General features: G+C 38.2%; 85 protein-coding genes, 1 tRNA gene and 2 pseudogenes. 40 read left to right on the top strand and 48 right to left on the bottom strand.

The features are described 5' to 3' along the window. Positions 1–76 precede the first annotated feature (76 nt). The 3 genes and pseudogenes from BLW93_RS02025 to BLW93_RS02015 all read left to right on the top strand — a co-directional run. A pseudogene (locus BLW93_RS02025) lies at positions 77–415 on the top strand (P-II family nitrogen regulator); the annotation flags it as partial. 23 nt (positions 416–438) lie between these two features. Further along, positions 439–1,752, top strand: coding sequence for an ammonium transporter (locus BLW93_RS02020; RefSeq protein ID WP_076712445.1), 1,314 nt, complete (start codon positions 439–441; stop codon positions 1,750–1,752). A gap of 165 nt (positions 1,753–1,917) precedes the next feature. Then, positions 1,918–3,216: an ammonium transporter gene (locus BLW93_RS02015; protein WP_076712444.1), complete on the top strand. Its 1,299-nt coding sequence runs from the start codon at positions 1,918–1,920 to the stop codon at positions 3,214–3,216. A gap of 41 nt (positions 3,217–3,257) precedes the next feature. On the opposite strand, the gene cimA is transcribed toward BLW93_RS02015, so the two are convergent. Beyond that, on the bottom strand, positions 3,258–4,859 hold the full coding sequence (gene cimA, locus BLW93_RS02010; RefSeq protein ID WP_076712443.1) for a citramalate synthase: 1,602 nt from the start codon (positions 4,857–4,859) through the stop codon (positions 3,258–3,260). Between the two features lie 77 nt (positions 4,860–4,936). After that, a complete protein-coding gene (locus tag BLW93_RS02005) occupies positions 4,937–6,148 on the bottom strand; it encodes an aspartate kinase (protein WP_076712442.1) in 1,212 nt (403 codons plus the stop codon). Positions 6,149–6,277: 129 nt separating this feature from the next. Between BLW93_RS02005 and hisI the strand changes: the two genes are divergently transcribed. The 4 genes from hisI to BLW93_RS01985 are packed head-to-tail and all read left to right on the top strand — an operon-like array spanning position 6,278 to position 8,429. Beyond that, positions 6,278–6,652, top strand: a complete 375-nt coding sequence (hisI, locus tag BLW93_RS02000) for a phosphoribosyl-AMP cyclohydrolase (protein WP_245791978.1) — start codon at positions 6,278–6,280, stop codon at positions 6,650–6,652. Continuing rightward, positions 6,639–6,926, top strand: coding sequence for a phosphoribosyl-ATP diphosphatase (gene hisE, locus BLW93_RS01995; RefSeq protein ID WP_076712441.1), 288 nt, complete (start codon positions 6,639–6,641; stop codon positions 6,924–6,926). Before hisI ends, hisE begins: the two co-directional genes overlap by 14 nt. A gap of 11 nt (positions 6,927–6,937) precedes the next feature. After that, on the top strand, positions 6,938–7,735 hold the full coding sequence (locus BLW93_RS01990) for a Nif3-like dinuclear metal center hexameric protein (protein WP_076712440.1): 798 nt from the start codon (positions 6,938–6,940) through the stop codon (positions 7,733–7,735). Next, complete coding sequence (locus BLW93_RS01985) at positions 7,713–8,429, top strand: zinc ribbon domain-containing protein (protein ID WP_076712439.1); 717 nt, start codon at positions 7,713–7,715, stop codon at positions 8,427–8,429. The genes BLW93_RS01990 and BLW93_RS01985 overlap by 23 nt, the downstream gene beginning before the upstream one ends. On the opposite strand, the gene BLW93_RS01980 is transcribed toward BLW93_RS01985, so the two are convergent. The 9 genes from BLW93_RS01980 to BLW93_RS01940 form a co-directional block, all read right to left on the bottom strand. Next, positions 8,430–10,067, bottom strand: coding sequence for a radical SAM protein (locus BLW93_RS01980; protein ID WP_076712438.1), 1,638 nt, complete (start codon positions 10,065–10,067; stop codon positions 8,430–8,432). It abuts the gene before it with no gap. Then, complete coding sequence (gene ftsZ, locus BLW93_RS01975) at positions 10,064–11,164, bottom strand: cell division protein FtsZ (RefSeq protein WP_076712437.1); 1,101 nt, start codon at positions 11,162–11,164, stop codon at positions 10,064–10,066. The genes BLW93_RS01980 and ftsZ overlap by 4 nt, the downstream gene beginning before the upstream one ends. Positions 11,165–11,189: 25 nt before the next feature. Further along, a complete protein-coding gene (locus tag BLW93_RS01970) occupies positions 11,190–12,440 on the bottom strand; it encodes a cell division protein FtsA (protein ID WP_076712436.1) in 1,251 nt (416 codons plus the stop codon). After that, positions 12,433–13,071, bottom strand: coding sequence for a cell division protein FtsQ/DivIB (locus tag BLW93_RS01965; protein WP_144443985.1), 639 nt, complete (start codon positions 13,069–13,071; stop codon positions 12,433–12,435). The genes BLW93_RS01970 and BLW93_RS01965 overlap by 8 nt, the downstream gene beginning before the upstream one ends. 71 nt (positions 13,072–13,142) lie before the next feature. Then, the gene (locus BLW93_RS01960) at positions 13,143–14,015 is read right to left on the bottom strand and encodes a D-alanine--D-alanine ligase (protein WP_076712434.1); all 873 of its coding nucleotides are present in this window, start codon (positions 14,013–14,015) and stop codon (positions 13,143–13,145) included. Next, entirely contained in the window at positions 14,012–15,304 is a 1,293-nt protein-coding gene (locus tag BLW93_RS01955; protein ID WP_076712433.1) for a UDP-N-acetylmuramoyl-tripeptide--D-alanyl-D-alanine ligase, read from the bottom strand. The genes BLW93_RS01960 and BLW93_RS01955 overlap by 4 nt, the downstream gene beginning before the upstream one ends. Further along, the gene (locus BLW93_RS01950; RefSeq protein ID WP_076712432.1) at positions 15,282–16,730 is read right to left on the bottom strand and encodes a UDP-N-acetylmuramoyl-L-alanyl-D-glutamate--2,6-diaminopimelate ligase; all 1,449 of its coding nucleotides are present in this window, start codon (positions 16,728–16,730) and stop codon (positions 15,282–15,284) included. Before BLW93_RS01950 ends, BLW93_RS01955 begins: the two co-directional genes overlap by 23 nt. Continuing rightward, a complete protein-coding gene (locus tag BLW93_RS01945) occupies positions 16,727–17,032 on the bottom strand; it encodes a YtxH domain-containing protein (protein ID WP_076712431.1) in 306 nt (101 codons plus the stop codon). The genes BLW93_RS01950 and BLW93_RS01945 overlap by 4 nt, the downstream gene beginning before the upstream one ends. Positions 17,033–17,094: 62 nt before the next feature. Next, on the bottom strand, positions 17,095–18,789 hold the full coding sequence (locus BLW93_RS01940) for a tetratricopeptide repeat protein (protein WP_076712430.1): 1,695 nt from the start codon (positions 18,787–18,789) through the stop codon (positions 17,095–17,097). Positions 18,790–18,857: 68 nt separating this feature from the next. On the opposite strand from BLW93_RS01940, the gene recG reads away from it, so the two are divergent. Beyond that, positions 18,858–21,308: an ATP-dependent DNA helicase RecG gene (gene recG / locus BLW93_RS01935; RefSeq protein ID WP_076712429.1), complete on the top strand. Its 2,451-nt coding sequence runs from the start codon at positions 18,858–18,860 to the stop codon at positions 21,306–21,308. A 199-nt stretch (positions 21,309–21,507) separates the two neighbouring features. Here recG and BLW93_RS01930 read toward each other — a convergent pair whose 3' ends face one another. From BLW93_RS01930 to BLW93_RS01915, 4 genes are read right to left on the bottom strand one after another with little or no spacing between them, the layout of a single operon-like run. Next, positions 21,508–22,332 carry a CoB--CoM heterodisulfide reductase iron-sulfur subunit B family protein gene (locus BLW93_RS01930; RefSeq protein ID WP_076712428.1) on the bottom strand — a complete coding sequence of 275 codons (825 nt, stop codon included), beginning with the start codon at positions 22,330–22,332 and terminating at the stop codon, positions 21,508–21,510. Beyond that, the gene (locus BLW93_RS01925) at positions 22,329–23,357 is read right to left on the bottom strand and encodes a succinate dehydrogenase/fumarate reductase iron-sulfur subunit (protein WP_076712427.1); all 1,029 of its coding nucleotides are present in this window, start codon (positions 23,355–23,357) and stop codon (positions 22,329–22,331) included. The genes BLW93_RS01930 and BLW93_RS01925 overlap by 4 nt, the downstream gene beginning before the upstream one ends. Positions 23,358–23,395: 38 nt before the next feature. Next, positions 23,396–24,940, bottom strand: a complete 1,545-nt coding sequence (locus BLW93_RS01920; protein ID WP_078058061.1) for an ArnT family glycosyltransferase — start codon at positions 24,938–24,940, stop codon at positions 23,396–23,398. Next, the gene (locus BLW93_RS01915) at positions 24,903–25,172 is read right to left on the bottom strand and encodes a hypothetical protein (protein ID WP_076712426.1); all 270 of its coding nucleotides are present in this window, start codon (positions 25,170–25,172) and stop codon (positions 24,903–24,905) included. The genes BLW93_RS01920 and BLW93_RS01915 overlap by 38 nt, the downstream gene beginning before the upstream one ends. 83 nt (positions 25,173–25,255) lie before the next feature. Between BLW93_RS01915 and BLW93_RS01910 the strand changes: the two genes are divergently transcribed. From BLW93_RS01910 to BLW93_RS01895, 4 genes are all read left to right on the top strand, one after another. Beyond that, the gene (locus BLW93_RS01910; protein WP_245791977.1) at positions 25,256–26,815 is read left to right on the top strand and encodes an ArnT family glycosyltransferase; all 1,560 of its coding nucleotides are present in this window, start codon (positions 25,256–25,258) and stop codon (positions 26,813–26,815) included. Further along, positions 26,802–27,767, top strand: coding sequence for a glycosyltransferase (locus BLW93_RS01905; RefSeq protein WP_076712425.1), 966 nt, complete (start codon positions 26,802–26,804; stop codon positions 27,765–27,767). The genes BLW93_RS01910 and BLW93_RS01905 overlap by 14 nt, the downstream gene beginning before the upstream one ends. Beyond that, on the top strand, positions 27,754–28,650 hold the full coding sequence (locus tag BLW93_RS01900; RefSeq protein WP_158025367.1) for a lysylphosphatidylglycerol synthase transmembrane domain-containing protein: 897 nt from the start codon (positions 27,754–27,756) through the stop codon (positions 28,648–28,650). Before BLW93_RS01905 ends, BLW93_RS01900 begins: the two co-directional genes overlap by 14 nt. A 74-nt stretch (positions 28,651–28,724) precedes the next feature. Then, entirely contained in the window at positions 28,725–30,086 is a 1,362-nt protein-coding gene (locus BLW93_RS01895) for a CsgG/HfaB family protein (protein ID WP_076712423.1), read from the top strand. Between the two features lie 29 nt (positions 30,087–30,115). On the opposite strand, the gene BLW93_RS01890 is transcribed toward BLW93_RS01895, so the two are convergent. The 7 genes from BLW93_RS01890 to BLW93_RS01860 form a co-directional block, all read right to left on the bottom strand. Continuing rightward, positions 30,116–30,907, bottom strand: a complete 792-nt coding sequence (locus BLW93_RS01890) for a hypothetical protein (protein WP_076712422.1) — start codon at positions 30,905–30,907, stop codon at positions 30,116–30,118. A gap of 2 nt (positions 30,908–30,909) precedes the next feature. Further along, entirely contained in the window at positions 30,910–31,710 is an 801-nt protein-coding gene (locus BLW93_RS01885; protein ID WP_076712421.1) for a radical SAM protein, read from the bottom strand. Beyond that, complete coding sequence (locus BLW93_RS01880; protein WP_076712420.1) at positions 31,673–32,602, bottom strand: PSP1 domain-containing protein; 930 nt, start codon at positions 32,600–32,602, stop codon at positions 31,673–31,675. The genes BLW93_RS01885 and BLW93_RS01880 overlap by 38 nt, the downstream gene beginning before the upstream one ends. Before the next feature lie 118 nt (positions 32,603–32,720). Continuing rightward, a complete protein-coding gene (locus tag BLW93_RS01875; protein WP_076712419.1) occupies positions 32,721–33,665 on the bottom strand; it encodes a flagellin N-terminal helical domain-containing protein in 945 nt (314 codons plus the stop codon). An 11-nt stretch (positions 33,666–33,676) separates the two neighbouring features. Then, entirely contained in the window at positions 33,677–35,035 is a 1,359-nt protein-coding gene (gene flgK, locus BLW93_RS01870; protein ID WP_076712418.1) for a flagellar hook-associated protein FlgK, read from the bottom strand. A gap of 55 nt (positions 35,036–35,090) precedes the next feature. Then, the gene (locus BLW93_RS01865) at positions 35,091–35,444 is read right to left on the bottom strand and encodes a hypothetical protein (RefSeq protein WP_076712417.1); all 354 of its coding nucleotides are present in this window, start codon (positions 35,442–35,444) and stop codon (positions 35,091–35,093) included. Further along, positions 35,441–36,484: a potassium channel family protein gene (locus tag BLW93_RS01860; RefSeq protein ID WP_076712416.1), complete on the bottom strand. Its 1,044-nt coding sequence runs from the start codon at positions 36,482–36,484 to the stop codon at positions 35,441–35,443. Before BLW93_RS01860 ends, BLW93_RS01865 begins: the two co-directional genes overlap by 4 nt. A 77-nt stretch (positions 36,485–36,561) precedes the next feature. Between BLW93_RS01860 and BLW93_RS01855 the strand changes: the two genes are divergently transcribed. The 4 genes from BLW93_RS01855 to trpD all read left to right on the top strand — a co-directional run bounded on the left by BLW93_RS01855 (position 36,562) and on the right by trpD (position 40,086). Next, the gene (locus BLW93_RS01855; protein ID WP_076712415.1) at positions 36,562–37,098 is read left to right on the top strand and encodes a RusA family crossover junction endodeoxyribonuclease; all 537 of its coding nucleotides are present in this window, start codon (positions 36,562–36,564) and stop codon (positions 37,096–37,098) included. Beyond that, positions 37,061–38,617 (top strand): FAD-dependent protein, encoded by a 1,557-nt coding sequence (locus tag BLW93_RS01850; protein ID WP_076712414.1) that lies wholly within the window; start codon positions 37,061–37,063, stop codon positions 38,615–38,617. Before BLW93_RS01855 ends, BLW93_RS01850 begins: the two co-directional genes overlap by 38 nt. Positions 38,618–38,706: 89 nt before the next feature. Then, positions 38,707–39,048 (top strand): DUF123 domain-containing protein, encoded by a 342-nt coding sequence (locus tag BLW93_RS09035; protein WP_425429711.1) that lies wholly within the window; start codon positions 38,707–38,709, stop codon positions 39,046–39,048. A gap of 3 nt (positions 39,049–39,051) precedes the next feature. Further along, complete coding sequence (gene trpD, locus BLW93_RS01840; protein ID WP_076712413.1) at positions 39,052–40,086, top strand: anthranilate phosphoribosyltransferase; 1,035 nt, start codon at positions 39,052–39,054, stop codon at positions 40,084–40,086. Between the two features lie 16 nt (positions 40,087–40,102). Here the strand turns inward: trpD and BLW93_RS01835 are convergent, their stop codons facing one another. Then, positions 40,103–40,477 carry a toprim domain-containing protein gene (locus tag BLW93_RS01835; protein ID WP_076712412.1) on the bottom strand — a complete coding sequence of 125 codons (375 nt, stop codon included), beginning with the start codon at positions 40,475–40,477 and terminating at the stop codon, positions 40,103–40,105. A 61-nt stretch (positions 40,478–40,538) separates the two neighbouring features. Here BLW93_RS01835 and BLW93_RS01830 point away from each other — a divergent pair, with 61 nt between their 5' ends. The 3 genes from BLW93_RS01830 to katG all read left to right on the top strand — a co-directional run bounded on the left by BLW93_RS01830 (position 40,539) and on the right by katG (position 43,540). Beyond that, positions 40,539–41,087 carry a hypothetical protein gene (locus BLW93_RS01830; RefSeq protein ID WP_076712411.1) on the top strand — a complete coding sequence of 183 codons (549 nt, stop codon included), beginning with the start codon at positions 40,539–40,541 and terminating at the stop codon, positions 41,085–41,087. Positions 41,088–41,162: 75 nt separating this feature from the next. Continuing rightward, on the top strand, positions 41,163–41,324 hold the full coding sequence (rd, locus tag BLW93_RS01825; protein ID WP_076712410.1) for a rubredoxin: 162 nt from the start codon (positions 41,163–41,165) through the stop codon (positions 41,322–41,324). Positions 41,325–41,347: 23 nt separating this feature from the next. After that, positions 41,348–43,540, top strand: a complete 2,193-nt coding sequence (gene katG / locus BLW93_RS01820; RefSeq protein ID WP_076712409.1) for a catalase/peroxidase HPI — start codon at positions 41,348–41,350, stop codon at positions 43,538–43,540. Positions 43,541–43,566: 26 nt separating this feature from the next. Here katG and BLW93_RS01815 read toward each other — a convergent pair. After that, positions 43,567–43,785, bottom strand: a pseudogene (locus tag BLW93_RS01815) (M48 metallopeptidase family protein); the annotation flags it as partial. A gap of 426 nt (positions 43,786–44,211) precedes the next feature. On the opposite strand from BLW93_RS01815, the gene BLW93_RS01810 reads away from it, so the two are divergent. Beyond that, on the top strand, positions 44,212–47,310 hold the full coding sequence (locus tag BLW93_RS01810) for an AAA domain-containing protein (RefSeq protein WP_076712407.1): 3,099 nt from the start codon (positions 44,212–44,214) through the stop codon (positions 47,308–47,310). A 56-nt stretch (positions 47,311–47,366) separates the two neighbouring features. Here BLW93_RS01810 and BLW93_RS01805 read toward each other — a convergent pair whose 3' ends face one another. From BLW93_RS01805 to BLW93_RS01730, 16 genes are all read right to left on the bottom strand, one after another. Further along, positions 47,367–48,290, bottom strand: a complete 924-nt coding sequence (locus BLW93_RS01805; protein WP_245791976.1) for a hypothetical protein — start codon at positions 48,288–48,290, stop codon at positions 47,367–47,369. A gap of 42 nt (positions 48,291–48,332) precedes the next feature. Continuing rightward, entirely contained in the window at positions 48,333–49,142 is an 810-nt protein-coding gene (locus BLW93_RS01800; RefSeq protein WP_076712406.1) for a menaquinone biosynthetic enzyme MqnA/MqnD family protein, read from the bottom strand. After that, positions 49,135–50,067: a TIGR00269 family protein gene (locus tag BLW93_RS01795; RefSeq protein ID WP_076712405.1), complete on the bottom strand. Its 933-nt coding sequence runs from the start codon at positions 50,065–50,067 to the stop codon at positions 49,135–49,137. Before BLW93_RS01795 ends, BLW93_RS01800 begins: the two co-directional genes overlap by 8 nt. 10 nt (positions 50,068–50,077) lie before the next feature. Further along, positions 50,078–50,284 (bottom strand): ubiquitin family protein, encoded by a 207-nt coding sequence (locus tag BLW93_RS01790; RefSeq protein ID WP_076712404.1) that lies wholly within the window; start codon positions 50,282–50,284, stop codon positions 50,078–50,080. Next, on the bottom strand, positions 50,277–51,473 hold the full coding sequence (locus tag BLW93_RS01785) for an ABC transporter permease (RefSeq protein ID WP_245791975.1): 1,197 nt from the start codon (positions 51,471–51,473) through the stop codon (positions 50,277–50,279). The genes BLW93_RS01790 and BLW93_RS01785 overlap by 8 nt, the downstream gene beginning before the upstream one ends. Positions 51,474–51,476: 3 nt before the next feature. Beyond that, a complete protein-coding gene (locus BLW93_RS01780; RefSeq protein ID WP_076712403.1) occupies positions 51,477–52,673 on the bottom strand; it encodes an ABC transporter permease in 1,197 nt (398 codons plus the stop codon). Then, complete coding sequence (locus tag BLW93_RS01775) at positions 52,670–53,359, bottom strand: ABC transporter ATP-binding protein (RefSeq protein ID WP_076712402.1); 690 nt, start codon at positions 53,357–53,359, stop codon at positions 52,670–52,672. The genes BLW93_RS01780 and BLW93_RS01775 overlap by 4 nt, the downstream gene beginning before the upstream one ends. Next, complete coding sequence (locus tag BLW93_RS01770; protein WP_076712401.1) at positions 53,360–54,601, bottom strand: efflux RND transporter periplasmic adaptor subunit; 1,242 nt, start codon at positions 54,599–54,601, stop codon at positions 53,360–53,362. Continuing rightward, the gene (locus tag BLW93_RS01765; RefSeq protein ID WP_076712400.1) at positions 54,598–55,839 is read right to left on the bottom strand and encodes a TolC family protein; all 1,242 of its coding nucleotides are present in this window, start codon (positions 55,837–55,839) and stop codon (positions 54,598–54,600) included. Before BLW93_RS01765 ends, BLW93_RS01770 begins: the two co-directional genes overlap by 4 nt. A 92-nt stretch (positions 55,840–55,931) precedes the next feature. After that, positions 55,932–56,195 carry a GNAT family N-acetyltransferase gene (locus BLW93_RS01760; RefSeq protein ID WP_076712399.1) on the bottom strand — a complete coding sequence of 88 codons (264 nt, stop codon included), beginning with the start codon at positions 56,193–56,195 and terminating at the stop codon, positions 55,932–55,934. After that, positions 56,185–56,814, bottom strand: a complete 630-nt coding sequence (gene rsmG / locus BLW93_RS01755; protein ID WP_076712398.1) for a 16S rRNA (guanine(527)-N(7))-methyltransferase RsmG — start codon at positions 56,812–56,814, stop codon at positions 56,185–56,187. Before rsmG ends, BLW93_RS01760 begins: the two co-directional genes overlap by 11 nt. Continuing rightward, positions 56,807–58,714: a tRNA uridine-5-carboxymethylaminomethyl(34) synthesis enzyme MnmG gene (gene mnmG / locus BLW93_RS01750; protein WP_076712397.1), complete on the bottom strand. Its 1,908-nt coding sequence runs from the start codon at positions 58,712–58,714 to the stop codon at positions 56,807–56,809. The genes rsmG and mnmG overlap by 8 nt, the downstream gene beginning before the upstream one ends. Then, positions 58,715–59,482 (bottom strand): SAM hydrolase/SAM-dependent halogenase family protein, encoded by a 768-nt coding sequence (locus tag BLW93_RS01745; RefSeq protein WP_076712396.1) that lies wholly within the window; start codon positions 59,480–59,482, stop codon positions 58,715–58,717. After that, entirely contained in the window at positions 59,470–60,102 is a 633-nt protein-coding gene (locus BLW93_RS01740; RefSeq protein WP_076712395.1) for a lysophospholipid acyltransferase family protein, read from the bottom strand. Before BLW93_RS01740 ends, BLW93_RS01745 begins: the two co-directional genes overlap by 13 nt. A gap of 1 nt (position 60,103) precedes the next feature. Then, the gene (locus BLW93_RS01735; RefSeq protein ID WP_076712394.1) at positions 60,104–60,877 is read right to left on the bottom strand and encodes an energy transducer TonB; all 774 of its coding nucleotides are present in this window, start codon (positions 60,875–60,877) and stop codon (positions 60,104–60,106) included. A 25-nt stretch (positions 60,878–60,902) separates the two neighbouring features. Beyond that, positions 60,903–60,978 (bottom strand) — tRNA-Gly (locus BLW93_RS01730). Between the two features lie 101 nt (positions 60,979–61,079). On the opposite strand from BLW93_RS01730, the gene aroC reads away from it, so the two are divergent. From aroC to gltA, 3 genes are all read left to right on the top strand, one after another. After that, positions 61,080–62,237, top strand: a complete 1,158-nt coding sequence (gene aroC / locus BLW93_RS01725) for a chorismate synthase (protein ID WP_076712393.1) — start codon at positions 61,080–61,082, stop codon at positions 62,235–62,237. Positions 62,238–62,303: 66 nt separating this feature from the next. Next, positions 62,304–63,149, top strand: a complete 846-nt coding sequence (locus BLW93_RS01720; RefSeq protein WP_076712392.1) for a sulfide/dihydroorotate dehydrogenase-like FAD/NAD-binding protein — start codon at positions 62,304–62,306, stop codon at positions 63,147–63,149. A gap of 3 nt (positions 63,150–63,152) precedes the next feature. Beyond that, positions 63,153–64,547: an NADPH-dependent glutamate synthase gene (gene gltA / locus BLW93_RS01715; protein ID WP_076712391.1), complete on the top strand. Its 1,395-nt coding sequence runs from the start codon at positions 63,153–63,155 to the stop codon at positions 64,545–64,547. 24 nt (positions 64,548–64,571) lie between these two features. Here the strand turns inward: gltA and BLW93_RS01710 are convergent, their stop codons facing one another. Next, positions 64,572–64,889: an MTH1187 family thiamine-binding protein gene (locus BLW93_RS01710; RefSeq protein ID WP_076712390.1), complete on the bottom strand. Its 318-nt coding sequence runs from the start codon at positions 64,887–64,889 to the stop codon at positions 64,572–64,574. A 172-nt stretch (positions 64,890–65,061) separates the two neighbouring features. On the opposite strand from BLW93_RS01710, the gene BLW93_RS01705 reads away from it, so the two are divergent. The 9 genes from BLW93_RS01705 to BLW93_RS08735 all read left to right on the top strand — a co-directional run bounded on the left by BLW93_RS01705 (position 65,062) and on the right by BLW93_RS08735 (position 75,131). Beyond that, positions 65,062–67,272: an NADP-dependent isocitrate dehydrogenase gene (locus BLW93_RS01705; RefSeq protein ID WP_076712389.1), complete on the top strand. Its 2,211-nt coding sequence runs from the start codon at positions 65,062–65,064 to the stop codon at positions 67,270–67,272. Between the two features lie 65 nt (positions 67,273–67,337). After that, the gene (locus tag BLW93_RS01700) at positions 67,338–68,633 is read left to right on the top strand and encodes an ATP citrate lyase citrate-binding domain-containing protein (RefSeq protein WP_076712388.1); all 1,296 of its coding nucleotides are present in this window, start codon (positions 67,338–67,340) and stop codon (positions 68,631–68,633) included. A gap of 13 nt (positions 68,634–68,646) precedes the next feature. After that, entirely contained in the window at positions 68,647–70,497 is a 1,851-nt protein-coding gene (locus BLW93_RS01695; RefSeq protein WP_076712387.1) for a citrate/2-methylcitrate synthase, read from the top strand. A gap of 86 nt (positions 70,498–70,583) precedes the next feature. After that, on the top strand, positions 70,584–71,378 hold the full coding sequence (panB, locus tag BLW93_RS01690; RefSeq protein ID WP_076712386.1) for a 3-methyl-2-oxobutanoate hydroxymethyltransferase: 795 nt from the start codon (positions 70,584–70,586) through the stop codon (positions 71,376–71,378). Continuing rightward, a complete protein-coding gene (locus BLW93_RS01685) occupies positions 71,378–72,097 on the top strand; it encodes an ABC transporter ATP-binding protein (RefSeq protein WP_076712385.1) in 720 nt (239 codons plus the stop codon). Before panB ends, BLW93_RS01685 begins: the two co-directional genes overlap by 1 nt. A gap of 214 nt (positions 72,098–72,311) precedes the next feature. Beyond that, on the top strand, positions 72,312–73,649 hold the full coding sequence (locus BLW93_RS01680) for a hypothetical protein (RefSeq protein WP_076712384.1): 1,338 nt from the start codon (positions 72,312–72,314) through the stop codon (positions 73,647–73,649). Beyond that, positions 73,628–74,617 (top strand): NHL repeat-containing protein, encoded by a 990-nt coding sequence (locus BLW93_RS01675; RefSeq protein ID WP_076712383.1) that lies wholly within the window; start codon positions 73,628–73,630, stop codon positions 74,615–74,617. Before BLW93_RS01680 ends, BLW93_RS01675 begins: the two co-directional genes overlap by 22 nt. 194 nt (positions 74,618–74,811) lie before the next feature. After that, on the top strand, positions 74,812–74,946 hold the full coding sequence (locus tag BLW93_RS08995; RefSeq protein WP_281246661.1) for a hypothetical protein: 135 nt from the start codon (positions 74,812–74,814) through the stop codon (positions 74,944–74,946). A 32-nt stretch (positions 74,947–74,978) separates the two neighbouring features. Next, entirely contained in the window at positions 74,979–75,131 is a 153-nt protein-coding gene (locus BLW93_RS08735) for a hypothetical protein (protein ID WP_144443984.1), read from the top strand. A gap of 24 nt (positions 75,132–75,155) precedes the next feature. On the opposite strand, the gene BLW93_RS01670 is transcribed toward BLW93_RS08735, so the two are convergent. From BLW93_RS01670 to BLW93_RS01655, 4 genes are read right to left on the bottom strand one after another with little or no spacing between them, the layout of a single operon-like run. After that, positions 75,156–75,314 (bottom strand): prefoldin subunit, encoded by a 159-nt coding sequence (locus BLW93_RS01670; RefSeq protein WP_076712382.1) that lies wholly within the window; start codon positions 75,312–75,314, stop codon positions 75,156–75,158. Next, positions 75,289–75,762, bottom strand: a complete 474-nt coding sequence (gene pfdA / locus BLW93_RS01665; RefSeq protein ID WP_076712381.1) for a prefoldin subunit alpha — start codon at positions 75,760–75,762, stop codon at positions 75,289–75,291. The genes BLW93_RS01670 and pfdA overlap by 26 nt, the downstream gene beginning before the upstream one ends. A gap of 27 nt (positions 75,763–75,789) precedes the next feature. Further along, positions 75,790–76,509, bottom strand: coding sequence for a hypothetical protein (locus tag BLW93_RS01660; protein WP_076712380.1), 720 nt, complete (start codon positions 76,507–76,509; stop codon positions 75,790–75,792). 12 nt (positions 76,510–76,521) lie between these two features. Next, on the bottom strand, positions 76,522–77,214 hold the full coding sequence (locus BLW93_RS01655) for a TIGR00703 family protein (RefSeq protein WP_076712379.1): 693 nt from the start codon (positions 77,212–77,214) through the stop codon (positions 76,522–76,524). Positions 77,215–77,407: 193 nt separating this feature from the next. Between BLW93_RS01655 and BLW93_RS01650 the strand changes: the two genes are divergently transcribed. Further along, complete coding sequence (locus BLW93_RS01650) at positions 77,408–78,067, top strand: peroxiredoxin (RefSeq protein ID WP_076712378.1); 660 nt, start codon at positions 77,408–77,410, stop codon at positions 78,065–78,067. A 14-nt stretch (positions 78,068–78,081) separates the two neighbouring features. Here BLW93_RS01650 and rfaE1 read toward each other — a convergent pair whose 3' ends face one another. Beyond that, positions 78,082–79,044, bottom strand: a complete 963-nt coding sequence (gene rfaE1 / locus BLW93_RS01645) for a D-glycero-beta-D-manno-heptose-7-phosphate kinase (RefSeq protein WP_076712377.1) — start codon at positions 79,042–79,044, stop codon at positions 78,082–78,084. A 281-nt stretch (positions 79,045–79,325) separates the two neighbouring features. On the opposite strand from rfaE1, the gene BLW93_RS08990 reads away from it, so the two are divergent. The 4 genes from BLW93_RS08990 (at position 79,326) to groL (ending at position 82,291) form a co-directional block, all read left to right on the top strand. Further along, complete coding sequence (locus BLW93_RS08990; protein WP_078058054.1) at positions 79,326–79,676, top strand: prepilin-type N-terminal cleavage/methylation domain-containing protein; 351 nt, start codon at positions 79,326–79,328, stop codon at positions 79,674–79,676. Between the two features lie 125 nt (positions 79,677–79,801). Next, positions 79,802–80,176: a type IV pilin protein gene (locus BLW93_RS01635; protein WP_076712376.1), complete on the top strand. Its 375-nt coding sequence runs from the start codon at positions 79,802–79,804 to the stop codon at positions 80,174–80,176. Positions 80,177–80,333: 157 nt separating this feature from the next. Then, positions 80,334–80,621, top strand: coding sequence for a co-chaperone GroES (gene groES / locus BLW93_RS01630; protein WP_076712375.1), 288 nt, complete (start codon positions 80,334–80,336; stop codon positions 80,619–80,621). Between the two features lie 26 nt (positions 80,622–80,647). Then, positions 80,648–82,291: a chaperonin GroEL gene (gene groL / locus BLW93_RS01625; protein ID WP_076712374.1), complete on the top strand. Its 1,644-nt coding sequence runs from the start codon at positions 80,648–80,650 to the stop codon at positions 82,289–82,291. 45 nt (positions 82,292–82,336) lie between these two features. Here groL and BLW93_RS01620 read toward each other — a convergent pair whose 3' ends face one another. Then, a complete protein-coding gene (locus BLW93_RS01620) occupies positions 82,337–83,011 on the bottom strand; it encodes a type III pantothenate kinase (protein WP_076712373.1) in 675 nt (224 codons plus the stop codon). Position 83,012: 1 nt separating this feature from the next. Continuing rightward, a complete protein-coding gene (argJ, locus tag BLW93_RS01615; RefSeq protein ID WP_076712372.1) occupies positions 83,013–84,191 on the bottom strand; it encodes a bifunctional glutamate N-acetyltransferase/amino-acid acetyltransferase ArgJ in 1,179 nt (392 codons plus the stop codon). 91 nt (positions 84,192–84,282) lie between these two features. Between argJ and BLW93_RS01610 the strand changes: the two genes are divergently transcribed. From BLW93_RS01610 to BLW93_RS01600, 3 genes are all read left to right on the top strand, one after another. After that, positions 84,283–85,377, top strand: a complete 1,095-nt coding sequence (locus BLW93_RS01610) for a hypothetical protein (protein WP_076712371.1) — start codon at positions 84,283–84,285, stop codon at positions 85,375–85,377. After that, complete coding sequence (gene cysK / locus BLW93_RS01605; protein ID WP_076712370.1) at positions 85,349–86,260, top strand: cysteine synthase A; 912 nt, start codon at positions 85,349–85,351, stop codon at positions 86,258–86,260. The genes BLW93_RS01610 and cysK overlap by 29 nt, the downstream gene beginning before the upstream one ends. A gap of 99 nt (positions 86,261–86,359) precedes the next feature. Further along, complete coding sequence (locus BLW93_RS01600; RefSeq protein WP_076712369.1) at positions 86,360–87,028, top strand: hypothetical protein; 669 nt, start codon at positions 86,360–86,362, stop codon at positions 87,026–87,028. The last annotated feature ends 52 nt before the right edge of the window (positions 87,029–87,080 follow it).

Genomic DNA, 87,080 nt, shown 5'->3' with positions numbered 1-87,080 from the left:
TGAGGCTAAGGAAGAACTTCAGGATATGTTCTCCAGGAGGTACTCCTAATGGTTTACACAAAATTATTGACACAACCAAAAAGTTGAGGCCATCATAAAGCCTTTTAAAATCGAAGCTGTAAAGGATGCTCTTATGGCCATCGGTGTAAGAGGTATGACGGTTGAAGAAGTGAGAGGATTCGGTAAGCAGAAAGGACACGCTGAACTTTATAGAGGTGCCGAGTATGTTATTGACTTTATCCCGAAAGTGAGAATAACTGTTGTTGTTCCAGATACGCTTGTTGAAAAGGTTGTAGAAGCGATAGTTGAATCTGCAAAAACAGGACGAATTGGTGATGGAAAGGTGTTTGTTATTCCTGTTGAAGATGCGATTAGAGTTAGAACAGGTGAAAGGGGAGAAACCGTTTTACAATAAACTTTTGGTTGGGAGGTAGGAAGATGGCGACAGCCGAACTGTTCCAGAATGTAAATGCCTTGACGGGGCTGGTGGAAAACCTGAAGCACTTTGCCGATGCTTCAGACGTTTTCTACCTTGTTGTTATGGGTGCCCTGGTGTTTATCATGCAGTGGGGCTTTGCGATGCTTGAGGGAGGACAGGCGAGGACAAAAAACGTTAATAACGTAATGATGAAAAACATCCTCGACTTTATGGTTGGTGGTCCTCTCTGGTTGTTTGTAGGTTACTGTATCGCAACTTACGGTCTTGGTTTTGGTGATTGGGCAACGTGGTATAAACATGTTTTTGATGCCTCCGCCAGTTCTTCTCACAACGGCCTTGTGATGGCTGAATGGTTCTTCGGACTTGTTTTTTGTGCTACAACTGCAACCATTATTTCAGGTGGAGTTGCGGAAAGGATTAATTTCCTTGCTTACGTGTTCCTTTCAGTGATTGTTACAGGTCTTCTCTATCCTATATGGGTTCATCTTGGTCCGTGGGGAGCCAACATACTTCCATATCATGATTATGCCGGAAGTTTGAACGTTCACGCTCTCGGAGGTGCAATAGGACTTGGTGCTATAATTGCCCTTGGTCCAAGAATTGGAAGATTCAAAATTAAGGATGGAAAAAGGATTCCCATTCCTATCCCCGGTCATGATGTTCCTATGGCAATATTCGGAGCTTTCTGCCTCGCCTTTGGCTGGTATGGGTTTAATGTAGGTAGCTCTATATTCCTTAAAGATATTTCAGGGCTTGTTGCCGTTACAACAACAATGGCAATGTGTGCAGGTGCCATATCCGCTATGGTTGTTTCTCACTTTGATCCTCTTGCAACGGCAAACGGTTTCCTTGCAGGGCTTGTTGCTATTTGTTCAGGAACGGATGTTGTTAGTCCATTTGGAGCTTTGATCATAGGACTTGTTGCCGGAGCTCAGGTTCCGATAGTATTTTCTCTTGTAGAAAAGCTTGGAATTGATGATGCTTGTGGTATATTCCCTGTGCACTTTGGAGGAGGCGCAACAGGTGCTATACTTGCAGGTGTGTTTGGTATGAAAGCTTTGGGAGGACTTGGAGGCGTGAATCTTGGATGGCAAATAATAGCAGTTGTTCTCTGCCTTGTTTATGGTGTAGTTGTAGGTTATATTGCTGCTAAAGTGGCAGGATTTCTTGCTGGAGGACTTAGAGTTCCAGTTGAATGGGAGCAAGAAGGTCTTGACATTACAGAACACCACTTGAAGGCTTACCATATGGAGGATCCAGTTTCCCCAGTTGCTTATGAGAAAGCCAAGCAGGAGGGCAAAATTGTTGCATAAGAGTGCCAGCAGGTAAGCCGTTTCCGACTTACCTCTGGCTTTTCCTGTCTGGCATTGGCGCCGTGGCCGCGGTGCCAATGCCCCCTACCTTTAGGCGTGAAGGGTAAAAAGAATTTTACTACATTTTTGTAGGATTCTAAAACTTTTCTTTAAGGAGGTAAGGGTATGAAGACAGGAAAAGCCAGTTTGCTAAAAGGTGCGCTACTGGCACTGCTACTTGCAACGCCTGCATTTGCAGGTGACGGTATCAATCACGGTGATACCGCATGGCTTCTCATTTCTACTGCTTTAGTTGTAATGATGACACCGGCTGGTCTTGCGATGTTTTATGCCGGTATGGCAAGGGTTAAAAACGTTCTGAACACTATCGGTATGAGCTATATAGCTTATGCTGTTGCAAGTGTTGTATGGGTTGTTATCGGTTATTCTCTCGCTTTCGGTAAGGATATTGGCGGTTTTATCGGAGGACTGAACCATCTTTTTCTTTCTGGCATAGGTGTAAACAGTGTTTCCGGAACTATTCCTACGCTTCTGTTTGTTTCTTTCCAGATGGCATTTGCCGGCATTGCAGTGGCTATTGTTAGCGGTTCTGTAATTGAAAGAATGAAGTTTTCTTCCTGGGCTATCTTTTCAGCTCTCTGGATAATCTTTGTTTACGCTCCTATTGCCCACTGGGTTTGGGGTGATGGTGGTTGGCTTTTAAAGATGGATGCCCTTGACTTTGCTGGCGGTGCCGTAATTCACATTAATGCTGGTATTTCAGGACTTGTTCTTGCTTATCTTGTTGGAAAGAGAAAAGGATACGGAAAAACAGCAATGTTCCCTTCAAGTATTGCCCTTACGGCTCTTGGTGTGGGTCTTCTCTGGTTCGGATGGTTTGGATTTAACGGCGGTTCTGCTCTTGCTGCAAACAGTTCTGCGGCACTTGCACTTATTACGACCAATACTGCAGCTGCTATGGGTGCCATTACATGGATGATTATTGAATGGATGAGAGACGGTCATCCTACTGTTCTTGGTATTGTTTCAGGTGTTGTTGCAGGACTTGTAGGTATTACACCGGCTGCAGGCTTTGTAGGTATTATTGGAGCGCTTATAATAGGTCTTACTTCAGCTATTGTTGGATATTTCGGAGTTGCTATTCTCAAACCAAAACTTGGATATGATGATTCTCTTGATGCTTTTGGTGTTCACGGTCTTTGTGGAATCTGGGGAGCTCTTGCTACAGGACTTTTTGCCAATCCTTCAATGGGCGGAAAGGCAGGACTTTTCTTCGGTAATCCTCATCAGTTTATCGTTCAGCTTATTTCTGTTGTTGCTGTGATTGTTTATGCTGGTGTTGTTACATTTATTATTGGTTCTGTTATTAAGGTTGTTACTGGCGGTCTCAGAGTTGATGAAGAGAAAGAATATGACGGACTTGATAAATCTATCCATGGTGAGAGGGCTTTTGAGCTTGAGTGATTAAGATAAGGGTTTTAAAAGGGGGCTCAAAGCCCCCTTTTTTATTTATTCTTTTCTTCGTCCTTCATCAGTTTGTATTTAATGGCATCTATAAGTGCCAACCAGGATGCTTCTATAATGTTTGGAGAGACTCCTACTGTTCCCCATTTATCTTTTCCGTCTGTTGATTCTATGAGAACACGGGGAGATGCTTCTGTTCCGGCTGTTTCGTTGAGTATTCTAACTTTGTAGTCTGTAAGTTTTACCTCTTTTAAGTTTGGATAGAACTTTTCAAGAGCTTTTCTCAGTGCTTTGTCTAGTGCTTCAACTGGGCCTCTTCCATCTGCTGCCGTGTGTTCTACTCTTTCTTTTAAGCCTTTTTCTTCCGCAATCTCTTCGGGAATTTCAACTTTTATTGTTGCTTCTGCATATGCTTCTTCGTTTTCCGAGCGTTTTTCGGTAAGAACTCTAAATCCTTTAAGTTCAAAATACTTCTTTGTCTTTCCCAGAGCTTCTTTAAGGAGGATTTCAAATGAAGCTTCGGCTCCTTCAAACTGATATCCCTGAGACTCAAGGTATTTTATCTTTTCAAGTACTTTTTTAACAGCTGGGGAGTCTTTTGATAGCTCTATGCCCAGCTCTTTTGCTTTATTGATAATGTTGCTCCTTCCAGATAGTTCAGATACCATTATCTGCCGTTTGTTGCCGACAAGTTCAGGATTTATATGTTCGTATGTTCTTGGATTTTTCTCGACAGCTGATACATGGACTCCGGCTTTGTGGGCAAAAGCGCTGTCTCCTACAAATGGCAGGTTATCAGGATGGGGTCTGTTTGAAAGCTCTGAAACAAGGCGTGATACAGAGTAGAGTTTTTTGAGGTTTTCTCTGCTTATGGCTTCTATTCCCATTTTTAAAACAAGGTTGGGAATTATAGAGCAGAGATTTGCGTTTCCTGTTCTTTCTCCGAGTCCGTTTATCGTTCCTTGAACCTGTATGGCGCCTTTTTTAACAGCTATCAGTGAGTTAACCACCGCCATGTCTGAATCGTTGTGGGCGTGAATTCCAAGAGGTGCATTGATTTCTCTTTTCACCTTTTCTATTATTTTTTCGGTTTCATACCATAATGTTCCGCCGTTTGTATCTGCAAGAACAATGCAATCTGCACCGGCTTCTTCTGCAGCTTTTAATGCTTTTAGTGAGTATTCGGGATTGTCTTTGAATCCGTCAAAGAAATGTTCCGCATCAAAAAAGACTTCGTCGGTGTATTTTTTCAAGTAGGATATTGTGTCGTAGATGAGTTCCAGATTTTCTTCAAGGGGTATCCTTAATGCTTCTTTAACGTGTAAATCCCAGCTTTTTCCGAAAACTGTTATTACTGGTGTTTCGGCTTCTATGAGTGTTTGTATGTTTTTGTCGTCTTCGATTTTGATTTTTGCTCTTTTTGTTGATGAAAATGCGACAATTTTGGCGTTCTTAAATTTTATTTTTTTTACCTCTTCAAAATATGCCATGTCTTTTGGATTTGAACCGGGCCAACCACCTTCTATGTAATGAATGCCAAGGTCGTCAAGAGCCATTGCTATTCTGAGTTTGTCCTCTAAAGAGAATGATACACCTTTTCCTTGGGCGCCGTCTCTTAGGGTTGTATCGTATATATAGACCATCTTTTTACTCCCGGAAGAATGTTTATGGCGGCTTTAAGCCGCCAGAGTGGTGATATTTAATATTATTTAACTGGAAGTTATTTATCAAGGTGGAAGGCTTCGTGAAGAACTCTAACTGCAAGTTCAGTGAATTTTTCTTCAATTATGCAGGAAATTTTAATTTCTGATGTAGATATCATCAATATGTTAATACCATATTTTGCCAGAGTATCGAAAACTTTTCCCGCCACTCCTGCATGGTTGCGCATTCCGAGGCCAACAATAGAAACTTTGGCTATTTTGTCGTCTGTTATTACACCTCTTGCGTTTATCTCTTTTGCAACGGTTTCTGTTATCTTCTGAGCTTTTGTCAGGTCGTTCTTATCGACGGTGAAAGAGATGTCTGTATATCCATCAACGGAGACATTTTGAACTATCATGTCAACTGGAATGTTCGCTTTTGCAAGCGCTTCAAAAAGCTTGGCTGCAATACCCGGTTTGTCAGGAACTCTTTCTACCGTTATTCTTGCCTCATTTTTATTATGAGCGATACCTCTCACCACGACCTTTTCCATTTCTTTGTCTTCCTCCTTTATAAGCGTTCCTTCGTCAGTTGTAAATGTGCAACGAACTCTTAGGGGAACTTTGTATTTCATTGCAAATTCTACGGATCTTATCTGGAGAACTTTTGCTCCTAAGGAGGCAAGTTCTAACATTTCTTCGTAGGATATTTCGTCGATTTTTCTCGCGTTTTCTACAATTCTTGGGTCTGCGGTATATACACCGTCAACGTCTGTGTATATATCGCACCTATCGGCGTTTAAAGCGGCAGCTATCGCAACGGCTGATGTGTCTGAACCGCCCCTTCCGAGTGTTGTTATTTCTCCGGTTTCTGTTATTCCTTGAAATCCGGTAATAACGACGATTTTTCCATTTTTAAGATATTCTTTTATACTTTGGACGTTTATATCAAGGATTCTTGCCTTTGTAAAAGCGGTGTCTGTTTTTATTCCAGCCTGCCATCCTGTTAAAGAAACAGCTTTGTATCCCAGGCTGTTCAAAGTAATCGAAAGAAGGCCGGCAGATACCTGTTCTCCTGTTGCTACAACAAAATCCATGTCTCTTTCGTTTGGCTCCGGAGTTATCTCTTTTACAAGTTTTATTAATCTATCAGTTTCCCCTGCCATAGCCGAAACTACAACAACAACGTCATTTCCTTTTTCCTTCTCTTCTATTACTCTTGATGCTACATATTTTATTCTGTCTATGTTGCCCATTGATGTTCCGCCGAATTTTTGGACTACCAGCACTTAATAAACCTCCGTATAGGTTTCGTTGAAATTAACCTTTATGATACAAAATTTCTATCTTAATTTTTAGAGATGTAACTGGATTTGCCATTAAATAGGTTAAAATAGTCTTCTCAGTAGAAAGCATATTTGTGGAGGTGTAATATAAAGGTTGATAGAGGGCTTTTAGAGAAGATAAATTTTGATAAGGGAAACGGACTTGTTCCAGTTGTTGTTCAAGATGTAGAGACACGGGACGTTTTAATGGTTGCTTATGCTAACAGAGAGGCTGTTGAGAAAACGGTAGAGACTGGTTATGCTCACTATTTTTCCCGCAGTAGAAACGAGCTATGGATGAAGGGGAAAACTTCAGGATATATTCAAAAAGTCAAAAAGATTTTGATTGATTGTGATGAAGATACACTTCTTTATCTTGTTGAGCAGACAGGGGTTGCCTGTCATACGGGGAACTGGAGCTGTTTTTATAGAACACTTGCCGAAGGAGATGGGAATGAGATTTTGTGAGGTTTTTGAAAAGCTTTATGGGATCATTGATGAAAGAAAAAGAACATTGCCGGAAGGTTCTTATACGGCATCTCTTTTTAAAAAGGGTGAGGATAGAATACTTCAGAAGGTTGGTGAGGAAGCGATAGAAACGATTCTGGCATTTAAATCGGGTAACCGACAGGATATCGTTTATGAAACTTCCGATTTACTGTATCACTTATTTGTAGCTATGGTAGAAAAGGGTGTTACTCTTGATGATATAGCTGTTGAGCTCGAGAGAAGGATGAAATAAAAGGGGACGGTATGGCAACGTTTAGAGAGATTGTTAACTTTCTAAGAACAATTGTGCCTGAAGGTATGCAGGACTCCTGGGATAACAGCGGTGTTCAGATAGGATTTGATAAGGAAGTAGAGAGAATTCTTTTTGCCCTTTCCATAAACGAGTCGGTTGTTGAGGAAGCTAAGAAAAAAGATATAGATATGATTGTTACTCACCATCCGATTACAATTTCTCCGATTAAGTATATAGATGAGAGAAGTGTTCCAGAAAGTTTTTATCTAAGGCTTATCCAGGAAAATATTCCTGTTTATTCGATGCATACCAATCTGGATGTTTCTCCTTTTGGTCCAACGGCTATCATTGCGGAAAAAATAGGTTTGAAAGATGTGAAACCTATTATTAACCAGAAGGGAATGCCTCCTTATGGGCTTGTTGGTGAGATAGAACCGGTGTCTCAAAAGTTGTTGGTTAAAAAGTTGTGTAAGGTGTTTGCTGATGATTTATACAGGATTGTTAACTATTCTCCAGAAAAAATAGTAAGAAAGGTTTCTGTATGTTCTGGTAGTGGAGCTTCACTTATCCGAGAGGTAGCTTCTGTTAGTGATTTTTTTATTACAGGTGATGTTAAATACCATGATGCTGAACTGGCAATTATGTTGGGGCTTACTGTTTTTGATGCAGGTCATTTCGGAACAGAGAAGCTTTTTTATGGAAAACTTTTAAAAGCCTTGAAAGAACGGTTTTCTGAGATAACTTTCCTTGTTGCCGAGTCTGAAAAATCGCCGTTTGAGGTGCCTGATGAATGTAATGGATGTTCTTGATGAACTACTTGAATTGCAAGATGTAGAGATTTCTATTTTGAGGGAAAAAAATCAACTTGCACGTTTAAAGGATAAAAGAAAGGAGTTACTGAGAAAAAGGAAGGAACTTAAAGAAAGACTTGTTTCTTTGGAAAATGAAATAAGCAAAGTTAAGGCTTCCATTGAAGATCTTAAAAATTTTATCGTTTATAAACAGGATAGGTTGGAAGAACTTCGTAAGCAAAAGGAGCACGCTACAAGTCGTAAGAGTTTTAAGGAAATTTTGAGACAGATAGCGAAAGCTGAAGATGAGATAATAAGAGCGAAAGCTGAGCTTGCCAAATTGCAGGTTGAGCTTGAAGAGCTTGAAGAAAAGTCAAAAGACGAAAGGTTGTTTTTGAAGGAAGCTATTGGAAAGATAGACAATGACTTGAGTTTGCTTGAGAAAGAGATAGAAAGACAGAAGTCAAAAGTTTCAAAACTTGAGGACAGAGCCCGTACCGTTAGAAAAACGTTACCAGAGGATATATGTGAAGAGTATGAGCAGTTAAAAAAGAAGTATAACGGCCTTGTTTTTTCCGATATATCCTCTGGTGCTTGCGAAGGTTGTGGAATGTCTTATTCATCTGCGGAATTTGCTTCCATTTTGAAGGAGCTTGAGCCCGGGAAAACGCGATGTCCTTACTGTGGGAGATTTGTGATAAAGCTCAGATAGTTATTCGCACAGTCCGCATGCTTTGCATCCTTTGAAGCATGCGGGGGATGGTTTTCCTTCAAATATTTTCATATATTCATGCCATAGGTAGTCTTTTTTGATTCCACTGTTAACGATTTCCCAGGGGAATAGCTCTTCTTTTTCCCTTTCACGGGTGTAGAGAAGTTCTATCTTAAGTCTCAGTTCTTTAAGGCTTTTTTTGAAGCTCGTTTTGTCTTTTATAGTGTTGATAGCAGCTATTCCGATACGATCGTCTCCTCTTGAAATAACCGCCTGTATGACGGCGTTTCTGGTGTTTTCAAATGTGAGCTCTACGTTTGGTATTTTTCTGATAAGTTTTCCTAAAAGTTTAATTCTTTTATCTAAGAGATTTTTAGGCGGCATTCCGAACCACTGCATTGGTGTAAATGGTTTAGGTATTAGTGGATTGAGACTTAAGGTTATCTTCCCCGTTTTTTTTCTTTTTTTCCAGAAATACATGGCTATCTCTTTAAATTTTAAAGTCATGGATACTATTGCTTCTATGTCCTCATCCGATTCTTCTGGAATACCTATTAAAAAATAGAGTTTTAGATTTTCGGCTCCGTTTTCAAACAGTCTGTGGCAGAAGTCAAAAAATTGTGCATCGGTCACTTTTTTGTTAAGTGCCATGCGCTTTTCTTCTCTTCCCGCCTCAGGTGCTATGGTTACCGTCTTTTGTCCTGACTCCTTTACTATTTTTAAAACGTGGTCTGATGTTGAGGAAACTCTTAGGGAAGAAAAGGATGCTTTCATATTGTATTTTTTCAATAAATTGTAGAGTTGTTCCATTTTGGAGTAATCGGTAACAGCTGTTCCTATCAGTCCAACTCTGTTCGTTATTTTCGACGCAGCTTTTATCTCTTTTTCTATGAGGTCTATTTCTTTTTCCCTGTATGGAAGTCCCATTGCTTGAGCAACGCAGAATCGGCATTTTTCTGGACATCCTCTGCTAAGTTCTATCAGTGCCATTCCTTTGAATGCGGTTTCTTCCGTTATGAAGCAAGAGCAGGATAATCTCCGGGAATATTCAGATGAGCGGAATATTTTTTTTACATCGCCGGAAAAATCTTTTATTCTGTCTTTTTCATATTGGAAACGGTAGTTTTCGGAGATGATAATGTTGTCAAACTCTGACATTGTTTCCAATAATTCTTGTTTGTTTTTCTTCCCTGCCAGGTTTTTAAACATTTTTTCCATTCTTTCTTCAGCTTCTCCTAAATATATGACGTCAAATATCGGGAGGAATGGAGCAGGATTGTAGAAGACTCCTATTCCGCCGGCAAAGATTAATGGAGAAGAATGTTCCCTTTTGTCTCTTTCCGGTTTTATGTTCCAGTTGATTAATGTTCTGATTACTTCAAACAGGTGTTCTTCATAGGTTATGGAAAAAGCTAATATGTCAAATTCGACGAAAGGTTTTTCTAGAAAGAAACTGAGTTTTTGCGTTCCGAAACCTATATCACAAGAAACTCCATCTATGGTGTTTAGGTTGGAGTAGATATTTGAAATGGCAAGGCTTGAAAAACCCGAAAATGGTTCTCCCGGATAGATTAGGCATACCTGCAGGTCTTCTTTTTTGGCCTGCAGGTGATTACATAAAGGATTTAGCTCAATCACTCTTCGTCTTTAAGCTGTTCCAGCAGACTTGCTATATCGATGTTAAGGTCAACAACTTCCTCTTCAGATTCCTTTCTTCCGCCGAAGGCTGAAGAGGAAGATGAAGATGTAAATCCTGGTAGAAATGTTGGTCTTCCCTTCTCGTCAAATCCTGTTGCTATTACAGTAACCTGTATTGAGTCTTCCAGGGATTCGTCGAGGGTAACACCAAAGTAGAAGTTTGTGTCGTCCCTTTTAGCTCTTTCTTTGATGAGACCTGCTGCGGCGTAGGCTTCGTCAAGTGTAAGATCTGTTCCACCTGTTATGTTTACAAGAATTCTGCTTGCTCCTTCTACCTGAACATTTTCAAGGAGCGGGTTGTCTATTGCTTTCCTTGCTGCTGTAAGAGCTCTGTCTTCTCCGCTTGCTTCGCCGGTTCCCATTAGTGCATAACCGCCGCTGTGCATTACGGCTTTTACATCAGCAAAGTCAAGGTTGATAAGCCCTGGTCTTGTTATAACTTCTGTTATTCCTTTTACGGCTTGATATAGAACGTTGTCTGCAAGTTTAAATGCGTTAAGTATGCTCATATCTTTCGGTGCAACGGTCAGTAGTTTTTGGTTCGGAACAACCATAAGTGTGTCGACAAATTCTTTCAATCTCCTTATTCCCTGTTCTGCATATTCGTGACGTTTTCTTCCTTCAAAGTCGAAAGGTCTTGTAACTACCCCGACAGTAAGAATTCCCATATCTTTCGCTATTTTTGCGACTATTGGAGCGGCACCTGTTCCTGTTCCTCCTCCCATTCCTGCGGTGATAAATACCATGTCAGCGCCTTCAAGAACTTCCCTTATCTTTGGTTCGTCTTCAAGTGCTGCTTGTTCACCGATTTCAGGTTTTCCACCAGCACCGAGCCCTTTTGTTAATTTCTCACCTATCTGAACTTTTATCGGAATCGGTGATTTTGATAGAACTTGTGCGTCTGTATTTATGACGACAAAATCAACACCTTCTATACCGTTTTCAAACATTCGTGATACGGCATTTCCGCCGCCTCCTCCTACACCTATTACTTTTATAACTGGCCCCAGGAAACTTTCTTCTGCTATGTCAAACATTTACAACCTCCATTTATGTGTTCTCTCAGATTAATTGATCAATAAGTCTTTTAAACCATCCAAAAAAGCCGGCTTCGTGCCTTTTTGGAATTATATCGTCCTTTACTTCAAAGAGCTTTCCTTCCGGTTTTCTTGTCGCAGCTATGTAGTTTATACCTCCGATTACAGGTGTCAGTGAAAGGTCTAAGACGTTGTAGTCAGGGTGGCATATTTCTACGGGTGCTTTAAATATTTTTTTGGTTAGAATGTCTATATCTTTAAGTTTTGTAAGTCCCCCTGCAAGGTAGATTTTATTCAAATTTACAACCATTGAGGGGTCTGTGTTTTCAAGCTCCGTTTTTATATCTTTGAGGATTTTTTTCAATCTTATCTGCACCAGAGCAGGAATAACAATCTTCGGTAATTTGGCAAGTTTACCACCAAGAGAGATTGTGATGTATTCATTTTGAGGAACTTTGAACGCGTAAGCACTTCCGTGTTCCAGAAACAGTTTCTCAATCTCTTTTCTGTTAAGTTTCAGCTTGCTTAAGATAAATTCTATTATGTCGTTTCCACCGTCAGGGATATACTTGTTAAATACGGGTTTATCTTCTCTAAAGTAGAAGTATTCAGTAGTTCCGGCGCCCATATATATGAAAAGGTTATTGTTAAAGTATGTTTTTTCTTTTCCTTTCGTACCGTAAAATGCTGCAAGGGATTGGAGAATGAGCCCATTTAGTTTAAGTCCGCAGTCTTTTAAAAGCTCTTCTATGGTTCTTTTTGTGTGTTTAGTAACAAGAACGATGAGAGCTTTCATGGCAAGCTCTCTGCCGCTGTGCCCTACCGGATTTTGAATACCTGTCAAATTTTCTATTATGAACTCTTGCGGAATAATATGCATTGTTTCATAATGTTGTTTGACAGGTGGTCCTTTTTTGTCAAGAAGCTCTTTTTCCGCTTTATTTTTTAAATCATTTACATCTTTGAATTGAATTGTCTGAATACCGGGAAAGTTTATTTGTGCTTCGACTTTGTAGCTTAATGTATGTGTTCCTGAAATTATTACGTATGCCTCGTTAGGTAGATGCGTTGCTGATTCTATTTTAAGCTTGTTTAGGGCTTCGTTGAGAGCGTCTTTTACGGAAACTACGCTGGATATGTTTCCGCTTTTTATTCCTCTGGAAGGAGCAGACGCCATGGCTATGATTTTTTTGTTCCCTTTCCTGTCTGCAACGCCAAGGGCTGCTCTTATTTCGGTTGTCCCTAAATCTATGGTAAGTATTTTTTCTTCAATCATCTTTCCTCCCCTTCTCAATCAGAAGGCCTGAGAATCTTAAATCATAATAGCCGGAATAAGGCTTGGATAAAATTTTAAACAATTTTTTGAAATTTTGCCAGCTATTTCCGCCATTTCCTAAAAAAACTATTATTTTGTGCTGAGGATATAATAATTTTATACCTGTGTCTGTTAATAAAATTTCCGGTTTTTCGTTTATGGGATTTTCGGATTTCAGATATTGGGTAATGAATGATATTTCAAGAAGTGTGTCTTCTGTGACTTTTGGAAATCCTCTGGAATCTTTTGTGAAAAATGGAGCTTTTCCTTTGTAGAAAAAAGTTTTATTTTTGGGACACAGTTCTTTGTTTTTTCCAAGAATATATCCGTTTTCTCCTACATTATAAGCTTCGTTGTCGGCAACAATGCAGAGATTTACAGGTTCTTCTTTTATATTAATAGTTAATATTCCTTTGATGAAGGAGATATCTGCCTTTTTTACCCAGGGAAGTGAATTTATAAATGACTTTAAGTCTTTTACTTTATTTTCATCATAAGGAGAGTTTATCGATATTTGTCCCGTTAGCATGTCAGTTATTTTGCTTCCCCATAAGTTTTTGTTGAGTTTAATTTTGACTTTCTCAATTTTCATCGGGGAATAAATGAAAACCATCAAACCTGATAGTAGTATGAGTATAGAGAAAATTATGAATAGTGGCCTTTTCATCCTTTAAGAATTTCCTCGATGAGTTCTTCAAATGTTATTCCCGCTGCTTCTGCCGACTTCGGGAGCAGACTGCGTTCTGTCATTCCAGGAATCGTGTTTACTTCGAGTATATAGGGAACGTTCATTTCGTCGAGCCTTAAATCTATTCTTACGGCGCCTTTACATTCTAAAATGTGGAATATTTTTTCAGCCAGTTTTCTTATTTTTTTAGCAATTTTTTCAGGTATCTGAGTTGGGACTTCATATTTTGTGGTGTGTTTCTTGTATTTTGCTTCGTAATCGTAGAATCCACCTTCAGGGATAATTCCTACGATCGGAAGGGCTTTCCCGTTTAATACAGGAATCGTTAGTTCTCTTCCTTCTATAAATTCTTCTATAATTATTTTTGTGTCATATTTAAAAGCCAATTCAACTGCTTTTTCGAGTTCTTCCTGTTTTTTTACGACGGATATACCTACTGTTGAGCCTGTTCTGGCAGGTTTTACGACACAAGGTATCTCTATCCAATCGACTTCTTTTTTGGAGAAGTAGGTTTCTCCGGCAGGAACTGGAATGCCAAAACTTTTCAGGATGCGTTTTGTCGCGTCTTTGTCCATGCATATTGCACTTGACTCGACTCCGCAGCCGGTGTATGGTATTCTCAGTGTTTCTAAAAGCCCCTGAACAGAGCCGTCTTCTCCCGGGACGCCGTGCAGGGCTATAAAAACTTTTTGGGGTTTAAGTTCTATCAAGTTTTTTGCTACGTTTTCGTCAAGTTCAAGGTCTAAAACTTCATATCCAAGGTTTTTCAGAGCTTTTACAACAGCGGCTGCGCTTTTTCTGGAAACTTCTGCTTCTGGTGAAGGTCCTCCTTTAAGAACAACTATCACTGAAACCTCTCTTTTATTATGTTTTCTACGTCTTCAAGCCGATTTCCTCTTGAACCTTTTATAAGAACGGTTTTTCCTTTAAAATTGAACTTCCTTAGGAAGTTCATGAATTCTTTTCTGTTATTAAAATAATAACCTTTGCCATTAAAATTTGAAAGATAGAAGGCGCTGTTTTTACCGAAAAATATGGCTTCTTCAATTCCTTTTTCTGTGAGATATTTGCCTATCTCTTCGTGGAATTTTTCCGAGTGATTTCCAAGTTCCAGCATTTCTCCCAGTATTGCTACTTTAGGGTTTTGGTATAGGGAAAGAACATCTATTGCATTTTTCATTGATGCTGGATTGGCGTTATAGTAGTCTTTTATTATTGTGACTTTTTTAAGTTTTAATACTTCCATACGCCATTTTGGCGGTTTGAATGTTTCTATCTGTTCTATTATTTCATTGTAAGGCACTTTTAGAATATTTCCGATGATTAGAGTTATTAAAACGGCGTTTAGTATGCCTTTTCCAGGCACTTTAACTTTTCCTGATATCGTTGTGTTGTTTACTTTTGCCGTAAATGTTGTTTCTTCAGGTGAAAAATTTGCGTTCAGAATTTCGGCGATACCACCTTTCCCGAAGGTCAATATGTTTTCCTCTTTTGTCAGATGAGAGGGGGCGATCTTAATTTCCGTGTTTTTTAGAAGTGAAAATTTCTCTTTTATTAAATTTTCCAGTGTTTTGAATCCTTCGAGATGCCCCGGTTCTACTGCGGTTACAATTCCTATGTTTGGTTTTACAAGTTTTGTTAAGGCTTTGACTTCTCCCGGGCTGTTTGTTCCTATTTCTTGAATGTAAATGTCGCATGGCTTGAGATTTGCAAGGGTATGGATAACTCCTAAAAGGTTGTTATAGCTTTCAATGTTTGAGTGAACTGTGAACTTTCGCGATAGGACATGTGATAACAGTTCTTTTGTTGTCGTTTTGCCTACGCTACCAGTTATTCCTATGGTTTTCCCTCTGAAGTTTTTGCGGTTGAATAGGGCAATTTTTTTAAATGCTTCCATAGTATCGTTAACATGAATTGCCGGGAAGTGTGGATTTAAAACTTTTTCGGTCAGTGTAGCAACCGCTCCATTTTTAAAGGCATCTTCTATGAAGTCATGTCCGTCTCTTTTCCCCTTTAACGGGATAAAAAGAGTGTTTCCTTTAACTTTTCTTGAGTCAAATTCGAAGCGTTCAACCTGTATATCTTTATTTCCAATAATTTTCCCGTCTGTGATCTCAGCTATTTCTTTTAGTGTCATTTATTACCTCTAATACTGCTTCTCTGTCGCTGAAATGGTGCTTTTCTCCGTTTATTTCCTGATACTCTTCGTGTCCTTTTCCTGCTATCAATATAATGCCTTCGTTTTCTTTTATTGCTTTTTCTATTGCTTTTTTTCTGTCTTTTATAACAACCGTCTTTTGAAAGTTACAGCCTTCTAAAATTTCTTCTATTATTTTGTCTGGATTTTCGAAGCGGGGGTTGTCTGTTGTTACTATTATTCTGTCTGCAATTTTAGAAGCTATCGCTCCCATTAAAGGTCTTTTATGTTTATCTCTATCACCGCCGCATCCAAATACAACGGTAAGTTTTCTGTCAGGGTATGTCTCTTTTAATGTTTTGAGGACGTTTTCGAGGGCGTCTGGTGTGTGAGCATAATCTATATAGATATTTGGGACAACTTCTTCCAGTCGTCCCGGGACTCTTATATTTTCGAATGTTCCTTCTATATTTTTAATGCCAAGTTTTAGTAGTGTGCCAAATGCGGCAGTAACATTATATGCGTTGTATTTTCCTTTTAGATTTGTTTTGATATGGTAAGTTTTGTTGTTAAATGTTATTTCTATTACTGTTCCGTCCGGGAGAGGCTGTATGTTAGTTAGCCTGAAATTTCCAGATTTTCCGTAAGATAGAGTTTCGAACGTTCTTATCTGTTTTGTTCCTTCTATTATACTTCCGAAAAAATTATCACTGTTTGTCAGGAAAAATCCTTTCGGATTTATATGTTTTAGAAACTGGTATTTAGCAAGAAAGTAGTCAAAGATGTCTCTATAAAAGTCAAGGTGTTCAGGTGAAAGGTTTGTGAAGATACCTGCATGAAAGTTTAATCCCTCAATCCTTGAAAGAGAAACAGCGTGAGATGAAACTTCCATAACCACATATTCGGTACCTTCATCAACCATTTTTTTTAGAAGTGCATTTAATTCTATTGGAGGAGGTGTGGTTCTTTCTGCTTTTTTTCTGCTTTTAGGGGTTATGTATTCTACGGTTCCTATCAATCCTGTTTTAAAGCTGGCTTTTTTTAAAGCGTTGTATAAGATAAATGATGTTGTTGTTTTTCCATTTGTTCCAGTTATTCCTATGAGTTTTAATTTTTTTGAGGGTTCTCCGAAAAATTTGTGGGCTATCAAGGCTTCGGTTTTTCTTATATTTCTTGTTAGTAGAGTTGTAATACCTTTATCTGCCAGTTTTTTTAGAAATTTTTCATCTGTTCCTATTACGGCAACAGCTCCTCTGGATATGGCACTTTCGGCAAACTTGTGGCCGTCAGTTTTAAATCCTTTTACCGCGAAAAAAAGATAGCCAGCACCAATCTGCCGGCTATTTTCGGATAAACCTTTGATGTTGTGCTCTTTGAAAAGGATAGGTTTTACGTCACTGTTTTCTATTAACTTTGATAGTTTCAAGCTTCCGTTTCATCTCCTTTTATTGCTTCTTCCAACTTTTGAATTTTGGATTCTACTTCATCGAGGATATCTTTTTTTTCTTCTTCAGAAAGCTCTTCTTCTGGAGACATGATAAGAGTCTGAATATTTTCCGCAATTTCTTTGACAAGGTTTTTCGCTCTTTCGGGAAGGTCGCTGTCCTTAAGCTGCTCCTGGAGCTCCTGCAGTTTCTCCATTATTTCTTCTTTTCTTGTTGTTGCAAGATAAGCTGCTCCTGCGCCGACTAAACTTCCAAGGATAAACATTATCGTTCCTTTTTTCATCTGTAAGCCTCCTTCCTTTCCTGTTCTGTAATTAATTTATTGATTTATTTCGGCTTGAACAACTATTCAAGGCGTTTAAGAATCTCTTCTGCTCTATATTTTATATTATCTTCACCCTCTATAGAATCGGGATTTTCGGTCATTTTCTGTATAGACTTTTTCAGATGTTTCCTTGCATTTTCCCAGTCGCCTTTGTAGTAGAGGCATTCTCCTAAATGTTCTTCAACAACGGTATCTCCGTTGGTTAGTTTAAACGCCCTTTGCAGTTTTGTACATGCTTTGTCATAGTCACCTAGTTTAAACAGTATCCATCCATAAGTGTCAATGTATGCTCCATTGTCCGGATGTTTGTTGAGTGCTTTTTTTATCATTTCAAGTGCTTTCTGGAGGTTTTCTCCTCTATTTGCGTATAAATATGCTAGATAGTTGAGTGCTGAAGGATTTTCTGGGTCTTTTTTCAGAAGTTCTTTTAGATAATTTTCCGCTTCCTGTTCCCTGCCCAGTTTGTCGGCGTAAACCGCCAGCGCAAAGTATATTTTTGGATTTTCCGGTTTTTTGTTTATAAGTGATTTAAGGAAGTCATAGGCTTCTTGAGTGTTTCCGTTTTTATCGACGATGGCGGCTATTCTAAGTGCATAGTCGCTCTTTTTAGTGAGCTGGTATAACCTTTCAAAATAGGCTTTTGCTTCTTCTAGTTTTCCGAGTCTTAGATATAGTGTTGCCAGTTGTTCTATTACGGTTGTGTTTTCCGGGAAAAGATCAAGTGACTTTTCATAGGCTTTTACCGCTTTTTCCTTCTGTCCTGTGAGTTCGTAGGCAAGCCCAAGTAAAAAGTAAACGTTTGGATTGTCAGGATTCAGTTTTGTTATTCTTTCTATTACTGGAATAACCTTACTGTACTCCCTTAAGTTTAGAAGACTTGTTGCAACCTGCGTTAAGTTTTGCAGGTTGTAAGGTTCTCTTTCTACTATTTTGTTTAAAACTTTTACGGCTTTTCCTTTTTCACCGTCTATTATGTATATTTTTGCAAGTTCCCTGAGCGCTGGTAGCGGTGCGTTTTTGTTTCTGCATAGCTTTTCAAAGAATCTTTTTATTCTTTTATCGTGTGTTTTTTGATAGATTTCTTCCAGGAATTGGTATGCATCATCTATTTCCGGGTTGAGCCTGGCAGCTTTTATAAGATATTTTGTAGCCTCTTTATACTGCTTTAGCTTGTAGTAACTGTATCCTGCAAGGAAGTTAAGAAGCGGGTTTTCAGGGGCCAGGTGAATCCCTTTGTTCAATATTTCAGTTGCTTTTTTGTAGCGTTTTTGGCCTATCAGGAGCTTGCCGCAGATTATGTAGTCTTCAGGTTTGTTTGATTTTTTGGTTAATTTTAAAAAAACGCTGGTGGCTTGTTTGTCCAGACCGTTCATTATGAGGAGTTTTCCAAGTAGTCGGAGTGTTTTTTCGTTATTTGTTTTTATTGATTTTGTTATCTTTATTGCTTTTTCCAGGTTACCGGTTGATGCGTAGAACATAGCGGCTGTTAATTTTAATTCTGTGTCGTTTGGTCTGGCTTTTAGTGCTTTTTTCAGATACTTTTCTGCTTCTTTCTTTTTTCCTTCCTTTGTAGCTATTGAGAAGTTCATATAATAATAGAGGAAATTATTGTTTTGTTTTTTTATCGTTTCTGGTGGTTTTGTAACAGGTTTTTGTTGTGTGGCACAGGAAGATGTAAGCACAATTATAGACAAAAAGGCTGCAATTTTTTTCATATGGTTATCCTCTTTGGATAGGTATATTTTAACTATAACAAATTATACCACCTTAAAAGGTGAACTTTATGAAGGATACGCTTGAAAACATTAAAAGGCTTCTTACTCTGCTGGTTAAAGAAGACTTTAAGTATTTTGACAGGATTAAAGATCCGGATAAGGCTTTGCTTGCAATGTTTTCACAATTAAAACCTTTTTTGTCCGGCAAGAGACTTTCTTTTATCAATAAGGCGGAGAAGTTTTTGAGGAATTACAGGTATCTTTCTGAAAAAGATAGAAAACGTTTTATCAAAGAGCTTCATACCGTTTTTGTTCTCAGGTTTTCGTTTGATGAGATAGAAGAAGATGTTCGTAAGAGAAAATCGGAAAAACTCGTTTCTTCCTCATCTTCAGGTTTTAAGGAAGAAAAAGAGAAGTATCCTGTAAGAGCTTTCTTCCAATCTCCGGAAACGGTTAAAGGTTTAAATAAGTTTGCCTCTTCTCGCTTTAAAAAATTGGGATTGGAAACCATTTTTGATGTTCTTTTCTACGTTCCTTTCAGGTATGAAGACCGAACAACCGTGACTCCACTTAATCTTTTAAGGGAAGGAGAAACAGCCCTTATTAAAGGGAAGGTTGTGGGAATTGTGGAAACTTTAACAAAGAAAGGAAAAAAACTTTTAAAAGTTATACTTTACGATACTCATGGAAAGATTACTTTGCTTTTTCTTCAACAGAGGGTTTTCGGTTTTTACAAAAAACTCTTTTCTCAGGCTAAAGAGCTCGGAAAAGAAGTTATAGCTTATGGAAAGGTTAAAAGGAGCGGCCTCTCCTTTACCATGGTTCATCCAGAAGTTGAAGTTTTCGAGGAAAAAAAGAATTATTCGAAAGTAGGAGTGATACTTCCAGTTTATCATTTAGCTGAAGGACTGAAACAACATCTTGTCAGAAAAGATATTGAATATGTTGTTAGGAAAGCAGCACCGCGATTTCCCGAATATCTTCCAAAAGAGATAGTAGGAAAGAGAAAACTGCCTTCAATATCGCGTTCAATATGGGAAGTACATTTTCCCACGTCTTCTATTGAAGAGTTGGAGGAGTTTAGAACTCCTTATCAGAAAAGGTTGATATACGATGAGTTTTTCTTGTTCCAGACAGCGTTAGCTCTTGTCAGGAAAAGGATAAAGGAAGATAAGGGTATAGCTTTTCCGGTAAATGAAGAGATGCTGGAAGAGTTTAAGAAACATCTGCCTTTTTCTCTGACAGGTGCTCAGGAAAGGGTTTTAAAAGAGATAATTGCTGATATGAAAAATAGTAAACCGATGAATAGATTGATTCAGGGGGATGTCGGTAGCGGTAAAACTGTTGTTGCTGCTGCGGCTGCTTTTTTTGCTGTTAAGAGCGGTTATCAGGTTGCTGTAATGGCTCCTACCGAGATTCTTGCAAATCAGCATTTTAAAAAGTTTAAAGAATTTTTCTCTCATTTTGGTATTCCTGTTGGCATTTTAACCGGCAGTATGACTCCAAAAGCCAAGAATATGGCTCTTAAAGCGGTTAAAAAAGGATATTTTAAGGTTGTTGTCGGCACTCATGCCCTTATTCAGGAAAAAGTGGAGTTTGAAAATCTTGGGCTTGTTATTATTGACGAACAACACAGGTTTGGTGTTAAGCAGAGGGCGGAGCTAAAAAACAAAGGTGACCGTCCTGATGTTCTTGTTATGACGGCAACACCTATTCCGAGAACGCTTGCTCTCACGGCATACGGTGATCTTGACATTTCGGTAATTGATGAGATGCCGGCAGGTCGGAAACCTGTGAAGACGAAGATTATTTTTGATGATGAGATGGAGAAGGTTGTTTCTTTTTTAAAAAAGGAGCTGTCTGAAGGTAACAGGGTTTATATAGTTTATCCTCTTGTTGAAGAATCGGAAAAGATGGAGTTAAAAGCAGCAACGGATATGTTCCATTTCTGGAATGAAAAGCTCAAAGGTTTTTCTGTGGGTCTTCTTCACGGAAGAATGAAGCAGGAAGAAAAAGATGATGTGATGGCAAAGTTTAAATCAGGAGAATTTCAGGTTCTTGTTTCAACGACAGTTATAGAGGTTGGAGTGGACGTTCCCGAAGCGACGGTTATGGTGATTGAGCATGCGGAAAGGTTCGGTCTTGCCCAGCTTCATCAGTTGAGGGGAAGAGTGGGTAGAAGTGATAGGCAGTCTTACTGTTTCCTTATAACCAAACGAACGGTAGGGGAAGATGCCATTAAGCGTTTAAAGGTTCTTGAAGCTACCACAGATGGATTTAAAGTTGCAGAGGCGGATCTTGCCTTCAGAGGTCCGGGAGAGCTTATGGGAACGAGGCAGTCTGGCATAGGCGAGTTTAAAATAGCTGACTTGAGGCGCGATCTTGAGCTTTTGAAGATTGCAAGAGAAGATGCTTTTGAGTTTGTGGAAGAAAATCCTGAACTTAAAGGTTTTGACAATTTGAAAGATTTAATGAAATATCGTTTTAAAGGTAATGAGGAGTTTGTTGAAATTGCTTAGATTTTTTAGATTTCGTTTCAACTATAATATTTGACATATATAAGAATAGCTGATAAATTACAATTAATACCAGAAGATGGGGAGGTTCAAAATGGATGCTCTTGCTCTTGCTGCTAAGGCGTGGGGAATTTTAGTGGCTTTCATAGCTATAGTTGGTCCCATCAAGGATTAACCGTTCCCGCCCTTAAAAGGCGGGATTTCATATCTTTACCGGTGTTTTGTGGTATTTTATTCCCGATTCTGTTTCGTCCATTCCAAAAGCTAAGGCTACCATTTCAGGTAGAAAGAGGACAGGGAGTTTTTCCTTAATCTTAGTCTCTGCCTGATATAGGTCAAAAGCCTTAAAACAGAGAGGGCAGGGAGTTACTATAATTTCAGCTCCGGCATTTCTGGCGCTGCTGACAATTTTTTCAATTTTTTTGAAAGCCGTTGCTCTGTCTGTATATATTGCATGGTATCCACAACAGGTGTCTGCCTCTTTAAACGAAACAGGAGTGCCGCCGCATATTTTCATGAGTCTTTCAAGTTCACCATTTTTAACAGCTTTTTCTGGATATTTTAAGTGGCAGCCGTAGAACGGGGCCATTTTGACAAATAATTTTCTCTTTATCTCTTTTTTTATTTTATTTGGTCCTATCTTTCTGGTTAAAAAAGGGAGAAAATGCCATAAATTTGAGTTGCCTGAATAGGATAATTCTTCTTCTTTCAATGTTTCGTTAACCTTTTCTCTTATTTCGTCATTTTTGTCGAGAATTTTTTTTGCTCTGTTTATAACCATGAAACAGGTGTTACAGCTGATCAGCAAGTCAATGTTTTCTTTTTCCGCAGCGGCAATGTTCCTTCCGTTGATTAGGACAGAGAGAAATCTACTCTCTTCATCAATAACGTTTCCACCGCAACACACTGTTTTCCTGATTTCAGAAAGTTCCACACCAAGCCTGTTAAGAACATTTTTTATAACTTCAAACAAAATAAAGTCAAGTCCCTGAAAGCAACAACCTCTGTAAAATCCTATCTTTTTCACTTCTCTTCCCCTTTAAGGAGTGCTTCTATTTTTTCGTCTATTTTACGTATTTTCTTAAAATCTATTGCTTCTACATCTCCTTCTTCTACTAGTGCTCTTACTATCAGGTCTCTCAGTGCTAGAAAACCGTCGGGAAGATGAGGAATTTCCCATACTTCGATGCCGTGTTCCTTACATGTTTTTATAAACTCTTTTACAGCCTTTTCATTATTGTAAACATCTGCCGGTAGAAAAAGTCTGTTGATTTGTCCCGTTGCATATATCCAGTTAAGATAGTGGGAGAGTTTCTTTGCGCCAGGGGATTCTTTCTTTCCGCTTCTGACGATTGCTCTTCTGACTTTTTGTATGGCATCTGCGGGAGCTATGTCTTTCGGACATGTAGCCACGCACTTTTGACACTGAAGACACGACCAAACGGAGGCGTTGAGTGCTATTTCCAGCCTTTTCTCTTTGGTTTCTTCTTTTTCTCGTGAATCTGCTAAAAATCTATAGGTCCTAACAAACGCAAACGGACCCGAAAATGGAACATTTTCTTTCAAAGCTTCGCATACACTGCAGCATATAAGGCAAAGAATACAGTCTGTCTCTTTCTCATACTGCCTGACTTCGTTGGGTTTTACAAGGAATTCGGAATCTTTAGGCGGTTGTTTTTCCTCAAGCCAGAGATTAAATCTTTTTATAGTTTCTTTCTTGTTTTCCGTATCTACAACCAGATCTTTTATTACCTTAAACCTTGATAGCGGTTCTATAATTATGAGTGAAGAGGCAAACTCCTCTATGATTTTTTCTACTGGTGTTTTACATGCAAGATACGGTTTCCCATTGATGTTTACAGCGCAGGAACCACAAATTCCGCTTCTGCAGAATGCTCGAAATGTAAGTGATGAGTCTAAGTTTTCCTTTATGTATGTTAGGCTTTCTAAAATTGTCATTCCTTTACTTGTAGGGATGTTAAAGTCTTCGAAATAGGGTTCCTTGTCCTTTTCTGGATTAAATCTCAATATTCTCAAGGTGGCGGTTTTCAATGTTCGCACCTCTTTTCAATATTTGTAGTTTTCTTAATTTATTCTTTTTCGCATAAGTAGAAAACCTTGTTGCCTAATTTAAACGTTTTTAGTTTCTTGTATAAAGGCTTTTCGGTAATAAAAAATTCTCCTTTTTTAAGCTCTGTCTTTTTCTTTAAAGGGAGTGGTTGTTGTCTAAACTTTTCGCTGTAAAATCCTATTTTTAATTCAGGAATTAAAGTTGAAAGTTCCTTTCCATTTGTTATTTTTGCTATTTCCCATGCTGCTTTTCTGTATTTAGGATATTTAAATTGGGCAATAGAGATGAAATAGGCGCTGTAAAATCCCCTTATCATGAATAGAGCACATCCTGCTATGAGAACGAAGCTGGTTATATCTATTCTTTTCATTGCGTAAAAGTAGATGAAATAGGCAACGATCAGGAAAAATATTGTTGCGTTAAGAGCAATTTCCGTGTGTAAGGTTGCCCATATCGTTCCTATAATGCCCATGAACAGCAGAATATCCATTAAGAATTGAATGTTAGATATACTCCTTTGTGGATTGATTTTTTTATCTTTTAAGATTTCTGCCATTAGTATAGATATAAAAGGAATAAGTGGGATTATGTATCTCATTCTTGTGCCCGGAGATAATAGATAAACCACTAAATTTACAACAATCAGGGCTGTAATCTCTTTCAGAAACGAATTTCGGAGAAAGTTTAGTTTTTTTCTATCCTTTAAAACTTCATATATGGCAAATAGTGACCACGGGAAGAGGGCCAGAGTGAATCTTGGAGTAAACAATAAAATACCTTTTAGAGTTTTTGTTAACGGATTATCAACGGCAGTTCTTCTTACGGCTTCGTGCCATAAAGTTAATATCGCCTTTTCTGGTGATACTGCTATGACCCACAGAAAAAAAGGTGCAAGTCCTGCAATTATTCCTATCAGGTGTTGAGCTGTAAGGATTTCTTTGAGTTTATTTCTTGAAAACAGAATGGTGACATAGGAGAGAACGAAAAAGAGAATTCCAGGTAGTCCTTTTGTCAGAAGGCTAAAAGATGCAAATAGATACCCCAGAGTCCAGGCAATCAATTTTTTATTCGTGTCGAAAAAGTAATACCAGGTGCTTATTGACAGAAAGGTAAAGAGTGTAAATAGCATGTCTGGTTCACATTTTGTTGAATATCCTATTAAAACTGTCCATGTAGTCATGAAAATTATTGATGATAGAACGGCTACTTTTTCATCGAGCTTTCTTTTGACAAAGCTATATAAGAAAAAAGCGGTTAATCCTGTTGCTACAAGAGAGGGAAATCTCAGAGTAAATTCATTTATCCAGTGTGTATTAAAACCTGCAAATAGAATAGTTATCCAGTTGTGCAGTGGAGGTTTCCTGAAATATGGAACCATTAAAACAGTAGGTTGTATTAGGTTGTGTCTGAATAACATTTCGAGGGCGATAATACCCCTTCTGGGTTCTTCGTGATGAAGTGTTAGCAACCATATATTTACCGTTCCGGCTAAAAACAGCATTATCAAGAAGAGATTTAAAGTCTTTTTATCTATCGGTGGTAGTATTTTCTTTATCTTCTTCATTAATCAACACCTCTTTAAAGAATTCTTCTGGAATGTCCGGCTTTTCGCCGGCAGGATGCATCTCTATGTCTATAATGTTACAGTTTGGGCATCGGTAGTAACTGACCCAGAGCTCTTTGTTTCCTACTATTTCCTTAACTTCTCCATTTTTGTTGATGTTTCGTGAACCTATATATTCAAATTCTCCAGCATTTCCGCAGTGTGAACATTTGAAGAGCTTCTTGAATTTCAATTCAAACCTCCATAATATTTCCCAGTGAATTATACTATCTCGGTTATAATTACGTCAGTCCTTTTGTTTTCGGAGAGGTGTGCATGAATAAAATTTTGAAAGATAAGAAACTTTTGATTTTAGCTTTTCTGTCAGTTGCTCTTTTTGTTCTGCCTAACGGTTTCTACTCTGCTTTTGATAAAGATGAACCCAAATACCTTGAAGCTGCTCATGAAATGGTAAAGAGCGAGGATTATATAACTCCCTACTATAATTACGAGTATCGTTTTGATAAGCCAATCCTTGTTTATTGGCTCATTGTTGCAGGTTACAAACTTTTCGGTGTAAATGAATTTGGTGGTAGGCTTTTTGTTTCTCTCTTCGGTGTGGCGCTGGTGCTCATGCTTTATCTATGGATAAAGAAGTGGAAAGATGAGGAATTCGCGTTCTGGTCTTCTCTCATACTCCTTTCTCTGCTTGACTTTATCGTTATGTCTTCCGCTGCGATGCCTGATATTGTTTTAACCTTTTTTATATCGGCTTCTTTGATGGCTTTTTACAACGCTTATCATGAGAAGAAAAAAAGATGTTATCTTGCTGCTTTTGCAGCTGCGGGATTTGCAACATTAACTAAGGGACCAGTAGGACTTGGTCTTCCCGGGCTTGTTGCTGTTGTTTATCTTGTTCTGCGCCGTGATTTGATAAAAACTTTTAAAGAGATTCCGTGGTTTTCGGGATTTACCCTCTTTACGGTTATAGTGGCTCCCTGGTATGCGGCTATTTTGAAAAAGCATGGATATCTTTTCTTCAGGGATTTTATAATTTTCCATAATATAGAAAGGTTTACATCAAAAATTCCAGGTCATCCGACTGAATGGTGGTATTATCTTGCCAATTATCCGTGGATGTTCCTTCCTTTTTCCGTTGTGTTTTTATTTGCAATTTATAGATTTTGGAAGGACAGGAAGAAGATATTTGTTGACGATTTGTTGATGTTTTCGGCGGTTTGGTTTATCGTGGTTTGTGGATTCTTTCAAATAGCTCATACAAAGCTTGCCCACTATTTGCTTCCGTCTTTTCCGGCGTTTGCCGTTTTAACTACTTATTATGTTAGGAATTATAAAGAGAAGCTGCCCTATTACTTGACGGCGTTCTTGTTGTTTATTCTTATTCTTGCCGTTCCTGCTGCGCTTATTCTGAAAGGATTGCCTCTTGTTGCCGCGGTTATGGTTCTGCCTATCGCTTTTTCCGTGTTTTTTATTTTAAAGAGCAATGAACCTTACAAACCGCTTGTTTTTGGTTTTTTATCTGCAATGATCCTGTTTAAATGGATTACTTTACCTGCGCTTGAACCTTATAGAGCCAAGCCTTTTATAGGAAAGGAATTGAGAGAGATGAAACTTCAGCATCCGAAAATTTCTGTTTATTCGCTTGCCTATACAAGTCCTGAAATTGTTTATTATTACGGTGAGGGTAAAATTCCGCAAATAGATTTTAAAAAAGCCTCCGAAGTATTGAAGAAGAGGGATGTTTTAATCGTTACGAGAGAGAATAGGCTTAAAAATTTAAAGGTTCCGTATAGAGTGCTTGATACTAAACAAGAACTTTTGACAAAGCATAAACTGGTAATAATAACTTCGGGAGAGAAAAATGAAGGATATTAAGAAAATTTCTATAGTGGTTCCACTTTACAATGAAGAAGATAATGTTGACGAGCTTTACATGAGAATAAAAAAGGTTGTTGAATTTCTTTCTCTTGATTATGAAATAATTTTTGTTGATGACGGTAGCACGGATAAAACCATTGAGAAGCTTGAGGCAATTGCCGCAAAGGATAAGAGAGTGAAAGTTGTTGAGTTTGCCAGGAATTTTGGACAGACACCTGCGATGATGGCAGGTATGGATATGGCTACCGGTGATGTGATTATTACAATGGATGGAGATTTGCAGAACGATCCTGACGACATACCAAGGCTCCTTGAAAAGATAGAAGAAGGTTATGATGTTGTAAGCGGATGGCGAAAAAATCGTAAGGATGCTGCCATTTCAAGAAAACTGCCTTCAAAGATAGCAAACTGGTTGATAGGAAGGTTAACAGGTATAAAAATTCACGATTATGGCTGTTCTTTAAAGGCTTATAGAAGTTCTGTTATAAAACGGGTAAGACTTTACGGTGAGATGCACAGGTTTATACCTGCAGTTGTTTCGACTGTTACTTCTCCGGATAAAATCATAGAGATACCTGTAAAGCATCATCCAAGAAAGTATGGAAAATCAAAATATGGTATTTCAAGGACTTTTAAGGTAATTGTTGACCTATTTTATGTCTGGTTTGTTAAAAAGTATATGCAGAAACCGATTCATTTTTTTGGTGGTATAGGTTTAACGCTTTTATTTATTGGTCTTGTCTTTTTTTCTTACCTTATGGGTATAAAGATTATGGGGCATTCTATAGGAGGCAGACCGCTTCTTATTATATCGGTTATGTTCATAATCTCTGGGCTTCAGATGTTAACTACAGGTATTATCAGCGAGATATTGATGCGCATCTATTTTGAGTCTCAAAATAAGAAACCTTACGTTATAAGGAGAGTTATTAATAGTGAAGAAGAGTAATTTCTTAATTTCCGTTTTAATCCTTTTACTTTTTGTGTATGTTCTTTATAGGTATGATGTTTTTTCTCAGATTTCCAATATGCTGAGGGATTTGAGTTATAAAGATATTGCTTTTTCACTGTTTATTTATGTTTTTGTTTACATTTTCAGAGCTTTAAGACTCAAGCTTTATATCGATGAAATTCCTCTTTCAGAGATGGCTTCAGTAATAGGGATTCACACTTTTTTTAACAATATTATGCCTTTTCGTTCCGGAGAAACCTCATTCCCTCTTATATTGAAGAAGCTTTACGGCATAGAAATAACTCGTTCTTCGGTTATTTTGTTCGGTGCAAGGATATTTGATCTGGTGTCTTTATCTGTTCTCTTTCTGTTATCTTTGTTTTATGTCTCTTTTTCTGATAAGAGGTTGATATTTTTTCCCATACTTGCTGTTTTGCTTATAGTAATCTTGCTTTTTGTGATTTATAAGTTTCTTTGTTTTTTTAAAGAGAGGATACCGTTTTTTGAAAAATTGATAGTTGCATCGGCGGTGCTTTTCCGTGCGGATAAATTATTGCTGATGTTTCTATTTTCAATTTGTATATGGATTTTGAAATTTACGGCTTTTATGTTTATTTTAAATGCTGCTCATTTGGGACTTGGTTTCTTCAAAACTATTTTTGTTTCGACATTTGCAGAATTTACAACGATTCTACCTATTCATAGCGTAGGAGGATTTGGAACGTTTGAAGCAGGAATGGTAGGGGGATTTTCTCTTATAGGAATGAGTGCTAAAAAAGCACTTCCTTATGCTGTCTATTTCCATACTCTTATTCTTTGTATGTCAGGTTTTACAGCACTTTCAGGCTGGATATATCTTTCCTTGCGTAGAAAAACTTGATTTTAAGAGCTCTTGTTCAAATAAAACTCTAATATTAAAATTAATATTGGGAAAATAATTTTGGGGGTATTGGAATGAGGAGGAGTATTGCTGTTTTAAGTGTCTTTATACTTTCAGCTGTTTTTGTTGCTGGGTGTGGAGGGACAGCTACTACTGTAAGAACAACACCACAGAATATTAATGCTATAGCCTCTTATAAAGGCAAAAAGGCGAGGATAGCTGTTCTCAGCTTTAAGTGTAAAGCGGCAAAGTGTAACGGACGTATAGGAAGCGGAATTTCAGAAATGCTTCAAGATGCTTTGATGCAGAGTGGCAAATTTATAGTCCTTGAAAGGGGAGATGAAATATCTGCTATTCAGTCTGAAAGGAGTTTTGGAGCACCTGTCGGACCGGCTGGAGGACCACTTGAAAGAGCTGATATTGCCGTTACAGGGGCTATAGTTGCTTTTGAACCTAATGCTGGAGGTTTTGGAATAGGAGTTGGCGGATTGCTTCCTAAAGTTCCATTCCTTGGTGGAGTTAAGGTGGGAACAAAGGAGGCATACATCGCTGCCATAATTAAACTTGTTGATGTAAGAACCGGAAGGATTTTAAGTTCAACAAGGGTTGAAGGTAAGGCTTCAAGTTTCAGTGTAGGAGGTCTTGGTGGCGGTCTTTTCGGAAAGGTGCCTCTGGGAGTTGGGCTTGAAGAGTATAAAAATACGCCTATGGAAAAGGCTATTATGGTTATGATAGATAATGCTGTGAAGGCGATAGCTCAGAATATACCTGAGGATTATTACAGATATTCTTCGGGAGGAGAAAGTGTTCAACCTTTAAAGCCTTCGTCAGCCCAGTCTGTATCTGTAACGCAAACTTCTGCTTCTCAGGGAAGCGCAGGAACGATGAGTATCGGAAAAGTCTTTACGGAGGATTTTGAAAAATATGGTCTTGGTCAGATGGCACCGTTTGGTCCCTGGCAGGGTAAGAATGTTAAAGTTGTTCAGGCAGTTCAAATGGATGGGCGTATAGGAAAAGTTGCGGAATTAAAAGGAAAAATTTGCTTGGCAAGAAGGATATATAAAGATTTTCAGATAACGCTTAATAAGGAGATTGGTGGTTATAAAGATCTTGGAATTATTTTTAGAGCTTCAGAAAGTCCGTCTGCCGGTTATGAGGCTGTTTTCGGTCCCGATTGGGTCAGAATTTTCAAGTTTGCAGGTGACAGTAATGTAAAAATTGCCGAGAACCGATTTAAGCCGAGAAACGTTAACGGCTGGTATACGGTGAGTTTCAAAGTCAAAGGAAACAGAATAGAAGCATTTGTCGATGATAAAAAACTGATTGATATTACGGATAACGACCCTGCTTTAAATAGACCAGGCTTTATCTGTTTGAGAAGACCTTATGATGATCCGTTTAAGATAGATAATGTGGAAATAGTTGACCTTCAGTAACAGTATTTTGGTGGGGCGACTTTTGCCCCCTATTCTACTTCTTTTAGTATCTCCTCTATGGTTTTTATTTTGAAATGAATTCTGTCATCTTCTCCGCATTTTACTATCCACTTTTTTATTACAGGAATGAATTTTTCGTAGCTTCTATCGGGGGCAAAACTTGCCAGTGTTATTTCAGCTTCCCGGAAATGTCTTTTTAAGAATTTTGCAAGTTGATTTAGATATCTTATTTTGTCCCTTATCTTCCTTGCTCTTTCGCTGTGCCCCATTCCAAGTTGTATAAAGAATGCTACGTTTGATTTACATTCGTAACCTTCAATGTAATCTTTACCCCAGAAAACCACATCTAGGTTTTTTCCGGAAATGGTTTTATCTCCGCATTTTATTTCTACCTTTCTGCCGTTTAACATTGGCTGGCAGTGCATTGAAACGAGATCAACCTTCCATCTTTTCGCGAGTCCTATTCTGTATACTATTTCCTCAAAGAGTCGTCCTTTCCTGAGAGAGATAAGGTCGTTTTGAGGAATTTCTACGCCTGAAGAGTTTTCACAGTGTTTAAGGAAAAATCTGCTTATTAATTTCCACAATATCTCTTTGTCTTCATCAGATAGCGGTAATTCTTTTAAAAATTTACTTTTTTTAGGTGAGTTCTTGAAACTGTAAAAGTCTCCGACCTTGTTAACTTTTTCTAAAAATCGTGCTACCAGAAGTATTGTTTCAAAGCGTTTCCCTCTCCTTAGACAGCACAGGAATTGGGCAAGTTCTTTTACGGGTTCGCCTAAAAATCTTTCTACATCTACGTAGCAGCTAAAACGGTTCATTTTTAGGTCCTTGCTATGGTTAAAGTTCCACATCCTCCGAGGGGGTCTGTTCTGAATCGGTTGCTTAAAGTTACTCTTATCCCGTGCTTTCTCAAGAATCTGAAGTTTTCCTCATACTTTTCCGGTGATACAGGTTTAAAGGGGCTTGTTTCCACCGGGTTATACATCATTAGCATTACGGTTAAACTGTATTTTTTCGCCAGTTCGGCAAGTTTTGATAACTCTTCTTTGGAATCATTAACACCGTCAAGTAAAAGATATCCCAGCTGATACTTTTTTCGTTTTGTTTTTGATAGCTGTTTTATGTAATTTTCAAATGTTGAAAGTGTTTTTTCAAATGGAAAATTTAGTTTAAACAGTTTTTGCCTTACTGATTTTGAAAATCCGTGGATAGAGAGTGTTATTCCGTCGTGTTTCGATAATAGGAGTTTTTGAAATTCTTTATCTGGATAGCCAGTCGTTGTTATTGTTACTTTGAGCTTTTTGTTTTTAAAAAAAATTAATGCTTTTAAAACTGAATTAACGTTAAAAGAAGGTTCTCCTATGCCTGCTATTGCAATTCCTTTGATAGGAAGTTTCTCTTTTAAGAGCAGATACTGTTGTTTTATCTCTTCTTCGGATAGGTTTCTGAAAAAGCCTTTGTTTCCTGAAGCACAAAAATGGCATCCGATAGGACATCCAACCTGTGTGGAGATACAGAGTGTATCTCCTCTGTAAAACACAGATTCTATATGAAAGCCATCTTCTGTTTCATATACAAAAAGGTTATTCAACCTGCTCTGGTATTTCTTCTTCAGTTTCATGGTCTGTGCTCGCCTTTGTAAAACATTTGAATTTGTCGTCTACGAATTTTTTTACTTCCTCGGTGTATCTTTCCCATTCTTCATCGGGGATAAACGTTCTTATGTCTATCTGTTTTTTTACTCCTGAGTCAACTTCAAGTGTAACGGTTTCAGTTGGTATGTTGACGTCAACGACTCTCCCGGTTGTTCCGTTAATAGTTATGGTTTCTCCTATCTGAGGAAGGTATTCTCTTATACGGTATATAGGCTCTTCATACTTTAAACAACACATGAGCCTTCCACAGACACCTGAAAGTTTTGCCGGGTTTGGTGGTAATCCCTGGATTCTTGCCATTGATAGAGATATAGAGTCAAAACATTCAAGGTATTCTTTGCAACAACATTCTTTCCCGCACATTCCCATAGAACCTATCATTTTTACTTCGTCTCTGACACCTATTTGTCTGAGTTCTATTCGCAATCTGAAATGAGATGCAAGGTCCCTGACGAGCTGTCTGAAATCAACGCGGGTTTCGGATGTGAAATAAAATACCAGTCTTTCTTTGTTTAATGTTGTGTATGCTTTAACAAGTTTCATCGGTAGCTCATGTTTCTTTATCTTTTCCTTACAGATAGGTATTGCTTCCCGGCAGAATTTTTCGTTTTCTCTGAATTTGTCTAAATCTTCGTTTGTGGGTTTTCTGAGAACTTTAAACGTGTTTTCTTCTTTGAATCCGAAGCTTTCGAAAGTTTCTTCGTTGATTCTATATACTCCTAAAACTTTTACTATTTCAACACCTCTGTCCGTTTCTACAACAGCTCTTTCGTTGTAATTTGCGTCAAAATCATCAGGTGCAATGGCAAGTCCTGTTTTCTCGGTATCTAAATATTTAAACTTCAAGGCAGTTTTCATTCCTTATCTCCTGAAGATTAATGGCAGTTAAAAATATAAACCTGCACCGGATTTTCGCTACAAAATTTATTTTCTCATAAAGAAGAGAAAAAGAAAGAGGGGCATTGCCCCTCTGAAGTTATTTGAGGAAGTTTAACAGGCTTAAGTCTTTTGTGTTTGATATTGCAGCCAGAAGTGCCTGGTATGCAGTTTGGCTTTTTTGAAGGTTCATTATCGTTTCTGAATAGTCAGCATCTTCCATTTCCGATACAAGATTTGTGAATTTAAGTTTTAAGGATTCGTTTTGTGTTTTTAAATCGGTTAATGTTGCTATTTGACTTCCTATTTGGGAGCGGTGCTCCATTATTTTTGACAAACCTGCATCAAAAGCATCGAGGATTTTCATCTGCCTGGGTGTTCCAGTGTTGTCAAGATCAACGCTTATAGTCATGTCGTTAAGTTGATCAAGATTACCGTTGTCTATTGCATTTACAATTGTGTCTATTACATCAACCAGAAGTATCTTACCTGAAGCGTAATTTACTCCCATGTATTCTGCTCCGTTGAATGTAGTGTTAAGTTCGACACCTTTTGACACGGGAGCGGTTGTTTCTTCGGTTTCTCCCTGGTATGTTCCGTCAGGTGCGAAAGGAGCCGTTTTTGATTTTATCCCTCCAAAAAGAAAATCTCCGCCTACGGAGATGTTTGCCTGATTAATAATGTAGTCTTTTATTTTCAGAAAGTAATCTTTTAATGCTTTAGCTTCATTGTCGTTTATCACACCTGTGTTTAGGATCTGAACAATTTTTGCTCTTAAAGATTCGCCAGTGTTTACTATTGTTCCCATGGTGGATTCTGCTGTATCAAGGTCTGTTAAGACAAGGTCACTGTTTCTGAGGTATGTTTCTATGTTTTTGTTCAGTTTTTTATACCTTAAAGCTCTTACAAAGTTTACAGGGTCGTCTGATGGTTTTAGAAGCTTTTTGCCAGAAGCTGCTTCAAGGTTATATCTTTCCAGCTCTTCTTGCCTTATACTGTCGTATTTTTTAAAAATGTCAAAGTATGCTATATCGGGTATTCTCATCTTTTACCTCACTAAATCATGTTGAGGATTGTCTGGATAAGTTCATCTGTTACGCTTACAACTTTTGCAGATGCCTGGTATGCTCTCTGAAACTTCGTTAGGTTTATAAACTCTTCATCGGTGTTTACAGCTGATATTTCTTTTAACTGCTGGTCTAAAGAATCTCTTATTTCTATCGAAGATTTTATAAGGTTGTCTGTTTTGTTGGTTTCAGTTGCTATGGGTGTTATGATTTCTGTTGAGTAATATTCTGAGAAACTTTGATTATTAAGGCCTGAGATAGGAGTGTCTTCGAGTGCGATAATAGCTTTGATGTTTGTATTGTCAGAATCAGGATATGTTGCGTTTTGGGAAGCAGCTATCAGTTTTGGATCTTCAAAATTTAATGTGATATTTGATGCGTCTATTGTGGAAGAGCCGTTATCGCTTGTGAAAAAGTCTGTTCCCGGGTTACCGTTTAGATCATATCCTGCTTTGTGCTGTGTGTTTATTGCATTTGCAAATTGAGTTGTGAATATATTTAACCTATCGATTGTTTGGTTTATAAAGTCTATTCCTTTAAGGTAACCTCCAAGTTTTCCATTCTGGAATTCGGCAGTTATATCTGTATTGTTCCACTTGATTACAGGGTTGTTGTTTCCATCAGTAGAATATGAAAGGGATTGAGAATTTATGCCTATTACGAGGGAAAATCCTTTTGCCGTTGAAACATCAACGGTGCCGTCTTCGTGGAATGTAACTTTTGTGTCTACGAGAGAACTTAATTCTTTTAGCGTTCTATCTCTTTCGTCCAGATATTCGTTGTATCTGTCCGGGTTTGACTTATAGAAAAATTTCAAATTTTTGTTTATGTCAGCCAGTTTTTCTGTTAGACGGTTGATATTATCTACAGTATCTTTTATACCCAAGTTAGTTTTCTCTTTTATATCTGTTAAATAAGAGTAAGAATCCCTTATCCTTCCAACTAATACTTTTGCTTTAGAAAGGGCAGCATATCTTGCTGTTAAGTCGCCGGGATTGACGGCAATGTCATTTAACGATGCAAAGAAATCGTTTAATGCAGCACCAAAACCGCTACCTGCCGTATCGTTGAATACATCTTCTACCTGATCAAGTATATTTTTATAGTCGCTTAATCCTTCCGTTTCCTGGTTTGCTTTTATGTATCTGCTAAACATTATCTTGTTGGAGATTCTTTTTATGTCTTGAATGTAAGCTCCACTTCTTGCCGGAAGGTCGGCAATTACGGGTTCTTCTCTTGAATAGCCATCGGTAAATGCATTGGAAATATTTTTATTAGTAACGTCAATAGCGTCTTGATATGTCAGGAGTGACTGCCCGGCTATTGATAGTGAATATAGAAGTGACATCTCATCCTCCCGGCTTTACTTCTAATTCTAATTATCGTTTGTTTCAGTCTGTTTTTTATACCTTTTTTCCGAATATGGAGCGGTTTTGCGCCAGTTTACCGTCTTTTGAATACACCTCAATATATTCTTCCGGGATTAACGCCTTTACTGTCTCTTCCAGCATATCCATGTTATTTAATAGGAGTAAGCTGTTTCTTTTGTTAAGCTCCTCGATTTTTTCTATGGTTTCTTTAAAAGGGTTTAAGTCTTTCGCTTCCAATTTTGCCAGTTCTGCAAGGATGTTTCTTTTTTCTTTGCTTATTTGTAGCAGTCTGTCTGCAGCTTTTGGTTCAGTTATCCCTTTTTTAAGCAAAATATTTTCCTCTTCAAGGAGTTTAACAAGGGTATCAAGTTCTTCCTTTACATTCATGAATCTTCCCCGCTTATTAATTTTTTAAGTTTTTCGAACTGCTCTGTTGTTCCAATGATAATTATTGTATCACCCTTTAGAAGCATTGTGGTGGACACCGGATTGAGTATAAATGAGCCATCTTCCCTTTTTATACCTATCACGATTACGCCGGTTTTTTGCGGAATTTGAACATCTTTTAAAAGTTTACCGTGAACGGGAGAATCGTTCGGAATTTTCACCTCTTCCAATCTTAAATCTATTTCACCGTGTCGGGTTACAATATCAAGGAAGCTTACAACATTAGGCCTTATGGCTATGGATGCCATCCTTATTCCGCCAATAGTGTTAGGAGATATGACTTCGTCTGCTCCTGCTATTTTAAGTTTTGGAATACTTGCTTCTTCCGATGCTCTTGCTACTACTTTTACCCTTGGATTTAAGTTTTTTGCAGAAAGGGTTATAAACAGGTTGTTGGAGTCGTTGGATGTTGTGATGATAAGGTTGGCAGCGGATTTAATTCCAGCCTTCATTAAGATTTCGTCGTTTGTGGCGTCTCCTACTATGTATCTTATGTTATGGAATGTTTCAAGAATTTTGTTTATTTTTTCGTGGTCTTTTTCTATTACTAGAAAAGGAATGTGTTCTTTGTGAAGCTCCTGGACGGCTGCAAGTCCTGTTCTGCCAAGTCCGCAAACAATGGTGTGATTTTTCATTTGAGAAATCATCTTTTCCAACCTCTTCATAGCAAAATATTTTTTTAGATCTCCTTCGAATATCATGTAGGCAATGGTTGAAGCTCCATAGGCGTAAACACTAAATGCGATGATTATGATAAGCATTGTAAAAATTCTGCCTGCTTCTGTCAGTGGATGTATTTCTCCATAGCCTACAGTTGATATTGTTATTATTACGTGCCATAGGGCGTCGAAAAAAGACCATTTTTCAATTATCATTATTCCTATGGTTGAGAAAAGGACGACGCTTACTATAAGAAGCAGTATTCTTAGGAACTTTCTTGCTACATTTTTTCTTAAGTATTCGAGTTCTTGTGCAGGCATTTCCCGTCCTTTATCTGTCATAATATTTGTTACAATTTAGGAATAAATTATACCATTCGTTTTATTAAGCGAGGATTATGAAAAAATTTCGCTTTTATTTTGTCGGTAAGATTCCCAGTAAAGCAAACTATAAGAAGATTTCTCACAGAAGGGTTTATGGTGAGATGAAGCCTTTTATAATTAATAATCCTTCTGTGCTTTCGTCTCAGAGAGAGGCTGTTTTCCAGTTTCATATTCAGAAGCAGAAATTTGGTATGGAGCATTTCCCAATAGATAAGCCGGTAAAAGTCTCTTTTTCCTTTCTGCTTTCGGGACGTATAAAACAGAGGGACATTGATAATGCTGAAAAGTTCATAGGTGATGCTCTTGAGAAGGCAGAGATTCTTAAAAGAGATTCTCTTATATATGTTAAAGAGAATGTAGAGAAACGTTTGGGATTGAGAAGATTTGACGAAATTGTAATTATTGATATAGAGCTTCTTAAAGATGAAATAGTTCATCAGCTTGAGAGGGAGATAGAAGTGTTTGAAGATGGGCTTTTGAAATTTTTTGATGAGCTTAAAATAGAGGTGCCTTATGCTGATAGAGGGCGAGGTAAGAGTAAAAATAGATGAGAAATTAGAGGATAAGCTCAGAGAGAAAGAGTATCCTTTGCAATTTGCCATATTAAAGAAGTCTATTGATGCCAGAAAAAAACCTGAATTTGTCTATCGGTTGCTTTTTGATGTAGATGATGAAACGGCAAAAAAGTTAATTGCTTCAGGTTGCCGTGTTCATAAACCTGTTCCTGATATAGAAATTCCTTCTGTGTCTAAGTCGTTGAAGGTTGCTGTTGTTGGCTCCGGTCCTGCAGGTCTTTTTGCAGCATATACGCTGTCAGCCGGTGGTGTTGACGTTGTTGTTTTTGAAAGAGGGAAAAGAGTTGAGGAAAGAGAAGAAGATGTTCAAAGGTTCTGGATAGAGAGAATTCTTGATGAAAATTCTAACGTTCAGTTTGGAGAAGGTGGAGCTGGAACATTTTCTGATGGAAAATTGACTACCAGGGTGAAGGACAAAAAGAAACATTTTGTATATAGCCTTCTTGTGGAACATGGGGCTCCCAAAGAGGTTCTTTACGTTTCAAGGCCTCATATAGGGACTGATAGGTTGAAAAAGGTTATTCCTTCTATAAGGCAGTTTCTGGAAAATAATGGTATTGAGTTCCGGTTTTCTTCTCTTGTGGTGGATATGAAAACCAGCGGAAATAGGGTTACTTCTCTTGTTGTAAAGGATTTACTCGAAAATGAAATCTATGAAGAATCTTTTGATGTGGTTGTTTTTGCCGTGGGTAACAGTGCAAGAGATACTTTTGCAATGTTTAAAAATACTGGTGTGAAAATGGCTGCAAAACCTTTCGCAGTCGGTGTGAGGATTATTCATCCTCAAAGATTAATTAATAGGATGCAGTATGGGAAATATTATGAGAATCCCGCACTTCCTCCGGCAGAGTATTCCTTAACTGCCAGAGCGGGAAACAGGGGTGTTTTTTCGTTCTGTATGTGTCCGGGAGGGGTAGTTATCTGTTCTTCATCGGAGAGGGAAACGGTTGTTACCAATGGGATGAGTAACTTTGCCAGAGAAGGTGTTATGGCGAACAGTGCCATAGTTGTTCAGGTTTTTCCAGAAGATTTTGGTAATGATCCGTTTAAGGCTATTGACTTTCAAAGGAAGCTTGAAAAGACTGCTTTCGTTGCCGGTGGAGGTAATTATGCAATGCCGGCACAAAATCTTATGGATTTTCTGAAGAAAAAGGAAACACCCTTTAAAAAACTTCCTAAACACGGTTTTATCCCTGAGATTGCGTCAGCGCGAGTTGATTGTATTCTTCCAGGTTTTATTTATAAATCCCTCCGGAAGGCTTTTGGTTATTGGGAAAAGAGGTTGAAACGGTTTGTCAGTGAAGAGGCTACGGTTATAGGTGTTGAAACCAGAACATCATCTCCTTTGAGGATATTGAGGGATGAGCATTTTAAGTCCTTAACTTTTGAAAATTTATATCCAGCAGGGGAAGGAGCAGGCTATGCAGGAGGTATAACAAGTTCTGCAATTGATGGTATGAATGTTGCCCTTTCCATTCTGGAGGAATACTGTTGAATGTGAATTTTCCGGAAAGTAAAGGAACCTATATTCTCGTTTTTAGTCTGCAAAAAAGAAAGTTGATACATACCAGGAATAAGAGTTTTATGCTCTCTGAGGGCATTTACTCTTATGTTGGTTCTGCTTTTGGAGCAGGAGGGTTGAAAAGCCGGTTGAATAGACATTTAAAGAAGCGAAAGAAAAAGCACTGGCATCTTGATTATGTCTCAACTTTCCGTTCTTTTAAACCGCTCGTTGTTTATTGCTTTCCCGAAGAGCGAATTGAATGCTATATCGCGGATAAATTCGAGAAAGTTTTTGAAAGTGTTCCAGATTTTGGATGTTCGGATTGTTCCTGCAAATCTCATTTATTCCTTGTTAATTCTGTTTCGGAAGTTGATAAAATAATTTCCAATTTACCGTTTTTTTCTTTTAACCTTGGGGGGTGAGTTATGGAATACAGAAAAGTCCTGGAGAAAGTTATTGAAAGAGAAGATCTTTCTTATGATGAAACCAGAGAACTTTTCAGGAAGATTATGGATGGAGAATTTACTCCTGCTCAGATAGCTGGAATCCTAGTTGCTCTCAGGATGAAAGGGGAAACTACAGAAGAAATCGCAGGAGCAGCTTCCGCAATGCGAGAGAAGAGCAGAAAGGTTAATCTTCCTGACTCTCTTAAAGAGAAAATAGTGGATACATGTGGAACGGGTGGAGACCTGAAAGGAACTTTTAATGTTTCAACGACTGTTGCTTTTGTTCTTGCAGCCGGCGGTGTTCCTGTTGCAAAGCACGGGAACAGATCAGTTTCAAGTAAATGTGGAAGTGCCGATATACTTGAGGCTTTAGGTATTAGAATAGATCTTTCTCCTGAAGATGTCGGTAGATGTATAGAAGAAACAGGTTTTGGTTTCATGTTCGCTCCGGTTTTTCATCCAGCTATGGCGAACGTTATAAAACCGAGGAAAGAACTTGGCGTTAGAACGGTATTTAATATTTTAGGCCCTCTGACCAATCCGGCAGGAGCAAAAAGGCAACTTATGGGAATTTTTGACGGGGAGCTTTCTGAAAAAATAGCAGGTGTTCTTTCAAAGCTTGGAGTAAAAAAGGCCTGTATAGTTCACGGTTACGACGGTATGGATGAAATTACGATTTGTGAAAGGACAAAAGTAACAGAACTATCTAACGGAGATATTAAAAGTTATGTAATTGCACCGGAAGATTTTGGTTTTGAGAGAGCAAAGATTGAAGATATAGCAGCTGCAGATAGCCTTGAAGAAAATAAAAATATGATAGAGTCTATTTTAAAAGGTGAAGATAGGTCTGCCAGAAAAGACATGGTAGCAATTAATGCTGGATTTGGTTTTTATGTTGCCGGAAAGGTTGATACTCCGTCTGATGGAATTAAACTTTCCGTTGATTTGCTGGACAGTGGAAAACCTTTTGAAGTTTTGAGAAAGGTTATTGAATTTGGTAATAGTGTAGGTTAGTGGGGAGGCTCTTCCCCTATTTGAAAATTCTTTTTGGAATTTCTTCAACAAACTTAATTCCTGTTTTTCTAAGTTCTTCCCTGAAAGATGTGTCGATAGGGAGATTATATCTGGAAAATATTTTCTGTAATTTTTGAAAAATAATTTCTCCTTCCGGATCAAAATCTGTTATTAGAATTATTGATTGAGGTTTAATTTCGTCGCTGAGTATCTGGGCAAAATCATGAAATCCCTTTCCTTTAAGCGGATAAACTCTGTCTATTCCGAATTTTTTAAGGGCTATTTTATCCCTTTTTCCTTCGACTACTATTATTGTGTTTTCTGTTCGATTAATAAAGTTTTTGAGCTCCATCAGCCATAATTTCAGTTTTCTCTGCTTTTCTCTCTCCATATCCTACCATTCCGGTTTTGAAGTGATATCATTACAATAATTTATTCTTCGGAGAGATGCCATGTCAAATGTAAGAAAACTGTTATATTTCTTTTTGTTAATCGCTGTTTCTTCCTGTGGAACTGTTTCTGTGAAGAGTGTCAGTTTAGGTGTAAGTAAAGTGTCTAAAACTGAGATTAAGTCCACTCCTTTTGATTTAAGAGGTGATGCTGCTGTAGCGTTGATAGTTGCTATGAAAAAGAAAGATTTAACAGATGAAGTAGGTTATATAACAAGGTATGGAATATTTAATAGAGAAACATCTGATGGTTGCCAATTTGTATCTGTAATAAGAACAGAGTGGGGAAAAAAGGGTGCTTCTGTTATGAACTATAAAGTCTGTAAAGGAGAAATTAAGGAGAGTATATCTTCAACAAATGAGACAGTTCCTGATAGTTTAGTGCCTTTACTTTCTAAAACATACAAAGAATTAAAAAGTGGGAAAAAGGAAATAACATTAAAGAAAGGAGAATTTTTAATAGAAGGTAAAAGGAAAGAGAGTGTATGTAAACTTAAGGTTTTAGAAGGAATGAAGTTACTTTACTTTTCTACTTTTAAATGTTCTAAATAAATTGCTTGACAAAATTAGAAATTTTTTATACTTTAAATTGAGAACGTTAATCATTATCAATAAAGGAGGCTGAAAATGAAGAAGTATATCTGTTCTGTTTGTGGGTATGTCTATAACCCTGAAAAAGGTGATCCATCTAATGGTGTTTCTTCTAACACTCCATTTGAAGAGTTACCTGACAATTGGGTTTGTCCTGTTTGTGGGGCGCCTAAAAATGCTTTTGTTCCAGAAGATTAAAATTTTGCTATGAGGAGGCTTTTATGGGAAGACAATCGTTTAGGTTTTCAAAAGAAGATTTTAACTTTGTGAAAGAGGGTGGAAATATAATTGCAAAATGGTGGCCGGATAGATTAAATCTTAAAATTTTGCAGAAAAATAACCCTTATCTTGTTCCTTATGATTCCAATTTTAGCTATAAAGAAGAATTCTCAAAACTTGATTATTTTGCTCTTAAGGAAGATTTAAGAAAATTGATGAGAGAGTCTCAGGAATGGTGGCCTGCTGATTATGGTCACTACGGTCCATTCTTTATACGTCTTGCATGGCATAGTGCTGGAACTTATAGACTAATTGATGGAAAAGGTGGTGCAAGTGGAGGTAACCAAAGACTTGCTCCTGAGAATAGTTGGCCTGATAATGCTAATCTTGATAAAGCAAGAAGGTTACTGTGGCCAATAAAAAAGAAATACGGAAATAAAATTTCATGGGCTGATCTTTTTATTCTTGCTGGAAACGTTGCTCTTGAAGATATGGGTTTTAAAACTTTAGGCTTTGGTGCAGGAAGAGAAGATAACTGGGAAGCGGATATTGGAACCTATTGGGGGCCTGAAACAGAGTGGCTTGCAGATATGAGAAGAACAGAGGATAGAAAGATAAAAGGGCCACTTGCAGCAGTTCAGATGGGTTTAATTTATGTAAATCCTGAAGGGCCTGATGGAGAACCAAATGTTCTTGCTGCTGCACAAGATATAAGAGAAAGTTTTAGAAAAATGGGAATGACCGATGAGGAAACAGTAGCTCTTATAGCAGGAGGGCATACATTTGGAAAATGTCACGGTGCTGCGGATCCTTCTAAGTATCTTGGACCAGAGCCTGAAGCAGCACCTATTGAAGAACAAGGATTAGGTTGGAAGAATGGCTATAAGACTGGAAAAGGACCTGACACAATAACAAGTGGCCTTGAAGGTGCATGGACACCTACTCCTATTAAATGGGATAATAGTTTTTTAAGAGTCCTTTTCAAGTATGAATGGAATTTAGAAAAGAGTCCTGCAGGAGCTTGGCAGTGGGTTGCTATAAATCCTGATGAAGAAGATATGGTTCCTGATGCACATATAAAAGGAAAGAAGCATGCTCCTATAATGCTTACTACCGATTTAGCTTTAAAAATGGATCCAGAGTTTGCAAAAATTTCAAAAAGATTTCTTGAAAATCCTGAACTTTTAGAGGAAGCTTTTGCGAAAGCATGGTTTAAGTTAACACATAGAGACTTGGGTCCAAAGTCAAGATATCTTGGACCAGAAATTCCTGAAGAAGATTTTGTGTGGCAGGATCCTGTTCCTCCGATTGACTATCAATTGATAGATGAAGAGGATATTGAAAACTTAAAAAAAGAGATTTTAAGCTGTGGGTTGACTGTTTCAGAACTAATATATACAGCTTGGTCTTTAGCTTCTACATATAGAGATTCAGATAAAAGAGGTGGTATAAATGGTGGAAGGATTGCTTTTAAGCCGTTAATAGATTGGGAAATTCACTCAACATATGTTCCAGAAGTTATTGATACTTTAAAGAGGATAAGAGAAGAATTTAACTCTTCACAAGAAGGTAATAAGAAAGTTTCTCTTGCAGATTTAATTGTGCTTGGTGGTGTTGCAGCTCTTGAGAAATCAATTAAGGATGCAGGTTACAATATTAAAGTTCCTTTTAGGCCTGGAAGAAATGATACTACTCAAGAGATGATTGATACTATTGCGTATACTGTTATGGAGCCTGAAGCTGATGGATTTAGAAATTACCTAAAAGAAGGTAGTGATCTTGCAGAAGTAGAAGAGTATGTTTTGGTTGATAAGGCTTCTATGCTAAAGCTGACAGTTCCTGAAATGACTGTTTTGATAGGTGGTTTAAGAGTTCTTGGTGCTAATTATGGTGGAACTAATTATGGTGTCTTTACTGATAGAGTGGGTGTATTAACAAATGACTTTTTTGTTAATCTTCTTGACATGGGTATAGAGTGGAAACCTGATAAAATTAATGGAAGGGATATTTTTCGAGGGTACGATAGAAAAACAGGTGATGAGTTATATGTTGGAACAAGGGTGGATTTAATTTTTGGTTCAAATTCTGAACTTAGAGCTCAGGCAGAGTTTTATGCTCAAGATGATAACAGGGAAAAATTTGTAAAGGATTTTGTTAAGACTTGGACAAAAGTTATGGAGCTTGATCTGGTTTAAAAAGAAAGGGGAGAAGCCTCCCCTTTTTATAAATTAAGCTTATTTAGTTTATCTTTGGTAATTTTCCAGTTAGGCATATATTTATCAAGGATTGCCTTGAAGTTTTTGTTGTGGTGTCTTTCTATAAAGTGGGCAAGTTCGTGTAGTATTACATATTCAAGGCATTCTGTTGGTTTTTTGATAAGTTCTAAATTTAGCCATATTCGCTTTGCTTTTGGATTGCATGTTCCCCATCGTGTTTTCAAAAGTGTTAATGATTTTATGTAAGCCATTTAGGGGCATTTACTAAAGAACATTTCCTGAATCTCTTTTTTTGTCTTTCCATATTCTTTAAGGAACACTTCTCTTTCATCTATTATAATTGGCTCTAAGGTTTACTTTACCATACTCTTTAATAAGGTTTAGTAAAATCTTTTGCAGTTCCATTTTTCTCCTTTCGGAGTTGGTATTTGTGGAGTGTTCCCAATAGGTTACTTCATTCCTCCAGCTTATACAAAATATCGTACACTACCTGTAAATTTGCTGAAGAATATTTTTGGTACAATAAGAAAACATTAACTAGGTAGGGGAAAAATTAGGTAGGAAAAATGATGTAAAGATAAAAATCTTCTTGCTTAAAACTAAATTTAAGGATAAAAGTGGTGCAATATAAAGAGATTTTGAAATCATGGTTGGAATATTTAGAATTGGAAAAGTTACACAATTTAAAGATAAAAGCTGAAGGATTTGATGATTATAAAAGAGCAACCTTAAGCAGTGGAATAGGGATTGAAAGTAATAATAGAATAAAAGTTGAAGGCAATAAATTAACAATTTTTATACCAGATGAACTTAAGAAAACTTTAAACGAAGGAAGTCAGATTTATTTAGGTTTTCCTGTTCTGAAAAGAAAAAGAAATGGTGAAGAGACCTATTTACCGCTATTTATAATTAAGAAAGATGCTGATAAAGAGATAGAGAAAATAGAAATTGATACAGAATCATTTAGCGATTTTTTTGTTGCAAAACCGGTTTTGGTCAGAGCTCTCAATTTTGAACCACAGGAAATTGACGAATTAACTAAAAAACCTTTGTTAAGTTTGTTAAAAGATTTTCTTTCTCTGTCTGGAATGAGAACTTCAGATGCTGATACTTTTGAGGGAGTTTACAAAGAATTTAAAAATTGGTTAGGAGGAAAAATTAAAAAAAGTACGTATGAGCTAGCATCTTTTGATTTTGTAATTACCACCGATAAAACAAGAGACTTCGAATACTTCGAAGGGCAAAAGGTGGAAACGATATTAAAAGATTTGGTTAGCGATTTCCCTCAACCGAAGGAAAATTCAGCAGCACACAGATATTTTTTCGGAGAGCAAACCGTAGGTTTTGACAAATACAACGAACCGAGCTCCGTTCCTTGGTTTGGAACCTTTCATAAATTTGAGCTGAGCAGGGGTCAGGCTCTTTTACTTCAGAAGAAGGCAGAGGGAGAAAATCTGATAGCGGTTCAAGGTCCTCCGGGAACGGGAAAAACCACCGTTCTGATGGCGATTATAGCCTCAACCTTGGTGGAAAGGGCCATAAGCATAGTAAAAGATGAAAAAGATTTTTCCGCACTTATATTGGTAGCATCTACGGCAAATAAAGCTGTTGAAAACGCCGCCAGGGAGTTTGAACTGACACAAACGGATGGCAAGAAAGAAATACCAAAAGAATTTAAGGAAATTCCACTTTATGCGGAAGGATACGGTTTTTATTTCGTTGGTGGAAAAAAGAAAAACATACAAAAATCATTGGAGAGGGTTGAAAACCTGGCAGAGCGATTAAAAAAAGATCAATTTAACGGTGAGGAGTACGAAAATACCAAACGAGAGTTGTTAAAGCTCTATTCTTCACTAGATAAAACCGCGGAAACTTTAAAGTTTCTTATAGAAAAGATTGAAGAGATACGGAAGTTAGAGCAACACCTTGACGAAGTCGAAACAAGGCTAAATGAAATATCAAAACGCCCATCTGCTTTCTCCAATTTGGTCAATGAGGACTTAAAAGATTTGGAGGAAAATATTGAGAAAACAAGGAGGTGGCTTGAGGATCTCAATTCAATTGGATTTGATTTTAAAAATTTACCCTTACTAATGAATAAAGATTTCATAAAAAGTGTGATTGAATTGGAACAATATTTGCAAAAACGTAATATAGTTGACAGAATTATGGATCTCTTCCTAAAAAGAGAAAAGAAAGAGATCGAAAAGTTTTTGATTAAAAATCAAAAAGTGTTAAATGTCTTAGGTGTAAATTTTGAACTCGATGCCAAAAAGGCTCTTCAAAATCTTAAAAAGTTGAAAAATCTACATCTAGAGGCGAAACGTCTTTTAGAAGAAAAACCAGATGATATCTATTTAAATAATTTGCCGGTTATAGAACAGATCGTTGATTTACGACGGGAAAAGTTAGAACTTACCGAAAAACTGACAATTAAGAAAGACCAAATAGAGGAAACTTTAAAAGAAAAGGGATTAAACTTACAGTTAAATGCAAGTGAACTCATTAATGGTCAATTTAATGGTCAATTGGATTTTTTAAAACTTTGGAAGTTACTAACCGTTGAAACAAATAGAAAGCTCTTTGTCTTAGCCTCTAGGTTTTTATACCTTGAAGCATTAAGACAAAAAGAAGACATTCTAAAGGCCTTGGATGCTTTTAAATTACTGATGGGCAACAAAGACGACGTAAGCAAAGGTAGAGAAATAGTAAAAGATTTGGGAATAGAAAAATTTTACCGATATCTCTCTCTGGTTTATCCCGTGCACTTTTCCAGCCTTCATTCTGCGCCCTATATATTCGAAAAAGTTAAAGACCTTCTTAAAAAGGAGTTCTATAAACCTATACACATTCTTTATGTAGACGAGGCGGCAATGGCTTTACCACACTTGAGTTATCCATCTGTATACTTTTCCGAAAAGGTTATTTCGGTAGGCGATCCTTTACAATTGGAACCCGTGGTTGCGGTTCCCGAGGATGAGATTGAGCGTTTTCATAAAACCTTCTATAACGACAATATAGAATTCATAAATCGCTATTCACCGGCCAGAACGTCAACCTATCACCGAACTGCCCGCTGCGAAACCGGTGACTACGACGACTTTGGTGAAGCATGTTTTCTAGATGCACACCGCAGATGCCAGGAACCTATCGCTAAGCTCTTCAAGGTTGTAGCGGGTTACGAACGGCTGGAGATAGCGACTCCATCACTTAAAGGTAAGGATTTGGAAAGATTAAACAAAGTGGGCGGGAGTCATTTGGTTTTCGTAGATGTTCTCAAAGGGAAATCTACAGAAAAAAATACCAACTTAATTGAGGCAAAAGTGGTAAAGTGCTTGGTAGAAGAACTAATAAATACAGGATATTCCAATGATAAAATAATAGTAATAACACCGTTTGTAAAACAAGAAAAGTTACTTCAGAAAGAGTTAAAGGGGTTGTTGGAGTCCAAAAAGATAGGAACCGTTCATAAATTTCAGGGACAGGAAGCCCCGGTAGTTATAATGTCAACTGTGGTTCAGAAAAATGATAGTACAACTTTTATAGATGCTAAACCTAACCTACTTAATGTTGCCATTTCCAGGGCAAAGCATCTTTTTATTATGGTCGGTAACAGTAAGAGGCTAAAGGATACTAATTATTTTGGTAAAGCTTTAGAGTTCATTAGGGATAACGGTAGATTTATTCAGGTAGAAGGTGAATCAAAAATGAAAGGAATTTTTCTTATTGATAAAGATAAGGTTAATTAGTTTTTTATATTTCACAAGTTATTTGATTTGGAGCTGAATTCTGATGGATTTTTATTTTAAATCCTTGAAAGTAGTATGCCCATTAGCAGATTATACGTTGCAGGCATAAAGCTTTGTATGGAGATTAACATAAAAGTTACGTTTAAAGGGTATAATCCGTAATAGTATGGGAGAACATAAGCCCACCATGCTCTTAAGAATGTAAAAATAGCGTTGCCTAAAAACATTGTGCCGAGGATTTTTGTTGTTGGATAGTGTTTTGCAAGCATTATTTTAATAAGTCCATAAGCTACAGGTGGACTTATTGCAGCAGTTGCAACATAAGTTGCTTCAAGGTCATCAAGTCCTATCCACTTTAACACAGGAGACATTACAGTTAGCATTTTTGCCATTATTCCTTTACTGATTAAATAAATTATAAAAATGAATAAAGGAGAGAACTTTACTATAAACTTAAGGCTCTCTTTAATGCCATTTATCACTCCTTTTTTTAGAGTTTGAAAATTGAATATAATATTAACTTTTTCTATCTTTTCATCAGAATGTTTTGTGTTTTTGTAAAGTCTTTTTCCTATTATAAGAACTGCAATTAAGATAATTGTGTCAAAAGCAAGTCTTAAAAGGCCGTAATAAACTGCAAGATAACCTATTAAAGGAATTAAAACAGGGAAGTAGTATCTATAGAGGAATGTTATTCTCATTGGAAAGTTTGATGCAGCTGCTGCAATATAGATATCTTTTGGTTTTATTTTTCCTTTTTTTAATAACTCGGAAGCGTGGAGGTGAGCTGCCCTTGGACTTACAAGATATAATACAGGTATTGGTGATAAAAGAGGATGAATCCCAAGTTTGGAAAATTTTACCGTTTTGAGACCGAGCCAGTTTATAAAACCTGTTTCTACACTTATGGCTGCTATCAGATAACCAAATGTAATTGAAGAGATAATCATAAGGTAGAGCTTGAAAAAGTCTATGTGCATGTGTTTCTCCGTAGATAGTTGTTAAAGGAAAATATAGGAGTTTCACATAGAAAGTAGAAATTTTTCTACCTTTATGTCAAAACCTAATAACTGTGCGAACTTGTTGATGGCTTTTTTATGAAGGTTTGTAAAATCGTAATTTAGACATTTAAAATATTCCATACACTCTTTTTCCGTTAGTCCGACCCTGGGAGCGTATCTTGCTGCTATTTTTTTTAAGTGATTTAGCCCATATTTTTTAGATTCTAAAAATTTATTGTAGATTTTTTTTACGGATAAAGGCTGGTTTTCAACAGTTTGGCGCCTTACCGCCCACACTGCAAAAACGAAAGGAAGATCGTATATGTTTTTCCACTCTTCTCCGAGATCGTATATAAAACGGAAATTTTTGTCTTTTAAGAATTTAAACGCATCATCACCGATTGCGAGAACTGCCGTTGCACTTTTTGGAAGATTACCTTCTTTCATGCTGTAATAGTAGTAGTTGGGTTCTACCCCATATCTGTTTTTAAGGAGATATTCGATGAGAGCTCTTGATGTCATTGAGCTTTTTGTAAGCCATACATCTTTCCTGTGAAGTTGATGAATCGGAAGTTTTGAAAAGAAGAGAACACTTTTAACCTCTCCAAAAGAAGATATAGAGAAATTGGGAAATAGGAAGTACTTTTCACTGTTTGTTATGAATTCGTAAGAAGATATGGGACTTATGTCTATTTTTCCTTCCCTTAAAAGTTCGTTTAACGCAGATGGGACTGCTTCTTTAAATTGGTATTCGAAGGGAATGACACCGTCGATGAATCCAAAATATACAGGAAGAACATTTATATACTCAATTTTCCCCACTTTAAGCATCTACACCTCTTATTTTTTCAAGAATTCTACAAACAGAGCAGATATCTGCGGTTGTTGGCATTCCGCATATTTTGCAAGGTGTGAGGTCGTATTCTTCTTTTGTTTCTTTTTCAAATATCGGTTTTGCTTTTTTCAAAAACTCTTTGTAAAACCTCAGTTTTGTTCCTGGCATTTTATGTTCAAGATATGCGAGAGCCTGCTTATATGCGGGAGATGTTGCCATTTTTGCATTTGGACATCCGGTTTCCATAAAGTCTATTCCTTTTAAAATTGCATAACTTACTATTTCTTTTTCTGTTAAAAAGCAGAATGGTTTTACTTTTCTTGCAAATCCTTCCCTTTCGTGTAAAACAGGATACTGTCTGCCGAGATATCCGATTTCCCATCTTATCGTGTTTGAAAGAAGAACGGCGGACTCATCATCGAGGTTATGTCCTGTTGCTATTGCGTATAGGTTTTCTTTGAGTGCCACTTTATTCATGATATATCTTTTAAATGTTCCGCATATGGAGCAGATATCTTTTCTTCCTGAAAGTTTTGCTATCTCTTCTATGGTATGTTCAAATTCTTTCTTTAAATCAAAAACAATGAGAGGTTTGTTTATTTTTTCTGCAAGTTTTTGGCATAGGTTAAGAGACTTTTTTGAGTAATCTTCTGTATCTATTCCAAGGGATATGTGAATGCCTACAGTTTCGAATCCAGCTTCTGTTAATAGCTGCCACAAGGATAAACTGTCTTTACCGCCGGAAACAGCGACACCTATTTTTTCATTTTTCTTGAACATAGAGAAGTGTTTTATGGTCTTAAGTGTTTGCTTTTGAAACCATTCTAGAAAATGCTTTTTACATAGTGCTAATCTGTGATGTCGTATGAAAATAACTGCCTTCTCTCTTTTTCCTTTCGCTTTGCAGATTTTACATAACATTAAAACCGCCTTAACCTTTGGAAGTAGCTACAATTATTTTAACCTTTTCTCCTGCATTTATTCTATCGTCATCGCACAGAAGTTCTTTTCCTTTTACGACAACAGCGGTTTCCGGATATATGGAAAGTTTTTCCAGAATAGAATCAACTCTTATTGAGCGTTTCTTTATGGGGATTTTTTTCTCCTCTCCTGCTATTTCAACGACTATTTCATGCATCTTTCAATATCTCCTTTGGCTCAAAGGATGTAGCTCTCATTGCTGGATAAACTCCTGCTATCAGTCCTACTATTATTGACAGGGCTATTGATATGAAGATCCCCTTTATTGGAATGTAAGGTTGCCATTTTGCTATTTTGGCGATGATGTTTACAAGTCCGGTTGCTATCACTGCACCTGAAATTGAGCCGCTTAATGAAAGTATGGTTGCTTCTAAGAGAAACTGCTTAAAGATGTCCAGTTTTGTTGCTCCGAAAGCTCTTCTGATACCGATTTCAACAAGCCTTTCATAGACTGATAATGTCATGACTGCAAGTATTCCGAGAGCTCCGACGCTGAAGGCAATTGTTGCTACTGTTACGCTGAGAACGGAGAATATTTCCATCGCTTCCTTCTGAGTGTTTACAAGATCTTCGTAACGGCTGATCGAGAAATCTTTTTTCTTATGTCTTTTTTTAAGCAGCGAAGCAACTTCTTTCATTGCTTCGTTTACGACCTTTTCGGATACTGGAAGAACATAAATACTGTCTATGTAATCGACATTTTCCAGCCTTCTAACTGCACAGCTGATTGGAACAAGAACTCTGTTATCCAGGTTTTCGCCGGAGATATCAGTTCCCTTTTGCGGTAGAACACCGATAATTTTATACGGAGCGTTGTAAAGGTAGAGTATTTTTCCGACCGGATACTTTTCACCGAAAAGGTCCTGTGCCACTTCAACACCGATAACGGCAACTTGTCTAAATTCTTCCACGTCGTCTTTTGTTATAAATCTACCAGCGGCAGGATAAGATGATGTTATTTCTGCATAGTTCTCATCAACTCCCAGAACTTTCGGTGTTGAAAACTTGCCGTTTGCATGAACAGGTGGATAAACTTCTTTTATAGGAGAAGTTTCTTTTACGAGGACACATCTTTCTTTTATGGCTTTAGCATCTTTTAACGTAAGTGTCGGGAAAAATTTAACCTGGAGCAGTCTTCCGCCGAGGTTTTTAACTTCTCCGGGAATAACGACAAAAACCTGACTTCCAAGGTCTCCCAGATATTCGTTTACCTTGTTTTTCATGGCACCAGTTATTCCCATCATCAGCACCAGTGAAAAAACACCGATGGCAACACCTATAACCGCCAGGACTGTTCTTTTTTTGTTGCTTCCGAAGTAGTGAAGTATCGTCTCTATCTCTATCATCGCTTAAACCTTTGACCTTAAAGATTCTACCGGTTCAAATTCAGCTGCTTTTTTTGCCGGTGCGTATGACGCTATCAATCCGACGGCAACGGAAAATAAAACTGCAAGGATAAAGGCTTCGACAGGATAAACAACTGGAATGGAAAGCAGGGGTAAAACTATTTTAACACCGATAAGCCCTATTGCTGTTCCTATTATTGCTCCAATAATAGCTATTACCACGCTTTCTGCCATTATCCTTATGAGAATGTCCCTTTTTGTTGCTCCCATTGCCCTTCTCAATCCTATTTCCCACTGTCTTACGTAAATGTTGATGTAAAAAATACTGGAAAGAACAAATCCGCCGACAACCAAAGCTGTAACGGATGCAAGTCCTAAAAACATGGATAGACTGGCACTTATCATGGAAAGCACTTTCTTTACAAGAGACGGCGTTATAATGGTTAGTTCTTCCTTTATGTCGTGCCGTTTTGATAGTATCTGTTTCGTCTCTTTAAGTATCAGATCATATTCGTCCATATTCTGGACGCGGAACCTTATAAGAGATATGTTGTCTTCTTTGAGAGGAAAAACGACTTTTTTGTAAATGGGATAAGGTATGAAAATTCTGTCATCCATGTTTCTTCCTTGAGGAGTTTTCCCTCTTCTTTTATAGACACCTATTATCCTGAAAGGAGTTTTTTCAACAATGATAACTTTACCTATGGGATTTTGGTTTGGAAACAGGAAGTTTGCTACGTCCCAACCGACAATACATACCTTTCTAAAGTTTTTAAAATCGTTAGGTGTGAAGTCCCTTCCTATGTCCATACGGTAGTCCCATGAGGTTATCCAGTTAGGGCCGACTCCAAAGCTGGTTGTGGTTTTGGCATACTTTCCTGCAGAAATTCTTACCGGTTTAATCAGTCCGTAAGTTAGTGCAAATATACCTTCCAGTCTTGATATATCTTTTACATCCTGTATGGTAAGCGTCATAGTTCTGTGTCTTGGGCCTGCTCCCATTTTTCCCGATACAATAAATATTGAATCAGGACCGAGTTTCTGTATTATTTTTCTTGCTCTTAAGGTGCTTCCCTGTATTGCCGCAACGATTAAAACCAATGAAGCTACTCCCATTACAATACCGAGCAGTGCAAAAGCCGTTCTAACCTTATTATGATATAGAGACGAAAATAGATCTTTAAAGTAAAGCCCGTTCACTCTTCAATCACTCCATCTTTTATTCTTATGATTCTTTTGGCGTAACGGGCAACTTCAGGGTCGTGGGTAACGATGAGTATTGTTTTTCCTTCTCTGTTAAGCTCCGTGAATATTTCCATTACGGCTTTTCCTGAAGCCTGGTCAAGGGCTCCTGTCGGTTCGTCGGCTATGATTAAGGATGGTGAATTGATTAGAGCCCTTGCTATGGCAACTCTCTGTTTCTGTCCTCCGGAGAGCTGATCCGGTCTGAAGGAGATTCTCTCTTTTAGTCCGAGTCGTGTTAGTATTTCCTCTGCTCTTTTTTCTGGAGTTGTATTTTTAAAAACCTCTTTTCTTTCATTGCCTTTCAGATATATGGTGGGGAGGAGTACGTTATCTTTCACGTTTAAATAAGGAACGAGATAGAAGGATTGAAAAACAAATCCTATATGTCTTCCTCTTAGCCTTGATATTTTGTCGTCGTCAAATGATGATACATCTTCTCCACGGAAATAGTATTTTCCGCTGGTAGGTTTGTCAAGAAATCCAATGATATACATTAAAGTTGATTTACCAGAACCGGAAGGCCCCATTATGGCGACAAAATCTCCCTCATTAATTGTAAGGTTTATCCCTTTCAGGACTTTTGTTTCTATGTCTCCCTGATAAAAAGTTTTTGTTATATTTTCAAGCTTAATGAGTTCCATTTATTTCACCTTTACCTTGAGTGCTATTGTGTCGCCTTCTTTCAGGCCTTTAACGATTTCCATGTATTTATCGTCAGACCAGCCTACCTTCACAGGAACTTCTTTCACTTTTCCGTTAACGACTTTATAGACTACATATTTCCCTTTTTTCCATTTAACGGCATTGTTTGGAACAACCAGCACGTTTTTCTTAATACCTATAATAATTTCGTTGTGGGTTGTCATATCAGGTTTTAAGAGGGCCGCTTTTTTAAAGCCTCTTGCTACGACGATGTAATAAACAACGTTGTTGAGAACCTTCGGCTCAGGGTATATTTCAACAACCTTCCCTTCAAATGTTTTGTTTCTGTATGTATCTACGGTAAACTGTACTTTTTGTCCCTTCTTTATCTTTCCTATCTCCGTTTCATCTACGTATATCCAGTTTTCAAGTTTATCAGGCACGAGGATTGTTACGAATTCCGGTGCGTTCAATCCTGCCACTACTGTTTCCCCTTCTTGTGTGGAGACGTAAGAGATAACACCAGATTTAGGAGCATAAATATATGAATAAGAGAATCTTATTTTTGCCTGTTCATACTGGGCTTTTGCCTGCTTGAGTTTTTCTTGAAACTCTGTTTTCAGCTGTGAGAGTGCTTCACTTTCCTTTTCGAGGGCAAGCTTTGCCTGTTTTACAGCTTCTTCGGCGGCTTTCAGGCTGTTTTGAGCATTTTCAAAGGCAGCTTTTGCCTGTCTGTATGCGTTTTCTGTCGTATATCCCGTTTTAAAGAGATTTTTCTGTCTTTCAAATTCCCACTTTTTAAGTTCATAGTTTGCTTTTTCTGTCTTTAGCTTTAATTCTGCAGATTTTAGGTTTGCCTGTGCACTTTTTACGGCAAGCTCTTGAGTTTTTATCTTTTTAGGATAGTTTTTTTCAATTTCTTTAAGGTTTGCTTCGGCTATCTTTAGGTTTTCCCTTAATTCCCGGTTGTCTATTACTGCTATGAGATCACCTTTCTTAACAAAATCTCCGACTTTGACGTTTTCTTTTATAACAGTTCCTGAAATTCTCGCCCCTACTTTAACTTTAGCACCTACCTGAGGTTTCATCATTCCAGATGCTTCAACGACGTTTTTTACAGTGCCTCTTTTAACTTTAACCGTTTTAACAGGAATTAGTTCTTTGCTTTTGCTTCTTTTGATAAAAAACATTCCTGCTGCTATCAGTATGATTATTCCTATCAGGGCTATTAGTTTTTTCACTTTGTTCCTCCAAGCATTCCAGCGCTTTTTAGTAGTTTATAGTATGCGATGTTAAGGTTGACAAGGTTGTTTGTATAGTTTTCTTCTGCATTTACATATTCGTTATATGCCGATAGAAGGGAGACAAGATCGGAAACGCCAAGTTCATATTCATTGAGTGTTCTTTCGAATGTTTTTCTGGCAAATTCAAGGTAACTTTTTGCGTTTTCAAGGTTTGCCTTTGATATTTGGAAGTCTGTATAACTGTCTAGAACTTCTTTTTTTATCTGATTTTCAAGCCTTTTTAGTTCAATTTCAGCTATTTCTTTTTCTTTCTCTGCAGATAGTGCTTCATATTTTGTTTGAAATGAGTCGAAAATTTTCCAGTTCAGACTTAGCTGGAGGTTGTAGTTCTCATTTTTAAATGATAGGTCAGAGCTTTCGCGGAAGTATGAAGCAGAAGCCGTTATTGATGGTTTATTGGTATCTTTTACCGATTGAATGTTTAGTTCAGCGGTTTTGATTTTTAATTTCTGGATTGCCAACTCTTTTCGTTTTTTCAGGGCTTCCTTTACGAGTTCTTTGGCAGATGGAATAGTAAAGTTGTTAGAAAGTTTCACATCTGCTGTTACAGGTTTGTCCGTGTTTAAAAGATTTTGCAGTGCTGTTTCTATTTTCTCCTTTTCACCTTCTGATGCGATCAGGTTGCTCTTTGTCTTTTCAATGTTAGCTCTTGCTTTTAGAACATCTGTTATCAGAACTAATCCCTGGTCGTATTTTGATTTCGCGACTTTATATATTTTCTTTGCATTTTCTAGTTCTTTTTTTCTTAGTGCTATTGTTTTTTCTGCTCCTTTCAGTTGAATAAGGAAGGATATACCTTGTAGATAGATGTCTTCAAACGTTTTATCTATGTTTAACTGCTGGCTTTTTATCTGAACAGAGTCAATGTTTACCTTTGTTTTTGTCTGAAAGTTCCAGATATTTGCAGTTGCAGTTATGCCGGCAGTAAAATCGTTTTCCCAGGATTCCCCCATTGTGGTTGTGTATGGGTAAAACCTTGAAGCTGATGCTTGAAAGTTTAAAATGGGGAAGAACTTTCTAATATCTGCCTTTTTTTGAAATTTCACAGATTCAAGATTTTTAAAGGACTGTTTGATTTCCAGGTTGTTATTTTTCAGAGTTTCTTGCAGTTCTGTGATGGTCATGCTGTAACCGTTTGCTGTTAAAAGAAGTAGCAGTGCAATAATTTTTCTCATCTTTTCACCTTATCCTCTGAATCTTCGTTCAGTTGTGTATCAAAGTAATACATTTCTTCTAAATAGTCAAGTGCAAATGATTATTGTTTGCGTTATTCATGTATTAAATCATGGAATTGTTTGCGTTCAAGGTATTTTCTTGTATATTCACACAGAGGATATATTTTCATTCCTTTTTCTTTAGCCATTTCTACCAATTTTGCGTTCAGCTTTCCTGCAATACCTTTTCCTCTTTGTGATTCGGGGACGTAGGTTGTGGTTACCATTATTATGTTCTGTTCGATTTTAAATTTAACAAACGCTTCTTCGTTTTCGAGTTTAAGGACAATTCTTTCTCCGATGATTTCAGGTTCCAACGTTTACCTCCTTTCTTATAAAGAGAAAGTGTCGTTTAAAGTTTACTCCTTTAAGGTCAAGATTTATCATTTCAATTGTAAAACCGGGAATTTCATCTGTAAACGGCTCTTTTCCACGATAAATACATAATGTTGCTCCATTTTTAAGAAAAGGCTTTGTTATCTTTACTGCACTTTTCGGATCTTCTACAGCTCTCATTGTTAGAATATCAAAGTCTTTCTCTTTCACCTCTTCGATTCTTCTACATTCTATTGAGACGTTGTTAAGTTTCAGAGTTCTTTTCACCTGTTCCAGAAAAATGCATCTTTTGTGTCTTGGTTCTACGAGGGTGAAATTTGTTTCCGGAAGTGCGACGGCAAGTACCATTCCCGGAAAACCGCCTCCGGAGCCTATGTCAGCTATGTGCTTACCTTTCAAGTTAATTCCAGCTTTTTCAAAAGCCTTGATTCCTGTCAATGAATCAAAAAAATGCTTTTTCTCAATCTCTTCGTCTTTTAGTATGGATGTTATGTTTATCCTTTTCCCCCATTTTTTTAAGAGGGATTTGTAAATTTCAAGCTTTTCAAAAGCTTCATCTAGCAGGCTTATGCTGTTAAGGGTGCAGAGGTCCTTAATCACTTTTTTCCTCTTTACGGGACTTCCATCTGTTTATGTAAACAGAAAGAATGGATATGGATGCAGGTCTTATACCTTCAAGTCTTGATGCCTGTCCTAGAGTGAGGGGTTTTGCTTCTTTAAGTTTCTGCTTTTCCTCTGTTGATATGGGAACGGAGTCATAGTCAAAATCTTCCGGTATTTTTATGTTTTCTAACTTTCTGAATTTTTTAATATCCTCAAGCTGTCTTTTTATGTAACCTTCGTATTTTATCTCTATTTCAGTTTCTTCCAGTGCTTCTTTGAGTGTTTTTTTATCTATGCTTTCAACTTCTGGAAGCTTGACAACTTTTAAAAGTGATGAAAGTTTGACTTCCGGTCTTTTTAATAGGTCGTAGCAGCTTGTTGTTTCTTTTATAGGTGTTGTTCCTTCTTTTTCCAGTATCAGGTTTATTTTTTCCGGTTTAACTTTTAGTTCTCTCAGTTTTTCTATAAAGATTTTGACTGTTTCATACTTTTTCTTTACTTTCTCATACTGTTTTTCCGTTATCAAACCAAATTTATAACCGTATTTTGCCAGTCTTAAATCTGCGTTGTCGTATCTTAAGAGCAGCCTGTATTCTGCCCTTGAGGTAAAAAGTCTGTAGGGTTCTCTTACACCTTTGTTTACAAGGTCATCTATCATAACGCCGATGTAGGCTTCGTCTCTTTCTAAAATAAACTTTTCGTCGCTTCCCTTTGCAAGCAACGCCGCATTGATGCCAGCAACAATGCCCTGTCCTGCTGCCTCTTCATAACCTGTTGTTCCGTTGACCTGCCCTGCGTTGAAAAGTCCTTTGATTATTTTAGTTTCAAGTGTCGGATATAGATGTGTCGGGTCTATGAAATCATACTCTATACCGTAGGCGGGTCTTATTATTTTTGCATTTTCAAGCCCTGGAATGGAGTGTATTATCGCTTCCTGAACATCATAAGGGAGGCTTGTTGATGTTCCATTCGGATAAAACTCTATGGTGTCTCTTCCCTCAGGTTCGACAAAAACGTGGTGTCTCTGTCTGTCGGGGAACTTTACAATTTTATCCTCTATTGAGGGACAGTATCTAACGCCTGTTCCTGTTATTAATTTTTTTTCGCCGTACATGGGGGAACGGTGAAGGTTTTTCCTTATGATTTCGTGGGTTTCAGGTGTTGTATATGTTATATAGCAGGGTATCTGCTTGATTTCCCTTGGCTCTGTCCAGTAGGAAAAAAACGGTGGCGGCTCGTCTCCCGGCTGCTCTTCCATTTTTGAGAAATCAAGTGTTCTACCGTCTAACCTTGTCGGTGTTCCAGTTTTAAGTCTTGCAACACGGAATCCGTGCTTTATGTAGAAATCGGAGAGTTTGTTGGCAGCCGGTTCCCACATTCTGCCGCCTTCAAATTCTTCAAATCCGATGATTATTTTTCCTTTTAAGAACGTTCCAGCTGTAACTACCACCGCCTTTGCTGCGTATCTTGCTCCTATGTGTGTTAAAACACCTTTTACTTTTTGGTTTTCAACGATTATATCGTCAACTATTTGCTGTATTATGTCAAGGTTTTCAGTATTTTCTATAACTATTCTCATTCTTTTACGGTAAGCTTCCTTGTCTGCCTGTGCCCTCGGAGCTCTGACGGCAGGTCCTTTTTTCTTGTTGAGAATCCGAAACTGAATACCTGTGGCGTCAATATTTTTCGCCATTTCGCCACCTAAGGCATCAATTTCTCTTACCACCGTTCCTTTTGCCACGCCGCCAATTGACGGGTTACAGGACATTTCGGCTATTTTGTCAACATTTATGGTGAACAATGCCGTTTTGCAGCCCATTCTTGCCGCAGCAAGTGCTGCTTCACATCCTGCATGGCCTGCACCTACAACTATTACATCGTAAACACTGTCCCACATTTAAAACTCCACTGTTACTTTTGTTCCTCTGGTTGCTTTTAGCAATCTTGCGGCAGATGCCATGTAGGATATTATCTGATAGTGTCCTTCTGGGTTTATCGATACAAAAAATTCGCCTTTCTGATAGTTTTCAAAATTTTCTGACGCGTTTGTTATCTCAACGCCGTTTATCGTTACTTTTGATGGTAGTTGTCCTGTGCTTTCCATGTTTAATATGAGATTACCGAATCCATCAACATCTATGACTATACATTCGAATTTTCCTGGAGCGATTTCTTTAGGAGAAGGAATTCTGAATCTTTTAATTATTGATAGATCTTTGCTGTCTCCAAGATAAAACGGAGATTGAAATTTCGCAAGTTGAGCGGCTATCGGAGCAAGCTGGTTTCTTCCTCTGAAATTCCCCTTTCCTTCTATGAAATAGTGATCTGCCGTAATTACATACACAGAATCGGCAGGTTCTTCTTCCAGCATCAAGCTCGGGATACCATTGTTAGGTGTTACTATGTAGTATTTTTCCGTTGATATTATCAAAAGCTCCGCTGATGGGTCAGGATCAACGGCTATTAAAAAAACGGTGCCTGATGGAAAATATTTGTATGACCATTTTAATTTGATTGCAGCGTCTACCAGATCAAAAGGTCTTATATAATGAGTAATGTCAACTACGCGCGCTTCTGGATTGTTCATATAAAGAGTTGCTTTTAAAGTTCCGACGTATGTATCTTTAAGTCCGTAGTCACTCATTACAGCTATTAAGTTTTCCATCCCATCTCTCCGTCAATCTGTTGTGTAAGATTCTTTAAGCTTAATTCTAACCTATTAGAGAAACTTTTTAAATCTTCATTTTCTTTTGGGATAAGCGGTTTGTCTATTATGATTTTGCATTTTGAGAAGGGGTATGGCACTAAAAAACTGTCCCATGAATCGAGTTTTTTGCCCCTGTTTGTGGAGAAAGTAACAGGGAAAACTGGAATTCCCGATAACATCGCCAGTTTTGCCACTCCCGGCTTTAACTTCTCTTTTGGACCTCTTGGTCCGTCTGGTGTTATTGCTATACTGTATCCATTTTGCAGAGCTTTGATTAACTCTCTGAAAGCTTTGTCTCCCCCCTTTCTGATCCCTGTCGAACCTCTTACTGTTCCAAATCCAAGCTTGTGTATTATCCGTGCTATTTTCTCCCCATCTCTGTGCCTGCTTATAAGAACTTTTACAAGACTTCCTTTGTCTTTAAAGGCAAAAGGGAGAATTAACATTCTACCGTGCCAGAACATATATATTCCCGGGTTTTGAGGAGAAGGGAATATAGCTCCTTTGTTAAGTTGAATTTCTGTTTTCAATGTTTTGAAGTAGCCATTCAAAAGAAGAGTGAGAAAAGTTTCCTTCACTTTATTTTACCTCAAACCTTACTTTTAAGGTGAGACTGTCGATGGGTATATTTTTTGGTATTGGAGGGAAAGGGGCTGAACTGTATATGGCGTTTATTGCCGCGTCGTTAAACAGGCTGTCTTTTGATAGTCTTTCAATATTGAAAGAAGTCATTTTTCCTTCTTTATTTATTGTGAAAGACACTTCTACTGTCAAATCTTTGTTTGTTCCTGCATATGGATTTTTCCAATTGTTCATTATGATTTTTTTAATTTTCAGTGCGTAAGGTGCTATTGGAGAGCCTTTTACTTTCAGGTCGGAGAAGGAGCCTTTTCCGCTTCCACTCGTACTATCTGAAATTGATAGTGTGTATCCTACATTTCCAAGGGAGTGGCTGTTTGTCCTTTTTGATGTCGGAGAGTTTTTCCTTCCTGTTTTTATAGTTAGTAATGCTTTTTCTCCCCCCGATTTGACAGCTTTGGGAATAATTGTTTTTCCAGAACTTCCCCTACTGTTGTTTTTAACAATCATTCCTGAGGGTATCTCCACCCTCATATCTGCACTGGAGAGGGACGTTGATTTTCCGGGATTGCTTTTAAGTGCGATCAAGTTAGAGTCAACTTCGGTATCCAGGCTGAAAGCGTTGAAGTCTATAACTTCAAATTCCTTTGTTTTCAAAATACTGTTTTTTATGTGGAGTATGCTAAGGGCAAAAATATGTATAAAAATAGAGATAGTTAAGGCTAAGACATCAAGCTTTGCATATTTATCTTTTAAGATTGTTTCCTTTTCCAATTTGGTTTCCGCCTGGTATGGTTTATGGAGCGGGCGACGGGATTTGAACCCGCGACCCTCAGCTTGGGAAGCTGATGCTCTGCCAGCTGAGCTACGCCCGCAATGGGACCTTTAATTAGAAATGATAGGATATGAAGGTTTAGAATTCAAGTTATATTTGACATAATTCCATTTTGAAAAAAGTTTTTTATCGGGAGGTAGCGTGGCTTTAAGGTTTTTTACGGCAGGTGAGTCTCATGGGAAAGGTATTTTTGCTTTTTTAGAAGGTTTTCCGGCGAATTTTCCTGTTGATTTTGATTTTGTAAATAGTGAACTTGCCAGAAGACAAGGTGGTTACGGTCGTGGCGGCAGAATGAAAATAGAAAAAGATAAGGTTGAATTTTTATCAGGTGTAAGACTTGGTAAAACTCTCGGTTCCCCTATTTTAATGGCAGTCTGGAACAGGGATTATAAAAACTGGATGGATATAATGAAACCGGAACCGGGGAAGCTTTCGGAAGAAAAGAAGGTTTTAAAGCCTCGCCCCGGACATGCAGATTTGACAGGCTTTGTTAAGTATGGTTTTGATGATGTGCGAAATGTTCTTGAACGCTCAAGTGCAAGAGAAACGGCAGGTAGAGTAGCTGCCGGTGCTCTTTGTAAAGATCTCTTGAGACATCTTGGAATTTTTATCGGAAGTTATGTTGTTGCTATTGGAGAGAAACAGGTTGATGTGAGACTTTATGAAAAACTCTCTCTCAAAGAGCGTTTTGAAAATTCCGAAAGTTCTGAATTAAGACTTCCCGTTAAAAATGAACTTCTTGAAGAAACTTTTAAAAACTACATAGATGATATGAGGGAAAAAGGAGAAAGTCTTGGCGGTATTTTTGAGGTTTTTGCCGTTAATGTTCCTGTTGGCCTCGGAACATACGTTCAGTGGGATAGAAGGCTTGACGGAAAGATAGCAAGAGCAATGATGAGCATTCAGGCAATAAAAGGGGTAGAGATAGGCTACGGATTTAAAGGTGCTTTATTGCCCGGTTCCAGAGTTCATGATGAGATATTTTATTCCAAGGAGAAAGGATTTTACAGGGAAACGAACAGAGCAGGAGGATTAGAAGGTGGAATGGCAAACGGAGAGCCGGTTGTTGTCAGATGTGCGATGAAACCTATCCCAACACTTTACAAGCCTTTGAGGAGTGTTGATCTTAAGACACTTGAGCCCTATGAGGCTTCCATAGAACGTTCCGATATATGTGCCGTTCCTGCTGCAGCCGTCGTTGCCGAAGCTATGCTTGCGATAACTATTCTTGGTGAAATAGTAGAATCTTATCCCTCGGATGATTTTAACAGGCTTCTTTCCTTTTTTAATTTAAAATGAGGCTTGGTGAAAGATGTAAAAATTTTGTAAAATTTTAAGACAAAATTAAGGGAATGAGGTGAGGACATGTACAAAATAGTCAGGAAACAGGAGCTTGCTGAGAATGTTGACGAGTTTGTTATTGAAGCACCGGACATAGCCAGGAAGGCAAAACCGGGTCAGTTTGTCATTGTAAGGATTTCCAGGAAAGGGGAGAGAATTCCTTTGACAATTGCAGAAAAAGATCCTGAAGAAGGAACGATTACTCTTATGGTTCAAAGAGTAGGTAAGACAACTTTTCATCTGTCCTGTTTTGAGGAAGGACACGTCATTCCTGATGTTGTAGGTCCTCTTGGAAAGCCAACTCATATTGAAAAATGGGGACATGTTGTTTGCGTTGGTGGAGGATTGGGTCTTGCACCTATTCATCATATAGCTCAGGGTGTAAAAGAGGCTGGAAACAGAATTACGACAGTTATGGGCTTTAGAAGCAAGGACCTCATCTTCTGGGAAGATAAGATGAAAGCCATTTCTGACAGAGTAATTGTTACGACCAATGATGGCTCTTATGGAATGAAAGGACTTGTTACTGATGGAATTCAGAAATTAATAGATGAAGGTGAAAAAATAGATATGGTTATAACCGCTGGCCCTGTGCCAATGATGAAAGCGGTTGCCGGGTTAACGAAGAAATACAACATACCTACGGTAGCTTCTCTTAACCCTATAATGGTTGATGGCACTGGTATGTGCGGGGCTTGCCGTGTTACAGTTGGCGGAGAAATTAAGTTTGCGTGTGTTGACGGTCCTGAGTTTGATGCTCATCGGGTTGATTTTGATGAGCTTATGAACAGACTTCGCATGTTTAAGTCATTAGAAGGTGAAGCTTTAAAAGAATTTCAGAAAAAACACTGCGGTTGCGGAAGGGAGTAAGCCATGGCTAAGAAAGAGATAAAGAAGAACAGGATTCCGGTTCCTGAAAGACCGGCTGAAGAAAGGATAAAGGATTTTAATGAAGTAAAACTTGGATATACGCCAGAACTTGCTATGGAAGAAGCCAAAAGGTGTATTCAATGTCCTACACAGCCTTGTGTTGAGGGGTGTCCCGTTAGAGTGCCTATTCCTCAATTTATAAAACTTATTGCCGAAGGGAAATTTGTTGAGGCGGCAAGAAAAATTAAAGAAGAAAACATCTTACCTTCCATCTGTGGAAGGGTTTGTCCTCAGGAAAACCAGTGTGAAGGTGTTTGTGTTGTAGGAAAAATCGGTGATCCGGTAGCTATCGGTGCCCTTGAGGCTTTTGCTGGTGATTATGAAGCTAAGGTAGGTATTGAGAAGCCTCAAAAGGATGAGCCTACCGGCAAAAAAGTTGCAGTTGTTGGTTCTGGTCCCGGTGGTATTACCTGCGCAGCTGACCTTGCAAAGCTTGGGCATTCTGTAACAATATTTGAAGCTCTACATGAACCAGGTGGTGTTCTTATCTATGGTATTCCGGAATTCAGGCTTCCAAACGAGATTGTTTATAGAGAACTTGAAATTCTTAAAGATCTGGGAGTTAAAATAAAGCTTAACTATGTAATCGGTAAAACGAAAACATTGGAAGAGCTTAGAGAAGAATTTGACGCTGTATTCATCGCTTCAGGGGCAGGTCTTCCTTACATGCTTAAAATAGAAGGGCTTAACCTTAACGGCGTATATGCTGCAAATGAGTTTCTTACGAGAGTAAACCTTATGGGAGCTTCAAGGTTTCCCGATTACGATACGCCTGTCTATGTCGGTAAAAAAGTAGCGGTGATAGGTGGTGGAAACACTGCTATGGACGTTGCAAGAACGGCAAAGAGATTGAAAGGTGTTGAAGAAGTTTACATTGTTTATAGACGTTCTGAAGCAGAAATGCCTGCAAGGGTTGAAGAGGTTCATCACGCTAAAGAAGAAGGTGTTATTTTTAAAACATTAACCAACCCTGTGAAGTTTATCGGAAAAGATGGTTGGGTTGTTGGTATGGAGTGCGTTAGAATGGAACTTTCAGAGCCTGATGAATCAGGAAGAAGAAGACCCGTTCCGATAGAAGGCTCAAATTTCGTTCTTGATGTTGATACTGTTGTTCTTGCTATCGGTCAGGGGCCAAATCCTATCGTTATGGAAGGAGTTGATGGACTTGAAGTTGGAAAGTGGGGCCAGATTGTTGTTGATCCAGAAACTTGCAAAACAAGCCTTGAAGGTGTTTTTGCAGGTGGTGATGTTATCCATGGTGGCTCTACCGTTATTCAGGCCATGGGAGATGCAAGAAAGGCAGCTGCAGCTATCCACGAGTATCTTCTTGAAAAATAATAAAAGCGGGGTCATCCCCGCTTTTTAAATTTTCTTAATCTCCTTTCCTATTCTCTTTTCGACAGATTCTAGTTTCTGTTTCATTCTGTTTTTTCTTCCCTTTCTGATGTCAAACTTAACAGTTGAATAGACTCTGTTGCAGTCAGGCTCAAGTTCTTCATAAGCTTTTTTAATTATCTCCAGGGCTTCTTCTATTGTATCTGTTTCAAACACGGTACCCATAGGAGTTAGTTTGTAGTCTACTCCTGATTTGTCAATCATTTTTATAATCCTGCTTACATATTTGCTTACACTTTCGCCTTTATCTGTCGGGAACATGGCGAATTCAACTAAAACGGACATTCCACCCTCCATTTATCCTTTGTATGCCAAAGCTTTAGTTGTTTCTGTTAAAAACTTGTAAAAATTTTGTAAAAATCATATAATTTCTCAAGCTTTAATTTAGGCCTTTATACGATGGGAATGCAATGAAACTTTCAGTAATAGAATAAAATTCTTTAGGAGGAAGGAGACTATGGCTAAAAAGGCTACCATTGTCTGGACAAAAGTTGACGAGGCGCCGGCACTTGCAACTTATTCCCTGCTTCCAATTGTCAGGGCTTTTACAAAAGATGCCGGTGTAAAGATTGAGCTGAGAGATATTTCTCTCGGCGGAAGGGTTCTCGCTGCATGGGGGAAAGCACCCGATGATCTTGCTTATCTTGGTGAGCTTGTATGGAAACCGGAAGCTAATATCATGAAGCTTCCAAATATTTCAGCTTCAATTCCACAGCTTGTTGATGCCATAAAAGAGCTCCAAGCAAAGGGTTATGATATTCCGGACTTCCCCGAAGATCCGAAAACAGAAGAAGAGAAAAAAGTAAGAGAGGTTTATGCAAAGTGTCTTGGTAGTGTTGTTAATCCAGTCCTCAGACAGGGTAACTCAGACAGAAGGATTGCAAAGCCTGTTAAGGATTATGCGAGAAAAGTGGCTGAGAAGCGTAACTGGATGAAGCCTGTTCCTGAAAATTCAAAAAGTTATGTTGCTCACATGAAGGGTGGAGACTTCTACGAAAATGAGAAATCAGTTACGCTTAAAAAAGATACAAAAATAAGATACGAATTTGTTGATAAAAACGGCAACGTTACCGTTATGAAAGAAATAGAGCTTGGTGAAGGTGATGTTGTTGATGCTACTTACATGAATAGAGAAAAGCTTAGAGAGTTTTACTCAGAAGTGCTTGAAGATGCTAAATATAACGATATTCTCTTCTCACTTCACGTGAAAGCCACAATGATGAAAATTTCTGACCCTGTGATGTTTGGTGATGCAATTAGGGTTTACTTTAAGGAGCTTTTTGAAGAGTTCGGTAAAGAACTTGAAGAGATAGGTTTCAACCCTAACAACGGACTTGTTGACCTTGAGAAGAAACTTTCCAAACTTCCGGAAGAAAAGCAGGAAGCTATTAAGAAGAAAATAGAAGAGATTTACGCTAAACAGCCAAGGCTTTACATGGTTGATTCTGATAAGGGAATAACAAACCTCCATAGACCTAACGACGTTATTATCGATGCCTCTATTCCTGCTGTTATCAAAAATGGTATTCAGGGTTGGGGTCCTTCAGGTGAAGTAGATGACTGTGTTATTACAGTTCCGGATAGAAGCTACGCAACAATGTACAGGGAAATTGTTGACGACATTAAGCTTAACGGTCAATTTGATCCCAGGACCATCGGAAGCGTTGCAAACGTGGGTCTTATGGCAATGAAGGCTGAAGAATACGGTAGTCACGACAAAACATTCTTCCCTCCGGCTGACGGTATTATGAGAGTTGTTGATGAGGACGGAAACGTCCTTCTTGATCATGAAGTTAACGCAGGCGACATTTACAGAAGCTGCGTTACAAAGAAGATAGCCATTGAAGATTGGGTTAAACTTGCCGTAAATAGAGCCAGAGAGAGTGGAGAGCCTATTGTATTCTGGCTTGACGCTTACAGAGCTCACGACAGAGAGCTTATCAGAAAGGTAAATGAAGAACTTAAAAAGTACGACCTTACAGATATAGAATGGCATATAATGGCTCCGCCAGAAGCTATGAAATACACGCTCAAGAGATTTAGACAGGGACTTAATACAATTGCCGTTACAGGAAACGTTCTCAGAGACTACCTTACAGACCTGTTCCCGATTATTGAAGTTGGAACAAGCGCAAGAAGTCTTTCAATAGTGCCACTTATTAACGGTGGCGGCGTGTTTGAAACAGGTGCAGGCGGTTCGGCGCCCAAGCACGTTCAGCAGTTTGTTAAGGAAGGGCACTTAAGATGGGATTCTCTTGGTGAATACCTTGCATTTGTTGAGTCTCTTAAGCTTGCTTACAAACAAGCTGGTAATGAAAAGATTAAGATTCTTGCCGAAACACTTTCTGAAGCTGTAGGTAAGTATCTTGAAAATGACAGAACGCCTAAGAGAAAGGTTGGTGAGCTTGATACAAGAGGAAGCCACTTCTACCTTGCACTTTATTGGGCTGAAGCTCTTGCAAATCAGACGGAAGATAAGGAGCTTGCTGAGAAATTTGCCCCGATAGCTAAAGCTCTTAAAGAAAACGAGGAGAAGATTCTTGAAGAAATAAGGGCAACAGAAGGTTCACCAAAGGATATCGGCGGTTACTATCTTCCTGACGATGAAAAAGCAGAAGCGGCTATGAGGCCAAGTAAAACCTTTAATGACATTATTGACTCTATTTAATGTTTTCTGGCACGGCTTTAAAGCCGTGCTTTTTTAAAAATTTCAACCTGCTAAGGAGGAAATAGATGGCACAGAGAGCAATCAGAGAGTACGATGCCAAAAAAATGCTTTTCAACCACTGGTCTGAATATTTTGACGGTGATTTTAAATACGATTTCAAATCTGTTCTTATAACGCCGGAGACAGACCTTGATAAACTTCCTGAACGTCATCCGTGGCTTCTTCACATGCCTCTCGTTGCAAAGCCTGATATGCTTTTTGGTAAGAGAGGAAAGCTCGGTCTTGTTCTTTACAAGATAGAAAAGCCTGGTGATGTTAAGTGGGAAGATGTTAAAAAGTGGATAAAGGAAAAGATGTCTGAGCCTGTTACGATTAAAGGGCAGACAGGTTACCTGACACACTTTATCGTTGAACCTTTTGTTCCTCACGATGAGGAGTATTACATTGCGATGACAATGGAGAGGGAAGGGGACAAGATTTTTATGTCTGCTTTTGGTGGTATTGATGTTGAAGAAAACTGGGATAAGGTTAAGGAAGTTTTCATTCCTGCACTTGCAGCTGATGAAGAGATTAAAAAACTTATAAGGGAAAATGTTCCTGCCGAGATAAAGGACAAAGATAAATATGCAAACTTTGTTCAAAAACTCTACAACTTCTTTAAAGACCTTCACTTTACCTACCTTGAAATCAACCCTCTTGCTATGACAGGAAATCAGGTTTATCCTCTTGATTTTGTTGCAAGGCTTGATGATACGGCTCAGTTTGTGGTTGGAAGAAAGTGGGGAGAAATAGAATTTCCGAGCGGATTCGGTAGAGAGCTTACACCTGAAGAAAAATATATTAAAGATATGGACGAAAAGTCAGGTGCTTCTCTTAAACTGACAATTCTCAACCCTGAAGGTAGAATCTGGACACTAGTTGCGGGTGGTGGTGCTTCTGTTGTTTACGCCGACACGATTGCAGACCTTGGCTATGTTGATGAACTTGCCAACTACGGTGAGTATTCAGGTAACCCTTCAAGGGCAGAAACAAGAGAATATGTTAAAACTGTTTTTGATCTTATGACAAGAAGCAAAGATCCTCAGGGAAGACCTAAGATCCTCATCATAGGTGGTGCTATCGCTAACTTTACAGACGTTGCCAAAACGTTTGCTGGAATTATCGATGCTATGAAAGAGTATGCAGACAAGCTCAAGGAAATAGGTGTTAAAATTTATGTTAGACGTGGTGGTCCAAACTATGAACTTGGACTTAAGCAGATAAAGGAAGCTGCTGAGAGTCTTGGTCTTCCGATAGAAGTTTACGGACCCGAAACTCACATCACAGCAATAGTCAGCAAAGCTTTAAGTGACAATAAATAAGGAGGGATTGAGAATGGCAAGACCCGATTACATTCTTTTTGATAGAAATACGAAGGCTATTTTCTGGAACTTGAACAGAAATGCTATTCAAAGAATGCTCGATTACGATTTTATTGTTGGAAGAAGCCCAAGCATTGTTGCGATTGTTGCTCCGACTCAGAACAGGAAGTTTGAAAAGTTTTTCCATGGCACAAAAGAGATTATGATACCTATTTATAAATCAACGGCAGAAGCTGCAGAAAAGCATCCTGAGGCTGATGTTCTGGTTAACTTTGCATCTTTTAGAACTGCTTATAACGTTACAATTGAAGCTATCAATATCCCTACAATCAAAACAATAGCTATCACGGCAGAAGGTATTCCTGAAAGATTTGCAAGAGATATGGCTCTGAAAGCGAAAAAAGCAGGAAAAGTGATTATCGGTCCTGCTACTGTTGGTGGTATTGCCGCTGGAGCTTTTAGAATTGGTAACGCAGGTGGAACAATTGAAAACATTGTTAAGTCAAAACTTCATAGACCCGGTTCTGTTGGCCTTGTTACCCGTTCCGGTGGTTTGTTTAACGAGCTTTCTAACGTGATCGCCAGAAATGCTGATGGTATTGTTGAAGGTATAGCTATCGGTGGTGATAGATTTCCTGGTTCTGATTTCCTTGATCATCTTCTCAGATTCCAGAAAAACCCTCAGGTTAAATTCATGATTATGCTTGGGGAACTTGGCGGAGACCTTGAATATAGAGTTGTTGAAGCTCTAAAAGATGGTCTTATTACAAAACCTCTTATTGCATGGTGTATTGGAACAATTTCAAAGCACTTTGCCGGAGAAGTTCAGTTTGGTCATGCAGGTGCAAAGGCCGGTGCTGATAGAGAAACAGCAGACGCTAAGAATGCTGCTTTAAGGGCTGCAGGCGCGCTTGTTCCTAACTCTTTTGATGAGTTTCCGGACATTATAAGAAGCGTTTACGAAGATCTTAGAGCAAAAGGCGTAATTGGCGAGATTGAAGAGCCTGAAGTTCCGGAACTTCCTGAAGATTACGCTAAACTTGTTAAAGCCGGGAAAGTTAGAAAGCCTACCAACTTTATCTGCACTATATCTGACGATAGAGGTGAAGAGGCAACATACTGCGGACTTCCGATTTCAGAAGTTATTGAAAGAGATTTCTCAATTGCCGATGTTATTGGTCTTCTCTGGTTTAAAAGAAAGTTCCCTGACTGGGCTTCTAAGTTTATAGATATGGTTATTAAAGTTGTAGCTGACCATGGCCCTTGTGTTTCTGGTGCTCACAACGCTAAAGTTACTGCAAGAGCAGGAAAAGATCTTATGTCAGCTCTTGCAACCGGTATTCTTACTATAGGACCGAGGTTTGGTGGTGCTATTGATGGAGCTGCTAAATACTTTAAATTTGCAAAAGAGCAGGGCATGGATCCATTTGAGTTTGTTGACTACATGAAGAATGTTGAGAAGATTCCTATCCCTGGTATTGGACACAGAATTAAGTCAACAAAGAACCCTGACAAGAGGGTTGAACTTCTCAAAAACTTTGCAAAGGAAAACTTCCCATCAACGGAGCTTTTAGATTATGCTCTTGAAGTAGAAAAGGTTACGACTGCCAAGAAAGAAAACCTTATCCTTAATGTTGACGGAACAATAGGAGTTCTTCTTGTTGATATGTTCAGAAATCTCGGATATTCGGATTCTGAAATTGACGAGCTTATCAATGCAGGTGCGTTTAACGCGTTCTTTGTTCTTGGGAGGTCTATCGGATTTATAGGCCACATTCTTGACGAGAAGAGACTTGCGATGCCTTTATACAGGCATCCTATGGATGATGTTCTCTATGATGTTAAGAGACCTGAAGGTCTATAACAACTGTTTTAGCTAACTTGAAAGGGGGCTTTTTAGCCCCCTTTTTTTATTTTGTAGAATAGATTAAACATGAACTGGAGGTAGTAATGAAAAAAGTTACGACAAAAACATTGCTTGAAATGAAAAGGAACGGTGAAAAGATTACTATGCTTACCGCTTATGATTACACTTCTGCTTTAATACTTGATAGTGCAGGTGTTGATGTTATCCTTGTAGGTGATTCTCTTGGTATGGTGATGCTTGGCTATGATTCAACGATTCCAGTAACCATGGAAGAGATGATTCACCATACAAAAGCTGTTGTCAGGGCAAGAAAAAGGGCAATGATAATTTTTGACATGCCTTTTCTTTCCTATCAAACTGGTAAGAGAGATGCTATTTTGAATGCTGGAAGGGCTTTAAAAGAGACTGGATGTGATGCGGTTAAGATAGAAGGTGGAGTGGAGCAAGAAGAGACAATCAGGGCACTTGTTAATGCAGGAATTCCCGTTTGTGGTCATATAGGACTTCAGCCTCAGAGCGTTAACGTTTATGGTGGTTACGTGTTAAGAGGGAAGGGAGAAGAGAGAGAAAAGTTAATAGAAGACGCTAAAGCTGTTGAAAAAGCAGGAGCTTTTGCGATTGTTCTTGAAAAAATTCCTTCAGATCTTGCAAAAGAGATAACAGAAATGGTTTCCATTCCGACCATTGGTATTGGCGCTGGAAAAGAGTGTGATGGGCAGGTTCTGGTTTTCCATGACATGATAGGAATGTTTGATAAATTTAAGCCTAAGTTTGTCAAGCGATACGCTGAAATCGGAAAAGAGATTAGAAATGCTGTTGAAACTTATGTGTCAGAAGTTAAAAGAGGTGTATTTCCAGATGAGGAGTACTCTTACTGATGGTTGTTCTGGAATGTAAAAATATTTATAAATCCTATCCCATCAGAAAAAGCTTTTTCGGTAAGGTAATTGAAGAAGTATCGGTTTTAAAAGGTGTTTCTTTAAAGATAGAGAAAGGAAAAAGTGTTGGAATTTTAGGTGATAGCGGTAGCGGGAAAACCACTCTTGCAAAAATTCTTCTTGATCTTGAAAAACCGGATAGTGGCGATGTGCTTTACAAAGGTATTTCTATATACGATATGATGAAAAAAAAATATAGAGTTTACAGGTTAAACGTTCAGGCAATATTTCAAAATCCTTACAATTCCCTTAATCCGCGTATGAAAGTTATTGATATAGTTTCTGAAGGTTTAAAAATAAATTTTAAATTAAATAGAGAAGTAATCAAAGAAAAAGTTTTAGAATCTATTCGAAGGTGTGGTTTGCCCGATTCTGTTCTTGAACTTTATCCACATCAGCTTTCCGGGGGGCAAAGGCAGAGAGTTGCCATAGCAAGAGCGATAGTTTTAAAGCCTGAAATAATTATTGCTGACGAGCCAACATCTGCTCTTGATGTTTCAGTTCAGTCACAGATAATAAATCTTTTTCTCGAACTTCAGGAAATATTTTCAATAAGCTATCTGTTTATTAGTCACAATCCTGCAGTAGTGGATGCGCTTTGTGATCATGTTTATGAGATGGATAAAGGGAAACTAAAAAGTATTTTGTTCTGCAAATGATAAAATTTGTCAGGTATTCTTGCTTTTTGTTCTATCATGACTATATATTCTATAAGTAGTAATATAGATAGTTTTGAGGAATAATTGGAAAGTCAATTTTTGGTTTATTTATAGAATTTGCTAATAAGCGTTAGTGGATTTTATTTATGTTTTTTGTTAAAATGCGCTTGAATATAGATTAATACTGGGTGGGAAATTTAGGAGGTGTGGATAAATGAGAAGGAAACTGCTTCTGGGCACTTTGGCAGTGCTGGCATCTTCTGGCTTTATCTTATATCAAAATGCCAGTGCTGTTGTAGGTCCATGTGTGAACTGTCACACAATGCACAACTCTCAGCACGGTGTCTATCCGTGGGACAGTAATGCCAGCTACACTACCGGAACTGTAAGTTCCACTAACGTTGTTCCGATGACATTCTCAAATTCGACAACGCCTATTAGAAACCTTCTTCGCGGTGACTGTCGTTACTGTCACACTTATGGTGAGGCACCAAAAGCGGGAACTCTCTATTACGGCGATCATCTCTGGCCCTATGTTGATTCAACAACACAGCCGGAATATCCATCAACTGGAGATGCATATACCACTGGTAACTATTCAACCGCTACATGGGGTCAGAACAGGGCTCTTGCAGGTGGAAGCTTCTATTGGGGGAGAACTCAAGATTCAAGATTTTCACACAACGTTGCTGATCTTGGTATGCCGCCAGATCCAAATATCGGTTTAACGCCGCCTGGTTGGGATGCAAACGCCACTCACTTTACTGATGCAATTTTCGGCTCTAAGGTAGCAAACGGTGAAGCTACATGGACTCATCAGCTTACATGTGCAGGTGTTTATGGCTGTCACGGAAGACATAATGCATCAACACTTGACAGCTTTGCAGGTATAAACGGAGCTCACCACTCCAACATGTATGGTTGGGTGAACGGTACGGGAACTATTGGTAACAGCTACAGATTCCTTGCTGGTATTGCGGGATATGAGCATAACTATTACGAATATGCAGCAGTTGCAGATGCTAACGGAGTTTCACATAATATTTATTACGGTGTAAATAGAGCTTCTGAGGATCCTACAACTGCGAATCCTCATACCATCTCTTACCTTTGTGCAGAGTGTCACGGTATTTTCCACAGCGGTGCTGAAGTTTCAAGAGATCCTACTGCAATAGATTCACCTATAGGGACGCCATGGCTCAGACACCCGACTGATTTTGATCTTTCAAATGCAGGACCTGCTACGATAGGTGTAGATGGACATACTGATGTTGAATACAAATATTACAACGGTGGTAATCCAACATCTGCTCCTTACAGTATGTTTGCTCCTGTTGCAACGGATAACTACACGCTTCTCACAGATAACACCATTTCATGGACAGGTGACGATGCCATAGTTACATGTGTGTCCTGCCACAGGGCTCACGGTTCACCATACTACGATCTTCTCAGATGGGACTACTCAACATGTACCGCTGATAGTGCTTCTACAAATGCAACTCTCATGAATGAGTGTGGATGTATGGTATGTCATACAACAAAAGGTTAATAGCTATTTTTTTAACCGGATTGCTCTGCGGTTTTCCTTTGAAAGCTAAGGGGCAAAAAGTCGTTTCCACAAGGGTGCTTGGTATTATCAACATAGATGAGACCGGGAAGGCCTTGGCCTATCCCGGTTCTATTTTTTATGATAAGAAGTCAAGACAACTTTATGTTGTTGAACCTGGTAAATCCAAAGTGATATTTTATACACCGGATTACTTTCCTTTTCTAGCAGTAGGCAAAGGCTATGGAGTAAAAGATCCTGTCGATATTTTTGTCGATTCTAAAGGTAACTTTTATCTAATCTCTTCTAATGAGCAGAAAATTTATGTTCTTTCTTCAGCTCTTATTCTTAAAAAAGTTATTCCGGTGAAAGGATTTAAAGGTGATAATGATTTTGTTCCGACTCATGTTGCAGTCAATCCCGTAACTGGAGAAATATACGTAACAGGAGCGGGAAAGGATTTTGTTGTCTGTTTTGATGAGAATGGAAAGTTTACACGATTCTTGTATCCTGAAATGAAAGTGGAAGATATAAAAGTTGGTTCTATTGTCTCCAATGTAGGTGTTGATTCTCTTGGACGTGTTTATCTTGTTGCGCTTGATTTTGGTCAGGTTTACGTTTTTGATAAGGATGGAACGTTTCTATTTAAGTTTGGAACTCACGGTGCAAACTTTGGTCAGTTAAGTCAGCCTTCTGCTGTTACTATTGATGAAGAAAACAGACGTATATATGTCTGTGATCCAATGAGGCAGGCGGTGCTTGCTTATGATATGAACGGAAACTTTCTTTTTGAATTTGGAGGAAGAGGTTGGTCTCCCGGTTGGTTTAACTATCCTACCGATGTTGCCGTTGATAACAGAGGTGATGTTATTGTTACAGATTGGCTAAATCAAAGAATACAGATTTTGAAACCTGAACAAAATAAACCCGTTCATGTTGAAACAACGATGCCTTCTAACAGAGCAGAATAGGTTATTTCATTTCTTTAAATTCCTTAAAATTATTTTTCTTTATCTGAGTAAAACTAAATAAAAATTTTAATCACTTTACCTCTTTAAAATGGTTGTGGAGTTCAAATTTTAGTCATATAATGAGAGATATACTGAAATTACTTATTGATTTTAAGTAATAATAACTTTTAACCTTTTAGAGGGGGAAATAGCATATGAAGCTTGCTGTTATTATTGGAACTGATAAAATTAGACGTATTCGTAGTGCTATGAAATTTGCAAATATTGCCGTGGATGATGGTAATGAAGTGAAGATTTTTTTCTTGGTGAATGTTTTGATACTAGAATAATCGATGCCGAGGAAGTCAATTTAAAAGATAGAATGGAGAGGTTTTTAGACAAAGGTGGCCAGATCTATACCTGTGGAACGTGCATTGTTGTTGAAAAGTATGTTGATAACGGTGCCTGTCCCCTTTCGACAATGGAAGATCTCTACGAGATAGTTAAATGGGCAGATAAAATTGTTCATTTCTAAGTATAATTAAAAAAGAGGGGGAGATTAATCCTCCCCCTCTTTTTCCTTTTCAAGGAGTTTTATCGCTTCTTCTTTAGAAACTTCCACCATTATACTTCCCGCCTTGTAGTATATTTTTCTTCCGGCGGGAAGCTTTTTTAGCAGTTCTATGATTTCTTTATTTTTCTTCTTTTTCTTCCTCATCTTTTGCCTCTTCAGAAGCTTCAAATTGTCCGTGTTCTCTGATTTTTTCGGTTGTTTCTTCTACCTTAGCGTAGAGATCAACCATTGCTTTTTCGAGGGCTTCTCTTAGAACGATAAGTGCTGCAATTTCTTTTTCTATTTGGGAAACTGCTTCTTCAAACGGCAGTTCGACAGAGATTCCGCTTCCTATGCTGATAACGACTTTTTCCACTTTTTCGAGCTTTGCAGCAACCTGAGCGATTCTGCCTACCGGAAGAAGGACTTCTTTGCCATCACCTAAATCTTTGAGATTTTTGAGGGTGGTAATTGTAGCCCTGTATTCGGATATGAGATCGTCGATGTTTGCTATTTCCACCCTCAGGGCTTCGATCTGTGCGATGTAGCTTCTCAGCTGCCTGTTGAGTTCTGCCATTTTCTTGTCGTCCTTTTTGAGCAGTTTCTTCAGCATGTTCCACCTCCCTTTTATTGTTATTGTTTAGATTGAAAGCTCACACCAACCTGCCGTTGCGTTCTCTTTCGGCAGATAGATTATTTTTGTAGGTCTTATGTCTGTTTTAAGTTCTTCAAAAAGTTTTTCTCTGACTTCCTTTACTCTCCAGAAAAAGAAAAGGTGCCCTTTAAATCTTAAGTCTGTCCACATTCCCATTCTTAACGGAATTTCCCATTTTTTGATCGAATCGGTCAACGGCAGGTAAAAGCTCTCTGCCAGAGGATGGTCTTTCAGCATTTTCTTTTCCATGTTTGCCAGGGCTTCGCAGTATGAATGGCATGCAGCTTTGAGCTTTTCAAGGTGAGGCGTTTTAATTGGAACTTCTACTTTCCCTTTAAAGACTTCTATCTCAAATTCTGCCACGTCTTCCCAATTTTTAAGGTCAAATATGACTGCTCGCGTTTCGTAAAGGTCTTTTTCATCAATAAATATCTTTTCCGGAAGCTCTATTTCTTGAAGTACACCATATTTTTCAAAAATTATCTCTTTTATCCTGTCAATTATCTCTTCCGGTTTCAGCCCTTTTTTAAGAAGATAATTTTTAACACGGTGTTCTATCTCTCTGTCCTTTTTTATGTAGTAGTAGATAACTGCGCTTGTAAATGCTTCTTTAAATACGTTTGCAGGTATGAAAGTTTTTCCTTCTTTATTCCTTGGAAATAGCTTTTTATAAAAAGCTACAGGCGTCCAGGTTAGCAATTCCATAATCCCTCCCGATTATTTGAAAGCGGCAAGAATTTTATCTGCTTTTTCTGCTATGTCTATTTCAAAAAGGGCTATTGTCGGCAACAACCAGGATACTCTGAACCTTGGATCACCATCCTTATTCTCTCCAAAGTAGGCAAGTGCTACCCTTCCAAAACCTGCCTCTTTTTCCACCTTTTTAGCTTCTCTTAAAAATCTTCTTGCTACATTTGGTAATTGTTCAAATGAATAAGGTTTACCTTCCTGCCCCCTTTGTTTTACAAGCTCCGTTGCTGTTCCTACATTTCTCAATGCTTCTATTAAATGGTGTAAGCGGTGTTTTTTGAAGTAGGCAAGAAGCATTGATGCAGCTGGTAATCTCAGGATTTCTATATTTTTGTCATTTTCTCTCAGTTCTCCCACAAGATATGCTCTTCCGTTTTCCATTTCTATATGAGCGAAAAGTTTTTTGTTTTTTGGTATTTCATAGAGTATTTCTGTTACTTCATATTGGATGCCTTCTTCATCATAAATATCTCCTGCTTTTCTCTTTCCGTATTCAGAGACGAAAAAGGTTGCTTTACCATCTTTTTTTCCTGCAATGAGATCCAGGCCCCATCTTTTAAGGCTCTTGAATTTAAACTCCCTTTCCTTTTCCGGTTGTCCAAGTGTTTCAAATACCAGTGTATTTAAAGCCTGTATCTCCCGCAGTTCGGTTATCGTCATTCTGTTTTCCTCCTTATAGCATTTTTTCTACACTACTAAATTTATATTCTTAACATATATCTGTCAAGAAATCTAAAGAAATATTGTAATTTCTAAATGGTTAAGCGGAAAAAAAGAGAGATGGTTGCAATTAAAGAAGATGTGTTTTATATTTATAAATGCAAATGAAAATAATTCGCATAAGGAGGTTTTCATGGAAGAGAAAAAAGGATTCCCTCTTTTAGGTGACAGATTTCCGGAATTGGAAGTTCAAACAACACACGGTAAAATGAAATTACCGGAAGCGTTTAAAGGGAAGTGGTTTGTTCTTTTTAGCCATCCGGCCGATTTTACGCCTGTTTGCACTACGGAGTTTGTGGCATTTCAAAAAAGGTATGATAAGTTCCGCAAGCTAAACTGTGAGCTTATAGGGCTAAGTGTTGACCAGGTCTTTTCACATATTAAATGGGAAGAGTGGATAAAAGATAAGCTCGGAGTTGAAATTGAGTTTCCGATAATTGCCGATACCGGTGCAGTTGCCGACGCCTTGGGACTTATCCATCCGGGCAAGGGAACGAATACGGTTAGAGCAGTTTTTGTAGTTGATCCTGAAGGAGTTATAAGATTGATTCTTTACTATCCTCAGGAACTTGGTAGGAATATTGATGAGATTTTAAGAGCAGTAAAAGGACTGCAGGTGTCTGATAAGAATGGTGTTGCACTTCCTGCTAACTGGCCTGAAAACGAGCTTATCGGTGATAAAGTGATTATTCCACCTGCTACGGATGTTGAAACTGTTAAACGGAGGCTTGAATCTGCTTCAAAAGGAGAAATTGAGTGCTTTGACTGGTGGCTTTGCTTCAAGAAACTTTAGTAAAGAGGGGGGCTTTATGCCCCTTCCTCTATTGCTTTTGCAATTTCTTCAGGTTTAACTGCTGCCGTTCCGAGTTTTCCTACAACAATTCCGCCTGCTATGTTTGCAATCTCGGCAGCTTTTTCAGGTGCTTCTCCGGCAACTAAAGATAGAGTAAGGACTGCTATAACTGTGTCGCCGGCTCCTGTAACGTCATAAACCTGTTTTGCTTTTGCCGGTATGTGGTAACTTTTATCTTTTTTTACTAGACTCATACCTTTCTCACTTCTTGTTATCAGTGCAAAGTCGAGTTTGAACTTTTCAATCAGTTTCTTTCCTGCAATTTCAGCTTCTTCTTCCGTTTTAGGATATATACCGGTAGCCTGGTATGTTTCTTTCATGTTCGGTGTCATGGCGGTTATGTCGTGATAAAAATGAAAGTTTCTCTCTTTCGGGTCAAGGGTTACAATTTTACCGCTTTTTTTTACTTCTGCTGCGGCTTTTAAAAGCTCTTTTGTAATAACTCCCTTTCCGTAGTCTGAAATAATTATTCCGTCAAAATTTCTGAAATCTTCTTGAAACTCTTCTATTATTTTTAATAAAATTTTTTTATCGAGGTATTTTCTTGATTCCCAGTCAACTCTTAAAAGTTGTTGAGAACCGGCTATTATTCGTGTTTTCACGGTTGTTGGCCTTGTTTCATCTTCTATTAGAAGGGATGTGTTGATACCTTTTTCATTTAGTATCTTTTTAAGCAGGTTACCTTTTTCATCTTTTCCGACAACTCCAAGGATAAAAGGGTCTGCTCCGAGGGTTTTTAAATTTACCGCAACGTTTGCTGCACCTCCTGGCTTTGCCGTTGTATTTTTTGCTTCAACAATCGGAACCGGTGCTTCCGGTGAGATCCTTTCAACCTTGCCAAAGATATACTCATCTACTATTAGATCGCCGATAACAAGTATTTTTTTTCCTTTAAATTTTTCAGTTATGCCTTTCACCGCTTTTCTCCTGAAGTTGAGTTAACAAATGATAGCATTTCTAATAGTGACAATTTTTGTCACACGAATCTTAATTTAACTTAATGAGTGACAATTTTTGTCACATTGTTTAAAAAAGTATCTGATAGAGAATAGGAATGTGAAACAGAGATGATTCATGGTATTCATGGTTTATATTTATTTTTACAGCTGAAACCGTGAAGTTGGCACGCTTAATGCTAAAAATAATTAGTGAGGTTTTAAAAAGCCTACAAAAAACTTTTATAGAAAGGAGGTAAACCATGAGAAAAGCGTTTACACTTATCGAGCTACTTATCGTTGTAGCTATTATCGCAATCCTTGCAGCTGTCGCTATTCCGCAGTACACAAATTATGTGAGAAAGGCTGCTGCTGCAAATGTTCAAGCAACTCTTTCATCCTGTTTAACTGCTGCAATGGCTCAGTTTGCTGACAACGGAACTACTACTTATACTTGCCCTGTAAAAGATGATAATAACACTAATGCAACTATAACTCTTGATAGCAGCGGTAATCTTTCTAGTATAGATCCTACAACCTTTACTGTGAAAGGACATGCTGTTTCTTGTACAGCTGATACAACGACGAATACAATTACATGTACTCCACAATAATTTAACTTCATAGTGTGGTTAGCGGGCGGGATAACCCGCCCGCTTTTTTATTTATTCTTATTTAATCGTGTATAATATATAATGCTGAACTAATGATTGCTGATTTTATGTAAAGGGTGGATGCTATGTGGAGTAAGGGAGGGTTTTCTCTTGTTGAACTTTTAATTGTAATTGTGATTATTTCTGTTCTTACAGTCATAGCTGTTCCTTCTTATATGAAATTTAGAAATAAGTCTGTTGTTGCAAAGGTTCAGCAGAATCTACTTAACTGTATTCAAAGTCTGTGTGCTGAATGTGCAGATAATGGCACAATATCAAAAGAGTGTACAGTTCCAGGTTCTGAAGATAAATGTTTGGTTGTTCTTGATACTAACGATAGCAAAGTATATATTGCAACAAGGGTTTGTCAGTTTTATGTTGATCAAGTTAATGTTAAATGTGAAATAATCCATTCTCGTGGTGATCTTATAGGAAAAGTGAAGTGCTACATATCTGAGTAAGAATTCCTAGATTTCTCACTCGATTTGTTTTTCAAGATTTCAAAATTCTAACATTTCCCCCTTGACACTTTATACCCTTTCTCTAAATTATATAGTGAGTCGATTAGCACTCATTTTAAGTGAGTGCTAAAAATCACAGAAAAAGGAGGGTGAGACGATGAAGTTAAAGCCTCTCTATGATAGGGTGGTTGTAAAGAAAGTTGAGATGGAGCAGAAGACCGCTGGTGGAATTATCCTTCCAGATACCGCTAAGGAAGAGTCTCAAATTGGAGAGGTTGTTGCCGTTGGTGAAGGTAAACTTCTTGACAACGGTGAGGTAAGGCCTTTAAAAGTGAAGGAAGGTGATAAGGTTCTTTACAGCAAGTATGCAGGAAATGAAGTTGAGCTTGATGGTGAGAAATATCTCATCATCAGAGAGGAAGACATTCTTGCCATTGTTGAGTAAAAAAATTCAAGGAGGAGGTGAGAATCATGGCAGGAAAGGATATTAGATTTGCTGATGAAGCAAGACAAAAAGTTAAGATAGGTGTTGATAAGCTTGCCAACGCTGTAAAGGCAACAATGGGTCCCGGTGGTAGAAATGTTGTTATTGAAAGGAAGTTTGGTTCACCGCTTGTTACAAAAGATGGTGTTACTGTTGCAAAAGAGATTGAACTTGCAGATCCAATTGAAAATATCGGAGCTCAGCTTGTTAAAGAGGTTGCTCAAAAGACAGCCGATAAGGCTGGTGACGGAACAACAACAGCTACTGTCCTTGCTCAGGCTATCTTTAACGATGGTCTTAAGTTTGTAACGGCTGGCGATAACGCTATTGAACTTAAAAGAGGTGTTGACGCTGCTGTTGAAAAGGTTGTAGAAGAGCTTAAAGCGATATCAAAACCTGTTGAAACAAAAGAACAGATTGCCCAGGTTGCAACAATTTCTGCAAACTACGATAAAGAGATTGGCGAACTCATCGCTGAAGCTATGGACAAAGTAGGTAAGGAAGGCGTTATCACTGTTGAAGAGGCTAAAGGTCTCAAGACAGAACTTAAAGTTGTTGAGGGTATGCAGTTTGATAGAGGTTACCTCTCTCCATACTTCGTAACAGATCCTGACAAGATGGAAGCTGTTCTTGAGAATCCTTACATTCTCATCTACGGTAAGAAGATTTCAAACATAAGAGAACTTCTTCCAGTTCTTGAAGCTGTTGCAAGAGAAGGAAGGCCACTTCTCATCATCGCTGAAGATGTAGAAGGTGAAGCTCTGGCAACGCTCGTTGTTAACAAGCTCCGTGGAACATTAAGCGTATGTGCTGTTAAAGCACCTGGTTTTGGTGAAAGAAGAAAAGCTATGCTTCAGGATATTGCTATCCTTACAGGTGGACAGGCTATACTTGAAGATCTTGGCATCAAGCTTGAAAACGTTACACTTGATATGCTTGGTCAGGCTGACAAAGTTGTTGTTGACAAAGAGCATACAACAATCATCGGTGGTAAAGGTAAGCCAGAAGAAATTGAAGCAAGAATTAAGCAGATTAAAGCTGAGCTTGAAAAGGCTACTTCCGAATATGACAAAGAGAAGCTTCAGGAAAGGCTTGCCAAACTTGCAGGAGGTGTAGCCATTATCAAGGTAGGAGCTGCTACTGAAGCTGAACTTAAAGAGAAGAAGGCAAGGGTTGAAGACGCACTTCACGCAACAAGGGCTGCAGTAGAAGAGGGTATAGTTCCTGGTGGTGGAACAGCACTTCTTGCTGCTGCAAGGAAGCTTGATGAGCTCATAAAAGAGCTTGATGAAGCTAATGAAATTGACAGAAAGCATGGCGTTGAGATAGTTAAGAAAGCTGTTGAAGCACCATTAAGACAGATTGCTGAAAACGCAGGTTATGCTGGACAGGTTGTTGTTGAGAAGGTTAAAGAGCTAATTAATGAAAAAGGTGTAAACTACGGATTCAACGCAAGAAAAGGCGAATTTGAAGACCTTGTAGCGACGGGTGTAATCGATCCAACTAAGGTTGAGAGAGTTGCTCTCCAGAATGCTGCTTCAGTTGCTGGTCTTCTCCTCACAACGGAGGCTACAATTACTGAAATCCCTGAGAAAGAAGAGAAAAACGTACCTCCAATGCCTGAATATTAATGGTAGTTTTGATAACGATAAGAAAGGGGGTGGAAGCCCCCTTTCTTATTTTTCTTCTGAAATTTTTACCAAGCCTTTAAAAATAAGGAATGGATCATAAATTCCTTTCCCCATACTTTCCCTTAGTTTGTTTCCGTATCCACCAGTAAAAATAACGGGAAGTTCGGGATATTTTTGGGTTATCTCTTTAATTGCTCCTTTCATGGCGAGTGTTGTTCCCGCTTTTATACATTCTGCTGTTGATTTCCCAGGAAATGTATCGGTAAATTTATCCTCTACTTCTGGAAGTTGTTCTGTAACTAAGTTTAGTGCCCTATGGATTGCTTTTACTCCCGGCAGGATGATCCCGCCGATAAAGGTTTTTTCAATAACTATGTCAACAACCACTGTTGTTCCTGCCGACACAACTATGCCGCTGTCTCCATAGTCTAAAACTCCACAGGCAAGAGCTATTCTATCAGCGCCCAACCTTTCCGGGTTTTTGTAGTCTATCCTTACAGGTAAAGGAATTGAGACATTTATGAAAGTTACGCTTTCAAAGGCTTCTTCAAACGTTCTTTTCAAGGACGGAACAACGCTTGAAATGATTGCCTTTTTTCCTTTTAAAGGGAAAGATTGTTCCGCCTCTTTTGTTGGAATTCTGATGAGATTTTCAAAAGCTTTCCCGTCCCATATAACAGCTTTAACAAAAGTATTACCTGCGTCTATTAGGACAACCATTTTAAGTCCTGTATTCGGCGTTTATTTTCACATATTCATAGGTAAAATCGCAGGTTAAGTATTCAAAAGATGCACTGCCAAGGTTAAGATCCACTTCTATAACAATTTCTTCGTTTTCTTTCATATATTTGTGAACTTTACTTTCGTCGTAATCTGCTTTTGTTCCTTTGAAAAGCAGGTAGTCTCCGATTTTAAGTTCGATTCTCTCTTCAACTAATTTCACGCCTGCGCTGCCGGCTGCTGCTATGATTCTTCCCCAGTTCGGGTCGCAGCCAAAGATGGCTGTTTTTACCAATGGTGAAAGGGCAATTTTCCTTGCTACTTTCCTTGCTTCTTTTTTTGTTCTTGCACCGATGACTTTAATCCTCGCCACTTTTGTTGCACCTTCTCCATCTTTTACAATTTGATAGGCAAGGGATTTCATTATATTTGTCAGGCCATCTAAAAATTCTTTATAGTTTTCTTCAGTTATTCTTTTTTCTGATGCACCGTTTGCAAGGACAATTACGGTATCGTTAGTACTCATGTCACCATCAACGGTTATTGCGTTAAAGCTTACTTCGTTTGCTTCTTTTAACGCTTTTTCAAGCAATTTTTTCTCTATTTCTACATCTGTGGTGATGAACGAGAGCATCGTTGCCATTGCAGGATCTATCATGCCCGCCCCTTTTGCTATTCCACCGATGGTGAAACCTTTTCCTTCAAAGTAAGCGGTTTTCGGAAAGGTATCGGTTGTCATTATCGCTTCTGCCGCCTCTTTTGATGTTGCCTTTCCTAAGTTTCCTACCGCTTTTTCTATTCCTGTTTTCATTCTGTCCATTGGAAGGAATTCGCCTATCACGCCTGTTGATGCGACTAGAAATGGTGCTTTTCCCGTGAGCTTCTGACAGATTTTTGCCATTGTTTTAGCGTCTTTCATTCCCCTTTCGCCAGTGCAGGCATTTGCGTTTCCGCTGTTTGCAACAATTCCGCAGATCTTCTCGTAGGTTTTAACTATCTTTTGAGACAATTTAACAGGTGCAGCCTTAACATCGTTTGTTGTAAAGATCGCTGCTGCTGTTGCCGGTTTTTCGGAAACTATCACCAGGATATCTTTTTTATTTGATAATTTTAGGGTTTCTTTTATATTGCCTTTTCCAGTTCCGCACAAAAAGCCTTTTACATCAGCTATTCCTTTCACCTGCAACCTCTCGCTATTTTTTTTCTCATTTTAGCATTTGTGAGAAGTGGTTTTAAATTTAGGGAAAACAAAAAATTTGAGAAGGAGAGAGATGATTTTTAAGAGAGCAAAGGAGATTTTTGCGGAGCGTTTAAAGCAGGCAGGTATTGAGAATATTAAATATCTGAGGAAGCCGGGAAGAGGCGATCTTTTTAACAGACTTGCCTACCTTATTGCTACGGGCAGATTTAAGGTTGTCCGAACGGAAGAATTTGGTGAGATTCTTCCCGGCAGGATTTTTGATAATGTTGACGGTGTGAGCCTTCTTCTCTCATCCGGCAATCTTGAGGCTGATGCTGTCATTGTAAAGTCAACTTCCGATTTTGAGGGTATTCATATTATAGATGAAGATGATTTTTATTATCCTGATATTGCTGTTGATATGCGATTTTTCCCTTCATTGATTGATAAGGAGAAGAGGAGTCTTCTTAATCAGCTTGAGATTATGTTCGGTGTTGTTAAAGATTACTTTACGCCTGAGAACTTTTATCTTATAGATAGGGAAGGTTACTGTATACCTTCTCTAAAAGAATTCTTTACGCCGGATGTTCCATTTAAGATTTGTTCTAAACCTTTAAAAAAGCGTATTATCGTTCTTGATCCGAATGCCGATGAGATTCTGACGCGAGATGATGTTGATGAAAATACCGTTTTAGTTTTCGGAGGGATTGTTGATCACGGTGAGCGGTTAAAAGGTGTTACTGCTGAAATTTACCCTGGGGCTGTTCATAGAAAAATTGCTTATAGAGGTTTAATACTTCCAGTTTCAGACAGAATCAATGAGCTTACGAAGCTTTTGTGTGATTTTTTGACTTGCGAGGATTCCCTTGAGGAGGTTATAAGGCGAAATCTTACCAGACAGGCGAAGTTAAGAATTGCGAGAGAATACATTGCTACTAATCTAAAAAGAGTTAAAGATGTGAACGGCGTTCATAAATGTTTGCTGCTCTCTTTTTATAATCAACTCGCCGAAGAATTTTTCCTTAAAGATTTCCATTTCCGTAAAGCTTCAAAGCATGTAAACGGATTTACAGTCGTAAAAGATGAGATTCTTGATAAAATAGTAAAAGAAGAGACCGTAAAGAATAGAAAAATTTTAGAGATAGAGGGTTTAATTAATGAGTATGTTGTCAAGAAGTATCCTTGAACTTATCGGAAATACGCCTCTTTTTGAACTTACTCTTGAAGGCGTGACGTTTTACGCAAAGCTTGAAATGTTTAATCCCGGTGGCAGTATAAAGGACAGAGTTGCACTTTCTATCGTTGAGGATGCGGAGAAAAAAGGGCTTTTAAAGAAGGGAAGGAGAGTAATAGAAGCTACGAGCGGGAACACCGGGATAGGTCTTGCCCTTGTCTGTGCTGCAAAAGGTTATGGCTGTACGATTGTTATGCCAGAAAACATGAGCGATGAGAGAAAAAAGATACTGAAAGCTTACGGTGCTGAACTTATTTTAACACCTGCTTCTTTCGGAATTCCTGGAGCAATAAAAGAGGTTGAAAGGAGAATATCTGAAAATCCAGATCTCTATTTTCCTGCCCGTCAGTTTGAAAATCCTGCAAATGTAAAAGCTCACTATGAAGGCACTGCCGTTGAGATATTGGAGCAGCTTGGAGAGATTCCCGGTTCCTTTGTAGCCGGTGTTGGGACCGGTGGCACGTTAACAGGTGTTGGCAGAAGGTTTAAAGAGGCAAATCCTGATGCTGTTATTGTTGCAGTTGAGCCTGAAGAATCTGCCGTTATATCAGGTGGGAATCCGGGACTTCATAAAATCCAGGGAATAGGTGCCGGTTTTATTCCGAAAACGCTTGATATGTCCGTTGTTTCTTTTTCTATCACTGTAACTTTTGATGATGCAAAGTATTACTGTGAGAGGCTTGCTGGGGAATTTGGAATACTTGCCGGTATCTCTTCCGGTGCAAATGTTGCTGCTGTTTTGAAAGCTTTTAAAGCTGGGAAGCTTAAAACACCTGTTGTTACAGTTTTTCCTGATACCGGCGAGCGTTATCTTTCAACTGAACTGTTTGGATAGGGGGCTGTCATAGAGATAAGGAAAATAGAAGGAATTATTCCTGCTGAAGCAATAAGCAGGAATCTTCCAACAAAGCTTCAGGATTTCTCACATAGAGATATGGAGAAACTTCTCTCTTCTGTTATTCAGGGAGAGAGGAAAGGTGATTCTACCAATGAGTTGAAAGGCAAAAAGCTAAAACTAAAGTTTTTAGGTTATACGGAGGACGGAAAGGCGAAAATTTTGGTTGGAAACAAAGTTATTGTTGCTGAGGTTGATGTTGATGACGAATTTGAGCCGGGGCAGGTTCTCACATTTATAATAAAGTCTCTTGCGCCAAAGCTGGAACTAAAACTTGTGGAGATCGATCCTGAGTGGGCACAGAAGTTTATATTGAAGTCTCTCCTTCCATTTCTTGATTCTGAATCGTTTAGAAAGGTTTTATCCATTTATTTTGAAAAGCATTATCTGGAAATCTGGAATGCAAATAAAATTGATGATAAAGCTTTTTCGTCATTTCTATCTTCTCTATTTTCATATCAGACAGTTTCTCTTTTGATTTCAATGACAAAAGAGTTTATTGCCGCTTCAGAAGGTAAACTTTCGGAAGAAGACTATCGGAAGTTTCTTTTGTCTATCATGGCTTTTTATTTCTTGCCGGTCGGAGATATTGTTCTGTTTCCTTTAAGGATTAAAGATACGGATGTAGATGTTTATTTTGAGAAAGAGGAAGACGGAATTAAAATAGAGATTGAGGTTAGCAGGGGTTGTGTCAATAATTTTGTGTAAACCATTAGGAGTACCTCCTGGAGAACATATCCTGAAGTTCTTCCTTAGCCTC

Origin of the sequence: Desulfurobacterium indicum, assembly GCF_001968985.1 — a bacterium.
In the GTDB taxonomy this organism is placed as follows: domain Bacteria; phylum Aquificota; class Aquificia; order Desulfurobacteriales; family Desulfurobacteriaceae; genus Desulfurobacterium_A; species Desulfurobacterium_A indicum.
Note: the sequence above shows the minus strand (reverse complement) of the source record. Positions and strands in the feature narration are given on the sequence as shown.

Bases quoted from the DNA above. Each gene is read 5' to 3' on its own strand.
- pfdA (WP_076712381.1), bottom strand. From the start codon at position 75,762: ATGCTGAAGAAACTGCTCAAAAAGGACGACAAGAAAATGGCAGAACTC.
- BLW93_RS09035 (WP_425429711.1), top strand. From the start codon at position 38,707: ATGCTCTCTGAGGGCATTTACTCTTATGTTGGTTCTGCTTTTGGAGCA.
- BLW93_RS01880 (WP_076712420.1), bottom strand. From the start codon at position 32,602: ATGAAAACTGCCTTGAAGTTTAAATATTTAGATACCGAGAAAACAGGA.
- BLW93_RS01720 (WP_076712392.1), top strand. From the start codon at position 62,304: ATGTACAAAATAGTCAGGAAACAGGAGCTTGCTGAGAATGTTGACGAG.
- BLW93_RS02015 (WP_076712444.1), top strand. From the start codon at position 1,918: ATGAAGACAGGAAAAGCCAGTTTGCTAAAAGGTGCGCTACTGGCACTG.
- BLW93_RS01610 (WP_076712371.1), top strand. From the start codon at position 84,283: ATGATTTTTAAGAGAGCAAAGGAGATTTTTGCGGAGCGTTTAAAGCAG.
- BLW93_RS01635 (WP_076712376.1), top strand. From the start codon at position 79,802: ATGTGGAGTAAGGGAGGGTTTTCTCTTGTTGAACTTTTAATTGTAATT.
- panB (WP_076712386.1), top strand. From the start codon at position 70,584: ATGAAAAAAGTTACGACAAAAACATTGCTTGAAATGAAAAGGAACGGT.
- BLW93_RS01710 (WP_076712390.1), bottom strand. From the start codon at position 64,889: ATGTCCGTTTTAGTTGAATTCGCCATGTTCCCGACAGATAAAGGCGAA.
- BLW93_RS01985 (WP_076712439.1), top strand. From the start codon at position 7,713: ATGAATGTAATGGATGTTCTTGATGAACTACTTGAATTGCAAGATGTA.
- BLW93_RS01700 (WP_076712388.1), top strand. From the start codon at position 67,338: ATGGCACAGAGAGCAATCAGAGAGTACGATGCCAAAAAAATGCTTTTC.
- BLW93_RS01795 (WP_076712405.1), bottom strand. From the start codon at position 50,067: ATGTTATGTAAAATCTGCAAAGCGAAAGGAAAAAGAGAGAAGGCAGTT.
- BLW93_RS01670 (WP_076712382.1), bottom strand. From the start codon at position 75,314: ATGAGGAAGAAAAAGAAGAAAAATAAAGAAATCATAGAACTGCTAAAA.
- gltA (WP_076712391.1), top strand. From the start codon at position 63,153: ATGGCTAAGAAAGAGATAAAGAAGAACAGGATTCCGGTTCCTGAAAGA.
- BLW93_RS01785 (WP_245791975.1), bottom strand. From the start codon at position 51,473: ATGATAGAGATAGAGACGATACTTCACTACTTCGGAAGCAACAAAAAA.
- groL (WP_076712374.1), top strand. From the start codon at position 80,648: ATGGCAGGAAAGGATATTAGATTTGCTGATGAAGCAAGACAAAAAGTT.
- BLW93_RS01920 (WP_078058061.1), bottom strand. From the start codon at position 24,940: ATGAAGAAGATAAAGAAAATACTACCACCGATAGATAAAAAGACTTTA.
- cimA (WP_076712443.1), bottom strand. From the start codon at position 4,859: ATGGTCTATATATACGATACAACCCTAAGAGACGGCGCCCAAGGAAAA.
- BLW93_RS01855 (WP_076712415.1), top strand. From the start codon at position 36,562: ATGAAAAAATTTCGCTTTTATTTTGTCGGTAAGATTCCCAGTAAAGCA.
- BLW93_RS01865 (WP_076712417.1), bottom strand. From the start codon at position 35,444: ATGAATGTAAAGGAAGAACTTGATACCCTTGTTAAACTCCTTGAAGAG.
- BLW93_RS08990 (WP_078058054.1), top strand. From the start codon at position 79,326: ATGAGAAAAGCGTTTACACTTATCGAGCTACTTATCGTTGTAGCTATT.
- BLW93_RS01850 (WP_076712414.1), top strand. From the start codon at position 37,061: ATGCTGATAGAGGGCGAGGTAAGAGTAAAAATAGATGAGAAATTAGAG.
- BLW93_RS01885 (WP_076712421.1), bottom strand. From the start codon at position 31,710: ATGAAACTGAAGAAGAAATACCAGAGCAGGTTGAATAACCTTTTTGTA.
- ftsZ (WP_076712437.1), bottom strand. From the start codon at position 11,164: ATGTTTGACATAGCAGAAGAAAGTTTCCTGGGGCCAGTTATAAAAGTA.
- BLW93_RS01620 (WP_076712373.1), bottom strand. From the start codon at position 83,011: ATGGTTGTCCTAATAGACGCAGGTAATACTTTTGTTAAAGCTGTTATA.
- BLW93_RS01945 (WP_076712431.1), bottom strand. From the start codon at position 17,032: ATGAAAAAAGGAACGATAATGTTTATCCTTGGAAGTTTAGTCGGCGCA.
- BLW93_RS01955 (WP_076712433.1), bottom strand. From the start codon at position 15,304: ATGACACTAAAAGAAATAGCTGAGATCACAGACGGGAAAATTATTGGA.
- BLW93_RS01990 (WP_076712440.1), top strand. From the start codon at position 6,938: ATGGCAACGTTTAGAGAGATTGTTAACTTTCTAAGAACAATTGTGCCT.
- BLW93_RS01890 (WP_076712422.1), bottom strand. From the start codon at position 30,907: ATGAACCGTTTTAGCTGCTACGTAGATGTAGAAAGATTTTTAGGCGAA.
- BLW93_RS01705 (WP_076712389.1), top strand. From the start codon at position 65,062: ATGGCTAAAAAGGCTACCATTGTCTGGACAAAAGTTGACGAGGCGCCG.
- BLW93_RS01745 (WP_076712396.1), bottom strand. From the start codon at position 59,482: ATGGAAAACTTAATAGCTGTAATGAGTGACTACGGACTTAAAGATACA.
- BLW93_RS01835 (WP_076712412.1), bottom strand. From the start codon at position 40,477: ATGGAGAGAGAAAAGCAGAGAAAACTGAAATTATGGCTGATGGAGCTC.
- BLW93_RS08735 (WP_144443984.1), top strand. From the start codon at position 74,979: ATGGAGAGGTTTTTAGACAAAGGTGGCCAGATCTATACCTGTGGAACG.
- BLW93_RS01650 (WP_076712378.1), top strand. From the start codon at position 77,408: ATGGAAGAGAAAAAAGGATTCCCTCTTTTAGGTGACAGATTTCCGGAA.
- trpD (WP_076712413.1), top strand. From the start codon at position 39,052: ATGGAATACAGAAAAGTCCTGGAGAAAGTTATTGAAAGAGAAGATCTT.
- BLW93_RS01805 (WP_245791976.1), bottom strand. From the start codon at position 48,290: ATGCACATAGACTTTTTCAAGCTCTACCTTATGATTATCTCTTCAATT.
- groES (WP_076712375.1), top strand. From the start codon at position 80,334: ATGAAGTTAAAGCCTCTCTATGATAGGGTGGTTGTAAAGAAAGTTGAG.
- BLW93_RS01910 (WP_245791977.1), top strand. From the start codon at position 25,256: ATGAATAAAATTTTGAAAGATAAGAAACTTTTGATTTTAGCTTTTCTG.
- rd (WP_076712410.1), top strand. From the start codon at position 41,163: ATGAAGAAGTATATCTGTTCTGTTTGTGGGTATGTCTATAACCCTGAA.
- BLW93_RS01680 (WP_076712384.1), top strand. From the start codon at position 72,312: ATGAGAAGGAAACTGCTTCTGGGCACTTTGGCAGTGCTGGCATCTTCT.
- BLW93_RS01685 (WP_076712385.1), top strand. From the start codon at position 71,378: ATGGTTGTTCTGGAATGTAAAAATATTTATAAATCCTATCCCATCAGA.
- BLW93_RS01655 (WP_076712379.1), bottom strand. From the start codon at position 77,214: ATGACGATAACCGAACTGCGGGAGATACAGGCTTTAAATACACTGGTA.
- katG (WP_076712409.1), top strand. From the start codon at position 41,348: ATGGGAAGACAATCGTTTAGGTTTTCAAAAGAAGATTTTAACTTTGTG.
- BLW93_RS01965 (WP_144443985.1), bottom strand. From the start codon at position 13,071: ATGAAAATTGAGAAAGTCAAAATTAAACTCAACAAAAACTTATGGGGA.
- BLW93_RS01790 (WP_076712404.1), bottom strand. From the start codon at position 50,284: ATGCATGAAATAGTCGTTGAAATAGCAGGAGAGGAGAAAAAAATCCCC.
- BLW93_RS01830 (WP_076712411.1), top strand. From the start codon at position 40,539: ATGTCAAATGTAAGAAAACTGTTATATTTCTTTTTGTTAATCGCTGTT.
- BLW93_RS01660 (WP_076712380.1), bottom strand. From the start codon at position 76,509: ATGGAATTGCTAACCTGGACGCCTGTAGCTTTTTATAAAAAGCTATTT.
- flgK (WP_076712418.1), bottom strand. From the start codon at position 35,035: ATGTCACTTCTATATTCACTATCAATAGCCGGGCAGTCACTCCTGACA.
- BLW93_RS02020 (WP_076712445.1), top strand. From the start codon at position 439: ATGGCGACAGCCGAACTGTTCCAGAATGTAAATGCCTTGACGGGGCTG.
- BLW93_RS01895 (WP_076712423.1), top strand. From the start codon at position 28,725: ATGAGGAGGAGTATTGCTGTTTTAAGTGTCTTTATACTTTCAGCTGTT.
- BLW93_RS01695 (WP_076712387.1), top strand. From the start codon at position 68,647: ATGGCAAGACCCGATTACATTCTTTTTGATAGAAATACGAAGGCTATT.
- BLW93_RS01905 (WP_076712425.1), top strand. From the start codon at position 26,802: ATGAAGGATATTAAGAAAATTTCTATAGTGGTTCCACTTTACAATGAA.
- BLW93_RS01600 (WP_076712369.1), top strand. From the start codon at position 86,360: ATGGAGAAACTTCTCTCTTCTGTTATTCAGGGAGAGAGGAAAGGTGAT.
- BLW93_RS01970 (WP_076712436.1), bottom strand. From the start codon at position 12,440: ATGATTGAAGAAAAAATACTTACCATAGATTTAGGGACAACCGAAATA.
- BLW93_RS01860 (WP_076712416.1), bottom strand. From the start codon at position 36,484: ATGCCTGCACAAGAACTCGAATACTTAAGAAAAAATGTAGCAAGAAAG.
- BLW93_RS01765 (WP_076712400.1), bottom strand. From the start codon at position 55,839: ATGAGAAAAATTATTGCACTGCTACTTCTTTTAACAGCAAACGGTTAC.
- BLW93_RS01775 (WP_076712402.1), bottom strand. From the start codon at position 53,359: ATGGAACTCATTAAGCTTGAAAATATAACAAAAACTTTTTATCAGGGA.
- cysK (WP_076712370.1), top strand. From the start codon at position 85,349: ATGAGTATGTTGTCAAGAAGTATCCTTGAACTTATCGGAAATACGCCT.
- BLW93_RS08995 (WP_281246661.1), top strand. From the start codon at position 74,812: ATGAAGCTTGCTGTTATTATTGGAACTGATAAAATTAGACGTATTCGT.
- BLW93_RS01940 (WP_076712430.1), bottom strand. From the start codon at position 18,789: ATGAAAAAAATTGCAGCCTTTTTGTCTATAATTGTGCTTACATCTTCC.
- BLW93_RS01875 (WP_076712419.1), bottom strand. From the start codon at position 33,665: ATGAGAATACCCGATATAGCATACTTTGACATTTTTAAAAAATACGAC.
- hisE (WP_076712441.1), top strand. From the start codon at position 6,639: ATGAGATTTTGTGAGGTTTTTGAAAAGCTTTATGGGATCATTGATGAA.
- recG (WP_076712429.1), top strand. From the start codon at position 18,858: ATGAAGGATACGCTTGAAAACATTAAAAGGCTTCTTACTCTGCTGGTT.
- BLW93_RS01800 (WP_076712406.1), bottom strand. From the start codon at position 49,142: ATGCTTAAAGTGGGGAAAATTGAGTATATAAATGTTCTTCCTGTATAT.
- mnmG (WP_076712397.1), bottom strand. From the start codon at position 58,714: ATGTGGGACAGTGTTTACGATGTAATAGTTGTAGGTGCAGGCCATGCA.
- BLW93_RS01675 (WP_076712383.1), top strand. From the start codon at position 73,628: ATGTCATACAACAAAAGGTTAATAGCTATTTTTTTAACCGGATTGCTC.